97 protein-coding genes and 2 pseudogenes (1 of these 99 running past the window's edge) are annotated in these 115,343 nt (G+C 66.0%); 50 read left to right on the top strand and 49 right to left on the bottom strand.

Going from position 1 to position 115,343, the window contains the following annotated elements:
* The 7 genes from pcaF to B5Y19_RS21855 all read right to left on the bottom strand — a co-directional run.
* Positions 1-198: the 5' portion of a 3-oxoadipyl-CoA thiolase gene (pcaF, locus tag B5Y19_RS21885; protein WP_055728511.1), read on the bottom strand. 1,011 nt of this gene lie to the left of the window's left edge; 198 of the gene's 1,209 nt are visible here — the first part of the coding sequence; the start codon lies at positions 196-198; its stop codon lies beyond the left edge, outside the window.
* An 83-nt stretch (positions 199-281) separates the two neighbouring features.
* Positions 282-1,001 (bottom strand): ribonuclease activity regulator RraA, encoded by a 720-nt coding sequence (locus B5Y19_RS21880; RefSeq protein WP_176168692.1) that lies wholly within the window; start codon positions 999-1,001, stop codon positions 282-284.
* 132 nt (positions 1,002-1,133) lie between these two features.
* The gene (locus tag B5Y19_RS21875) at positions 1,134-2,051 is read right to left on the bottom strand and encodes a dihydrodipicolinate synthase family protein (protein WP_055728512.1); all 918 of its coding nucleotides are present in this window, start codon (positions 2,049-2,051) and stop codon (positions 1,134-1,136) included.
* Positions 2,052-2,105: 54 nt separating this feature from the next.
* Positions 2,106-3,617 carry a tripartite tricarboxylate transporter permease gene (locus tag B5Y19_RS21870; protein ID WP_055728513.1) on the bottom strand — a complete coding sequence of 504 codons (1,512 nt, stop codon included), beginning with the start codon at positions 3,615-3,617 and terminating at the stop codon, positions 2,106-2,108.
* Between the two features lie 18 nt (positions 3,618-3,635).
* Positions 3,636-4,124: a tripartite tricarboxylate transporter TctB family protein gene (locus B5Y19_RS21865; RefSeq protein ID WP_055728514.1), complete on the bottom strand. Its 489-nt coding sequence runs from the start codon at positions 4,122-4,124 to the stop codon at positions 3,636-3,638.
* 128 nt (positions 4,125-4,252) lie between these two features.
* Complete coding sequence (locus tag B5Y19_RS21860) at positions 4,253-5,248, bottom strand: tripartite tricarboxylate transporter substrate binding protein (RefSeq protein ID WP_079592085.1); 996 nt, start codon at positions 5,246-5,248, stop codon at positions 4,253-4,255.
* A 68-nt stretch (positions 5,249-5,316) separates the two neighbouring features.
* Positions 5,317-6,351, bottom strand: a complete 1,035-nt coding sequence (locus B5Y19_RS21855; protein ID WP_055728515.1) for a 4-hydroxythreonine-4-phosphate dehydrogenase PdxA — start codon at positions 6,349-6,351, stop codon at positions 5,317-5,319.
* A 158-nt stretch (positions 6,352-6,509) separates the two neighbouring features.
* On the opposite strand from B5Y19_RS21855, the gene B5Y19_RS21850 reads away from it, so the two are divergent.
* The 14 genes from B5Y19_RS21850 (at position 6,510) to B5Y19_RS21785 (ending at position 26,807) form a co-directional block, all read left to right on the top strand.
* Positions 6,510-7,913 (top strand): hypothetical protein, encoded by a 1,404-nt coding sequence (locus B5Y19_RS21850; protein WP_055728516.1) that lies wholly within the window; start codon positions 6,510-6,512, stop codon positions 7,911-7,913.
* Between the two features lie 52 nt (positions 7,914-7,965).
* Positions 7,966-8,631, top strand: a complete 666-nt coding sequence (locus tag B5Y19_RS21845; protein ID WP_055728517.1) for a GntR family transcriptional regulator — start codon at positions 7,966-7,968, stop codon at positions 8,629-8,631.
* 246 nt (positions 8,632-8,877) lie between these two features.
* Positions 8,878-10,470, top strand: coding sequence for an ABC transporter substrate-binding protein (locus tag B5Y19_RS21840; RefSeq protein ID WP_055728518.1), 1,593 nt, complete (start codon positions 8,878-8,880; stop codon positions 10,468-10,470).
* A gap of 149 nt (positions 10,471-10,619) precedes the next feature.
* The gene (locus tag B5Y19_RS21835; RefSeq protein ID WP_055728519.1) at positions 10,620-12,236 is read left to right on the top strand and encodes an ABC transporter substrate-binding protein; all 1,617 of its coding nucleotides are present in this window, start codon (positions 10,620-10,622) and stop codon (positions 12,234-12,236) included.
* A 285-nt stretch (positions 12,237-12,521) separates the two neighbouring features.
* A complete protein-coding gene (locus B5Y19_RS21830) occupies positions 12,522-13,532 on the top strand; it encodes an ABC transporter permease subunit (RefSeq protein ID WP_055728520.1) in 1,011 nt (336 codons plus the stop codon).
* A gap of 40 nt (positions 13,533-13,572) precedes the next feature.
* On the top strand, positions 13,573-14,484 hold the full coding sequence (locus B5Y19_RS21825) for an ABC transporter permease subunit (RefSeq protein WP_055728521.1): 912 nt from the start codon (positions 13,573-13,575) through the stop codon (positions 14,482-14,484).
* A 4-nt stretch (positions 14,485-14,488) separates the two neighbouring features.
* Positions 14,489-15,511, top strand: a complete 1,023-nt coding sequence (locus B5Y19_RS21820; protein WP_055728522.1) for an ABC transporter ATP-binding protein — start codon at positions 14,489-14,491, stop codon at positions 15,509-15,511.
* Positions 15,508-16,488 (top strand): peptide ABC transporter ATP-binding protein, encoded by a 981-nt coding sequence (locus B5Y19_RS21815; RefSeq protein WP_055728523.1) that lies wholly within the window; start codon positions 15,508-15,510, stop codon positions 16,486-16,488. The genes B5Y19_RS21820 and B5Y19_RS21815 overlap by 4 nt, the downstream gene beginning before the upstream one ends.
* Positions 16,489-16,641: 153 nt before the next feature.
* On the top strand, positions 16,642-18,984 hold the full coding sequence (locus B5Y19_RS21810; RefSeq protein ID WP_055728524.1) for a molybdopterin guanine dinucleotide-containing S/N-oxide reductase: 2,343 nt from the start codon (positions 16,642-16,644) through the stop codon (positions 18,982-18,984).
* 77 nt (positions 18,985-19,061) lie between these two features.
* Entirely contained in the window at positions 19,062-20,348 is a 1,287-nt protein-coding gene (locus tag B5Y19_RS21805) for an NAD(P)/FAD-dependent oxidoreductase (protein ID WP_055728525.1), read from the top strand.
* 142 nt (positions 20,349-20,490) lie between these two features.
* Entirely contained in the window at positions 20,491-21,675 is a 1,185-nt protein-coding gene (locus B5Y19_RS21800; protein ID WP_055728526.1) for a MalY/PatB family protein, read from the top strand.
* Positions 21,676-21,966: 291 nt separating this feature from the next.
* Positions 21,967-23,916: a PrkA family serine protein kinase gene (locus B5Y19_RS21795; protein ID WP_055728594.1), complete on the top strand. Its 1,950-nt coding sequence runs from the start codon at positions 21,967-21,969 to the stop codon at positions 23,914-23,916.
* Positions 23,917-23,937: 21 nt separating this feature from the next.
* Complete coding sequence (locus tag B5Y19_RS21790) at positions 23,938-25,245, top strand: YeaH/YhbH family protein (RefSeq protein WP_055728527.1); 1,308 nt, start codon at positions 23,938-23,940, stop codon at positions 25,243-25,245.
* A gap of 11 nt (positions 25,246-25,256) precedes the next feature.
* Entirely contained in the window at positions 25,257-26,807 is a 1,551-nt protein-coding gene (locus B5Y19_RS21785) for a SpoVR family protein (RefSeq protein WP_055728528.1), read from the top strand.
* Positions 26,808-26,855: 48 nt separating this feature from the next.
* Here B5Y19_RS21785 and B5Y19_RS21780 read toward each other — a convergent pair whose 3' ends face one another.
* Positions 26,856-28,133 (bottom strand): helix-turn-helix transcriptional regulator, encoded by a 1,278-nt coding sequence (locus tag B5Y19_RS21780; RefSeq protein ID WP_176168691.1) that lies wholly within the window; start codon positions 28,131-28,133, stop codon positions 26,856-26,858.
* 69 nt (positions 28,134-28,202) lie between these two features.
* Between B5Y19_RS21780 and B5Y19_RS21775 the strand changes: the two genes are divergently transcribed.
* Positions 28,203-28,931, top strand: a complete 729-nt coding sequence (locus tag B5Y19_RS21775; protein WP_176168690.1) for a class I SAM-dependent methyltransferase — start codon at positions 28,203-28,205, stop codon at positions 28,929-28,931.
* Here the strand turns inward: B5Y19_RS21775 and B5Y19_RS21770 are convergent.
* Positions 28,820-29,080, bottom strand: a pseudogene (locus B5Y19_RS21770) (helix-turn-helix domain-containing protein); the annotation flags it as partial. The gene B5Y19_RS21775 and the pseudogene B5Y19_RS21770 overlap by 112 nt on opposite strands.
* A 200-nt stretch (positions 29,081-29,280) precedes the next feature.
* Between B5Y19_RS21770 and B5Y19_RS21765 the strand changes: the two are divergent.
* Entirely contained in the window at positions 29,281-30,480 is a 1,200-nt protein-coding gene (locus tag B5Y19_RS21765; RefSeq protein WP_055728531.1) for an MFS transporter, read from the top strand.
* Positions 30,481-30,607: 127 nt separating this feature from the next.
* Here the strand turns inward: B5Y19_RS21765 and B5Y19_RS26645 are convergent, their stop codons facing one another.
* A complete protein-coding gene (locus B5Y19_RS26645; RefSeq protein ID WP_055728532.1) occupies positions 30,608-31,909 on the bottom strand; it encodes a calcium-binding protein in 1,302 nt (433 codons plus the stop codon).
* A gap of 834 nt (positions 31,910-32,743) precedes the next feature.
* Between B5Y19_RS26645 and B5Y19_RS21755 the strand changes: the two genes are divergently transcribed.
* The 3 genes from B5Y19_RS21755 to B5Y19_RS21745 all read left to right on the top strand — a co-directional run bounded on the left by B5Y19_RS21755 (position 32,744) and on the right by B5Y19_RS21745 (position 37,064).
* Positions 32,744-34,459 carry a type I secretion system permease/ATPase gene (locus B5Y19_RS21755; protein ID WP_079592081.1) on the top strand — a complete coding sequence of 572 codons (1,716 nt, stop codon included), beginning with the start codon at positions 32,744-32,746 and terminating at the stop codon, positions 34,457-34,459.
* Positions 34,459-35,859, top strand: coding sequence for an HlyD family type I secretion periplasmic adaptor subunit (locus tag B5Y19_RS21750; protein ID WP_055728533.1), 1,401 nt, complete (start codon positions 34,459-34,461; stop codon positions 35,857-35,859). Before B5Y19_RS21755 ends, B5Y19_RS21750 begins: the two co-directional genes overlap by 1 nt.
* A gap of 65 nt (positions 35,860-35,924) precedes the next feature.
* Positions 35,925-37,064, top strand: a complete 1,140-nt coding sequence (locus B5Y19_RS21745) for a helix-turn-helix transcriptional regulator (RefSeq protein ID WP_055728534.1) — start codon at positions 35,925-35,927, stop codon at positions 37,062-37,064.
* Between the two features lie 51 nt (positions 37,065-37,115).
* Here B5Y19_RS21745 and B5Y19_RS21740 read toward each other — a convergent pair whose 3' ends face one another.
* From B5Y19_RS21740 to B5Y19_RS21665, 16 genes are all read right to left on the bottom strand, one after another.
* Positions 37,116-37,370 carry a hypothetical protein gene (locus B5Y19_RS21740; protein WP_055728535.1) on the bottom strand — a complete coding sequence of 85 codons (255 nt, stop codon included), beginning with the start codon at positions 37,368-37,370 and terminating at the stop codon, positions 37,116-37,118.
* Between the two features lie 158 nt (positions 37,371-37,528).
* Positions 37,529-38,545, bottom strand: a complete 1,017-nt coding sequence (locus B5Y19_RS21735) for a L,D-transpeptidase family protein (RefSeq protein WP_055728595.1) — start codon at positions 38,543-38,545, stop codon at positions 37,529-37,531.
* Positions 38,546-38,619: 74 nt separating this feature from the next.
* On the bottom strand, positions 38,620-39,036 hold the full coding sequence (locus B5Y19_RS21730) for a DUF1236 domain-containing protein (protein ID WP_055728536.1): 417 nt from the start codon (positions 39,034-39,036) through the stop codon (positions 38,620-38,622).
* A 314-nt stretch (positions 39,037-39,350) separates the two neighbouring features.
* Positions 39,351-40,154: a crotonase/enoyl-CoA hydratase family protein gene (locus B5Y19_RS21725; RefSeq protein ID WP_055728537.1), complete on the bottom strand. Its 804-nt coding sequence runs from the start codon at positions 40,152-40,154 to the stop codon at positions 39,351-39,353.
* Positions 40,155-40,200: 46 nt separating this feature from the next.
* Positions 40,201-41,493 (bottom strand): TRAP transporter large permease, encoded by a 1,293-nt coding sequence (locus B5Y19_RS21720; protein WP_055728538.1) that lies wholly within the window; start codon positions 41,491-41,493, stop codon positions 40,201-40,203.
* Entirely contained in the window at positions 41,490-42,035 is a 546-nt protein-coding gene (locus B5Y19_RS21715) for a TRAP transporter small permease (protein ID WP_055728539.1), read from the bottom strand. Before B5Y19_RS21715 ends, B5Y19_RS21720 begins: the two co-directional genes overlap by 4 nt.
* 62 nt (positions 42,036-42,097) lie before the next feature.
* Positions 42,098-43,126 carry a TRAP transporter substrate-binding protein gene (locus tag B5Y19_RS21710; protein ID WP_055728540.1) on the bottom strand — a complete coding sequence of 343 codons (1,029 nt, stop codon included), beginning with the start codon at positions 43,124-43,126 and terminating at the stop codon, positions 42,098-42,100.
* 46 nt (positions 43,127-43,172) lie between these two features.
* Entirely contained in the window at positions 43,173-44,699 is a 1,527-nt protein-coding gene (locus B5Y19_RS21705; RefSeq protein WP_055728541.1) for an AMP-binding protein, read from the bottom strand.
* Between the two features lie 4 nt (positions 44,700-44,703).
* Positions 44,704-45,414 (bottom strand): ABC transporter ATP-binding protein, encoded by a 711-nt coding sequence (locus B5Y19_RS21700; protein WP_055728542.1) that lies wholly within the window; start codon positions 45,412-45,414, stop codon positions 44,704-44,706.
* Positions 45,411-46,142, bottom strand: a complete 732-nt coding sequence (locus tag B5Y19_RS21695) for an ABC transporter ATP-binding protein (RefSeq protein WP_176168689.1) — start codon at positions 46,140-46,142, stop codon at positions 45,411-45,413. Before B5Y19_RS21695 ends, B5Y19_RS21700 begins: the two co-directional genes overlap by 4 nt.
* Entirely contained in the window at positions 46,139-47,149 is a 1,011-nt protein-coding gene (locus B5Y19_RS21690; RefSeq protein ID WP_055728543.1) for a branched-chain amino acid ABC transporter permease, read from the bottom strand. Before B5Y19_RS21690 ends, B5Y19_RS21695 begins: the two co-directional genes overlap by 4 nt.
* Positions 47,149-48,024, bottom strand: a complete 876-nt coding sequence (locus tag B5Y19_RS21685; protein ID WP_055728544.1) for a branched-chain amino acid ABC transporter permease — start codon at positions 48,022-48,024, stop codon at positions 47,149-47,151. The genes B5Y19_RS21690 and B5Y19_RS21685 overlap by 1 nt, the downstream gene beginning before the upstream one ends.
* Before the next feature lie 66 nt (positions 48,025-48,090).
* The gene (locus B5Y19_RS21680; protein ID WP_055728545.1) at positions 48,091-49,311 is read right to left on the bottom strand and encodes an ABC transporter substrate-binding protein; all 1,221 of its coding nucleotides are present in this window, start codon (positions 49,309-49,311) and stop codon (positions 48,091-48,093) included.
* Between the two features lie 82 nt (positions 49,312-49,393).
* Positions 49,394-50,446 carry an alcohol dehydrogenase gene (locus tag B5Y19_RS21675; RefSeq protein WP_055728546.1) on the bottom strand — a complete coding sequence of 351 codons (1,053 nt, stop codon included), beginning with the start codon at positions 50,444-50,446 and terminating at the stop codon, positions 49,394-49,396.
* 16 nt (positions 50,447-50,462) lie between these two features.
* Entirely contained in the window at positions 50,463-51,233 is a 771-nt protein-coding gene (locus B5Y19_RS21670) for an SDR family NAD(P)-dependent oxidoreductase (protein WP_055728547.1), read from the bottom strand.
* Between the two features lie 19 nt (positions 51,234-51,252).
* A complete protein-coding gene (locus B5Y19_RS21665; RefSeq protein ID WP_244555677.1) occupies positions 51,253-52,776 on the bottom strand; it encodes an aldehyde dehydrogenase in 1,524 nt (507 codons plus the stop codon).
* A 263-nt stretch (positions 52,777-53,039) separates the two neighbouring features.
* Here B5Y19_RS21665 and B5Y19_RS21660 point away from each other — a divergent pair, with 263 nt between their 5' ends.
* Genes B5Y19_RS21660 through B5Y19_RS21630 form a run of 7 tightly spaced genes read left to right on the top strand, consistent with a single transcriptional unit; the run spans position 53,040 to position 59,999 of the window.
* Positions 53,040-54,263, top strand: coding sequence for a CaiB/BaiF CoA transferase family protein (locus B5Y19_RS21660; protein WP_055728548.1), 1,224 nt, complete (start codon positions 53,040-53,042; stop codon positions 54,261-54,263).
* Positions 54,264-54,274: 11 nt separating this feature from the next.
* A complete protein-coding gene (locus B5Y19_RS21655) occupies positions 54,275-55,441 on the top strand; it encodes an acyl-CoA dehydrogenase family protein (protein ID WP_055728549.1) in 1,167 nt (388 codons plus the stop codon).
* Positions 55,442-56,695: an acetyl-CoA hydrolase/transferase family protein gene (locus B5Y19_RS21650; RefSeq protein WP_055728550.1), complete on the top strand. Its 1,254-nt coding sequence runs from the start codon at positions 55,442-55,444 to the stop codon at positions 56,693-56,695. It begins immediately after the preceding gene.
* Positions 56,692-57,894, top strand: coding sequence for a CaiB/BaiF CoA transferase family protein (locus B5Y19_RS21645; RefSeq protein WP_055728551.1), 1,203 nt, complete (start codon positions 56,692-56,694; stop codon positions 57,892-57,894). The genes B5Y19_RS21650 and B5Y19_RS21645 overlap by 4 nt, the downstream gene beginning before the upstream one ends.
* A complete protein-coding gene (locus B5Y19_RS21640; protein WP_055728552.1) occupies positions 57,894-58,352 on the top strand; it encodes a MaoC family dehydratase in 459 nt (152 codons plus the stop codon). Before B5Y19_RS21645 ends, B5Y19_RS21640 begins: the two co-directional genes overlap by 1 nt.
* On the top strand, positions 58,352-59,212 hold the full coding sequence (locus B5Y19_RS21635) for an HpcH/HpaI aldolase/citrate lyase family protein (RefSeq protein WP_055728553.1): 861 nt from the start codon (positions 58,352-58,354) through the stop codon (positions 59,210-59,212). Before B5Y19_RS21640 ends, B5Y19_RS21635 begins: the two co-directional genes overlap by 1 nt.
* Before the next feature lie 28 nt (positions 59,213-59,240).
* Complete coding sequence (locus tag B5Y19_RS21630) at positions 59,241-59,999, top strand: IclR family transcriptional regulator (RefSeq protein WP_055728554.1); 759 nt, start codon at positions 59,241-59,243, stop codon at positions 59,997-59,999.
* A gap of 182 nt (positions 60,000-60,181) precedes the next feature.
* Here B5Y19_RS21630 and B5Y19_RS21625 read toward each other — a convergent pair whose 3' ends face one another.
* From B5Y19_RS21625 to B5Y19_RS21615, 3 genes are read right to left on the bottom strand one after another with little or no spacing between them, the layout of a single operon-like run.
* Positions 60,182-60,859, bottom strand: a complete 678-nt coding sequence (locus B5Y19_RS21625; protein ID WP_055728555.1) for an ABC transporter ATP-binding protein — start codon at positions 60,857-60,859, stop codon at positions 60,182-60,184.
* Positions 60,856-62,103: an ABC transporter permease gene (locus B5Y19_RS21620; RefSeq protein WP_055728556.1), complete on the bottom strand. Its 1,248-nt coding sequence runs from the start codon at positions 62,101-62,103 to the stop codon at positions 60,856-60,858. The genes B5Y19_RS21625 and B5Y19_RS21620 overlap by 4 nt, the downstream gene beginning before the upstream one ends.
* Before the next feature lie 3 nt (positions 62,104-62,106).
* Positions 62,107-63,105: an efflux RND transporter periplasmic adaptor subunit gene (locus tag B5Y19_RS21615; RefSeq protein ID WP_055728557.1), complete on the bottom strand. Its 999-nt coding sequence runs from the start codon at positions 63,103-63,105 to the stop codon at positions 62,107-62,109.
* 157 nt (positions 63,106-63,262) lie between these two features.
* On the opposite strand from B5Y19_RS21615, the gene B5Y19_RS21610 reads away from it, so the two are divergent.
* On the top strand, positions 63,263-63,958 hold the full coding sequence (locus B5Y19_RS21610) for a TetR/AcrR family transcriptional regulator (protein WP_079592079.1): 696 nt from the start codon (positions 63,263-63,265) through the stop codon (positions 63,956-63,958).
* 265 nt (positions 63,959-64,223) lie between these two features.
* Here the strand turns inward: B5Y19_RS21610 and B5Y19_RS21605 are convergent, their stop codons facing one another.
* Positions 64,224-64,916: a GntR family transcriptional regulator gene (locus tag B5Y19_RS21605; RefSeq protein ID WP_055728559.1), complete on the bottom strand. Its 693-nt coding sequence runs from the start codon at positions 64,914-64,916 to the stop codon at positions 64,224-64,226.
* Positions 64,917-65,032: 116 nt separating this feature from the next.
* Between B5Y19_RS21605 and B5Y19_RS21600 the strand changes: the two genes are divergently transcribed.
* From B5Y19_RS21600 to B5Y19_RS21590, 3 genes are read left to right on the top strand one after another with little or no spacing between them, the layout of a single operon-like run.
* Positions 65,033-66,706, top strand: a complete 1,674-nt coding sequence (locus B5Y19_RS21600; protein ID WP_244555676.1) for an IlvD/Edd family dehydratase — start codon at positions 65,033-65,035, stop codon at positions 66,704-66,706.
* Positions 66,601-67,755, top strand: coding sequence for a Bug family tripartite tricarboxylate transporter substrate binding protein (locus B5Y19_RS21595; RefSeq protein ID WP_244555675.1), 1,155 nt, complete (start codon positions 66,601-66,603; stop codon positions 67,753-67,755). The genes B5Y19_RS21600 and B5Y19_RS21595 overlap by 106 nt, the downstream gene beginning before the upstream one ends.
* 19 nt (positions 67,756-67,774) lie before the next feature.
* Positions 67,775-68,692 (top strand): 3-hydroxyacyl-CoA dehydrogenase NAD-binding domain-containing protein, encoded by a 918-nt coding sequence (locus tag B5Y19_RS21590; RefSeq protein ID WP_055728562.1) that lies wholly within the window; start codon positions 67,775-67,777, stop codon positions 68,690-68,692.
* A 59-nt stretch (positions 68,693-68,751) separates the two neighbouring features.
* On the opposite strand, the gene B5Y19_RS21585 is transcribed toward B5Y19_RS21590, so the two are convergent.
* Positions 68,752-70,425 (bottom strand): ABC transporter permease, encoded by a 1,674-nt coding sequence (locus B5Y19_RS21585; RefSeq protein ID WP_055728563.1) that lies wholly within the window; start codon positions 70,423-70,425, stop codon positions 68,752-68,754.
* Positions 70,422-71,465: an ABC transporter ATP-binding protein gene (locus tag B5Y19_RS21580; protein ID WP_055728564.1), complete on the bottom strand. Its 1,044-nt coding sequence runs from the start codon at positions 71,463-71,465 to the stop codon at positions 70,422-70,424. Before B5Y19_RS21580 ends, B5Y19_RS21585 begins: the two co-directional genes overlap by 4 nt.
* A 112-nt stretch (positions 71,466-71,577) precedes the next feature.
* Here B5Y19_RS21580 and B5Y19_RS21575 point away from each other — a divergent pair, with 112 nt between their 5' ends.
* Entirely contained in the window at positions 71,578-72,564 is a 987-nt protein-coding gene (locus tag B5Y19_RS21575; RefSeq protein ID WP_055728565.1) for an extracellular solute-binding protein, read from the top strand.
* A gap of 44 nt (positions 72,565-72,608) precedes the next feature.
* On the top strand, positions 72,609-73,619 hold the full coding sequence (locus tag B5Y19_RS21570; protein WP_055728566.1) for a hypothetical protein: 1,011 nt from the start codon (positions 72,609-72,611) through the stop codon (positions 73,617-73,619).
* A 128-nt stretch (positions 73,620-73,747) separates the two neighbouring features.
* Here the strand turns inward: B5Y19_RS21570 and B5Y19_RS21565 are convergent, their stop codons facing one another.
* Positions 73,748-74,503: an IclR family transcriptional regulator gene (locus B5Y19_RS21565; RefSeq protein WP_055728567.1), complete on the bottom strand. Its 756-nt coding sequence runs from the start codon at positions 74,501-74,503 to the stop codon at positions 73,748-73,750.
* Positions 74,504-74,607: 104 nt separating this feature from the next.
* Between B5Y19_RS21565 and B5Y19_RS21560 the strand changes: the two genes are divergently transcribed.
* The 15 genes from B5Y19_RS21560 to B5Y19_RS21490 all read left to right on the top strand — a co-directional run bounded on the left by B5Y19_RS21560 (position 74,608) and on the right by B5Y19_RS21490 (position 92,666).
* Positions 74,608-76,308: a thiamine pyrophosphate-binding protein gene (locus tag B5Y19_RS21560; protein WP_055728568.1), complete on the top strand. Its 1,701-nt coding sequence runs from the start codon at positions 74,608-74,610 to the stop codon at positions 76,306-76,308.
* Positions 76,309-76,373: 65 nt separating this feature from the next.
* Positions 76,374-77,186 carry a transporter substrate-binding domain-containing protein gene (locus B5Y19_RS21555; RefSeq protein ID WP_055728569.1) on the top strand — a complete coding sequence of 271 codons (813 nt, stop codon included), beginning with the start codon at positions 76,374-76,376 and terminating at the stop codon, positions 77,184-77,186.
* Between the two features lie 74 nt (positions 77,187-77,260).
* The gene (locus tag B5Y19_RS21550; protein WP_055728570.1) at positions 77,261-77,929 is read left to right on the top strand and encodes an amino acid ABC transporter permease; all 669 of its coding nucleotides are present in this window, start codon (positions 77,261-77,263) and stop codon (positions 77,927-77,929) included.
* Positions 77,914-78,696, top strand: coding sequence for an amino acid ABC transporter ATP-binding protein (locus B5Y19_RS21545; protein ID WP_079592075.1), 783 nt, complete (start codon positions 77,914-77,916; stop codon positions 78,694-78,696). Before B5Y19_RS21550 ends, B5Y19_RS21545 begins: the two co-directional genes overlap by 16 nt.
* Positions 78,697-78,980: 284 nt before the next feature.
* On the top strand, positions 78,981-79,901 hold the full coding sequence (locus B5Y19_RS21540; RefSeq protein WP_079592074.1) for a GntR family transcriptional regulator: 921 nt from the start codon (positions 78,981-78,983) through the stop codon (positions 79,899-79,901).
* A 69-nt stretch (positions 79,902-79,970) separates the two neighbouring features.
* Positions 79,971-81,341 carry an omega-aminotransferase AptA gene (gene aptA / locus B5Y19_RS21535; RefSeq protein WP_176168688.1) on the top strand — a complete coding sequence of 457 codons (1,371 nt, stop codon included), beginning with the start codon at positions 79,971-79,973 and terminating at the stop codon, positions 81,339-81,341.
* 166 nt (positions 81,342-81,507) lie between these two features.
* On the top strand, positions 81,508-82,350 hold the full coding sequence (locus B5Y19_RS21530; protein WP_055728572.1) for an alpha/beta hydrolase family protein: 843 nt from the start codon (positions 81,508-81,510) through the stop codon (positions 82,348-82,350).
* Between the two features lie 72 nt (positions 82,351-82,422).
* Positions 82,423-83,976 carry an ABC transporter substrate-binding protein gene (locus B5Y19_RS21525; RefSeq protein WP_055728573.1) on the top strand — a complete coding sequence of 518 codons (1,554 nt, stop codon included), beginning with the start codon at positions 82,423-82,425 and terminating at the stop codon, positions 83,974-83,976.
* Positions 83,977-84,217: 241 nt separating this feature from the next.
* On the top strand, positions 84,218-85,117 hold the full coding sequence (locus tag B5Y19_RS21520) for a LysR substrate-binding domain-containing protein (protein WP_055728574.1): 900 nt from the start codon (positions 84,218-84,220) through the stop codon (positions 85,115-85,117).
* Between the two features lie 107 nt (positions 85,118-85,224).
* On the top strand, positions 85,225-86,196 hold the full coding sequence (locus tag B5Y19_RS21515; protein ID WP_055728575.1) for an ABC transporter permease: 972 nt from the start codon (positions 85,225-85,227) through the stop codon (positions 86,194-86,196).
* Positions 86,196-87,116, top strand: a complete 921-nt coding sequence (locus B5Y19_RS21510; RefSeq protein WP_055728576.1) for an ABC transporter permease — start codon at positions 86,196-86,198, stop codon at positions 87,114-87,116. The genes B5Y19_RS21515 and B5Y19_RS21510 overlap by 1 nt, the downstream gene beginning before the upstream one ends.
* A 3-nt stretch (positions 87,117-87,119) precedes the next feature.
* Complete coding sequence (locus tag B5Y19_RS21505) at positions 87,120-88,091, top strand: ABC transporter ATP-binding protein (protein WP_055728577.1); 972 nt, start codon at positions 87,120-87,122, stop codon at positions 88,089-88,091.
* Positions 88,088-89,116 carry an ABC transporter ATP-binding protein gene (locus B5Y19_RS21500; protein WP_079592073.1) on the top strand — a complete coding sequence of 343 codons (1,029 nt, stop codon included), beginning with the start codon at positions 88,088-88,090 and terminating at the stop codon, positions 89,114-89,116. The genes B5Y19_RS21505 and B5Y19_RS21500 overlap by 4 nt, the downstream gene beginning before the upstream one ends.
* A 14-nt stretch (positions 89,117-89,130) precedes the next feature.
* On the top strand, positions 89,131-90,738 hold the full coding sequence (locus B5Y19_RS21495; RefSeq protein ID WP_055728579.1) for an ABC transporter substrate-binding protein: 1,608 nt from the start codon (positions 89,131-89,133) through the stop codon (positions 90,736-90,738).
* Between the two features lie 11 nt (positions 90,739-90,749).
* Positions 90,750-92,666 carry a CocE/NonD family hydrolase gene (locus tag B5Y19_RS21490; RefSeq protein WP_055728600.1) on the top strand — a complete coding sequence of 639 codons (1,917 nt, stop codon included), beginning with the start codon at positions 90,750-90,752 and terminating at the stop codon, positions 92,664-92,666.
* A 372-nt stretch (positions 92,667-93,038) separates the two neighbouring features.
* Here the strand turns inward: B5Y19_RS21490 and B5Y19_RS21485 are convergent, their stop codons facing one another.
* The 8 genes from B5Y19_RS21485 to B5Y19_RS21450 form a co-directional block, all read right to left on the bottom strand.
* Positions 93,039-94,637, bottom strand: a complete 1,599-nt coding sequence (locus tag B5Y19_RS21485) for an ABC transporter substrate-binding protein (protein ID WP_079592072.1) — start codon at positions 94,635-94,637, stop codon at positions 93,039-93,041.
* Between the two features lie 210 nt (positions 94,638-94,847).
* Positions 94,848-95,567, bottom strand: coding sequence for a FadR/GntR family transcriptional regulator (locus B5Y19_RS21480; protein WP_055728581.1), 720 nt, complete (start codon positions 95,565-95,567; stop codon positions 94,848-94,850).
* Positions 95,568-95,678: 111 nt separating this feature from the next.
* Complete coding sequence (locus B5Y19_RS21475; RefSeq protein WP_055728582.1) at positions 95,679-96,542, bottom strand: ABC transporter permease; 864 nt, start codon at positions 96,540-96,542, stop codon at positions 95,679-95,681.
* Positions 96,539-97,552, bottom strand: coding sequence for an ABC transporter permease (locus tag B5Y19_RS21470; protein ID WP_055728583.1), 1,014 nt, complete (start codon positions 97,550-97,552; stop codon positions 96,539-96,541). The genes B5Y19_RS21475 and B5Y19_RS21470 overlap by 4 nt, the downstream gene beginning before the upstream one ends.
* Positions 97,553-97,607: 55 nt before the next feature.
* A complete protein-coding gene (locus B5Y19_RS21465; RefSeq protein ID WP_055728584.1) occupies positions 97,608-98,783 on the bottom strand; it encodes an amidohydrolase in 1,176 nt (391 codons plus the stop codon).
* An 85-nt stretch (positions 98,784-98,868) separates the two neighbouring features.
* Complete coding sequence (kdgD, locus tag B5Y19_RS21460) at positions 98,869-99,801, bottom strand: 5-dehydro-4-deoxyglucarate dehydratase (RefSeq protein ID WP_055728585.1); 933 nt, start codon at positions 99,799-99,801, stop codon at positions 98,869-98,871.
* Positions 99,802-99,878: 77 nt separating this feature from the next.
* Entirely contained in the window at positions 99,879-100,781 is a 903-nt protein-coding gene (locus tag B5Y19_RS21455) for an amidohydrolase family protein (protein WP_055728586.1), read from the bottom strand.
* The gene (locus B5Y19_RS21450) at positions 100,778-101,773 is read right to left on the bottom strand and encodes a Gfo/Idh/MocA family protein (RefSeq protein WP_280174391.1); all 996 of its coding nucleotides are present in this window, start codon (positions 101,771-101,773) and stop codon (positions 100,778-100,780) included. The genes B5Y19_RS21455 and B5Y19_RS21450 overlap by 4 nt, the downstream gene beginning before the upstream one ends.
* 352 nt (positions 101,774-102,125) lie before the next feature.
* Here B5Y19_RS21450 and B5Y19_RS21445 point away from each other — a divergent pair, with 352 nt between their 5' ends.
* Complete coding sequence (locus tag B5Y19_RS21445; protein WP_055728588.1) at positions 102,126-103,133, top strand: threonine ammonia-lyase; 1,008 nt, start codon at positions 102,126-102,128, stop codon at positions 103,131-103,133.
* 255 nt (positions 103,134-103,388) lie between these two features.
* Here the strand turns inward: B5Y19_RS21445 and B5Y19_RS21440 are convergent, their stop codons facing one another.
* From B5Y19_RS21440 to B5Y19_RS21410, 7 genes are all read right to left on the bottom strand, one after another.
* Positions 103,389-104,243, bottom strand: coding sequence for an ABC transporter permease (locus tag B5Y19_RS21440; protein WP_244555679.1), 855 nt, complete (start codon positions 104,241-104,243; stop codon positions 103,389-103,391).
* Positions 104,244-104,269: 26 nt separating this feature from the next.
* Positions 104,270-105,211, bottom strand: a complete 942-nt coding sequence (locus B5Y19_RS21435; RefSeq protein WP_079592070.1) for an ABC transporter permease — start codon at positions 105,209-105,211, stop codon at positions 104,270-104,272.
* Positions 105,212-105,318: 107 nt separating this feature from the next.
* Complete coding sequence (locus tag B5Y19_RS21430) at positions 105,319-107,040, bottom strand: GMC family oxidoreductase (protein WP_055727670.1); 1,722 nt, start codon at positions 107,038-107,040, stop codon at positions 105,319-105,321.
* Positions 107,041-107,153: 113 nt separating this feature from the next.
* The gene (locus B5Y19_RS21425) at positions 107,154-108,746 is read right to left on the bottom strand and encodes an ABC transporter substrate-binding protein (protein ID WP_176168687.1); all 1,593 of its coding nucleotides are present in this window, start codon (positions 108,744-108,746) and stop codon (positions 107,154-107,156) included.
* Between the two features lie 74 nt (positions 108,747-108,820).
* Positions 108,821-109,990, bottom strand: coding sequence for an amidohydrolase (locus tag B5Y19_RS21420; RefSeq protein WP_079592088.1), 1,170 nt, complete (start codon positions 109,988-109,990; stop codon positions 108,821-108,823).
* Positions 109,987-111,531 carry an aldehyde dehydrogenase family protein gene (locus tag B5Y19_RS21415; protein WP_055727672.1) on the bottom strand — a complete coding sequence of 515 codons (1,545 nt, stop codon included), beginning with the start codon at positions 111,529-111,531 and terminating at the stop codon, positions 109,987-109,989. Before B5Y19_RS21415 ends, B5Y19_RS21420 begins: the two co-directional genes overlap by 4 nt.
* 117 nt (positions 111,532-111,648) lie before the next feature.
* Positions 111,649-112,554: a LysR family transcriptional regulator gene (locus tag B5Y19_RS21410; protein ID WP_055727673.1), complete on the bottom strand. Its 906-nt coding sequence runs from the start codon at positions 112,552-112,554 to the stop codon at positions 111,649-111,651.
* An 81-nt stretch (positions 112,555-112,635) separates the two neighbouring features.
* Here B5Y19_RS21410 and B5Y19_RS21405 point away from each other — a divergent pair, with 81 nt between their 5' ends.
* Entirely contained in the window at positions 112,636-113,898 is a 1,263-nt protein-coding gene (locus B5Y19_RS21405; RefSeq protein WP_079592067.1) for an amidohydrolase, read from the top strand.
* A gap of 9 nt (positions 113,899-113,907) precedes the next feature.
* Positions 113,908-114,972 carry a threonine aldolase family protein gene (locus B5Y19_RS21400; RefSeq protein WP_079592066.1) on the top strand — a complete coding sequence of 355 codons (1,065 nt, stop codon included), beginning with the start codon at positions 113,908-113,910 and terminating at the stop codon, positions 114,970-114,972.
* Between the two features lie 248 nt (positions 114,973-115,220).
* On the opposite strand, the pseudogene B5Y19_RS25875 reads toward B5Y19_RS21400, so the two are convergent.
* Positions 115,221-115,343 (bottom strand): annotated as a pseudogene (locus B5Y19_RS25875) (ABC transporter permease); the annotation flags it as partial.

The following is a 115,343-nucleotide window of genomic DNA, read 5'->3' as shown; positions in this document are numbered from 1 at the left end:
GTTGCGGTTGTCCTCGCCCGCCTGGTTGGCGCAGCCGAAAATCACGTCGTCGACGGCGCCGAAATCGACGCCCGGATGCCGCTCGACCAAGGCCTTCAGCGGCACGGCGCCGAGGTCATCGGCCCGCACCGCGGACAGCGAGCCGCCAAAGCGGCCGATCGGCGTGCGCAGATAGGCGCAGATGAAGGCTTCGCTCATGGTCGGTTCCCCTCTCCTCGTAGCCGCCAGACGGCGGGCCCGTATTGAAGCGGCCCCCCACGCTACGCAAGCCCCGCCTGCGACTAGCGGCCGTTCGCCTTCCGCCAGGCCGCGAAATCGACCTTGGTCTGCTCTTCGGTCGCCGGATAGAGGCCGAGGATCGAGCGGCCCTTCAGCACCTCCTCGGTGACGAAATCCTCGAAGGCGGTCATCTCGACGGCTTCGGCCGCGACCTCGTCGGCAAGATGGGCGGGGATGACGATGACGCCCTCGGCATCACCGACCACGACATCGCCCGGGAAGACCGCGACATCGCCGCAGCCGATCGGCCCGTTGATGTCGATCGCCTGATGCAGGGTCAGGTTGGTCGGGGACGAGGGACGGTTGTGATAGGCTGGGAAGGGCAGTTGCGCGATCTCGGGCGAGTCGCGAAAACCGCCATCGGTGACGACGCCGGCCACGCCGCGCTTCATCAGCCGGGAGACGAGGATGCCGCCGGCCGAGGCCGCGCGCGGGTCCTTGCGGCTGTCGATCACCATCACCGCGTCGGGCGGGCATTCCTCCACCGCCTTGCGCTGCGGATGCGCCCGGTCCTGGAAGACCGAGAGCGGATTCAGATCCTCGCGCGCCGGAATATAGCGCAGCGTGAAGGCTTCCCCGACCATGGTGCCGGCACCGGGATTGAGGGGGCGGACATCCTGGATGAACTGGTTGCGCAGGCCGCGCTTGAAGAGGGCCGTGCAGAGCGTGGCAACGGAAACCGTGCGCAGCTTCTCGCGGGTTTCCGGCTTCAGACTGGGCATGCGTTCACCTTCTTCCGTCCTGGCTCCCGCCGGGCGGCAGGCAGCCGAGACGATCCCGCGTTCCGACCCGCTTTGTAAAGGCGGAGCGATCAGCGAAAAACGCAACCCCGCCCCGGCCTTCCGCGAGGCCGCCTATTTCCCCCAGCGCAGCGCCAGCGGATCGAGCTCGCGCGCCAGTTCGATCAGGCCCTCGCGGGTCTTCGGATGCAGCGGCGTCAGGGGATGGCGGACGGCCTCGGACTTGATGACGCCGCCTTCCTTCATCACCGCCTTGGCCGAGCGCAGGCCGCATTGGCGATTCTCGTAGTTGATGATCGGCAGGACACGGGCATAGAGCGCTGCCGCCTGCTTGCGATCGCCTGCCGCGTGGGCGGCGAGGATCGGCTTGATCAGGTCCGGGATCATGGCGCTGGTCATCGTGCCGGTGGCGCCGGCATCGAGATCGGCCATGAGGGTGATCGCCTCCTCGCCATCGAAGGGGCCGACCACGGCATCGCCGCCGGCCTCGATCAGCGCGCGCAGCTTGTTGGCCGTGCCGGGCACCTCGATCTTGAAGTAGCGGACGAGCGGCACCTCCTTCGCCAGCCTGACCATGAAGGGCACGGTCATGGTCACGCCCGAGAGCGGCGCGTCCTGCAGGATGATCGGGATGCCGCAGGCATCGGTTACCTGCTTGAAGTGCTCGATCATGCCCTGCTCGTCGGCCTTGAGCAGCGCGCCGTGATAGGGCGGCATCATCATCAGCATCTTGGCGCCGGCATCAGCCGCGGCCTTGGCGCGCTGGGCCGCGATGCGCGTCGAGAAATGCGAGGTGGTGACGATCACCGGAACGCGGCCCGCGACCTGCTCGATCGAGAGCCGCATCACCTGGTCGCGCTCCTCATCGGTGAGCAGGAACTGCTCCGAGAAATTGGCGAGGATGCAGATGCCGTCGACGCCCTGGTCGACCATCAGGTCCATGACGCGCTTGTTGCCCTCGACATCGAGGTCGCCGCTGTCGTGGAAGATGGTCGGCGCGATCGGCAGGATGCCCTTGTAGGGTTCGGTCATGGCGTCATCTCGTCGGTGGCGGACAGGGCGGGAATCGAACTGGCGATATGGATGTCAGACAGTGCTGGCGGCCTTGGTGCCGCGCAAGCGGCGCGCGAAGGAGCCGAGGACCGGCATGACCAGCAGCGCCAGGCCGATCGTCATCAGCGTCGAGACCAGCGGGTTCGACCAGAAGATCGAGAGCGAGCCCTGGCTGAAGATCATCGACTGGCGGAAGGCGTCCTCGGCCTTGTCGCCGATGACCATGGCGAGCACGAGCGGCGCGATCGGGTAGTCGAGCTTCTTGAAGACATAGCCGACGAGGCCGAAGACCAGCGCGAGCCAGATGTCGAATTCCTTGCTCGCGGCGGTGAAGGCACCGATGAAGCAGATCACGACGATGATCGGCCCGATGATCGAGAAGGGGATGCGCAGGATCGAGGCGAAGAGCGGCACCGTCGCCAGCACGATCACCACTGCCACGACATTGCCGAGATACATCGAGGCGATCAGGCCCCAGACGAAATCCGGCCGGTCCGTGAACAGCGTCGGGCCGGGATTGAGGCCCCAGATCATCAGGCCGCCCATCATCACCGCCGCCGTCGCCGAGCCGGGAATGCCGAGCGCCAGCATCGGCAGCATGGCGGCGGAGCCGGCGGCATGGTCGGCCGTCTCAGGCGCGATCACGCCCTCGGGCTCGCCCTTGCCGAACTTGGCAGGGTTGCGCGAGGAGCGCTTGGCCATGGCGTAGCTCATGAAGGAGGCGGCCGTCGGCCCGCCCGGCGTGATGCCCATCCAGATGCCGATCAGCGAGGAGCGCAGCAGCGCGAGCCAGTAGCGCGGCAGCTTCGCCGCCGTGCGCAGGACGTCGCCGACACGGACCTTGGCGGCGACGCCCTCGAATTTCAGCCCCTCCTCCATGGTCAGCAGCAATTCGCCGATGCCGAACAGGCCGATCACCGCGATCAGGAAGCTGACGCCGGCGAGCAGCACGTCGAACTCGAAAGTGAGCCGCACATTGCCGGAGACCGAGTCCATGCCGATCGTCGCCAGCGCGAAGCCGATCGCCATCGAGACGACGGTCTTGAAGGGCGAGGAGCCGCCGAGCCCGATGAAGCTCGCGAAGGTCATGAAATAGACAGCGAAATATTCGGGCGAGGAAAAGCGTAGCGCGAATTTCGCGACCCAGCCCGAGAGCAGCGTGATCAGGATGACGCCGGCCATGGCGCCGAAGCCGGCCGAGAGGAAGGCGAAGGACAGCGCCTCGGTCGCCTTGCCCTGCTTGGCCATCGGGTGGCCGTCGAAGGTCGTTGCGACCGATGAGGGTTCGCCGGGAATGTTGAACAGGATCGAGGTGGTCGAGCCGCCGAAGAGCGCGCCCCAATAGAGCGAGGTCAGCAGGATGATCGCCGAGACCGGGTCCATGCTGAAGGTCAGCGGCAGCAGCAGCGAGACGCCGTTCGGCGCGCCCAGACCCGGCAGCACGCCGACGAGCACACCGAGGAGAACGCCCGCCATCATCAGCAGGAGATGATGCGTGGTGAGCGCGACCGAGAAGCCGTGCATCAGGTTGGCGACGTTATCCATGCTGATATCCTCGCCGTCTCAGAGGCCGATGAGCGGCTCGATCGGGCCTTTGAGCAGGCCGATCTGGAAGAATTTCTCGAGCGCGAAATAGAAGAAGGCCGCCGTCACGAAGGCGGTGACGAGGCTCTGCAGCCAGCCATAGCCGCCCTGGAAGCGCATCGCGAAGACGAGATAGAGGATCGTCGCGACATACATGCCGAGCGTGGCGCTGAGCACGACGAAGGCGATCAGCGGCAGCAGGAAGGACAGCACCCGCTTGCCGCGCTCGGCATCGAGGAAGGCCTCGGCGAGCACGGACTTTCCGGTAACGCGCTGTCCGAGAGTGACCGCTATGGTGCCGAGGCTCGCCAACGCGATCAGCGCCCCCGCATAGAAAGGAAAGGCGCCGGGCTGCGGACCGGAACTGTCCCAGCCGATGCCGAACTCCAGCGAGCCCTTCACGATGACGAGCCCGAAGACGAGCGTCAGGACGGCCGTCCCGATCTCTGCCCAGAAGCGGGTGATCATGTGGTGGGTTCTCCCTTCCAGGGCTTACGCGTCATGGCCGGGCACGACCCGGCCATCTCGGAAACCAGCCTTCTCGTCTGAGATTCCCGGGTCGGCGCATCGCACCGCCCGGGAATGACGATCCCACCTTACTTCGCGATCCAGCCTTCGTTCTCGAAGACCTTCTTGTTGGCCGCCTCGTCCTTGGCGACGAAATCGGCTAGTTCCTTGCCCTTCATGAACTTGCCGGTCTGGGCGGTGCGCGTCACGAATTCCTGCCATTCGGGGGTCTTCGAGACCTTCTCCAGCAAGTCGGCATAGTAGGTCACGGCATCGGCCGGGACGTCGGCCGGCAGCCAGACGGTGCGCGGCATCTGGAAGGTCTCCAGCGGCAGGCCGGCTTCCTTGCAGGTCGGGATGTCGCCCCAGCCCTTGCCCTCGAAGACCGGCTCGCCCTTGGCGAGACGCACCGGCGAGAACACGCAGAGCGGCTTCACCTGCCCGGCCTTCCACTGGCCGATATTCTCGTTGGGATTGTTGGTGTTGGAGTCGATATGGCCGCCGGCGAGCTGCACGGCCGCGGCGCTGCCGCCCTGGAACGGCACGTAGATCCACTTCACGCCGGTGGCGTCCTGGATCATCGAGGTCAGCGTCTGGTCGGTGTCCTTCGACTGGCTGCCCCCCATCTTGAAGCCCATGGGCTTGGCCTTGACCGCGTCGATATAGGCCTTGGCGTCGGCATAGGGGGCATCGCCCTTGACCCAGAGCAGGAACTCGTCGAGCGCCAGCGCCGCGACCGGCGTCAGATCCGAGAACTTGTAGCCGAGCTTGGCGACGTAAGGCAGCAGATAGGCGTTGTTGGTGCCGAAGATGACGCGGTTCGGATCACCCTTGGCGCCCTTGCCGTAGACATAGCCCTCGGCGCCGGAGCCGCCGCCCTTGTTCACCACCACGATCGGCTGCTCGGTGAACTTGTGCTTGGTGATGATCGACTGGATGATGCGGGCGAAATTGTCGGTGCCGCCGCCGGCGCCGGAGGTCACCACGAACTCGATCGGCTTGGTCGGTTCCCAGGCCTGCGCCGAACCGGCACCGCCGAGCGCGAGCGCGCCGGCGAACGCGGCAGTGATGGCAATATTCTTCATGAAGCTTCTCCCTGGCGTTGAATTATATGGGCCGCTCTTGTCGGCGGCTTCGTCGAAAACAAGCTGAATCAGGCGGCCGCGCGCGCCTTTGCCTTGTCGTCCTGCGCCATCCTGATGGCGAGGGCGAGCGCAGCGCGGGTCGCGCCGAGATTGGCGATGCCCTTGCCCGCGATCTCATAGGCCGTGCCGTGGGCCGGCGTGCAGATCGGGAAGGGGAAACCGCCGATCAGGGTGACGCCGCGATCGAAGCCGATCAGCTTCATCGCGATCTGCCCCTGGTCGTGATACATCGTCAGCACGGCGTCGAAATCGCCGTTCCTGGCACGCAGGAACACGGTGTCGGAGGGAAAAGGCCCTTCCACCGTGAAGCCCTTGGCCTTGGCCGCCTTCACCGCCGGCTCGATCGTCTCGATCTCGTCGCGGCCGAAATTGCCGCCATCGCCGGCATGCGGATTGATGCCCGCGACCGCGATGCGCGGCGGGTTGAAGCCGGCCGCGCGCAGATTGGCGTCCGCCAGCGTCAGCGCCCTGAGGATGCGCTCCTGCGTGATGTTCTGCGCCACTTCCGAAAGCGGGATGTGCGAGGTGACCCGAGCGTTCCAGAGCTTGTCGAGGATATTGAACTCGCTCGCCGCTCCCTCGAAGCCGATGGCATCGCGCACGAAACGAATCTCGTCGTCATAACCCGGATAGGCGAAGCGCATCGCCGCCTTGTTGAAGGGCGTGAAGAAGACCGCGCCAGCCTTGCCGGCGGCAGCGAACTGCAGCGCCCGGCGGAAGTTCTCGGTGGCCGCCTTGCCGCCGGCGAGCGTCGCCTTGGCGCGCTGGAGATCGGCCGGGTCGTGATTGGCGAGATCGACGAAGACGGGCCTGTCGCCGAGCGGCAGCGCGTCGCCATCCTTCACGACCTGCACCTGGGGGTCGACGCCGCCATCGGCGATGCCGAGATCGAGCAGCCGCTTGTCGCCGAACACGACGTAACGCGCCGCAGCCCGGAGATCCGGTTCCGACAGGATCCGCGCGGTCAGTTCCGGACTGATGCCCGAGGGGTCGCCCATCGCCACGGCGATCACCGGCAGGGCGTCATTGGTCCGTTCATCCATGGCCGCGCTCCGCTGCCTCGCATTCGTTTTCTGCCTTTCTCGCTAACACAGGCATCAGGCAGCCTCAAGTATGCTGTATGCAGCATAACGCGTTTGCTGTAGTCATCGCCGGGAAGCGCGGAAACGCCCATCGCCGGACCGCGCCGGGAGGAGAGACGATGAATTTTCATGCCCACTACGCCGGGATCGCCGAACCGATCGAAACCTGTCTCGTCGGCAGCGGCAGCTTCGGCCGCAGCTATCTCGCGCAATCGCGGCGCACGCGGCTGGTCAATGCCCGGATCGCGGTGGACATGACGGCGGAAGCTGCCAGCCGCGCCTTCGCCGCCGCCGGCTTCACGCCTTCCGAGATCGCCCTTTGCGAGACGGCGGCTGCGGCGCGTGCGGCCTGGGACAGCGGCAAATGCGTCGCCGCGGCCAGCCTCGGCATCGTCCTGGACCTGCCTTTCCGGCTGCTGGTCGAGGCGACCGGCAGCCCCGAGGCGGCGACGCGGCACAGCCTCGCCGCGATCGATGCCAGGCGCCATGTCGCGCTGGTCTCGAAGGAGGCCGACAGCGTCGTCGGTCCGGGTCTGGCGCGCCTCGCCCGCGACAAGGGCGTCACGGTGACCCCGGTCGATGGCGATCAGCCGAGCCTGCTGATCGCGCTGGCGAGTTGGGCGGAAGTCCTCGGGCTCGAGATCATCGCCGCCGGCAAGTCCAGCGAGTATGACTTCGTGCTCGACGCCGCGACCGGCAACGTCACCTGCAACGGCGTGACACATGCCCTGCCCGCCCTGCGCGAGCACTGGCTGCCCGGTACCCGCTCCGTCGTCGCCACCGCGGCGGAACGCGCGCGCATCCTCGGCGAGGCCTTCCCCTTACGCGCCGTGCCCGATCTCTGCGAGATGACGCTGGTCGCCAATGCGCTCGACTTCTCCGCCGATGCGACGGGCTTCCATGCGCCGCCCGCCCGCGTCCCCGAACTTGCCGATCTCTTTGCCGAACGTGGCGAGGGCGGGCTGCTCGCCGGCACGCGCCGCATCGACGTCTTCCACCATCTGCGGCTGGCGGAAGAGGCGAGCTTCGCCGGCGGCGTCTTCATCATCGTGCGCTGCGACAATGCCGAGAGCTGGGAGATGCTGGCCGGCAAGGGCCATGTCGTCAGCCGCAGCGGCCGCACGGCGGCGCTCTACCTGCCGCGCCATCTGCTCGGGGTGGAGGTCGCGACCTCGATCCTCGACGCCGCCGGCCTCGGCCGTTCGGGCTATGGCGACGACTACCGGCCGCGGCAGGACCTCGTCGCGGTGGCCCGGCGCGACCTCGGCGCCGGCACCCTGCTCACGATGGGCGGGCATCATCACAGCATCGACGGCGTCGGCGCCGAGGTGAGGCCGGCCGCAGCGCTCGCCGACGACCGCCCCGCCCCGTTCTATCTCGTCGCCGACAGGCCGCTCGTCCGCGACGTCAGGGCCGGAGAGGCGATCCGCTTGGGCGACGTCGCGATCGACCCCGATTCCGGGCTATTGGCGATGCGCCGGCGCCAGGACGCGCTGTTCGCCATGGAGCGCGCGCCGGTTTGACAGCAAGCGGGCCGCGTGCCGTAACGGTGTGGCCGGAAACACGGGAGCAACGATGAGCGAAACGGCGGCCGAGTATCCCCGGATCATGCGGCGAACCCTCCATGACGAGGTGCTGGAACGCGTCCGCGACATGATCATCGAAGGGCAGCTCGCCCCCGGCCAGCGCATCAATGAAGGGCTGGTCGGCGCGCAGCTCGGCGTCTCGCGGACGCCGCTGCGCGAGGCGATCAAGACGCTAGCCAGCGAAGGGCTCGTCGAGATCCTGCCGGCAAAGGGCGCGGTCGTCCGCAAGTTCTCGGCGCGCGACCTCGCCGACATCCTCGAGGTGATCAAGAGCCTGGAACAGCTCGGGGGGCGGATCGCCTGCGCACAGGCCAGCGACGCGACGATCGCCGCGATCGACAAGATGCACCGGGAGATGCTGGCGCTCTACAAGACGCGCGACCGGCTCGACTACTTCAAGCTGAACCAGGCGATCCACAGCGCCATCGTGGGGGCCTCGGGCAACGCCGTGCTGCTCGAGATGCACACCACGCTGCAGTCGCGCATCAAGCGGCTGCGCTTCGTCGGCAATGAAGGGCCCGAGAAATGGGCGGGCGCCGTGGCCGAGCACGAGGACATGATGGCTGCCCTGCTCAGGCGCGATGCCGATGCGCTCTGCGAGGCGATCGGCCGCCACATGGACACGACGCTGCTGCGCGTGCGCGAGGCGCTGTGACGGCAGCGGCCGGACGGCGCACGCCCTGCCCTCCGGCGACCTTCCCCGCCGACGCGCGCAGCCCGGCGGACCGGCCGGCAACCCCGCCGAAAGACTCCTGAAACGCCTGCGGAAACGACTATTCGCGCCCCGCGACTTTCAATAAGCTGTTGACAAGGCGGCTCTGGGAATTCCGCCCACGAAGCTTCCGATGCAACGGGGCCATCCTCCGTCCCGTGGGGCGGAGAGGCGTTCAAGGAGACACCCATGAAGAAACTGCTTTTGGCGACGCTGTCGGCCTCGGCGCTGATGGCGGCGCAGCCGCTGGCGGCGAAGACGCTGGTCTATTGCTCGGAGGGCAGCCCCGAGAACTTCGCGCCCAGCGTCAACACGACCGGCACGTCGTTCGATGCGAACACGCAGATCTACGACACCATCGTCCAGTTCGAGCGCGGCGGCACCAAGGTCCAGCCCGCGCTCGCCGAGAAGTGGGACATCTCTCCGGACGGCCTGACCTACACCTTCCACCTGCGCAAGGGCGTGAAGTGGCACTCCAACAAGAACTTCAAGCCGACGCGCGACTTCAACGCCGATGACGTGATGTTCATGATCGAGCGGCAGTGGAAGGAAGACCATCCGTTCTTCAAAGTGACGAGCTCGAACCACTCCTACTTCAACGACATGGGCATGCCCAAGCTGCTGAAGTCGGTCGAGAAGGTCGATGACTACACCGTCAAGTTCACCCTGAACCAGCCGGAGGCGCCGTTCCTCTCCGACCTCGCCATGCAGTATGCCAGCGTGCAGTCGAAGGAATATGCCGACGCGATGCTGAAGGCGGGCACGCCCGAGAAGATCGACCAGGAGCCGATCGGCACCGGTGCGTTCTACCTGGTGCAGTACCAGAAGGACGCGATCATCCGCTACAAGGCCAATCCGGATTACTGGGCCGGCAAGGCCAAGATCGACGATCTCGTCTTCGCGATCACGCCGGACGCATCGGTCCGCTGGGCCAAGCTCCAGAAGGGCGAATGCCATGTCATGCCCTATCCGAACCCGGCCGATCTCGACGCGATCAGGAAGGACGCCAATGTCGAGATCCTGGAGCAGCCGGGCCTGAACATCGGCTACCTCGCCTACAACACCAGCAAGAAGCCGTTCGACGACGTCAAGGTGCGCCGCGCCGTCAACAAGGCGATCAACAAGAAGGCGATCATCGACGCCGTCTATCTGTCCAGCGGCGTCGCGGCGATCAACCCGATCCCGCCGACCATGTGGTCCTATAACGAGACCATCAAGGACGATCCCTATGATCCGGAGGCGGCCAAGAAGGAGCTGGCCGAGGCCGGCTATCCGAACGGGCTCGAGATCGACCTCTGGGCGATGCCGGTGCAGCGGCCCTACAACCCCAACGCCAAGCGCATCGCCGAGCTGATGCAGGCCGACCTCGCCAAGGTCGGCATCAAAGCCGAGATCAAGACCTTCGAATGGGGCGAGTACCGCAAGCGCCTGCAGGCGGGCGAGCACCAGACCGGCATGTTCGGCTGGACCGGCGACAATGGCGACCCGGACAACTTCCTGCACACGTTGCTCGGCTGCGATGCGGCCAAGAACAATGGCGGCAACGTCGCCAAGTTCTGCTACAAGCCCTTCGACGACCTCGTGGTGAAGGCGAAGACCGTCACCGACCAGGCGGAGCGCGAGAAGCTCTACCGGGAGGCGCAGGTGATCTTCAAGGAGCAGGCCCCCTGGTTCACCATCGCCCATGCGGTCCAGCTCAAGCCGGTCCGCAAGGAAGTGAAGGACTTCAAGCTCTCGCCGTTCAGCCGCCACGTCTTCTACGGCGTCGATATCGGCAAGTGATCCGAAGCGCCAGCCGCTCACGATGCTGGCGCGGCTGATGCATGCCAAACGACGCGGCCCCGGCGGGGCCGCGTTTCGGGAGGCGGAGACGATGGGGCACGACGCCCCGCGCCCGATCCGTCTTCCCGCCTGTCCCGAGAGAAACGCCCATGTCCGTTCGTGCCCGCTCCTTAGCCCTGACGCTGGGGCTGAGCGCCCTGTTGCTTCCCGCCGTCGCCGGCGCCCAAGCCCTTGTCGTCTGCTCCGAAGCCAGTCCCGATTTCCTGAACCCGCAATTCAGCAGCCAGAACACCGCCTATGACGTGGCGGCCCAGATCTACGAGCGGCTGACCGCGACGGAGCGCGGCGGTTCGCAGATCATCCCGAGCCTGGCCGAATCCTGGACGATCTCGGACGACGGGCTGAGCTATACGTTCAAGCTGCGCAAGGGTGTGAAATGGCACGCCAACAAGGGCTTCACGCCGACGCGCGAGTTCAACGCCGACGACGTCATCTTCTCGTTCCAGCGCATGTTCGACCCGAACCACCCCTACAACAAGGTCGGCAGCGGCAATTACCAGTTCTTCAGCGAGATCGTGCGGCCGAGCCTGAAGTCGATCGAGAAGGTCGACGACCTCACGGTGAAGCTGACGCTGACCAAGCCGAACGCGCCGCTGCTCAGCGCACTTTCGGTCGAGCCGATGTCGATCCTCTCCGCCGAATACGGGGCGGCGATGCTCAAGGCGGGTACGCCCGAGCAGGTCGATTTCGCGCCGATCGGCACCGGCCCGTTCTCGCTTCTCAGCTACCAGAAGGACGCCGTGATCCGCTTCAAGGCGGTGCCGGACCATTGGACCAAGGCCGTCGGCAATCGCGACCGCATGGCGCTGGTCAACGACCTGATCTTCGTGATCACGACCGACGCCGCCGTGCGCTTCGCCAAGGTCCGCTCCGGCGAATGCCAGATCGCGCGCTATCCCAACCCCGGCGACCTACCCGCGATGAGGACCGAGCCGACCATCAACCTGCTCCAGGGCAGCATCGCCGATCAGAGCTTCCTCGCCTTCAACCAGGAGAAGAAGCCCTTCGGCGACCAGCGGGTGCGCGAGGCCCTGGCCTATGCCACCAACATCCCCGCGATCATCGACGCCGTCTATCAGGGCACCGGCAAGCCGACGGCGGCGGCGGTTCCGCCCTCGCTCTGGTCGCACAACGCCGACCTCAAGCCCCGGCCCTACGATCCGGAGAAGGCCAAAGCCCTGCTCAAGGAGGCCGGCTATCCCGACGGCTTCGAAACGACGCTCTGGGCGATCCCGGTCGTGCGCGCCTATATGCCGAACGGCCGGCGCGCGGCCGAGCTGATCCAGGCCGACTGGGCGAAGATCGGCGTCAAGGCGACGATCCAGACCTTCGAATGGGGCGAGTATCTCAAGCGCGGCCGCGCCGGCGAGCACGAAGTCGGCATGTTCGGCTACACCTGGGATTATCCCGATCCGAGCCAGATCCTGCTCTCCGGCTGGACCTGCGAAGGGGTGAAGACCGGGGCCAACCGGGCGCGCTGGTGCAACCAGGAAGCCTCCGACGCGCTGGCCAAGGCCAACACGATCACGGACCAGGCCGAGCGCACCAAGCTCTACAAGCGCTTCCAGGAGCTCTTCCACGCCGATGTGGCCGGCCTGCTCTTCGCCAATGCGCAGGCTTTCACGCCGGTGCGCAAGGAAGTGAAGGACTACAAGATCCACTTCTTCGGCGGGCAGCCCTTCTACGGTGTATCGGTCGCCAAGTGATCGCGAGCGATCAATAATCAACGGCGCCGGCGGAGCATTCATTGCTTGGCCGGCGCCACTATCTTCGCATTTGTTGCGCCGAATACCCCTGGGATTTCCGAGTCTTTCGCCCGACGATCGCTCGAGCGCCGGCGCCACCATCGCGATCCACGGTTTTTGTCACCGCGTTCTTGATCTTTCGCGGATTCTGGTGTTTCCGCTGCGCCGGAATTCGAACTCGACTAAAATGACAAGACAGGCCGCCGCGCAGGACGACATGCCTCGGCCGATAAGAATGGCAGAACCATGCTGCGCTTCATCTTCACACGGCTGAGTCTGGTCATCCCGACCTTCATCGGCATCACGCTGCTGGCCTTTTTCCTCGTCCGCCTGGTCCCCGGCGATCCGATCGAGACCATGGCCGGCGAGCGCGGCATCGATGCCGCCCGCCATGCCCAGTTGCTCACGGAATATGGCCTCGACCGGCCGCTGCTCGTCCAGTACGGCAAATATATCGAGCGCGTCGTCCAGGGCGATCTCGGCAAGTCGATCGTGACGCGCGAGAGCGTGCTCACCGAATTCGGCCAGCTCTTCCCAGCCACGATCGAGCTCGCGCTCTGCGCCATCCTGATCGCGCTGATCGTCGGGCTGCCGGCCGGCATCATCGCCGCGGTGAAGCGAAACTCGATCTTCGACCATGGCGTGATGGGCATCTCGCTCACCGGCTATTCGATGCCGATCTTCTGGTGGGGCTTGCTGCTGATCCTGCTGTTCTCGGTGCAGCTCGGCATCACGCCGGTCTCGGGCCGGATCTCGGTGCAGTACTTCATCGAGCCGGTCACCGGCTTCCTGACCATCGATAGCCTGCTCGCCGGCGATATCGACGCCTTCTGGTCGGCGCTGTCGCATCTCGTCCTGCCCGCGATCGTGCTCGGCACCGTGCCACTCGCGGTCATCGCGCGCATGACGCGTTCGGCGATGCTGGAGGTTCTGGGCGAGGATTACATCCGCACGGCGCGGGCCAAGGGCATGGCGCCGATCCGCGTGGTCGCGCTGCATGCCCTGCGCAATGCGCTGATCCCGGTCGTAACCGTCATCGGCCTGCAGGTCGGCACGCTCTTCACCGGCGCGATCCTGACCGAGACGATCTTCTCCTGGCCCGGCGTCGGCAAATGGCTGATCGAGGCGATCAGCCGGCGCGACTATCCGGTCCTGCAGGGCGGCACGCTGCTGCTCGGCATGGTCGTGATGAGCGTCAACCTCTTCGTCGACCTGCTCTACGGCCTGATCAACCCCCGCATCAGGCACGCCAAATGATCCGCCCTTCGCATTCCAGCTCCCATCGGAGCCTTCGCCCATGAGCGCCGAAACCCTCGAAGCCCCCGCCGCCGCCGCGCCGAGCGGAACCCCGCCGCACCCGCTGCGCGAGTTCTGGACCTATTTCAGCGCCAACCGCGGCGCCGTCGCCGGCCTCATCGTCATCGTGCTGGTGCTGCTCTGCGCGCTGTTCGCGCCGTGGATCGCGCCGCATGATCCGAACCTGACCAACAACGCGGTCTTCCTGAAACCGCCGTTCTGGCAGGAGGGCGGCTCGCTTTCCTATCCGCTCGGCACCGACGCGATCGGCCGCGACATCCTCTCGCGCCTGCTCTACGGCGCGCGGCTCTCGCTGGTGATCGGCATCGCCGTCGTCGCGCTCGCCATCGTCGTCGGCATCGTGCTCGGCCTGATCGCGGGCTACTTCAAGGGCATCGCCGACATCGCGATCATGCGGCTGATGGATATCCTGATGACGATGCCGAGCCTGCTGCTCGCCATCGTCATCGTCGCGATCCTCGGCCCCGGCCTGATGAATGCGATGCTCGCCGTCGCCATCGTCGTGCTGCCGCATTATGTCCGCATCACCCGCGCCGCCGTGATCGCCGAGGCGAGCAAGGACTATGTCATCGCCGCCCAGGTCAGCGGCGCGCAGACGGTCCGCCTGATGTTCTCGGAGATCCTGCCGAACTGCGCCGCGCCGCTGATCGTGCAGGCGACGCTCGGCGTCTCCACCGCGATCCTCGACGCCGCCGCGCTCGGCTTCCTCGGCCTCGGCGCCCAGCCACCGACCCCGGAATGGGGCACCATGCTCGCCGATGCGCGCGAGTTCGTGCTGCGCGCCTGGTGGGTCGTTACCTTCCCAGGCCTCGCCATCCTCATCACCGTGCTTGCCTTCAACCTGCTCGGTGACGGCCTGCGCGATGCGCTCGACCCCAAGCTGAAGCGCTGATCCCATGCCCCTTCTCGAAATCGAAAATCTCAGCGTCGAATTCCCGACCTCCCAGGGAACGCTACGCGCCGTCGACCGCATCGACCTCACCCTCGACGAGGGCGAGGTGCTCGGCGTGGTCGGTGAATCCGGCTCCGGCAAGAGCGTCACCATGCTCGCGCTGATGGGCCTCGTCGGCTATCCCGGCCGCGTCCGCGCCGACAAGCTGCGCTTCGACGGCCGCGACCTCCTGACCATGTCCGACCGCGAGCGCCGCCAGCTCACCGGCAAGGACATCGCGATGATCTTCCAGGAGCCGAGCACCAGCCTGAACCCCTGCTTCACCATCGGCTTCCAGCTCGCCGAGACGCTGAGGAAGCACGAAGGCATGAGCGGCAGGGCGGCGAAGCACCGGGCGATCGAACTGCTCGAACAGGTCGGCATCCCGGCCCCGGAAAGTCGCCTCAAGGCTTATCCCCACCAGCTCTCCGGCGGCATGAACCAGCGCGTGATGATCGCGATGGCGATCGCCTGCAATCCGCGCCTGCTGATCGCCGACGAGCCGACGACCGCGCTCGACGTCACCATCCAGGCGCAGATCCTCGAATTGCTGATGTCGCTGCAGCGCGAGCGGAACATGGCCCTCGTGCTGATCACCCACAATATGGGCGTCGTCGCCGAGACCGCACAGCGCATCATGGTGATGTATGCCGGGCAGATCATGGAGGAGCGCAAGGTCGACGCGCTCTTCGCCGACCCGCAGCATCCCTATTCCGCCGCTCTGCTCGCCGCCTTGCCGGAGCGCAGCGAGAATGCGACGCGGCTCGCCACCATCCCCGGCATGGTGCCGGGCCTGAACGACCGGCCGAAGGGCTGCCTGTTCAGCCCGCGCTGTGCCTATGCGACCGAGCACTCGCGCAACGTCCAGCCCGAGCTGCGCCCCTGGCGCGACGGCCATGTGCGTTGCCACTACCCGCTCGGCGACCCGAACCGGGATGCAGAGCGCGCCCGCGACGAGGCCGGCCCGACAAAGGAGGCCGTGCGATGAGCAACCCGGTCATCGAAGCGCGCGAGCTGACGCAGGTCTATCCGGTCAAGCAGGGGCTGTTCCGCCCGCCGGCACAGCTGCAGGCGGTGAACAAGGTCTCCTTCTCCGTCGAAGCTGGCCGCACGCTCGCCGTCGTCGGCGAGTCCGGTTGCGGAAAATCGACGCTGGCGCGGATGGCGACGCTGATCGAGACGCCGACTTCGGGCGCGCTGACGCTCGACGGCCTCGACGCCGTCAATCCGCCGGCAAGCGAGCGCAAGCGCCTGCGCCGCACGGTGCAGTTCGTGTTCCAGAATCCCTATGGCTCGCTCAACCCGCGCAAGAAGATCGGGACGATCCTGGAGGAGCCGCTCAAGATCAACACCGACCTCTCCGCGGCCGACCGCACCGAGAAAGCGCGCGCGATGATGGCCAAGGTCGGCCTGCGCCCCGAGCACTATGCCCGCTACCCGCACATGTTCTCGGGCGGCCAGCGCCAGCGCATCGCGATCGCCCGCGCGCTGATCCTCTCGCCCAAGCTCGTGGTGGCGGACGAGCCGGTCTCGGCGCTCGACATCTCGATCCAGGCGCAGGTGCTCAACCTGCTGGCCGATCTGCAGGACGAGCTGAAGCTCGCCTATCTCTTCATCTCGCACGATCTCAGCGTCGTCCGTCACATCGCCCATGACGTGATGGTGATGTATCTCGGCAATGCGATCGAGCACGGGCCGAAGGAACGTATCTACGCAAGGCCGCTGCATCCCTATACGCAGGCGTTGCTCGCCTCGACGCCGCGCGTCGACGCCGGCAAGCGCGAGCGTATCGTGCTGCGCGGCGAGCTGCCCTCCCCGCTCAACCCGCCCAAGGGCTGCGTCTTCTCGACCCGCTGCCCCTATGTCACCGAGCGCTGCCGGGCGGAGCGCCCGGAGAAGCGCGAGGTCGACGGCCGCCAGGTCGCCTGCCACTACGCCGAGGACTTCCTGGCCAAGGCGGCCTGACGGCCGGTCCTGCCACGACGGAAGTCCCCGCGACGCCGTTCCAGCGTCGGGGCGGACATGCCGGCCCGGCGCAAAATCCCCTTGCGGTTTCCGACCGGGGAGAGGCATGACGGAACCTCGTCATGCCAGCTTCGTCGCGACGGGATCGCTCCAATGGCCGCATCGGATAACGCAGCGCAGCAGCCTTCCGAGGACGGGTTTCGCCCGCATACCTCGCATTGGGGCGTGTTCTCCGCCCGAATGAAGGAGGGGCAGCTCGAAGTCCGTCCGCATGAGGGCGACCCCGACCCCAACGAGATCATCCAGAACTTCCCGGCGGCGCTGCGTCACCGCGCCCGCATCGCACAGCCGATGGTGCGCCGCGGCTGGCTGGAGAACGGGCCGGGCCCTGACGACCGGCGCGGGCGGGACGAATATGTGCCGATGTCGTGGTCGGCGGTGCTCGACAGGCTCGCCGCGGAACTGCGCCGCGTCCGCGACGACCATGGCCCCGGCGCCATCTTCGGCGGCTCCTATGGCTGGGCCAGCGCCGGGCGCTTCCACCACGCCCAGAGCCAGATCCACCGCTTCCTCAACACTTCGACCGGCGGCTATGTGAAGTCGGTCAACAGCTACTCCTCCGGCGCCTCCTCCGTCCTCGTGCCGCATATCATCGGCGACTACGAGGACCTGGTGAAGCGCAACGTCTCCTGGGAGCAGATGGCCGAGCACAGCGAGGTCGTGCTCGCCTTCGGCGGCATGGCGCTGAAGAACAGCATGGTCGCCGGCGGCGGAACCAGCCGGCATGTCGAGCGCGGCGCCATGGAGCGCGCCAAGGCGCGCGGCTGCGAATTCCTGCTGGTCAGCCCGCTGCGCGCCGACCTGCCCGCGGGCGCGGGCGCCGAATGGGTGGCGAACATCCCCGGCAGCGACACCGCGCTGATGCTCGCCCTCGTCCACACGCTCGTCGTCAACGGGCTGCATGACCGCGCCTTCCTCGACCGCTACACTGCCGGCTGGCCGGTCTTCGAGCGCTATCTGCTGGGCGAGAGCGACGGACAGCCCAAGGACGCGGCCTGGGCCTCGCCTCTCACCGGCCTGGCGGCCGAGCAGATCGTGGCGCTGGCGAAGCGCCTGCACGGCAAGCGCGCCCTGATCGTCGTGGCCCATGCCCTGCAGCGCGCCGAACATGGGGAGCAGCCGGTCTGGATGGGCATGGTGCTCGCGGCCGCTCTCGGCCAGATCGGCCTGCCCGGCGGCGGCTATGGCTACGGCCTCGGCGCCATCGCCTATTACGGCCGACGCTACAATGCGGTGCCGATGCCGACCTTCTCGCAGGGCAAGAATCCCGTGAGCGACTTCATCCCGGTGGCGCGCATTTCCGACATGCTGCTCAATCCGGGCGCGAGCTATCGCTACAACGGCCAGACGCGGACCTATCCCGAGATCAAGCTGGTCTACTGGGCCGGCGGCAACCCCTTCCACCACCATCAGGACCTCAACCGGCTGCGGCAGGCCTTCGCCCGCCTCGACACGCTGGTCGTCCACGAGCTCGCCTGGACCGCGACGGCCCGGCATGCCGACGTCGTGCTGCCCTGCACGATGACGCTGGAGCGCGAGGATATCGGCGGCAACCCCAACGACCCGCTGCTGGTGCCGATGCAGCCGGTGGTCGCCCCCTATGGCGAGGCACGCGACGATTACGTGATCTTCGCCGGTCTGGCGGAGCGCCTGGGCACGGCGGAGGCCTTCACCGAAGGCCGCAGCGTCCGGCAATGGCTCGAGCATCTCTATGAGCCCACCCGCGCCGGGCTGGCGGAGAAGGGACTGCCGGCGCCGAGCTTCGCCGAGTTCTGGGCGAGCGAAGGTTTCGATCTGCCGCAACAGCCCGACGATGGCGGCAAGCTGCGCGCCTTCCGCAACGACCCCGAAGGGGCGCCTCTGCCGACGCCAAGCGGCAAGCTGGAGATCTTCTCCGAGACCATCGCGAGCTTCGGGGAAGCCGACTGCCCCGGCCACCCGGCCTGGCTCGGTCAGCGCTATGTGCCCGATGCGGCCACCCCTTACGTGCTCGTGGCCAACCAGCCGCGGACCCGACTGCACAGCCAGTTCGACTTCGGCGGCCACAGCAGCGACGCCAAGCATCGCGGCCGCGAGGTCGCCCATATGCATCCCGACGACGCCGCGGCACGCGGCATCGCCGATGGCGACATCATCCGCCTCTCCAACCAGCGCGGCGCCTGCCTCGCGGCCGTGCGCCTCACCGACGGGATCCGCCGGGGCGTGGTCCAGCTGCCGACCGGCGCCTGGTACGACCCCGCCGACCCGCAGGACGACAAGCCTCTCTGCGTCCACGGCAACCCGAACGTGTTGACCCGGGACGTCGGCACCTCGGCGCTGGCGCAGGGCTGCACCGGCCAGCTGACCACGGTGCAGGTCGAGCGCTTCGACGGCAACCTGCCGCCGATCCAGGCCTTCGAACCGCCCGGCGCGCCGGGGGCCCAGGCCGCCGAATAGCGCTGCGGTGGCGCTGGAGCGCCGCCGCATCCCCCCGCGAGAACAGACGTCCTTCCGCCTGCCTGCCGCGAGATCGCATGCCTTCCTCCTATATCGACACCTATTACCGCCGCACCCTCGCCTCCGCCGAGAACTATCCCGTCGCCGAAGGGCGCCTGACCGCCGAGATCTGCATCGTCGGTGGCGGGCTCGCAGGGCTGACCGCGGCGCTGGAGCTGGCGCGCGCCGGGCGTTCCGTGCTGCTGCTGGAGGCCGAGCGGGTCGCCTGGGGGGCCTCAGGGCGCAATGGCGGCTTCGTCAGTCCGGGCTATGCGACCTCGCTCTCCGCCATCGAACGCCGCGCCGGCCGCGAGCAGGCGGAGGAACTCTACCGCCTGACGATGGAAGGCGTCGGCATCGTCCGGCGCAACATCGAGAGCCTCGGCATCGCCGATGCGGCGCCTTCGCCCGGCATCATGCGAGTCCTGCGCTATGATGGTGGCGTAGCGCTGCAGGAAGAGCGCGACGCGCAGGAGAAGCGCTTCGGGCGCAAGCTGCGCTATCTCGGGCATGACGAGACACAAGCGCTGCTGCGCTCGCCGAAATACCACGCCGCGCTCGCCGACGACGACGCCTTCCACTTCCACCCGCTCAACTATGCGCGCGGCCTCGCCCGCGAGATCCAGCGGCTCGGCGGCACGATCCATGAAGGTTCGCCGGTTCTGTCCTGCGAGCTGGAAGGCCCGGTGAAGCGCCTGCGCACGGCGCAAGCCAGCATCGAGGCCGAACAGGTGCTGTTCACGACGGGCGGTTATACCGGCGGGCTGTTCGCGCCGCTGAAGCGCTCCTTCCTGCCGATCGCGACCTATGTGCTGCTGACGGAAGCTGCGCCGGAGCTGATCGGCCAGGCGATCCGCACCAGCGCCGGCATCGGCGACGACCGGCGCGCCGGCGACTACTACCGGCTGGTCGAGGGCGGCTCGCGCATCCTGTGGGGCGGCCGGATCACGACGCGCACGAGCGAGCCGCGCGACGTCGCGGCCCTGCTGCGCCGCGAGATGGTGACGACCTACCCCCAGCTCGCGCCGCTCAAGGTCGAGCTCGCCTGGTCGGGGCTGATGTCCTATGCGCGCCATCTGATGCCGCAGATCGGGCAGTACCGGCCGGGCGTCTGGTACTGCACCGCCTTCGGCGGCCACGGCATGAACACGACCGCGATCGGCGGCACGGTGATCGCCGAGGCGATCAGGGGCGACAGCGACCGCTTCAAGCTGTTCGCGCCCTTCGGCCTGAGCTGGAACGGCGGCCCCTTCGGCACGGCCGCGGTGCAGCTGACCTATTGGAGCTATCAGGCGGCAGACGCGCTGCGCGAGCGCCGGCAATAGTTGACGCGCCGAGGCCGCCGGCCCCGGCCAGACAGCCAGGCCCGCAGGCGGCATGACGGGGCAGACCGGAATGGGGCTGCCGGCCCAGGGCGGAGCCTGCTAGAAGATTTCTTCTCCGAAACAGCAGATCGGTAGAATTTTTATGTACGCGCCTCCGAATTTCGACGAGCTGATCGAACGCCGCGGGACCCATTCGGCCAAATGGGACATGATGGAGCCGATCTATGGCGTGCCGGCCGATGGCGGCATCGCCATGTGGGTGGCCGACATGGATTTCCGTCCGCCGGCCTGCATCCAGGCGGCGCTGGAGGGCATGACCGCCCATGGCATCTACGGTTATTTCGGGGACGACCGCGCCTATGTCGAGGCGATCCGCTGGTGGATGCTGAACCGGCATGGCTGGGAGGTCGCGCCGGCCTCGATCTTCACGACCCATGGCCTCGTCAACGGCACCGCGCTCTGCGTCGACGCCTTCACTGCGCCGGGCGACGGCGTCGTCCTGATGACGCCGGTCTACCACGCCTTCGCGCGGGTCGTCCGCTCCGCCGGCCGTCGGGTGGTTGAATGCCCGCTGGCGCGCGAGGACGGCCGCTACGTGCTCGACATCGCCGGATGGGACGCGCTGATGACCGGCCGGGAGCGGATGCTGATCCTGTGCTCGCCGCATAATCCGGGCGGGCGTGTCTGGACGCCGGCCGAGCTGCGCGAGATCGCCGCCTTCTGCCAGCGCCACGACCTCATCCTGGTCTCCGACGAGATCCATCACGACCTCGTCATGCCCGGCCAGAAGCACAGCGTCATGCCGATCGCCGCGCCGGAGATCGCGGATCGCCTGGTGATGATGACCGCGGCGACCAAGACCTTCAACATCGCCGGCGCCCATATCGGAAACGTGATCATCGCCGATGAAGGGCTGCGCCTGCGCTTCCGCAAGCGCATGGACGCGCTCGGCATCTCGCCCAATTCCTTCGGCATGGCGATGGTCACCGCCACCTACAGCCCCGACGGCGCAGCCTGGGTCGATGCGCTTGCGACCTATCTCGACGGCAACCGCAAGCTCTTCGACGCCAGCCTCAACGCGATCCCCGGGGTGCGCTCGATGCCGCTCGAATCGACCTATCTCGCCTGGGTGGACTTCTCCGGAACGGGGATGGAGCCCGGCGAATTCACCGCGCGCGTGGAGAAGGAGGCCCGCATCGCGGTCAATCATGGCCCGAGCTTCGGCGCGGGCGGCGAGAGCTTCCTGCGGTTCAACCTCGCCACCCAGCGCAGCGTCGTGGCCGAGGCCGTCCAGCGCCTGGAGCGGGCTTTCGCCGATCTCCAATAAGTGACCCTGCCGCTGCCGGGCCGATCCGGCGGCGGTTTTCGGGGCGAAACGACGATCGCGACCTGCCGGGCGACCCGATGCCCCGGTTACAAAACATACCATATCTGGCAGAATCATTCCTGCGGGCGGTTGCGCCGAATCAAGGGTCTCCTGAAGTGCCCTTTGCTCATGGGCAGATCCAGGACCCTGACAGGTGGCAAATCCCCCGCCGAACTAGGAACTTGAGGAACCGTCATCGGTTGAATGCTTGGTGCTGTCGTCGGGAAGACCGACTAAAGCGGGATGGCTGCCATGATGGAGAAAGACAGCGAAATCTTTCGCTTGTTCTCTGAGGACTACCGGAGTTACTCGCAGGAGGAGATGAGCCTGCAGGAATATCTGCTGGCTTGCCGTGAAGACAAGTCGATGTACGCATCGGCGGCCGAACGGATGGTCGATGCGATCGGCAAGCCGAAATTACTCGACACCAGCCAGGACGAACGCCTCGGCAGGATCTTCGCGAACAGAACGGTCAAGATCTATCCGTCCTTCGCCGATTTCTTCGGCATGGAGGACACGATCGAGAGAATTGCCGGTTATTTTCGCTATGCGTCGCAAGGGTTGGAAGAACGCAAGCAGATTCTCTACTTGCTCGGCCCGGTCGGCGGCGGCAAGTCTTCCCTGGCGGAACGGCTCAAGAAGCTCATGGAGGAGCGCCCGTTCTACACGCTCAAGATCGGCGACAGGATCAGCCCGGTTTTCGAATCGCCATTGGGCCTGTTCCATCCGGACCGCATGGGCGACCTCTTCGAGGAGAAGTACGGCATCGCGCGACGGCGGCTCACCGGCCAGATCTCGCCCTGGGCGGCGAAGCGGCTCGACGAGGTCTCCGGAGACATCTCGAAGTTCAGCGTCGTCAAGCTGAACCCGTCGCGGCAGCGCCAGATCGGCATCGCCAAGACCGAGCCCGGCGACGAGAACAACCAGGACGTGTCGACGCTCGTCGGCAAGGTGGATATCCGCCAGCTCGAGCATTTCAGCCAGTCGGATCCGGACGCCTACTCCTACAGCGGCGGGCTGAACCGGACGACGCAGGGCCTGCTCGAATTCGTCGAGATGTTCAAGGCACCGATCAAGGTGCTGCATCCGCTGCTGACCGCGACCCAGGAAGGCAGCTACAACGGCACCGAGAACTTCGGAGGTTTCCCCTACCAGGGCATCGTGCTCGCACATTCCAACGAGTCCGAGTGGCTGCAGTTCAAGGGCAACAAGAACAACGAGGCGTTCCTCGACCGTATCCTGGTGGTCAAGGTGCCCTATTGCCTGCGCATCACCGAAGAGCGGCAGATCTACGAGAAGCTGCTGCGCGAGAGCGAGCTGGCCGACAGCCCCTGCGCGCCGGAGGTTCTCGACATCCTCAGCCGCTTCTCGGTCTCGACCCGGCTGGCCGAGTTCGAGAATTCGCCGCTCTACACCAAGATGCGGGTCTATGACGGCGAGAACCTCAAGGAGCTGGAACCCAAGGCGAAGGCCCTTCAGGAATACCGCGACGCCGCCGGGGTCGACGAGGGCATGACGGGGGTCAGCACGCGCTTCGCCTTCAAGATCCTCTCGCAGACGTTCAACTACGACACCGAGGAGCTCGCCGCCGACCCGGTGCACCTGATGTACATCCTCGAAGGTGCGATCAAGCGCGAGCAGTTCCCGAAGGAAACCGAAGCGGCCTATCTCGACTTCATCAAGTCGGAGATCGCGACGCGTTACGCCGAGTTCATCGGCCACGAGATCCAGAAAGCCTATCTGGAATCCTATGGCGAATACGGCCAGAACCTGTTCGACCGCTACATCGCCTATGCCGACGCCTGGGTCGAGGACCAGGACTACAAGGATCCCGACACCGGCCAGATCCTCAACCGGCAGGTCCTGGACAATGAGCTGTCGCAGATCGAGAAGCCGGCGGGCATCGCCAACCCCAAGGACTTCCGCAACGAGGTCGTGAAGTTCACCCTGCGCGCCCGGGCCCGGAACAACGGCCGCAACCCGTCCTGGACCAGCTACGAGAAACTCCGCGAGGTCATCGAGAAGCGGATGTTCGGCCAGGTCGAGGACCTGCTGCCCGTGATCAGCTTCGGCTCGAAGCAGGACAGCGTGACCGAGAAGCGGCACCAGGGCTTCGTGCAGCGCATGGTCGGGCGCGGCTACACCGAGCGCCAGGTCCGGCGCCTGGTGGATTGGTACATGCGCGTGAACAAGGCGGGCTGAAGTCGGCACCGGGGGATCGCCATGCCAATCTTCATCGATCGCCGGTTGAACCCGAAAGACAAGAGCCTGGGCAATCGCCAGCGCTTCCTGCGCCGCGTGCGCACGGAGCTGAAACGGAGCGTCCAGGATCAGATCCGGTCCGGGAAGATCGCCGATGCGGACGGCGAGCATTCCGTCTCGATGCCCATCAAGGGAACGAGCGAGCCGAGCTTCCGGGACGCCAAGGACAGCGGGCACCGACAATATGTCCTGCCCGGGAACAAGCATTTCACTCCAGGCGACAAGCTGGCCAAACCGAACCAGGGCGGCGGATCGGGATCGTCGCCGGGGCTTCAGCCATCGGAGGACGATTTTCGCTTCGTGCTCTCGCGAGAAGAGGTGCTCGACCTGTTCTTCGAGGATCTCGAGCTGCCCGACATGGTCAAGCTCAACCTCAAGGAGATCCTCGCGGTCAAGCCGCGGCGGGCCGGCTTCTCCGTGAGCGGCTCGCCGACCAACATCAACATCGCCCGGACGATGCGGAACAGTCATGGCCGCCGCATCGCCCTCAGGCGTCCCAAACGCGAGGAAGTCGAGGCGATCATTGCGGAACTGGCCGGGCTCAAACCCGACGGGGCCGACGGCGCGGTCCGCCAGCGCATCGCCTGGCTGCGCACCGAGCTGGATCGGCTTGAGCGCCGCCGCAGGGTGATCGCGTTCGTGGACCCGGTCGACATCCGCTTCAACCGCTTCGATCCGCAGCCCCTGCCGAACGCGAACGCCGTGATGTTCTGCCTGATGGACGTCTCCGGCTCGATGGGCGAGCGGGAGAAGGACCTGGCCAAGCGCTTCTTCGTCCTGCTGCACCTGTTCCTGAAGCGGCGCTACAACCGGACGGACATCGTCTTCATTCGCCACACTCACCAGGCGCAGGAGGTGGACGAGGACAGCTTTTTCTACAGCACCCAGAGCGGAGGCACCGTCGTTTCCACCGCGCTGGAGGAGATGCATCGCATCATCAGGGAGCGCTATCCCAGCCGGGAATGGAACATCTACGCCGCACAGGCTTCCGACGGCGACAATCTCGCCACCGATTCGGAACATTGCCTCGCCCTGATGGATAGCGAGATCATGCGCCTGTGCCAGTACTTCGCCTATGTCGAGATCATCGACGAGCGCGAGAGCGAGATCTTCGGCTCCACCGACAACGGCACCTCGCTCTGGCGGGCCTACCGGACCGTCAAGGACAGGTGGCCCAATTTCGACATGAGCCGCATCGCCAAGGCGGCGGACATCTACCCCGTCTTTCGCCAGCTCTTCACCAAGCAGCCAACGGTGCCGCGCGACTGAAAGGAGCGGCGATGCCGAAGCATGCGCCCCGATCCGACTTGCTGTTTTCCGGTTCGGACTGGAACTTCCAGACGCTGTCGCGGACCTGCGACGCCATCGAGACCATCGCGAAGGAGCAGCTGCACCTCGATGTCTATCCGGTGCAGATGGAAATCATCTCGTCGGAGCAGATGCTCGACGCCTATTCGTCCATCGGCATGCCGCTGATGTATCGCCACTGGTCCTTCGGCAAGCATTTCCTCTACCAGCAGCTCCTCTACCGCAAGGCCGGCCGAGGCCTCGCCTATGAGCTCGTGATCAATTCCAACCCCTGCATCGTCTACCTGATGGAGGAGAACACCATGGCCCTGCAGGCCCTGGTCACGGCACATGCAGCGTTCGGCCATAACCACTTCTTCAAAAACAACTACCTCTTCCAGCAATGGACCGATGCCGGCGCGATCCTGGGCTATCTGGACTTCGCCAAGAGCTTCATCGCCCGTTGCGAGGAACGACATGGCGATGCAGCGGTGGAGTCGATCCTCGACGCTGCCCATGCCCTGATGGAGCAAGGCGTGTTCCGCTATCGCCGCCCTCCGAAACTGTCGTCGGAGAAGCAGCGCGAGGGCCTTCGCGAGCGGCTGGAATACGAAGAGCGCAGCTATAACGATCTGTGGCGCACGCTGCCGCGCACGGCGAGCGACGGCAAATCCGACGAGACGCACGACAGTATTGCCATACGAAAGAAGGCGCTCAACCTGCCCGAGGAGAACATCCTCTACTTCCTGGAGAAAAACAGCCTGATCCTTGAGCCGTGGCAGCGCGAAATCCTCAGGATCGTTCGGGTCATCGCCCAATATTTCTACCCGCAACGGCAGACGAAGGTCATGAACGAAGGCTGCGCGACCTTCGTGCACTACACGATCATGCATGCGCTCTTCGACCGGGGCCGGATCAGCGAAGGCACCATGCTCGAGGTCCTGCGCAACCACTCGAATGTCGTCTTCCAGCCGGCGTTCGACGATCCGCGCTTTTCCGGCATCAACCCCTATGCGCTCGGTCTCGACATGATGCAGGACATCCAGCGCATCGCGACCGCGCCCACCGCGGAGGATCGCGACTGGTTTCCGGAATTCGCAGGGACGGGCGACTGGCGCGCGACGCTGCTCGACGCCTGGGCCAATCACCGCGACGAGTCCTTCATCCGCCAGTATCTCAGCCCGGCCCTGATCCGGAAATGGCGGATGTTCCTGCTTTCGGACACCGCCGAAGAATCGTTCTACAACGTCGCATCGATCCACAACGAACGCGGTTACGAGAAGATCCGCGCCGCTCTGGCGCAGAGCTACGACATCGGCACGAATTATTCGGATATCCAGATCGTCGATGTGGACCTGCTCGGCCAGAGGCATCTGCGCCTGCAGCACAAGGTCACCGACGGGGTCGCGCTGGAAAACGACAATTGCGACGCGACACTGCGCCATATCCAGACCCTCTGGGGCTATGAGGTCAGCCTGGAGGGGGTCGACGCGCAGTCGGGAGCCGCGCTCTACGAGCGCTCGACCCGGCAGATGTCGGAATGAGGCCAAGGCGGCGCCGACCCGAGGCGCGAGATGATGCCCGTCGAAGGATCAGCCCCGCCCCGGAAACACGCCGGTCGGAAAATGCGCCAGCGGAGCCAGCCGCCTCAGGAAATCGGCCTTCGACCTGCATCCGGTCTTCGCCAGCACCCTCTTGATCTGGCTGCGGGTGGTTTCGCGGGTGACACCGCGCGACGCCGAGAGCTCGTCGACGGACAGCCCTCCGAGCAACCCGTTCGCGACCGCCGCCTCGGCCCGGGTCAGGTCGTAGAGTTCGCAGAGGAGCGAGGTCTCGATCTGCAGGCTGCGTTCCGAGGTCGTAACGACCAGCATGGCCTGCGCTCGCGAGAAGATGTCCAGCGCCTGCCTGCGGATCGGCAACACATGGATGATGAAGGCGGGGCTGTCGTCCTTGCGCGGCACGGGGATCGAGCAGGTGCCCCCGAGGCGATCGCGCGCAAGGTCCGCCAAGGCCTTCTGCAGCAGCGCGTTCGCCCGCTCGTCGTCGAGAGCGACGCTGCCGCGCGCCCGGATGATCACCTGCCCGAGCAGGGCCTCGAAGCTGGGATTTATCGTCGAAACGGCGCCGCCGCTGCCCACGAGCGCCGCCGGTGACCCGGCCTTCTCGAATGATGCGAGGCTCGCCTGCGCGCGCTGCAACTGGAGTTTGGAAGCGAGCACGGCCGCCCGGGCCAGATGCGGGCGGATCCCGTCGAGAAGCAGGGTCTCGCGACGCGACACCGGCCCCAGCTCGAATTTGCGCTCCAGCGTAAAGACGATGTTGTCGCCGGAGGACGAGCGGACATGCGTCGCCGTTCCCCAACCATAGCCCTCCGGGCGCAGGAAATCGGTGTAGAGAGCGGTCCGCTCCATCTCCTCGTCCGTGAAAAGGTCGTGGTCGGTGACGAAGCCGGTGCCGCCATGCGCCAGCAGACCCGCCATGCGGGCATTCCGGTTCATCCAGCCCTGTTCCATGAAACGCTGGAAGACCGGCGCGAACTCCTTGCTGGCCACCCAGTTGGTGCCCTGGCCGGAATGGGCGAAGAGAAGCCCCCCCGTGCAGCCGGCGATTTCGGCCAGCCGGCCGATCGCCCGAGGCCATATCTCGGGCACGACGGCCGCTTCATAGAGCATGGCCACCGCGTCTCCGAACTCATTCGCATCCAGCATTTGTGAACGCCCCTGCCCCACCGTCATGGGCATGGGATAAGGCCGCGAATTCGTCAATCGCCAGCAGCGAATTCCCCCTACGTCACCCTGATGGGGGATGCGATTGCGCACAGCATCTCCAAGAAGAGACCGGATTACGCCCGATCGATCCTCCCGCAAGAGCCGAGACGATCCGCGCGAAGCCGCGAGCCGCGGCCCCGGGCGGCCGAACCGGCTGGAACGCCCGACATGAACATCAGCGTCTTCGTGCAGGAATATCTGCGCGCCGCCATCCGCAAGCCGCGGCAATTCCTGAAGGCGCGCCTGGCGCGCCTGTGCACGATCTGCGGGTATGAAGGCCGCTTCCTCGATGTCGGCCCCCGCCCGGAAGCGCGCTGCCCGAACTGCTCCTCCAAGGAGCGCGACAGGATCATGGGGCTCTATCTCCGCGGCAACGGCATCGACATGGCCGGGAAGAACCTGCTGCACTTCTCGGCCGAGCGGCCATTCTTCAGGCTCTGGCGGCACAATCCCGGCTATGTCGCCGGCGACATCAAGATCAGCAAGGTCGCCAACGCCGTGGTCGACATCACCGACATCCGGTTCGAGGATGGCCATTTCGACCATCTGATCTGCCATCATGTCCTGGAGCACGTCCCCGACGACACCCAGGGAATGCGCGAGTGCTTTCGCGTCCTGAAGCCCGGCGGCACCGCCTTCTTCTCGGTGCCGCTCGATCATTCCAGGCCCGAAACCTGGGAGCCGCCGGCAGGCATGCCCGCGGCGGAGGTCGAGCGGATCTGCGGCTGGGACCATGTCCGGCTCTACGGCCGCGACTTCCCCGACAAGCTCGCCGCCGTTGGCTTTCAGGTCAGCGAGATCAGGTTTTCGCCGGAAGACGGCGAACGCCATCGTCTCACGGAGGAGCACGCGCTCGATCGACAGGGGCTCGACCGCATCTTCGTCTGCACGCGCTGAGGCACCTCGCCCGGCGCGCGACCGCCTCGGCCGCGGAATTGCGTCGGCAGCGCCCCGAACCGCCGGCGGAACGCCGGATTGAGGTACGAGACATCGTCGAAGCCGCAGGCGAGCGCGATCTCGCCGACCCGGAGACGCGCCCGCAGCGGAAGCCAACAGGCGGCGCGTCATCTGCAGGCGCATGCACCTGACGCAGGCCCGTCTGGCCAATGACAGGCCTCGACCGCCCTGCCGCATTGCCGGAAGACCGGTCAAACGTGATGACCTCTGCCCGCGCCCGCTCGGGCGGCAGGGGAAGCGATCTCGCGTCGACGAGGCCGGGGGACCTGGTTTGAAGCTGCCACTATGGGTGAGCGCCCTGAGCGCGACTCTGCTCGTGCAAGTCGTCAGCTCGTTCGCCGCCGCGGCGATCCCGCTGCTGGGCCCGATCCTGATGCTGCGATGGGGGCTGGCGCCCGAGAACATCGGCTATGTCTCGGCCGTCATCTCGGCCGGGATCTGCTGGTTCCTGGCTTGTGGCGGCCCGATGCTCGACCACCACGGCCCCATCCGCACGCTGCAGTTCGGCCTGATCTGCGTTGCCGCCGGCCTGGCGCTGCTGTCGCAGCCGCTCGTTTCGCTCGGCCTCGCCGGCGCGCTCCTCGTCGGCCTCGGCCTGGCGCCCAATACGCCTGCCGGCAGCCAGGTCCTGATGCGCACGGCACCCACCGGGCATCGCACCCTGGTCTTCTCCATCAAGCAGGCGGGCGTGCCTCTCGGCGGGGCCATCGCCGGCGTTGCCGTCGCCCCGCTCGTCCTGGCATTCGGCTTCGTCGGCGCCGTTTCGATCGTCGTCGCCATCGTGCTGCTCTGCACCTTGCTGGCCCAGGCCTTCCAGCCGCGGCTCGATGCGGAGAAAGGGCCGCCGAACAGGGGCTGGCCTCGCCTGTTCCTGTCGCCTTCCTCGCTGACGCGATCGGCCCGGGTTCTCAACGCCCACCCGGCCCTGCCGATGCTCACCGCGATGGGCGTATCGTTCTCGATCACGCAAGCCTGCATCACGGCCTTCACTGCGACCTACATGGTCACCCAGCTCGGCGAGAGCCTGACCCAGGCCGGGCTCTACATGTCGGTGCTGCTCGCGGCGAGCACGGCCGCGCGCATCTTCTTCGGCTGGGTGGCGGACCGGCTGGGCTCGGGCCTCGTGCTCCTGTCCGTCCTGGCGCTGGGTGCGGGCGCCGCCATCCTGCTGTTCGTATGGTCGGCGACGGCGAGCCCCTGGACGATCTATGGCTGCATGGCGCTGGTCGGGGCGACGTCGATGGGGTGGAACGGCGTTCACATGGCCGAACTCGCCAGGGCTTCACCGACAGCGCTGATCGGCGACGTCACCTCCGGTGCCAGCCTGTTCGGCTTCGTCGGCTCGATCTGCGGACCGTTGGCATTCGCCATGATCGCGAGCAGGACCGGCAGCCTGACATGGCCCTTCGTCCTCGTCGCCGGCCAGCTGATCGTCTTCGGAACCTTCGCCCTCGTCATCGGGCAGGTGACGCGCAGATCGCCGAAATAATGCGGGACGCGCCCGGACAGGCGGGCGCTCGCCCGGGACGCGAGTCAGGCCCTGCCGGACTGCCCGCGCTTCGGCCAGCGGTTGGCGGGGATTTCCCCGCCAACCCATCGCGATGTCGCGCCTGGTCTCACACGAGGGTGATCGCCTCGTATCCCAGCGCATCGTTGATGTCTTCGATCGAATCGAAGGTGCCACCGCCGCTCACGCCGTCGATCTGAACCGTGCCGAAGCCGAAATCGAGAACGACGCTGCCGCCGCTGTCGTCCACGGTCACGGTAACCGTCGCCGGATCGACAACGTCGACGACGATGACGTCCTCCTCGCCGGTATCGAGATCGGTGACCTCGTCGTCGCCGAAGGGGTTGTCGGCGCCGTCGCCGAAGTGGAACGTATCGGTGCCGTCGCCACCGGTCAGCACATCGTCGCCGGCCTCGCCGTAAAGATTGTCGGCGCCATTGCCGCCATCGACCTCGTCGGCCCCGTCACCGCCATGGATCTCGTCGGCGCCGGCATCACCGTGGATCTCGTCGTCACCGGCGCCGCCATTCAGCAGATCACCCGCTGCACCGCCGGCGATCGTATCGGCACCGTCACCGCCATTGACCGTGTCGGCGCCGTTGCCACCCTCGAGGGTGTCGTCGCCGGCATCGCCATTCACCGTGTCGGCTCCGTCGCCGCCGGTCATCGTATCGGCGCCGTCGCCGCCGTTCATCGTGTCGGCGCCCGCGCCGCCATCGAGCGTATCATCGCCGTTATCGCCGTTCAGCGTGTCGGCGCCATCGCCGCCATTCACCGTGTCGTTGCCGTTGCCGCCGCTGAGCGTATCGACGCCCGCGCCGCCATCGAGCGTGTCGTCACCGCCGCCGCCGCTCAGGGTATCGTCACCGGCGTCGCCGTTCATGGTGTCCGCGCCGAGCCCGCCCGTCATCGTGTCGTTGCCGTCGCCGCCATTGAGCGCGTCATTCCCGACGCCGCCATTCAGCGTGTCGTCGCCGGCGCCACCGTTCAGCGTATCGTCGCCGGCCCCACCGTTCAGGACATCGATGCCGTTCCCGCCGTTCAGCGTGTCGGTACCGGCGCCGCCGTTCAGCGTGTCGTCGCCATCGCCGCCGTTGAGCAGGTCGTCCCCGGCGCCGCCGCTGATCGTGTCGTTGCCGGCATCACCGGACAATATGTCGTTGCCGGCATTGCCGTTGATGACGTCGTTATCATCTCCGCCATTGATCGTGTCGTCGCCCGCATTGCCGTTCAGCGTGTCGATCCCGGCGCCCCCGAGGATGACGTCGTTGCCCGCCCCGCCATGGACCGTATCGGCACCGGCGCCCGCGTCGATGGTGTCGTTACCCGCCAGGCCGCTGATGGTGTCGTCGCCACTGGTATCGGGAGGAGGAATAATATCGTTGCCGGCAGTACCATTGATGATAGCCATAGCGATTACTCCTTAGCTGTGGCCTTCGCGCAGACACGCCACGGCCTCCGCGCCGGGTCGCGCGGAACGGCAGCGATCGTCACGGATCGGACTGTCTGCGAAGGTGCCGGACGCTAGAGAGAGGCGGCAGGCCCGCGCAATCCCCAATTGGAGACAAAACCGCCATCGTCGGGCAGAACTATTTTAGGCCAGCGCTAAAATACCCGGTCTTTTTCTATCAAATTCAGGCATTTGTCCCTGGTCATCGAAAGTCAATACATCAGATCCGTCATATGTCTCTGAGGCATGATAGGGTTCACCGGAACGAAAGCGGCATTTCTGTCACCAAATGGGGATTATGAAGCAAGGTGACCTTCCGTAGCTTTGGAGGGCTGTACTGGTCTTTCCGGGCGGGCGGAGAACCACACACGGTGCATTCGGCTACTGCAGCAGTCGACGATGAGCGGAGCCGCAGGAAAGGGGCGAGCAGGAAGTCGGAGGAGGCGACATCATGGACATATTTCAAGGCATGAATGCTGCTGGTGTGGCCGCCCCGGCCTCGGCTGCCGGCAGTTCCTGGAGAGCGGATGGCGGAAGCCGCCTGCTGCGACCGCGTCGATGCGTGCCACCGCGGCCCCTCCGCGTTCTATGCCCTTTGGGGATGTGAACCAGCCAACCGGTCCGAAGCTGGCCGCCGGGCAATAGCTTGAGCGCGCCGTTCGGCTATCGGTGGCATCGAAACAATCATGCATCCCCAGAGGGCCCATGGCCTACGCGTCCGCGAGCCGTACGACTTCCGAGTTCGGTCGGAGAAGCGCTGCCGGGATCGGCAGGCCGGGCGGCCGGGCTCTCTTCATGGCGATCCCCGGTGGCCGCGCCTTCGCCTGGGTCGTCGTCTTCAGCATCGCCGTCAACCTGCTGCTGCTGGTCCTGCCGTTCTACTCGATCCAGGTCTTCGACCGGGTGATCACCAGCGGCAGCGTCGAGACGCTCATCGGCCTGACCGTCCTCGCCGTGGCCGCGATCGGCTTCAGCGCCTGCTTCGAAGTGCTGCGCAACCGCCTGCTCGGCTGCTTCGCCGTCGGCCTGGAGCAGTTCCTGGCCCCTCTGGTGCTCAAGGCCTCGATCATCGACCCTACACGGCGGGGCGAGGGCAGCACCCACGACATGGTCCGTGTGCGCGAGCTCAGGAACACCCTGGCGAGCTCCACCGCCTGCACCCTCCTCGACGCGCCCTTCCTGCCGCTCTTCATCATCGTGCTCTACCTCATCCACCCCTGGTACGGGACGATCGCGCTCGTCGGAGCCCTGCTGCTGCTGCTGCTGGCCATCGCCAGCGGGCGCGTCGCCCGTGCCGAACGGGCGCAAGCCTCCGGCGCAGCGATCCGGGCCCAGCGCACACTGGACGGCATCGTCAGGCACGGCAATCTCGTCCGCGCCATGGGCTGGACCCATGGGGCGATCCGCGAATTCGTGCAGCTCAACAACCGGGCGCTGGCTCCCGTCGTCCGGGCGAACGACCGGATCGGGCTGATCGCCTCCATCGCGCGCATGATCCGGATCGTGCTCCAGATCGCGGCCGTGGGCGCCGGCGCCTGGCTCGTCCTGAACGACGAGGTCCTGGTCGGCAGCATGATGGCGAGCTCGATCATCATCAGCCGCACCCTCGCTCCGGTCGAGCATCTCGTGGCGAGCCTGCGCGTGCTGAGCTCGGCCCGGGAGGCCTGGGCCCAGGTCGGCGACGCGGCCGCCGCAGCCGCCCTCGACCAGCGCCGGACGCTGCTGCCGCCGCCGCTCGGCGCGCTCGAGGTGAGCGCCGTCACCTATCGCAACCCGAACGCCAAGCGCCCCGCCCTCTCCGGCGTTTCCTTCCGCTGCCCGCCGGCGAGCGTCGTCGTGGTCATCGGGCCGACCGGGGCGGGCAAATCAACGCTGCTGCGGCTGCTCTCGGCGCTCGACAAGCCGGCCGGAGGCGCGATCCGCCTCGACGGCGCCTCGCTCGACAACTGGGACCCGGACCAGCTCGGCCGCCATGTCGGCTACCTGCCCCAGGATGTCGAGCTGCTCGGCGGAACCGTCGCCGAAGCGATCGCGGGTTTCGACGAGGGCGCCACCGACGAGGACGTGGTCGCGGCCGCCCAGCAGGCGAACGCCCATGAGATGATCCTCGCATTGCCGGGCGGCTACGAGACCGAGATCGGCCGGGACGGCAACCGGCTTTCCGGCGGGCAGAAACAGCGGATAGGCCTGGCGCGCGCGCTCTTCGGCAAGCGCAAGCTGATCCTGCTCGACGAGCCCAACTCCAATCTCGACCCGGATGGCGAGGAAGCGCTCTGCGCCGCGATCCGGCAGGCCAAGGCACGCGGGACGACGCTGGTCATCGTCACGCACCGGCCGCGTCTCTTCACCGTCGCTGACCTGATCCTGTTCCTGCGGGACGGCGTCGCGGTCGCCTTCGGCCCGCCGGGAGAGGTGCTGCCGCAGACCATGGCCGGCGCCACGCCGATGCGGACACGGCCTCCTGCCGGCCCCGACACGGCCAGGCCCGCCACCATCGACGGGAGGGCGTGATGCCAGGCGTCGAGCTGAGACCTCGGGCGCAGGTGCCGACGGAAGTCGCGGCCAATGCGCTCACCCAGCCGCTCCGCACGGCGATCGCGCGCTGGGAGGCGGCCTCCGAGGAGCAGCGGATCGATCCGCGCCCCCTCGTCATGTGGGGATGCGTCTGCATGGTCCTGCTGTTCGGCGTCTTCGGCGTCTGGGCCGGGACCGTGCCGCTTTCCGGCGCGGTGATCGCCTCGGGCGTCGTGAAGGTCCTCTCCCAGCGGCGCGCCGTGCAGCATCTCGAAGGCGGGATCGTGAAGACGATACTCGTTCACGAGGGGGACCGGGTCGAACGCGGCCAGATTCTCGCGCGGCTGGACACCACGCAAAGCGAAGCCGCCCTTGGCGTCCTCGAAACCAGCCTCTTCGCCAATCTCGCCCTCGAAGCCCGCCTCCAGGCGGAGCAGGCCGGAGCCGCTGCGGTCCAGTTCCCCGCCGAGTTGGAGACGAACAAGGATCGCCCCGAGGCGCAGGCGCCGATGGCCAGCCAGCTCGCCGAGTTCGCGGCCCGGGCCGCCTCGCTGCAAGGGCAGCACAACCTCATCGACCAGCAGACCCTGCAGCTCGGAGACTCGATCCGCGGGCTCGAAAGCGGCAATAGCGGGCTGACGCGGCAGCTCAATTATCTTGAGGAGGAGATCCAGGATTCCGACTTCCTCCTGAAGAAGGGACTTGCCCGCAAGCCCAGGGTTCTCGCGCTCAGGCGCGCCCAGGCCGACGCCGAGGCGCAGCGCGCGACCAACACCGCATCCATCGCCCAGATGCGCGGCAAGCTCGCCGAACTGGAGGATCAGCGCCGCCAGCTCCTCTTCAACCGGCTCGAGGAGATCGCCAAGCAGAGGCATGGCAATCGCGAACAGATCGCGGACCTCAGGCACCGCATCGCGGCGGCGCGCGACATGGTACGGCGCAGCGAGATCAGAGCGCCCGAGAGCGGGGTCGTGGTCGGCCTCAACACCCGCAGCGTGAATGCGGTGCTGCCGCCGCGCGAGACCCTGCTCGACATCGTCCCGACACAGGACAAGCTGGTCGTCGAAGGCGAGGTCAGGCCGATCGACCGCAATGATGTAAGGATCGGGCAGCCTGCCCGGGTGCGCATCCTCGCCTTCAATTCCAGGCGTTCGCCGATGCTCACCGGCTCGGTCAGCATGGTCACGGCCGATGCGCTGACCGAGCCGAAGACCGGCCGGACCTACTACAAGGCCGAGGTCGACCTCCATGCGTCGCCGGAACTCAGCCACTATTTCGTCTCGCTTCAGCCGGGAATGCCGGTCGAGATCTTCATCGAGACCGGCGAGCGAACCTTCGCGGAATATCTGCTGCAACCGCTCACGGTTCGCATCCAGCGTGCCTTCAGGGAGAGTTGAACAAGCCTGCTGGGAGAACTGAACCCAGCCTGCTGGCGCTCAATGCCAGATCGGAGGGATCGACGATGCGGGACGATGCCATCATACCGGTGCAGCCGAAAGCGCCGGCGACTGCCACGCTGCACCGGCTCGAAATGTTCGGCAGGGCGATCCTGGGCTTGCTCGAATGCAGGCGATGCTTCGTCTTCACGCTGTCGCGGGAAACCGGTTTCGCCCTCCAGGCCGTGCGGATCGGCCTCGACCGCAGCACGCAGCCTTCCGCGGACGTGATCACGCGGCTGGCGCAGCGTGAGGAATGGCAGACCGCCGATCTGTTCGCCGTCGACCCCGCCGACGCACCTGCCGCCGAGCTGCTCGGCCGAAAGCAGGAAGAGCCCGAGCATGCGCTGGCAGGACGCTTGCCGGCCGGCGACAGGGAAGACCTGGTTTTCCTGGCAGGCTGGCGGGTGAAACCGTTCTCCGCCACGGAAATCGCCTGCTTCTCGCGCGCCGCGAACATCATCTGGACGACGATGCAGAGCTTCATGCATCGGCGATCCGACGATCTGAGCCCGGACAGGCTCGTGGAAGAACTCGCCTTCCCGGCCTTCTCGATCGACCACAAATGGCGCGTCATCGAAATGAACGAGGCCGGGCGCCAATTGCTGCAGGCCAAGACGCCGCTTCGCCTCGACAACGGCGTTCTCGTCGGCCCGAACGCCTTCGTCAACAACCTGATGCAGCAGGCGCTGCGCGACACGATCGCGTCCCGCTCCGAGCGGGCCTGGGCAAACAGGCTCGTCCCGCTTTCGACCGACCATCGCGCCTTCGCCTTCGCCCGGATCGGCGCGGCGCCGGCCGAACGGCAGCATATGGACCGGTTGCTCGTCATCATCCCCCAGCTCGACCCGGTGGCCGGGGCCAAGCGGATCGCGGCCGCCTTCGGCCTGCCCTGGGCCGAGGAGAGGATCGTGCAGCTCCTGCTGCGCGGCGAGCCGCCGGCAGGCATCGGGCGGCATCTCGACCTGACCGAGGCGACGGTGCGGACCTATATCAAGCGCATCATGCTCAAGCTGGGCATCAATCGCCAGATCGAGTTCTTCCTGCTCTACATCCTGACCCTGTCGCCCTTCGTCGACGGCTGCCGCGACCCGGCCTTCCCCAACGAGCTCGAAAGCCGTGCGTCCTTGATCGCCGTGGACCGGCTGCGCCATGCGAGGGCCTGAGGCGGGACAAGCCGGGGCGGGGCTGGCCGGGGAGCCCCGCCGCACGCGGCGCTATGCCGCCGCCTTCGGCGCCACTCGCCCGGTGATGGCAAGATAGCGATCGCTCGAATGCGTCACGGCCACGACGACCTCGGTGCCGTCGTCGCACAGGACATGCATGCGCTCGCAGAGGATCGCGGGATCGACGTCGGAGGTATCGCAGAACAGGTAGCCTGCGCGGGTGTCGCCATGGTCGCTGCCGAATTTATAGACAAGCGGAAGCCTGCGCCCGTTGCGCAGGATAAGCGTGCCTGTCCCGCTATGCATGGCTTGTCTCCGCCCAGGCGACGTCCCTATGCGCCGCAGCGGTCATTTCCAAACATCGGCATGGAGACAACTACGTCCATAGCAGGCGCCGGTTTCGCGCCGAATGCAAATCACGTTTGGCCGCCCGCCGCGCTCTCGCAGCCAGTGCCTGGCTGGCGCTAGTCGACGAAACGGACGACGGTGCCGGGCTTTGCCATCCCGGCGAGATCCTCCGCATCCCAATTCGTCAGCCGCACGCAGCCATGGGAGGAGGCTTTCCCGATCCGCGAGGGCTCGGGCGTCCCATGTATGCCGAATGTCGGCTTCGACAGCCCGATCCAGATCGTGCCGACCGGATTGTTCGGGCCGCGCGGAAGCACGAGCCTGCGCGTGTTGCGGCCTTGCTGGAAGTTCTTGACCGGGTCGTAGTGGTAGGTGGGCTGCCTGACGACGCGCGCGACCTGATATTCGCCCTCCGGCGACGGGGTTTCATCGCTGCCGATCGTCGCCGGATAGCTGGCGATCATCTCGCCCTGCGCGCCATAGGCGGTCACCATGCCGGCCCGCTTGTCGGCCTCGATCAATCGGATCTCGGCGCGCGGCCGGGCGCGACCGGCAGCGACGACCTGGAGCGTTGCGCCGGCCGACCGAAAATGCCCCCGCGGATTGAGGGCGCGGAACAAGCCAGTTCCCATCCTGAAGCGTTCGGCGAACATTTCCGGAGCGCTGCCATAGCCAAGCCGCCGCATCCGGGCCTGCCGGGCGTAGTCACGCGGAATCCGCGTCGAAAAGACATAGCGCGCATCGGCCTTCGTCACCGTGTAGGAGACGACGATGTCCTGGCTTGCGTCGCCACCGAGCGCGCGCCAGGTCGCGGCATCGACGGCATCGCCCGGGCCGAGATTTTCCCGCCGCCTGAACTGGGCGACGGCCTTGCGATAGTTCTCGCCGTCCATGCCATCGATCTCGCCGGGGGAAACGCCCTGGCGCGCCAGCAAGGTCTGCGATTTGACGATGGCGGCGCTGGGCTTGGCTCTCGCGCCAAGCCTGGCTTTCTGCAGGGGCGACGAGATCGGCATGCCTGCGCGGTTGATCTCCTCGGTCGTCAGGGCCCACGCACCGCCGGGGCCCATGAGGAGAAGCCCGATCACGGCGATCGCCCGCACGGCACGATGTTTCGAAACGGGCTTGGGCATCTGCGTGCTCGCCGCTCCGCCGAGAGAGAATGCGAAGCCCGCCACCTGGATGGCGAGCTTCGCGTTTACGTTCGCTACTCGATGACCTGGATCACCCGCCGCGTGCGCGGCTCGACCAGGACAGGCCGGTCGTTCACGACGGTGTAGCGATATTCCTTCCTGACGCCGAACTCCGCCGGTACGCGGTGATAGACCACACCGCGCTGGGGCAGCACCGTCCCGACACGCAGCTCCTCTTCATAGGAATAGGAGGGGACGCGCTGTTCGACGACATATTCCCGGAAGCGCGGCGTGTTGTCGCCGACGATGCCACCGGCAACCGCGCCACCGACGCCGCCGACCACCGCCCCGACCGGGCCCCCGACGATAGCGCCACCCACGGCCCCTGCCGCAGCACCACCCGCCGCTCCGCCCTGGGCACCCTGCGGATTTTGAGCGAAGACGAGGGCTGGAATAACCGTCAGCATCGCGGCCAAAGCTAATTTCTTCATGGCTTTCGTCCTCTGGAATAACCCAGACCCACCCGGCAAACCCCGCCGCGGGAGCGCGGTTCCGGAACGAGCGGCAAACGCCCCATAATCGACGCAAATATGCCGGATTCGACCCAAAAACCTCGCAAAAGCCCAGATCTCGCCAGCATTCCCCGGCGGAAACGATGCAGCCGAACCGGGCGCCGGGACCTGTTGCGCTCAGGCCCAAGGCAAAAAGCCCGCCTCCTTGGAGACGGGCTTTCTTTAGGTTGCTCAGGTTACCAGCTAAGCCGGCTCGGGGAAGCCTCGCAGCGATCAAGGCTCCTGAGAGGCGTTCATTCGCCTACGAATTTCGGCCTCCGTTTCTCGAGCAAAGCCGCAACGGCCTCGTGATGATCCGCGGTATGGTGCGCCAGCGCCTGCATGCTAGCCGCCATCTCGAGCACTGGCCCGAGCTTCGACGCCCAAGCTTCGCGCAGGAGCCGCTTGGTCATTCGCACCGCATAGGGCGGGTTCACGGCGATGCGCAGGGCGAGCCGATGCGCGGCCTCCAGCAATTCGCCATGCGGCACGACATCCGAGACCAGCCCGATGGCCCTGGCCTCCGAAGCAGCGACCGCCTCGCCCGTCAGGGCCATCTCGGAGGCCTTGGAGAAGCCGACGACCCGCGGCAGGAGCCATGTCCCGCCATCTCCGGGGATGAGGCCGATCTTGACGAAATTCTCGGCGAAGCTCGCTTTCTCCGAGGCGATCCGGAGGTCGCACATCAACGTCAGATCGCAGCCCGCGCCGATGGCCGGCCCGTTGACGGCCGCGATGACCGGGATCTCGAGCGCCTCGAAGGCCAGGGGCAGCTTCTGGATTCCGTTGCGATAGTTGAGCCGCGTCCGGACCGGCTGCGGGTCGTTGAGCCCGCCGCCGCTGCCCATCTTCTTCAGATTGCCGCCGGAGGAGAAGGCGCTGCCCGCGCCCGTCAGGATCGCGACCCGGGCGCTGCGGTCGTTCTGGAGCCGGTCGAGCGCGGCGAGCAGCGCCAGGACCATGTCTTCGTCCGAAATCGCGTTGCGAAGCTCCGGCCGGTTCAGCGTCAGGGTGACGATGCCCTGATCGCCGGCGTGATAGAGGACGGCTTCCGTCATCTCGATCTGCTTTCCAACTTCGAGGAATGAGGCAGGGACCGGACCATCAGCCACCGAGCATCTTGCGCGGCAGCCAGAGGATGATCTCGGGCCAGGCGACGAGCACTGCGATGATGATGATATGGGCGATGAAATGCGGCAGCGAGCCGCGGAAGATCTCCTGCACCGGACGCCCCGAATATCGGGCCACGACGAAGCAGTTGAGCCCGATCGGGGGCGTGATCATCCCGACCTCGGCCGTGACGATCTTGATGATGCCGAACCAGAGCGGGTCGAAGCCCAGCACCTTGATCAGCGGCAGCACGATCGGCACCGTCAGCACCAGGATCGCGATCTGGTCCATGAACATGCCGAGGACGATGTAGCCGCAGAGGATGAGGGCGATGATCAGCCAGCGCGAGACCTCGAGCGCACCGACCCAGGCGACGAGCGTCTGCGTGACCTGGGTGAGCGTGAAGAAATAGCCGAAGATCTGCGCGCCGAGCAGGATCATCACGATCATGCAGGTGCCGTTGGCGGAGCGGCGCAGGACCCGCACCAGCGCCGGCACCGTCACCTTGCCGTACCAGGCCGCGATGGCGAGCGCGCCGGCCGCGCCGAGAGCCGAAGCCTCGGTCGGCGTGGCAATGCCCGTGTAGATCACGCCCGTCACCGCGCCGAAGAGCACGACCATCGGACCGACGACCTTGAGCCAGGCGATCTTTTCGCGCCACGGCACCGGCTTGGCCGGCGGCGCCCGGGAAGGATCGAGCAGCACCAGGACGTAGACCGTCGCCATGATGGTGAGCATGACGAGGAGGCCGGGAATGATTCCACCGATCAGAAGCGCGCCGATATTGACCTCGGCCAGGAGGCCGAAGATCACGAGCGCAACGCTGGGCGGGATCAGCATGGCGAGCGTGCCGGAAATCGCGACGACGCCGCCGGCCATCGCCGGCTCGTAGCCCTGCCTGAGCATCGCCGGCAGGCTTGTCGCCGAGAGCGTCGCCGCCGAGGCGGTGCTCGTGCCGCAGATCGCGCCGAAGCCGGCACCGGCCAGGGCCGTCGCCATGGCGAGCCCGCCGCGCACCCGGCCCATCCAGGCCGCCGTCGCCCGGAACAGGTCGTCGGCGACGCCGCTGAGCAGCACGAGTTCGGCCATCAGCAGGAACATCGGGATGGTGATGAGCTCGTAGGCTCCGACGGTGGAGAGCGGCGCCGTCTCCAGGATGCCGGAGAGCATCGGCATGCCGCCGACGAGCCAGAGGCCGATGACGCCCGAGGCGATCATGGCGAAACCGACGGGCGTTCCGATGGCGAGCAGGAAAAACAGCACGCCCAGTCCGATGGCGACGATCATTCGAAATGTTCTCCCTCGCCGTGACCGATCCTGACCGGGACGAGGTCGCGCCCGGTGGCGAGACTGAGCAGTTGCGCGACGAGCTGGACCAGCAACCGCAGCGTCATCAGCCCGCACCCGAGCGGCACCAGCGCAAGCGACGGCCATGTCGGCCAGGGAATGGCACCCGACAGCACGTCGCTGGAGGCATAGGCGTCGAGGGTCCTCAACGCGCCGAAATAGGTGATCAGCGCAAAGACGGCTGCGCCGATCGCCGTCGTGACGACCTCGCTCAGCCGGATCGCCCGCGGCGGGAAGGTCTGCTGCAGGATGTCGACATTGACATGCGCGCCCTCGGTATAGGCGGCCGACAACGAGAGGAAGAAGACGGCGGCGACGAGATAAAGCGAGATCAGGTCGTAGGCCCAGGACAACGGGCTGTGGAAGAAATAGCGCAGCACCACGTCACAGACGACGATGAGCATGATGGCGAACATCGCAGCCGCCGACAGCCAGCCAAGGGCGTCCTCGATCGCGGACAGCGCGCGCAGGATCGATTTCATCGGAATTCCTTTTGGGAAGGCAGCCGGCGCGGCGCCATCCGGCCCGCGCCGCCCGCCATGCATCAACCATCCGTCTTCGTCAGAAGCGCCCGGAACTCCTTCAGGACGTCGGTGCCCTTCTTGCCGCGCCCGTCCAGCCCCTTGGCCCATTCATTGCCGACCTCGCTGAGCTTACCCGCGACGCTGGCATGCATCGCGGCCGGCAGCGGGGCGAAGACGACGCCGGACGTCTTCAGCTTCTGGCGGGTCTCGTCGTCCTGCCGGTCGACTGCCGCGCAGGCGGTCTTGTTGACCTCGTCCGCAGCCTCGGTCATGGCCTTGCGCGTCTCGGGCGTGAGCTTGTTCCAGGTGGCGTCGCTGATCGAATAGGCGACGATGAAGCTGCCGAAGTTCTCGCCCTCGGTCGAATGCTTCACCAGCTTGTCGATGTTGTAGGAGATCACGCTGTCGAGCGGGAACAGCACGCCGTCCAGCGTCCCCCGCGAGAGCGATTCGTAGGTGTCGGGCGCGGCCATGCGGACGGGCGTCGCCCCGATGCTGCGCAAGGTGAGGTCCTGCGCGCCGCCGGTGGTCCTGAGCTTCAGCCCCTTCAGATCCTGATCGGACGCCACCGGCGCCTTCGCGGTCAGGATCTGATAGGGCGGCAGCGCGACCGCGACGAGCAGCTTGATCTTGTTGGGCGCATAATCCTCTGCCGCGACGAGCCCGTTGCGCGCGGTTTCGAGATAGGCCTTCGTGCCCTGGCAAGCCGTGGTGAAGCCGCCCGGCAGCATCGCGACCTCGGAAGCCACCATCTTGTCGGAGACGTAGGCCGGCGCGACATAGCCGATATCGACCACGCCGGATTGAGTCAGCTTCAGCATGTCGGCGGCCTTGCCGATCTGCTGGCTCGGGAAATAGTCGAAGGTGATGCCGCCATTGGTGCGCTTCGTCACCTCCGCCATCCAGGGCTGGATGATCAGCTTCACCAGGTAGTGGCCGGCGGGAAAGGAATCCGCCACGCGCAGCTTGCGGGTCTCCGCCAGGGAAGGCGCGCTCAGCGCGCCGAGCGCCGTCGCGGCGAGACAGGCCGCCGTCAAAGTCCTGTTCATGCGTTGTCCTCCGGGTTTTGTGGTCGCGCTCTTCGGGATGGGAATGTCAGCCGGCCTGCCGGCGCAGCTCCGTCTTCAGGATCTTGCCGTAGGAATTCTTCGGCAGGGCATCGAGGAACAGGTACTGCTTGGGTTTCTTGAAGCGCGCGATATGGGCTTCGCAGAGGGTATCCAGCTCGCGAGGCGTGGCCGTTGCGCCGGCATGCAGGCTGACCGCCGCGACGACTTCCTCGCCCCAGTCCGGATGCCTGCGCCCGAAGACGGCGACCTCCGACACGGCCGGGTGCTGCAGCAGCACCTCTTCGACCTCGCGCGGATAGATGTTCACGCCGCCGGAGATGATCACGTCCTTGGAGCGGTCCTTCAGGGTGAGCAGACCATGCTCGTCGAGCGAGCCGAGATCCCCGGTATGGAGCCAGCCACCCCGCAGCGCCGCCGCCGTGGCCTCGGGATTGTTCCAGTATCCGCTCATCACGCTGTCGCCGCGGACCTGGACCTCGCCGATCTGCCCGGCCGGCAAGCGCTCGTCATCGGCGCCGGCGATGCGCAGGGCGACGATGGCCTGCGGATACCCGACGGATCCGAGCCGATGGTCGAGCAGGCCGTCCCCGGTCTCGGCGTGGAGGCCGCGCGGCAGCACGGTGATCGTCATCGGACTCTCGCCCTGACCATAGATCTGGACGAGGCGCTGGCCGAAGACGTCGAGCGCGCGACGGCTGTCCTCGACATACATCGGCCCGCCGCCATAGATGATCGTCTTGAGCCCGGCGCGCGCGGCGTCGTCGACGACGCCGGCATTCATCAGGCGGGTCACGATGGTGGGCGCGGCGAAGAAGGCGCAGCCCGTGTGGCTGCGCAGGAGCGACGCGAGCTCGACGGGGTCGAAGCGGCCGCTTTCCGGCACCACCTGGGCGGCCATGCCGGCGACATGCGGCAGGGCATAGAGGCCGGATCCGTGAGACAATGGCGCCGGGTGCAGGATGCAGTCTCGCGGTGAGACCGTGTCGACCTCCGCCAGATAGCCCAATGTCATCGCGCGCAGGTTGCGATGGGACAGCACCGCTCCCTTGGACCGGCCGGTCGTGCCGCTGGTGTAGAACAGCCAGGCCGGGTCGCCCGCCGCGACATCGCTCTCCGCCGCCTCATCCGACTGCATCAGCGCGCGGTGATCCTTGCCGCCGACCGCGATGACCGGCGGCTGCCGCCCCTGCATGAAACCCAGCGCCTCGGAGACCGTGCCTGCGAGATCGGCCGTGACGAAGACGAGCGCCGCGCCGGAATCGTCGAGGATATGCGCCACCTCCCGGGCATGGAGCTTCGCGTTCACCGGCACGCAGATCAGCCCCGCCCGCCAGCAGGCGAAGAGCAGGGCCAGATAGTCGGGACAGTTGCGCATGACCAGCGCGACGCGGTCACCGGCTCGCAGGCCATGCCTGCCGCAGAGGCCCGCGGCGAGCCGCGCGGCGAGCGAGGCCCATTCGCCATAGCTCCAGACCGGTGTCGTTCCCTCGAACACCGCGGTCCTGCCGGGGGTCACCGTCGCGGCACGCGAGAGGAGGGACGCAATATTCATGGGATCATTGTCCAAGATAGGCGGTGCGGACCTGTGGATGGTCGAGAAGCTCGGCGGCCGCGCCCTGCAGGACGACCTGCCCCTGGCGAAGGACATAGGCTTCATCGACGAAACGCAGGCTGAGCTGGACGTTCTGCTCGACCAGCAGCAGGCTGAGGCCCTCCCGGGTGAGCCTGCTCAGCACCTCGAAGATCTCTGCGACGACCTTCGGCGCGAGACCGATCGAGGGCTCGTCGAGCACGAGCAGGCGCGGACGGGTCATCAGCGCCCGGCCGATCGCGACCATCTGCTGCTCACCTCCCGAGAGCGTGCCTGCGCGCTGGCCGGCGCGTTCGCGCAAGCGCGGGAACAGCCCGTAGACCCGCTCGAGCCCCTGCTCGCGGTGCTCCTTCGCGGCGCCGAAAGTGCTGGCGGCGACGAGGTTCTCCCTCACCGTGCATTCCGGGAAGAGCATCCGCCCTTCCGGCACGGTGCCGATGCCCGCGCGTGTGCGGTCGGAGGCCTTCATGGCGCCGAGCGTGGTCCCGTCCCAGTCGATCGTGCCGGCCCGCGTCGGCAGCAGGCCGTTGATCGCCTTGACGATCGTGCTTTTCCCCGCGCCGTTGGAGCCGATCAGCGCGACGCGCCGGCCGCTCTCGATGGTCAGGTCGATGCCGCGGATGACGTTAGCCTTGCCGTATCCGGTGGCGACGCCTTGCAGGACGAGGCGGCTCACGACGCGGCACTCCCCAGATAGGCTTCCTGCACCTGGGCATCGTCCAGCACCGCGCGGGTTGCGCCGCTTGCCAGCATCTCGCCGAAATTGAGGACGATGGCGTTTCCGCAGAGTTCGCTGATGATCGGCACGGAATGCTCGACCATCATGATGGTGACGCCCTCCGCGTTGATCCGCCGGATCTGTTCGCAGAGCGCGGCCGCCTCCGTCGCGGTCAGGCCGGCCAGCATCTCGTCGAGCAGCAGCAGGCGCGGCTCCGTCGCGATGGCGCGCGCGATCTCGAGGCGGCGCATCTCCGCGACGCTGAGCCGCTCGGCGTCGAGATCGGCGAGATGCGCCATGCCGACCCGCCCCAAGGCCAGCCGGGCATGCTGCTCGGCGGCGGCGGACGCCGGGTGGCGGGCGAAGGCCGCGACCTTGACGTTCTCCAGCACGCTCATGCCGTGGAAGGGACGCACGATCTGGAACGTCCGGGCGAGGCCGAGCCGACAGATCTCGTGCGGGCGCAGGCCGTCGATGCGGCGCCCGTCGAGATGCACCGTGCCGGCCGACAGCGGAAGCAGCCCCGAGAGGCAGTTGAACAGGGTCGTCTTGCCGGCGCCGTTCGGCCCGATGATGCCGAAGATCTCACCGGGCATCACCGTGAAGCTGACATCGGAGACCGCCTTCAGCCCGCCGAACGACTTGCCGAGCCCCGCGACGGCGAGCAATGGCTGCGGCGCACTCATGACGCAGCCTCCACGGCAGGAGCCTGGTCGGCCGTGGCCCGCTTCTCCGCCGAGGGCCGCGCGAGGCGCGCGCCCAGCACGCCGCCCAGTCCCTGCGGCAGCAGCAGCGCCAGCACGATCATCAGCAGCGCGTAAGCGACGATGTTGATGCCGTGGAAACCGGAGCCGAGATAGGTTCGCAGCAGCTCGCCGGCCGGGATCAGCAGGGCTGCGCCGAGCAGCGGCCCCCAGAGCAAGCCGAGGCCGCCGATGATCCCGAAGACCAGCAGCTGGATCGAGAGCTCGACGCCCAGCGTCGAACGTGGGTCGACGAAGGCGAAGGTGTTGGCGAAGATCGCACCGCCGAGCGCTGTCAGCACGGCGCTGAGCGCGAAGACCAGCAGCTTGTAGCGCATCGCCGGGACGCCGAGGGCTTCGGCCGCCCCTTCGTTGTCGCGCAGCGCCCGCCAGTAATAGCCCGGCCGCGCCGTCAGGAACGCCTGGGAGAGGAAGAGCGTCAGCGCGAGGAAGGCGACGATGATCAGGCCATAGGGCCATTTGTGGTCGAACTGCAGATAGCGCAGCGCGTCGGGCGAGGAAGGCAACATCATGCCATCGGACCGGCCGAGCCAAAGCGTCGCCGAGACGAGCAGGAACGCCACTTCGCTGAAGGCGAGCGTGGCGATCGAGAAGAAATAGCCGCGCAGCCCGTAGCGGAAGCAGAGCAGGCCGATGCAAAGAGCGCTCGCGGCCGCCATAAGCATCGCGATCGGCCAGGTCGCGAGCGGGCCCAGCCCGAAACCGACCTGGCCATAGGCGACGGTGTAGGCGCCGATGCCGAAGAACAGCGAATGGCCCAGCGAGACCAGGCCGGTGAAGCCCGCCATCAGGTTCCAGGCGACGGCGACGGTGCCGATCAGCCCGACCATGATGAAGATCTCCATGAAATACGGATCGGCGAGCCCGACGCCGAATCCGGCGATCGCCAGCATCGTCGGCACCAGCGCGGGAAGGAAACGACGGAGCATCAGCGCGATCCCCCGGCCGGGACGAGGCCTTCCGGCCGCAGCAGCATGACCAGAATCAGCAGCGCGAAGGGCACAGCGGCGGCAACCGAGGCGGTCAGCCAGGAGGCGGCGATGCTCTCCGCGATGCCGACCAGCAGCGCGCCGATCAGCACGCCGCCGAAGGAGCCCATGCCGCCGACGATGACGATGACGAAGGCCTTCAGCGTGAAGAGCTGCCCGACATGCGGGTTGACGTAGAGCGCCGACACCATCAGCGGCCCGGCAATGCCGAGCGTGCCCAGGCCGATCGCCATCGCCCAGCGATAGGTGCCGCTGATGTCGATGCCCGAGAGGGCCGCCCCGTCGCGCGACTGCGAGACGACGCGCATGATCAGTCCGAGATCGGTCTTGCGCAGGACCAGATAGAACAGCCCGAGCAGGATGATCGAGGCCAGGGCGGCGATCGCCTGCGGCATCTGGATCAGCACCGGGCCGAGCCAGATGCTCGCCGTGGAACGCTCCTGCGTCACCAGCAGATTGTCGGCCTTGAAGGCAACGAGCGCGAGATATTGCAGCAACAGCGACAGGCCGAGCGTGACCGCCATCTGGTTGATCTCCGGCACCTTCAGCGCCGGGCGGATCAACCCGTCGAAGAGCAGGTAGCCCATCAGCATCAGCACGGGCGCGACCAGGAAGACCGCGAGGATCGGGTCGAGGCCCAGGAAGGTGAAGGCGAGATAGCCGCCATACATGGCGAGCATCAGAAACTCGCCATGGGCGAAATTGACGATGCGCATGACGCCGAAGACGAGCGTCAGCCCCACCGCGACGAGCGCGTAGATCGCCCCGTTGGTGAGCCCGCTGAGCAGGGCCTGGAGAAAGATGGTCGTCGACATGCGGCTCCTCGCGCGCCGCGCCTCTGCCTTGCGGCCAGGCGCGGCGGATCGTGACGGATCGGCCGGTCAGCCCTGGACGGGTGCCGGCGGGCGGGCGGCGACGGCTTCCGGCCAGACAGTGACGAACTTGCCTTCGATCGCCTGGACGATGACGCAGGTCGCCGGCGACTGCCCCTGCTCGTCGAAGGAGAGCACGGGGGCCGGCAGCACCGCGGCGGGGCCGTCCGTGATCTTCAGCGTGGTCAGCGCCTCGCGGATCGCGTTGCGATCGGTCGACTTGGCCGCGTCGGCAGCCAGCGCCAGCGCATAGGTCGCGACGAAGGCCTGGGCCTGGTTGCTGAGCGGCGTCTCGCCCGGATGCGCTTCCGCGAAGGCCTTCACGAAGGCCTGGCTCGCCGGCTTGTTCAGGTCGGGAGACCATTCGACGACGCCGAAGGTCCGGTCGCTGGGCTTGCCGGCGGCGAGGACCGTCTGGTTCACATGCGCGCCGCCGAAGCCGACATAGAGGGGGCGGAAACCCTGCGCGGCCAGCGCCCGCAGCAGCACGGTCGAGTCCTCGGCATAGGCACAGGTCAGCAGCCCGTCGGCACCGCTGGTGCGCAGCTTGGTGGCGATGGTGCTGAAGTCGGGCGTGCCGGTGCGGAAGGTCTCGTCCGTCAGGATCGGGTAGCCGCGCCCGGGCATGACCGAGGTGTAGTTGCTGCGGACGGCCTGGCCGGCCGGCCCGTCCTCGGTGGCGAGGGCGATCTTGCCGACCGAGATGCCCTTCGATTTCTGATAATCGAGGAAATCGGCGATGTAGCCGCCGAACCATTTTGCCTTCACCGCGGTCCGGAAGACATATTTCATGCCCTGCTCGGTCAGCGCGTCGTTGACGGCGCTGGTGATCATGAAGGGTGTGCGGTTGCGGTCGGCGATCTGCGCCGCGGGAATGGTCGTCGCCGACGCCCAGGCGCCCGTGAGCGCGCTCACCCGCTCGCGGCTGATCAGCCTCTCCGCTTCGGCGCGGGAGACCTCCGGCTTCGACTGGATGTCGGTGACCAGCAATTCGACCTTGGCGCCGCCGAGCGATTTGAGACCGCCCGATTCATTGATCATCTTGGCGGCCAGCTGATGCGCCTTGAGCATCCGGATGCCGTCGGAGGCGTGAACGCCGGTCGTCGGCACCAGCACGCCGATCTTCAAGGCTTCCGTCGCGGCGCGCCCGCGAGAGGGAACGATGGCGGGCATGGCGATCGCAGCCCCCATCAGAAGCGTCTGCCTGCGGTCGATCCTGAACTTCGTCATGGTCGTCTTCCCTCCCCTGGTGAATGCGGCGCGGGTTCTTCTGCCCGTGCCTGCTCCTGGTCGTCAGTTCATGGTCGCGGGCTCATGGACACAGCACCGCGCGGCCGACGAAGCGGCCCTCGCGCAGACCGACCAGGGCATCGTTGGCGCTGTCGAGCGGCAGCCGCGTTACCGGGATCGGCGCGATCTTGCCGGCACGAGCGAGCGCGACGAGCTCGCGCAGCTCGGCGAGGTTGCCGACGAGGCTGCCCTGGATGCGGGCGGCCTTCATCGGGATGAGCGGCAGCGACCACGGCGCCGTGCCCCCGAACAGCCCGACGATCACCAGCGTCCCGCCCTTGGCGAGCGCGTCGAAGCCGAGAGCCGCCGATTTTTCGTTGCCCACGAGATCGACCACCGATTGGGCGGGGCCGCCGAGTGCCTCGGCGATCTGCGCCAGCGCATCGGGCGCGGCCCCGTCGACCGCAGCGATCGCTCCCGCTTCCAGGGCGGATCGGCGCTTGGCCGGATCGAGATCGACCAGCACGGCGCCGACGCCGCCGAGCGCGCGCAGGATCTGAATGCACATCAGCCCGAGCCCGCCGGCGCCGATGACCAGAACGGGCTGGCGCTCGATCTGGTCGCCGAGCTTCTTCAGGGCGCTGTAGGTGGTGACGCCGGAGCAGGCGAGAGGGGCAACCTGCGCCGGATCCAGGTCGCCGATCGGCAGGAGGTAGCGCGCATCCGGCACGCGCAGATATTCGGCATAGCCGCCATCGCGATGCACACCGAGATAGCCAGCCTTGGCGCAGTAGTTCTCGAAACCGTCCCGGCAGGTCTGGCACTGGCCGCAGCCGATCCAGGGATAGGCGAGGCAGCGTTCGCCGAGAGCGACGCCTTCGGCCTCCGGCCCGAGCGCGACGACCTCGCCGACCGTTTCGTGCCCCATGGTGATCGGCAGCGCGACGCCGCGATCCCGCAGCGAGAGCTTGCGCCCGGCGCCGAGATCATAGCCGCCCTCCCAGAGATGGATGTCGCTGTGGCAGACTCCGGCCGCCTTGACCCTGATCACGACCTCGCGGCCGGCCGGCACCGGCTGCGGCTTCTCGGCCGCCGCCAGCGGTGCGCCGAACTCCTCGATGCAGAAGAACCGCATATCCCCTCCCTGGCGCCTAGCGGGCCGTGAATCCGCCATCGACCGGCAAGGCGACGCCGGTCACGAAGGACGCGTCGTCGGACGCCAGCCAGAGCGCGGCATGGGCGATTTCATCCGGGCGGCAGAGTCGTCCGAGCGGCACGGCCGCAAGCAGCTTCCTCTCGTTCGCCGCCGCCTCGGCCGGGTCGCCGGATCGGCTGGTGAAGTTGAAGGCCATCGGCGTGTCGGTGAGGCCCGGGCAGATCACGTTCACCCGGACCCTGTCGGGCGCGAATGTCTGCGCCAGCGACTTGGTCAACCCGACGACGGCGAACTTGGCGGCCGAGTAGACCGGGCTGAACATCGAGCCGACGAGCCCGGAGACCGAGGCGGTGAAGATCAGCGAGCCGCTGCCGCGCTTGCGCATGTGCTTGATGACCTCGCCCGCCGCCAGCGCCGCCGAGTCGACATTCAGCGCCATCGCCCGGTCATAGGCAGGCAGGTCGAGGTCCTCGATGCCGGCGGGGCCGGGAATGCCGGCATGGGCCCACATGACATCGATGCCGCCCAGGCGCGCCGCCGCCTCGTGAACGGAGGAGCGCATCACCTCCTGGCGGGAGAGATCGGCCTGCAAGGTCTCGACGCTCTGCCCCCTCGCCTTCGCTTCCGCCGCGAGTTGCGCCAGAGCCTCGGCATTGACGTCGATGGCGACGACCTTTGCTCCCTCGCGCAGGAACAGCTCGACGCCGGCCTTTCCCATCCCCGATGCCGCGGCGGTGATGACGGCAAGCTTGCCTGCGAGACGCATGGTCGTTCCCTCCGATGGATTACTGGGCATAAGCGTCGGGAAACTGCCCGGTCGTGCTGACGACCGTGGTCCGCGTTTCCAGGAAGTTGTCGAGCGCCTCGAGCCCGTTCTCCCGTCCCCAGCCGCTGGCCTTGAACCCGCCATAGGGCGTCGACCAGCGGATGTAGCGATAGGTGTTGACCCAGACGATGCCGGCCTGGATGCGCGCCGAGACGCGGTGCGCCCGCCCGACATCGCGGGTCCAGAGGCCAGCTGTCAGCCCATAGGTCGTGTCGTTGGCGATCGCGACCGCCTCCTCCTCGCCCGAGAAGGGGATCAGCGCGGCAACCGGACCGAAGATCTCCTCCCGGGCGATCCGCATCTCGTTGGCGACATTGGCGAAGACGGTCGGGGCGACGAAGTAGCCGTTCGCAAGCGGCCCGTCCGTCAGCCGCCCGCCGCCGGCGATCAGCTCGGCCCCCTCGGACCGGCCGATCTTGATGTAGGAGAGCGTCTTGTCGAGCTGCTCGGCATGCGCCTGCGGCCCCATATGCGTCGTCTCGTCGAGCGGCATGCCGACGCGGACCTTCCGCGCGCGCTCGGCGAAGGCGGCCACCACGCGGTCGTAGATCGGCCGCTCGACCAGGACCCGCGAGCCGAGCGCGCAGCTCTGGCCGCAGACGGCCCAGGCCGAGGACGTCGCGGCGTTGACGGCCTGATCGACGTCGGCGTCCGCGAAGATGATGTGCGGCGCTTTGCCGCCGAGCTCGAACGAGAAGCGCTTCAGATTGTCCGCGCCGTTGCGCAGGATCGTCTTGGCCGTACGCCCCTCGCCGGTAAAGGCGATCTTGTCGACGCCCGGATGGGCGACGAGGCGGGCGCCGGCGTCGCGCCCGTAGCCCGGCACGACATTGAAGACGCCGGGCGGAAAGCCGGCCTTCTCGATCAGCCGGGCCAATTCCAGCGCAGTGACCGGTGTCTGCTCGGCCGGCTTCAGCACGACGGTGCAGCCTGCCGCGAGCGCCGGCGCAACCTTCCAGGTCGTCGTCAGCATCGGCGCGTTCCACGGCGTGATCGCCCCGACGACGCCGACCGGAACGCGCGTGGTGAAGCAATGCACCGTATCGTCCATCGGGATGGTGCGGCCGGAAATCTTGTCGGCAAGCGACGCGAACCACTGGTACCAATGATGGTGCGCGCCGAGATCGGCGCGTGCCTCGCGGATCGCACGGCCCGAATCCCGCGACTCCAGCACGGCCATCTCGCCCGCATGCTCGCGATAGAGATCGGCGAGGCGACGGAGCAAGGCCGCCCTCTCCCAACCAGGCATACGGCGCCACGGCCCTTCGAAGGCCTCGCGCGCCGCCGCGACGGCGCGGTCGATGTCGCGCGGGCCGCCGAAGCCGACCTCCGCCCAGGGCAGGCCGGTGGCGGGATCGATGCTTTCAACGAGACCGCCATCGAGCGGAGCAACCCATTCGCCCCCGACGAAGAGACGATCGTAGCGGACCAGCGATCCTGCCGGCGCCCGCAGCTCCGATTGAGGGTCCAACGCGATGGCCACGAGCACCTCCGGTTCATGGGTCGGATAAATCTGTACACAGTGATGAATTTGAGTGTCAACCGCACACATGCATCGCCGAAAAAATTCAAAACCCCGCTATTTCATTGAAAAATATTGTGAAATTGGCCTCGCACCACCTGCACTTAAATCTCGCATCGCACCAAATCGATGCGGCAACGCAGCATTAATCGCATCTTCTCTGGACAAATAATCCCTGTATATGAATATCTGCATCGGCCAGTCACGGCCTGAAAGGAAGAGGCATGGGTCCGCTCGAAGGCACCAAGATCATCGACATGACGTCGGTCCTGATGGGGCCCTATGCGACGCAGATGCTGGGCGACATGGGCGCCGACGTGATCAAGGTCGAGGCGCCGGACGGCGACGTCACCCGCCAGATCGCACCGTCTCGAAATCCAGGCATGGGCGCGATCTACCTCAACGCCAACCGCAACAAGCGCAGCATCTGCCTCGACCTGAAGCAGGATGCCGGCCGGCAGGCCCTGCTGAAGCTGGCGGCCGATGCGGACGTGCTGGTCTACAACATCCGCCCGCAGGCGATGCGCCGGCTGGGCCTCGGCTACGAAACGCTGGCCGCGATCAATCCGCGCCTCGTCTATGCCGGGCTCTTCGGCTTCGGGCAGGATGGCCCCTATGCCGCCAGGCCGGCCTATGACGACCTGATCCAGGGCGCCTCGGTGATGTCCGCCCTGATCGCCAAAGCCGGCGACGGCACGCCGCGCTACGTTCCTTCCGCAGTCGCCGATCGGGTGGTGGGCCTGGCCGCGGTCGGCGCGATCTGCGCCACGCTGGTGAATCGGGACCGCACCGGCCTCGGCCAGCAGGTCGACATTCCGATGTTCGAGACCATGGTCGGCTTCGTGCTGGGCGACCATCTCGGCGGCCTTACCTTCGAGCCGCCGATCGGCGGCGGAGGCTATCCCCGCCAGCTCTCGCCGGATCGCCGGCCCTACCGCACCAGCGACGGCTATGTCTGCGCCCTGATCTACACCGACAAGCAGTGGACGAGCTTCCTGACGGCGATCGGCCAGGCGGACCTGCCGCAGCGCGACCCGCGTTTTGCGAGTTTCGCCAATCGGATCGCCGCCATCGACCATGTCTATGGCGAGCTCGGACGCATCTTCACGCAGCGCAGCACGGCGGAGTGGCTGGACCTGCTGGAGCGCGCCGACATCCCGTCGATGCCCATGCACGATTTCGACAGCGTGCTCAGCGACCCGCATCTGGAGAAGACCGGCTTCTTCCAGCCCGTCGACCACCCCACCGAGGGGCGTCTGCGGATGATGCGGCTCGCCGCCTCCTGGTCCCGCACGCCCAGCGAGATCCGGCGCCTGCCGCCGCGCAAGGGGCAGGACGGCGTCGCGATCCTGCGCGAGGCTGGCTTCTCGGAGCGAGAGATCGAGGACCTGGCGGCGCGGCGCGCGCTGCTGGCGCCGGAACGCACCCCGGACATGGCGGAAAGCTGAGGAACGAGCAGATGGATTTCAGGCTGAGTGACGACCAGGAAGCGATCCGCGAGGCGATCACCGCGATCTGCAAGCGCTTCGGCGACGACTACTGGCTGAAGCGCGACCGCGAGGGCGGCTTCCCGGAGGATTTCTACGCAGCCTTCGCTGAGGCCGGCTGGCTCGGCATCTGCATACCCGAGGAATATGGCGGTTCCGGGCTCGGCATCACCGAGGCCGCGATCATGATGCGCGCGATCGCGGAATCAGGCGCCGGCATGTCGGGCGCATCCTGCCTGCACATCAATATCTTCGGCCTGAACCCCGTGCTCGTCCACGGCACCGCGGAGCAGAAGCGGCGGATGCTGCCGCCCATGGTCCAGGGCAAGGAGAAGGCCTGCTTCGCCGTCACCGAGCCGAACACCGGCCTCAACACGACGCAGCTCAAGACCCGCGCGGTCCGCAAGGGCGACCGCTATGTCGTCGACGGGCAGAAGGTCTGGATCTCGACCGCCCAGGTCGCCGACAAGATCCTGCTGCTCGCGCGCACCACGCCGCTGGAGGAGGTGAAGAAGCCGACCCACGGCCTGAGCCTGTTCTACACCGATTTCGACCGCAGCCGGATCAAGGTGCACGAGATCGAGAAGATGGGCCGCAAGGTCGTCGACTCGAACGAGCTCTTCATCGAGGGTTTCGAGATCCCGGTCGAAGACCGCATCGGCGAGGAAGGGCGCGGCTTCGAATACATCCTGCACGGGATGAACCCGGAGCGCGTGCTGATCGCCTCGGAGGCGATCGGCCTCGGCCAGCTCGCTCTCGCCCGCGCGACGGCCTATGCCAAGGAACGCGTCGTCTTCAACCGCCCGATCGGCCAGAACCAGGCGATCCAGCATCCGCTCGCCCGCAACTGGATGCAGCTCGAGGCCGCCTGGCTGATGGTGATGCGCGCGGCCTGGGAGTATGATTCCGGCCTGCCCTGCGGCGCCAGCGCCAATGCCGCCAAATATCTCGCCGGCGAAGCGGGCTTCGATGCCTGCCAGCAGGCGGTGATGACCCATGGCGGCTTCGGCTATGCCAAGGAATTCCATGTCGAGCGCTATCTGCGCGAAGTGATGATCCCGCGCATCGCGCCGATCAGCCCGCAGCTCGTGCTCTGCTTCATCGCCGAGAAGGTGCTCGGCCTGCCGAAGTCCTACTGAATGCGCCGGATCGAGGCAGGGGCGCTGGATCTGGCCGCGTTCATCAGGCCCGGTGATCGGGTTCTGTGCGGCCAGGTTTCCGCGGAGCCGCAGACGCTCGCCGCCGCGTTGCCCGCGGCGCTCGGCGCGGCCGGGCCGTTCGAGACCTTCCTCGGCACCGTGACCTCGACCAGCTTCGATGCGGCACCGGCGGAAATGCGGTTCGCCGGCTATGGCGCAATGGGCCGGGCGAGCCGGCTCGCCCGGCGCAGGCAGCTCGACGTCTGGCCGCTTCACTACGGCGCGCTCGAGGCCGGCTTCGCGTCGGGACGCATCCGGGCCGACGTCGTGCTCCTCCAGCTTGCGGCAGGGCCGGGCGGCCTGTGCGCGACGCTCGCCAACGACTACGTCCTCGCCGCGGCCCGCCAAGCACGCTGCGTCATCGCCGAGGTGAGCAGCCGCGCGCCCTGGTGCGTCGGGGCGGAAATCGCCCCCGGCCTGCGCGTCGATGCGCTCGTCGAGACGGAACGCGAGCCGGTCTCCTCTCCCGCGACCGCCGCAGGAGAGGTCGAGCGCGCGATCGCAGGCCATGTCGCGGCGCTGGTGCCCGACGGCGCGACCATCCAGATCGGCATCGGCGCCATCCCAGATGCGATCCTCGACGGCTTCGCGGATCATCGCGAGCTCGGCATCCATTCCGGCGTCTTCGGCGACCGGATGGCGGAGCTGATCGCGGGCGGCGTCTTCACCGATGCCCGCAAAACCGTCGATCGCGGGCAGGCCGTCGCCAATGTCGTCGTCGGATCGCGGCGTGCCTTCGACATGCTCGACCGCAACGACGCCATCCGGCTGCGCCCCGCCGCCCATACCCACGCCCATTCCGTTCTCGCGCGACAGGAGCGGATGACCGCCATCAACGCTGCGATCGAGGTCGACCTGTCCGGCCAGATCAATGCCGAAACCGCCGATGGGGCCCCTGTCGGCGGCGCTGGCGGGATGTGCGACTTCATCCGCGGAGCAAGGGCATCGCAGGGCGGCCGCGCCATCGTCGCCCTGCGTGCCACCGATCGGACCGGGAAGGTCTCGCGGATCGTGCCCCGGGTTGCGACGGTCACGGTCGCCCGCACCGACGCCGACACGATCGTGACCGAGTACGGCATCGCCGAGCTCGCCCATCGCAGCGACGCCGAACGGGCTCGTGCCCTGATCGCGATCGCGGCACCGCAGCATCGCGAGATGCTGGAGCGCAGCCTGTGCGAAGGAGATACCCGATGACTGTGGCTCGCGGCGGCCCGCTCGCAGGCGTCAAGGTGGTCGAGATCGCCGGCATCGGCCCGGCCCCGATGGCGGCCATGCTGCTCTCCGATCTCGGCGCCGACGTCATCATCATCGACAGGCTGGAGCCGAGCGGACTCGGCATCGAGAAGCCGACCCGGTTCGACGTCACCCGTCGCGGGCGCCGTTCGGTCGCTCTCGACCTGAAGCGGCCGGAAGCGATCGCCTGCGCGCTTGAACTCATCGATCAGGCCGACGCGCTGATCGAAGGTTTCCGGCCCGGAACCATGGAGCGCCTCGGGCTGGGGCCGGAGATCTGCCTGGTGCGCAATCCGCGGCTGGTCTACGGACGCGTCACCGGCTGGGGGCAGGACGGCCCGCTCGCCAAGGCCGCCGGCCACGACCTCAACTACATCGCGCTGTCCGGTGCGCTCTCCGCGATCGGCCGCGCCGGCCAGGCTCCGAGCGTGCCGCTCAACCTGATCGGCGATTATGGCGGCGGTGCCATGCTGCTCGCCTTCGGCATCGTCTGCGCCCTGCTCGAAGCCGGCCGCTCCGGCAAGGGCCAGGTCGTCGACGCCGCCATGGTCGAGGGCAGCGCGACGCTGATGGCAAGCCTCTTCGGCCTTGCGGCCGCCGGCATCCACAGGCCCGAGCGGGGCACGAACCTGCTCGATTCAGGCGCGCCGCATTACGAGACCTACGCTTGCGCCGATGGCGGATGGATCGCCATCGCCCCGATCGAGAAGAAGTTTCGGGACGACTTGCTGCGCCGGATCGGCTTCGACCCGGCCGGCTTCCCCGATGTCGACGACCGCGCGTCCTGGCCGCATGCCCGCGAGCTGCTGCGCCGGCGCTTCGCCGAGCGCAGCCGCGCGGCATGGTGCGAGGTGCTCGAAGGCACGGATGCCTGCTTCGCACCCGTGCTCAGCCTCGCCGAGGCACCGGAGCACGACCAGGCGAAGGCGCGGGCGAGCTTCGTCGTCATCGACGGCGTCGTGCAGCCCGCGCCGCAGCCGCGTTTCAGCCGAACGCCTCCCGCCGCTCCGACGGCGGCGCGGGCACCCGGCATGGGCGGGCGGGCCGCTCTGGCGGAGTGGGGCCTGCCCACCGCCCTGATCGATCGATTGCAGGCCGCCGGCGCCCTCCGCGCCGCGGCCGATATCCCCGAAGCGAATGGAACCGCAGGAGCACGATGATGGCCGGACGTTACTTCGAGGAGTTCGAGGTCGGGCAGACCTTCGAACATGCCTATACCCGAACGGTCACCGAGCAGGACAACATCAGCTTCAGCCTGATGACGCTGAACCCGCAACCGCTCCATATCGACGCCGATTTCGCGAGCCGGACCGAATGGGGCCAGCCACTGTTCAACAGCCTCTACACGCTCGGCATCATGATCGGGATGAGCGTTTCGGACACGACGCTCGGCACCACGATCGGCAATCTCGGCATGAGCGACGTGCGCTTCCCGAAGCCGGTCTTCCACGGCGACACCCTGCGCTCCCGGACGAAGGTCCTCGCCAAACGCGAGAGCAAGTCGCGCCCGGCGGCCGGGCTCGTCGAATTCGAGCATGAATGCCTGAACCAGCGCGGCGAGGTCGTGGCAATGTGCCGGCGCATGGCCATGATGCACCGGCGCAAGGCGGCTGCCTGATGCGCAGCCTCCTCTTCGTTCCCGGCGACAGCGCCAGGAAATTCGCCCGCGCCAGCGAATGCGGCGCCGACGCGCTGATCCTCGACCTCGAAGATTCCGTCGCGCGCGACGCCAAGGAGACCGCGCGCCGCGAGACGGCGACGATGCTGCAGGCTCCGCGGGGGCCCCAGAAGCTGCTCGTCCGCATCAACGCCTTCGATACGGGCCTCAGCGCCGTCGACCTCGCAGCCGTGATGCCGCACCGGCCGGACGGCATCGTCCTGCCGAAATGCGACGGCCCGGCGCAGGTCCAGCGCCTGGCGCACATGCTCGACGCGCTCGAAGCCGCCTGCGGGATCGAAGCCGGCCGCACGCTCATCCTCGCCATCGTCACCGAGACGACCGCATCGCTCTTCACCCTCGGCGGCTATCGCGGCTGCTCCGAGCGGCTCTGGGGGATGATGTGGGGCGCGGAAGATCTGGCCGCCTCCTTCGGCGCCACCTCCAACCGCGACGCGCACGGCGTACTGCCGCCCTATCAGCTTGCGCGGAACCTCTGCCTCGCCGGCGCGGCGGCGGCCGGCGTCGTCGCCGTGGACACGGTCGCCACCGCGATCGACGATCTCGCCGCCGTGGAGCAGGAGGCGCGGGATGCGCGGCGCGACGGCTTCATGGCCAAGGGCGTGATCCATCCGAAACATGTCGGACCGGTCAATCTGGCGTTCAGGCCGAGCGAACAGGAGATCGCCTGGGCGCGCCGCATCACCGAGGCATTTGGCAATCAGGCCGATCTCGGCGTAGTGAAAATCGACGGTCAGATGATCGACAAGCCGCATCTGCGGGCTGCCGAGCGCATTCTGGCGTCGCTCTCCCCGTCCTAGTCGCGATCGAGGCGCAGCAGGAAGAAGCATGCAGGTCAAGCAGGCGGCCAACGTTCTGGAGCTTCTCGAGTTCTTCGCCCGCCGGCAGCGCCCGGCGACTCTCGCCGAGCTCTCGGACGAGCTCGGCTGGCCGCGCTCCAGCACCTTCAACCTGATCGGTACCCTCGCGGAGAAGGGCTATCTCTACGAGCCGAGGGCGCGGGGCGGCTATTATCCCAGCCCGCGCTGGCTTGCCATGGCGCAGGCGGTATCGAAGGCGGAGCCGCTGCCGGAAGCCGCCCTCCAGCTCGTTGCGGAGATCGCCGAGGAGACGGGCGAAACCACGGCGATCGGCGCGCCCGCGAGCACGCATGCGATCTTCATCCATGTCGTCGAATCGAAGGCGCCGATCCGGTATTTCGCGCGCGTGGGCCATCGCCTGCCGATCCACGCCAGTTCGACGGGCCGCGCCATCCTCGCCCAATATGCCCCGGCGGAGCGCCAGGCGCTGTATCGCAAGCTCAGCTTCGAGCGCTATTCGGCAACGACGCCGATGAGCATCGAAGCGGTCGAGGCAGAGATCAGGCGCTCCGCCGCCCGCGGCTATCATTTCAGCAATGGCGACTTCAGCCCCGATCTCGTCGGCGTCGCATTCCCCCTCCCCGTCCATCACCGGCGGCTCTCGATCGTCGTCGCCGGCCCGCAATTCCGCTGTCTCGACAAGACCGCCGTGATCGCGGAGACGATAAGGCTCGCCATCGCGCGCTTTGCCGGAGACCTGTCGGCCGATCACGAGCCGATCGCCTGAGTGGCGGCCGGTTCGTCCCCTTCTGCATGATGACATGCGGAAGATCCGTCGATGTCGCGGCTGAAGGCGCGATCACCGCGCCATGATCGACGTCCGCAGCATCGAGACCTTCTTCTCGGCGGCCGCGCTCGCCTGCGCCATGGCGGCTCAGGCCCGCCGTGCGGCGTTCCTGCGATAGGTTCTCAGCTCCGGGCCAGCCGACCGTCGACCAGATGGATGCGCCGGCTCGCCTTCGCCGCCATGTCGGTGTCGTGCGTCACGGCGACGACCGTCTTGCCGCGCTCGCGCACCAGCGCGTCGAGGATGGTGAAGACCTGCTCGGAATTCCGGCTGTCGAGGCTGCCGGTCGGCTCATCGGCGAGGATCAGCGGCGGGTCGTTGGCGAGTGCACGGGCGACAGCGACGCGCTGGCGCTGGCCGCCGGAGAGCTGGTCGGGCCGCTTGTCGAGATGGTCAGCCAGGCCGAGCGCCGTCAGCAGCTCCGTCGAGCGCTCGCGCATCGCGACAGTTCCGAGACGGCCGAGGCGGCGCATCGGAATCTCGACATTCTCCCGCACCGTGAATTCGGGCAGCAGGAAGTGGAACTGGAAGACGAAGCCGAGCGTCGCCAGCCGGATGCCGGCGCGCTCGCGCTCGGTCAGCCCGGCCATGTCCCGGCCCTCGATGGCGAGCGTGCCGCCGGTCGGCTTGTCGAGCAGCCCGAGCAGATAGAGCAGCGAGGACTTGCCGGAGCCGGAAGGGCCGGTGATCGCGACGAACTCGCCCGCGCCGATCGCCAGCGAGATGTCCTGGACCAGCGTCACCGGCACGGCGGCGGGCAATATGCGGGTGAGCTCCGTGGTCTCGATCAGCGCGCTCATGTCGCGCCTCGGATGATGTCGACCGGGTTGAGCCGCGCCGCCTGCCGCGCCGGCAGGTAGCCGGCGACGCCGGCCGAGACCAGCGCGAAGCCGGCGGCGATCAGGTAGTGCCAGAAGCTCCAGGCCAGAGGCAGGCGGGTAATCTCCTGCGCCACCGCGGCGCCCGACAATTCAAAGCGGACAAGGGAGAGCGCGAAGCACAGGCCGAGCCCGACCGCCCAGCCGACCAGCGAGCCGCCGGCGCCCAGCGCCAGGCCCTCGAGCAGGAACAGGCGGCGCATATCGGTCTCGGTGAAGCCGAGCGACTTCAGGATGGCGATGTCGCGCGCCTTCTCATGGGTGATGGTAGAGATGATGTTGAAGATGCCGAAGCCGGCGACGAGCAGGATCGCGCCGACGACGGTGTACATGATGACGTTGCGGATCACGAAGGCCTGGAGCAGCGATTCGTTCGCCTCCTGCCAGGCCACCGCCTTGTAGCCGAGCTGGGCCTCGGCTCGGCGCGCCACCTGTGGCGCGGCGTTGGGATCGTCGAGCCTCAGCCTGATCTCGTTGATCGCGTTCGGGCGCTCGCTCAGGATCTGGGCATTCTTGAGCAGGACATAGCCCTCGCCCTCGTCGCGGGCGGTGGTGCCGGTGTGGAACAGCCCGACGATCTTGAAGGCCCGGCTCTGGCCGGTCGAGGAGATCACCGTCACCGTGGTGCCGAGTTCGGCGCCGAGGCGCTGGGCCAGCCGGTCGCCGACGACGATGTTGTTGCCGCCGGCGATCAACGAAGTGAAGCTGCCCTGGCGAAAATCCTTGACCAGCGAGGAGACGCGCATCTCGGCCTGCGGCTCAATGCCGATGATGGCGATGCCGACATCGCGCCCGGAATAGCGCACCACGCCCTGCGTCTTCAGGCTGAGCGCGAGCCGCCCCGGCACCCAGGCGCGCAACATCGCCGTCGCCTCGGTCGGGTTGAGGATGCCGCGCCGGTCGTCCTTCGGCCGCAGGCCGGCAATCTCGACGGCCGAGAAAGCATCCTGCGCCGGCTGGCGGCGGGCGCTGCGATATTCGTCGGTTATGTCGACATGCGGCATGGTGTCGACGAGGCGCGCGACGAAATCATCCTCGCCGCCCTGCATCAGCGAGGCCATCGCGATCGAGAAGCCGACGCCAAGGGCGACGCCGATGATCGCGACCAGGGTCTGCCGGCCGCGTCCGCGGATATGGGTCAAGGCGAGGGCGAGGATCAGCCGCACGGCTCAGCCGCCTTGCGGTACGACGCGTGCGCCATCCGCGAGCTTGTCGGGAAAGGGCGTGAGCACGCGCACCTGATCGGGCAGACCCGAGAGCACCTCGACATCGTCCGTGCCGCGAATGCCGATGGCCAGCTCGCGGCGGCGGGCGCGATCGCCTTCGAGGATGAAGACAGCGTTGCCCTGCACGGCTGCGACCGGCAGCAGCAGCGCCTCGCGCGCCACCCGCGCGACGATGTTGAGCTCGGCGGTCATGCCGATCAGCAGCGGCGTGTCGTCCGGCAGGGCGAGATAGACGCGATAGGTCTTGGCGACGGGATCCCCCTTTGGCGTGACGCTGTCGACGGTCGCCTCCAGCGTCCGGCCCGGAAAGGCATCGGCCCGGACCAGGACGCGCTGCCCGGGCTTGACCTGCGGGATATCCTCCTCGTTGACCTCGGCGACGACGCGCAACGGCCTGGCCTCGCCGATCCAGAACAGCACAGTGCCGGGCTCGGCGATCTCGCCGACCTCGCCATCGCGGCGCAGCACGGTGCCGCGCATCGGGGCGCGCAGCACGTAGTTCTCCAGGCGCGCGGTCTGGCCGGCGATCAGCGCGGATGACTGCCCCATCTCGCTGCGCGCCCGGTCGAGCGCCTGCTGGCTCATCACATTGCGCTCGACCAGGACCGCAAGCCGGTCATGCTCGGCGGTGGCGAGCTTCTGACGCGCCTTGAGCTCGGCCAAGGTCGCCTCGGCCTGGGCGCTGTCGAGCCGTGCGAGGATCTGCCCCTGCTCCACGCGTTGCCCTTCGCAGTCGCAGCGCTCGACGATGCGCTCGCGCACCAGGGCCGTGACCTTGGCCCAGATCCGCGGTTCGACCGTGCCGGTGGCGTAGACGATCTCCGCCGCATCACCGCGCTTCGGCACGACGGTCGCGACCGCGGGCGGCCTGGCCAGGAACCAGTAGGCCCCGCCGGCGAGGACAAGGACAGGAACAAGAAGAGCAAGGCGAGCGAACTTCACGGCATCCCCCGAAGGAGGCGGCGCGGCGGCATCCCGACTCGCGATAATGGCATATCGAGAGCGTTGCGCCGGCGGCGGCAGTCGCGCACAATTCCGAAAGACCGACCGTCGGTCACTTTACAGACCGACGGTCGGTCGTCAAGCGAAAGCGTGCTGCATGCCCCGTATCGTGAAATCGGCCGATGATCGCAGGAACGAGATCCTCGATGGCGCACAGGCGCTGTTCTTCGAGCGCGGCTACGAGCGCACGACCGTCAACGACGTGATCGCCAAGGTCGGCATCTCGAAGGGCGGCTTCTATCACCACTTCAAGGCCAAGGAAGATCTGCTGGAAGGGATCACCGCCCGGCTGGCGCGGGATGCCGTCGCGCGCGTCCGCGATATCCTGGACGACCCTGCGCTCAGCGCCCTGGAACGGCTGAACGGCTTCATGGCGCGCTCCCGCAGCATGAAGCTGGCGGATGCGCCAAAGTTCCGAGCCGCCTTCGACGTGGTCTTCCGGCCTGAGAATCTGCTGCTCTACCACCGGATCAATGCCGCCTCGATCGCGGTCATGCGGCCGGTGCTGACCGGGATCATCGCGCAGGGCAAGGCCGAAGGTGCCTTCACCGTAGCCGATCCCGAGGTCGCCGCCGAGATCATCCTCCATCTCAACGCCAGCAGCCACGACGCGGTCGCGCGCACCATCGACGCCATGGGAACGGCGGAGGAAGACGCCGCCATCGAGGCTCTGGATCAGCGCTTCCAGTTCCAGGGCATCGCGATCGACCGCATCCTCGGCCTGCCGGACGGCAGCCTGACCATCGTCGAACCCGGTTTCACCCGCGCGGTGATGACGGCGCGCCAGGCATAGAGCGCCTTCCTCCCGGGACTGAGCTGTCTATCGAGCGCGGAATCGGTGAGGTTCGCCAAGTCCGAAAGCCGAGCACCATCCTTGCGGGCGCCGCGAAGGCAAGCCTCCGGCTGAAAAGCTCAGTATGCAAGCGATCGCACCAAGGGCGGGGGCTCGCCGCCGGCCCGAGCAATGCCGGCGCCCGGCGGCAGCATTTATCCCGAGCAGTCGAAGCACGGTGTTCCGACCAGCTCGCGGCGGCAGATCCTGATCATTCCGGAAGACATTAACGTGCGATGGTCTTCGAGCGCGCGAAACGCGCCTCTGCCGCTGCGATGTAAGCATCTCGCGACGGTCCGAGGTGCTTGCGGCAAAGTGCGACCAGCCGGGCCCGATCTCCGGCCCTGATCGCTTCGATCATGCCGAGATGCTCGTCGCGCGCGAGCGCCAGGTGCTCCGCGCTCGCAGCCGTGATCGAACGCGCGCCATGAACCTTCTGAGCCATGGCCTGGATCAGTTCGACGAGATGAGGATTGCCGCAAGCGGCGAACAAGGCCTCGTGGAAGATCATGTTGGCGCGGAAAGCAGCGCGGGCGTCGCCGGAGGCGACGGCCGCACTGTGGGCGTCCTGTATCTCCTTCAATCGCGACAGCAGCCGATCCGGCGCCGGCATGGGAATCTGCTCGGCGGCGAGCGTCTCCAACGCCTCCCGCACCGAGTAGATTTGCCGGACCTCGGTCGGATCCAGCAGCCTCACGAAGGCGCCCCGATTGGGCACGCGCTCGACCAGCCCGACCCGTTCAAGTTCGGCCAAAGCCTCACGCACGACATGGCGCTTCACGCCCAGGCGCTCGGCCAGTTCCTCCTCGACCAGCCGCTCGCGCGGCATTAGCCAGCCCAGCACGATCTCCTCTTCCAAGGTGGCGGCGATGCCACGGGCGCGGTCGGTCGTCTGAAGCTTCAACACAGTCGTCTGCATCCCAGATTATTACTCTTCAACAGAATTGTTGACAATCATGGCGACGATCTGTTTCCCATGGAGCCATGACAAAGCGCGACGATGATATCTCATCCTCCGAAACGACGGCACGCGGCATGCGCCGCAATCTTGCGACCTATGGCGACCCCGGCTTCTCCCTGTTCCTGCGCAAGGCCTTCATCAAGGCCGCGGGCTTCTCGGACGATGCGCTCGACCGGCCGATCATCGGCATCACCAACACCTTCAGCGACTTCAATCCCTGCCATGGCAACGTGCCGCGGCTGATCGAGGCCGTGAAGCGCGGCGTGATGCTGGCGGGCGGCCTGCCGATGGAGTTCCCGACGATCTCCATCCACGAATCCTTCGCCAACCCGACCTCGATGTTCCTGCGCAATCTCATGGCCATCGACACCGAGGAGATGATCCGGGCACAACCCTGCGACTCCGTGGTGCTGATCGGCGGCTGCGACAAAACGGTGCCGGCCCAGCTCATGGGCGCCGTCAGCGCCGACGTCCCGGCGATCCAGCTGATCACCGGCCCGATGCTCGTCGGCCATCACAAGGGCGAGGTGCTCGGCGCCTGCACCGATTGCCGTCGCCTCTGGGGACAGCACCGTGCCGGCCAGATCGACGAGGCCGAGATCGAAGTGCTGAGCGGACGTCTTGCGCCGACGCAGGGCACTTGCATGGTGATGGGCACGGCCAGCACCATGGGTTGCCTCGCCGAGGCGCTCGGCATCGCGCTGCCGGGCTCCGGCACCATCCCAGCCACCCATGCCGACCGCATCCGTGCCGCCGAAGCCAGCGGGCGTGAGGCGGTCAGGCTCGCCAGGGGCGGGCCGAAGCCGAGCGAGATCCTGACCGAAACCGCCTTCAGAAATGCGCTGACCGTGCTTCAGGCGATCGGAGGCTCGACCAACGGCCTCGTGCATCTGGCCGCGATCGCGCGTCGCGCGGGACTCTCGATCGACCTCGCGGAGTTCGACGCGATCGGCCGCAAGGTTCCGGTACTGATCGACCTCAAACCCTCCGGCGACCACTACATGGAGCACTTCCATTGGGCTGGCGGCGTGCCGAAACTGATGAAGGAGCTCGGCGACCATCTCGATCGCTCGGCCCCGACGATCGACGGACGCACAATCGGCGAGATTGCCGACGCAGCCGAGGACGTCCCCAATCAGAGCATCATCCGTACCGCCGCGAGCCCGGTGAAGCCGACCGGCGGCATGGCCGTGCTGCGCGGCAACCTTGCGCCCGGCGGCGCAGTGATCAAGCATTCGGCCGCCTCTCCAGCCCTGCTGAAACATACCGGGCGCGCGGTCGTCTTCGCCTCGGTCGAGGACATGGTCCGACGCATGGACGATCCTGACCTCGACGTTAAGGCGGACGACGTGCTTGTGCTGACCAATGCTGGCCCGAAGGGGGCGCCCGGCATGCCCGAGGCCGGCTATATCCCGATCCCGAAGAAGCTGGCGCAGGCTGGCATCAAGGACATGGTCCGGATATCCGACGCCCGGATGAGCGGCACGGCCTTCGGCACGATCGTGCTGCACATCACGCCGGAGTCTGCGGTGGGCGGCCCGCTCGGGCTCGTCCGTAATGGCGACATGATCAGGCTCGATGTCGCTTCCCGCGAGATCGCGCTGCTCGTCGACGATGCCGAACTCCAGCGGCGCAAGGCCGAATGGCAACCGCCCGCGCATCTCACCGAGGACACGCGCGGCTATCGCCACCTCTATCTGACCACGGTCCTGCAGGCCGACGAGGGCTGCGATTTCGCGTTCTGCTGATCAGCCACGCCCAGCCCAAATTTTCCCGACGAGGCTGGAGCCAACCGGTCCGCGACCACTCCCGGAGGAAATCCATGTTCAATCGTCGTCACCTGGTCGGCGCGATCGCCAGCCTTTCGCTGGCTCTTCCCGCTGCGGCCTTTGCGCAGCCCTATCCGCAGAAGCCGATCACGCTGATCGTGCCCTATGCTCCTGGCGGCGCCACCGACATCATCGGCCGCGTCGTTGCCGAGGAGATGTCGAACCGGCTCGGCCAGCGCATGATCGTGGAAAACCGCGCCGGAGCGGGCGGCAATGTCGGCGCTCAGGCCGTGGCGCGAGCGACGCCGGACGGCTACACGCTGATGCTCGGCGCGCTGACCAGCCACTCGATCAATATGAGCTTCGTGGCAAAGCCGGGCTTCGACCTGAAAAAGGACTTCGCTCCGGTGGGATTGGCGGGGAATGTCGGACTCGCCCTCGTCGTTCACCCATCAGTGCAGGCGAAGACGATCCCCGAGCTGATCGCACTGATCAAGGCCAGCCCCACGGACTATTCCTATGCCTCCTCGGGACAAGGCTCTCCGCAGCACCTCTCCGGCGAGCTGTTCAACCTGAAGTCCGGCACGAAGATGCCGGTCGTGCCCTATCGCGGCTCGGGGCCAGCCATGACCGACATGGTCGGCGGGCAGGTCAAGATCATGTTCGATACCATCCCTGCGGTCCTCCAGCATGTGAAAGCGGGCTCCCTGCGTGCCATCGCGACCACCGGCCGGGAAGCCTCGCCCTTCATGCCGGAGATTCCGACGGCGATCTCACAAGGGCTCGCAGGTTTCGAGGTGTCGTCCTGGTTCGGATTGCTCGCGCCGGCAGGCACGCCGCAGCCAATTCTGGACAAGTTGAACGCGGAGTTGAACGAGGCGCTGCAGAGCCCGAAGGTAAAGGAGGCCCTCGCATTGCAGGGCGTCGACCCGAAGCCGAGCACGCCCGCCGAGGCGGCCAAGCTGATTGAGAGCGAGATCGGCAAATGGGACGAGTTGATCAAGGCGAGCGGCATCAAACCCGAGTGACGAAAGCGGGTCGCAATTCATGAGCGATACAGTCAAGAGCCTCGCCGTCGTCGGCGCCGGCATGATCGGGGCCAGTTGGGCGGCCCTCGCCAGCGCCCATGGGATCGGCGTCTCCGCCTACGATCCAAATCCCGAGGCCGAGGTGGGCTTCCGACGCTATATCGAGCGGGCGCGGGCGCAATTGGCAGAACTCGGATTGACCGGCGCCGGGACTGTCAGCTTCTCCGCCGATCTTGCGACGCCGCTGGAAGGCGCTGACTTCGTCCAGGAGAACGGACCGGAGAACGAAGCCGTAAAGCGCAAGCTTCTCGCTGAGATCGACGAGTTGCTCCCGCCCGGGGCGATCATCGCCAGCTCGACCTCAGCGCTGGTCCGCAGCGCCATCGTCGCTGATTGTGCCCGGCCGGAGCGCGTTGTCGTGGCGCATCCGTTCAACCCGCCACATCTCGTGCCCCTGGTCGAGATCGTCGGGGCCGATCCTGAGGTGGTCACGCGTGCGGCGGCGTTCTATCGCACGCTCGGGCGGCGCCCGGTCGTGCTCAATCGGGAGATGCCCGGCCATATCGCCAACCGGCTGGCTTCGGCGCTATATCGCGAGGCCGTGCATCTGGTCGAGCAGGGCGTTGCCAGCGTCGCCGACATCGATGCCGCGCTGTGCAACGGGCCGGGCCTGCGCTGGGCTTTGATGGGACCGCACATGACCTATCACCTCGGCGGCGGCGAAGGCGGCATCGCCGGCTATCTTGCCCATCTCGGACCGAGCCAGGTGCGGCGCTGGCAGTCGCTCGGCAGTCCGTCGCTCGACATGGATGTCCAGACGAAGATCGTTGCGGGCGTAGCCGAAGAAGCGGGCGGCCGCTCGATCGCCGAGCTCGAGGCGCGCCGCGACGAGGGCCTGCTCGCCCTGTTGAAGGCGCGCACGCTGGTCAGCGAGTAACGGACCCCGATACGACCGAGGCGACGTCACGCACCGCACGCCGGTACCATGCGTTGCGCCTACAGCAAGGCGCGTTCGTCGCGCCCCAAGAGGCGGAAGGCCAGGTATATGGCACTGCCGCTGAGCACGAGCAGGATCGTCGATAGCGACGCCGCCGTGCCGTAGTCGCCGTCATTGATCGCAATGTAGATCTTGACCGGCATGGTGATGGTACCGCCGACATAGAGCACAAGTGACGAGGAGAGCTCGTTGACCGCCGTCACGAAGGACAGCATCGCGCCGGCGACGATGCCTGGCAAAATCAATGGAATGGTGACACGCAGGAAGGCCTGGGCCGGGCTGTATCCGAGCGAGATCGCCGCTTCCTCCATGCTGGGTCCAACCTGCCTCAGCGCCGCCGCCGAGGAACGTACCGCATAGGGCAAGCGGCGGATGAAGATGGAGAGGATGATGATCGCCGCCGTGCCGGTCATCACCAGCGGCGGCGTGTTGAAGGCCGCGATGAAGGCGACGCCGACAACGATTCCCGGCATGACATAGGGCACCATCAGGGTCGCATCGAGCAGCGAACTCTGGGTTGTGTTGCGCCGAGCGACCAGGCAGCCGATCAAGGTGCCGACGACCACGATCAGCAGGACGGACGCGCCCGAGAACAGGAGCGAGTTGCGCACGACATCGCCGAGCGTGGCGATGATGCGGCTGTAGCTTTGGAGACCGAAGCCGGGCTGGAACACCGGCCCGTTCGTCTTCCTGATCGAGTAGATCGCCGCGATGATCGCCGGCATCGCACCGCCGAACGCGATGAAGTAGACCGCGGCATGGGCCGCGACATTGGCGAAACCCCGCAGCCGGATCTTCTCGGGCCGGTTGATCAGGTTGCTGTGGTAGACGTTGCGCCGCGACATGTAGCGCTGGATGAAGACGAAAACCATCGACATCAGGATCAGCACCAGGCTGAGCGTGGTCGCCATGCCGAGATTGGAGCCGATCTCGGCGGAATAGGACGTATAGGCTTCGGTCGCCAGCACGTTGAAGCCGCGCCCGAGCAGGCGCGGCGTGCCGAAATCGGCGATGGCATGGATCAGCGCCAGCAGCCCGCCGGCCGAAAGCGCCGGCAGGACCAGCGGAAACGAGACCTTCACCACCCGCTGAAACGGCGTCAGCCCGAGATTCTCCGCCGCCTCCTCCAGCGAGCGGTTGATGTTGGCGAGCGCGCCCGACGTCAGCAGGTAGACGTAGGGATAGAACTTGAAGGCGAAGACGATGAGGATGCCCCAGACGCCGTAGATCGGCGGCATGAAGATGCCCCAGCCCATCAGGGTCTGCCTGACGATGCCGCCCGAGCCGAACAGCACGATCCAGGAATACGCGCCGATGAAGGGTGGCGAGACCAGCGCCAGGATCGCCATCATCGAGACGAAGCGGCCGCCCGCGATCTGGATGCGGGCCATGCAGAAGGCCATGATCGAGCCGAGCAGGAGCGCGCCCGCCAGGCCGCCGAAGCCGACGATCAGCGTGTTGACGAGGGCGTTGAAGTAGCGCGCGCTGGTGAACAGCCTCTGCCAGTTGGCGAGGGTAAGCTGGCCGCTCTCGTCGCGAAAGCTGGAGACCAGGACGAGGCCGAGCGGGATCAGCAGCAGCACGATCAGGATCGCCCAGGCCGCCATTGCGACGAGCGTCCAGAAGTCCGGGCGCCAGCCGCTGTAACGGGCCGGAGAGGCGACCGCGCTCATGCCGCGAGCCCTGTCCGGACACGGCGCCCTGCAGCATCGAAGGCGTGCAGATCGGCCCGGTCGAAGCTGAGCCGGATCTCCCGGCCCGCCTCGATGGCGAGGTCAGGCGGGGGCGCAGCGATCTGCGCGACGAGCCGATGCCCCTGCGCCTTGACCGTGAGATGGGCCTCGCGGCCGAGATAGGTGAAATGCTCGACCAGGCCGGAAAAGCCGGAGGCCCCGTGCTCTGTCGCTCCCGCCTCGGCAAGGCGTAGGCGTTCCGGCCGCAGGGCCCATTGTGCCACGCCCGGCACAGCCGGCAGGCCGAAAGCCTCCGGCGACAGCAGGTTCATCGTCCCGACGAAGGAAGCGACGAAACGCGTCGCCGGCTGGCCGTAGATCTGCTGCGGCGTGCCGATCTGCTCGATCGAGCCGCCGTCCATCACGCAGATCCGGTCGGAAATGGCGAGCGCCTCCTCCTGATCATGGGTGACGTAGATCGCGGCGATGCCGATCGTCCGCTGGATGTCGCGGATCTCGTCGCGCAGGTCGAGCCTGAGCTTGGCGTCGAGATTGGAGAGCGGCTCGTCCATGAGAAGCAGGCGCGGCTTCACCACCATCGCCCTGGCGATGCCGATGCGCTGCTGCTGGCCGCCCGAGAGAGCCGCCGGCAACCGCTCGGAGAGCGCCGACAGCCGAACGGTCGCCAGCGCCTCCGCGACGCGGTCGCGGATAACAGAGGTGGCGACCTTGCGCGCCTTGAGGCCGAAGGCGACATTCTCGGCGACCGTCAGATGCGGGAAGATCGCATAGTCCTGGAAGACCATGCCGATGTCGCGCTTGTGCGGCGGCACCGCGAGCAGGTCGGCGCCATCGAGCGCTACCCTGCCCTCCGACAGTTGCGAGAAGCCTGCGATCGATCGCAGCAGGGTCGTCTTCCCGCAGCCGGATGGGCCGAGCAGCGTGAAGAACTCGCCCTTCGCGACGCTGAAGGACACGCCGTTCAGTGCCGTCGTAGCCCCGTAGCGCTTGATTGCGCCTTCCACATTCAGATACGCCATGCCGGCAAAGAATCCCCGCCCCTCCCTAGTTGCGCATGGCCGCGATTGGACGGCAAGATGGCTGTTCATCGTCGGCGTAGATCGACGCCTTGGGGGAGGATCGGGAAGCATCATGACGTCGGGCAAAAACTGGGTGGGGCGTCTCCTGCTGACGGCGGGGCTGCTGGGCGCCGCGGGCGCGGCCGTTGCGGCCGACAACAAGGTCGTCCTCTACACCGCCCACAAATCCTCGATCGTCCAGAAGATGATCCCGCTTTTCGAGGCGGAGACCGGGATCAAGGCGGAAGTGGTCCAGCTCGGCTCCAACGACGTCGTCCGCCGGGCTCGTGCCGAGGCCGCCGCGCCGAAGGCCGATGTGATCTGGAGCGCGACCGGCTCGGTGCTCGGCGAGAACGCCGACCTGCTGGTGCCCTATGCCCCCAAGGACCAGGGCGCCATCGACGAGCGTTTCGTCAGCAACTCTGCCTGGACGCCCTACACGACCGTCATCTACGTGCTGATGGTCAATAGCCGCATGGTCAAGGACGCCGACATCCCGAAGACCTGGGCTGCGCTCTCCGACCCGAAATGGAAGGGCAAGGTCGCCTCGGCCCGCGTCGACAATTCCGGCTCAGCCTTCCAGCAGATGACGACGGTGCTGACCGCCGGCGGCGACAAGGGCTGGGAGAATTACGGCAAGCTCGCCAAGAACTTCGTATTCTCGGACAGCTCCGGCGCGGTCCCGCGCTTCGTCGCCGATGGCGAGGCGCCGCTCGGCCTGACGCTCGAGGACAACGCGCTCGAATATGTCGCCGGCGGCGCGCCCGTGAAGATCGCCTATATCGAGGATGGAACCACGACCTCGCCCGATGGCGTGGCGTTGCTGAAAGGCGCACCGAACCCGGAAACGGGCAAGCGCTTCATCGACTGGGCGCTCTCGAAGAAGACGCAGGAGGCTCTGGTCAAGGAGGCCGGCCGCCGCTCGGTGCGCAAGGATGTCGCCGCTCCCGGCGATGTGAAGCCACTGTCCGAGTTGACCCTGGTCAAGCTCAAATCCGTCGAGGAGCTCGGCGGCGCCAAGGCGATGATCGAGAGGTGGCGGCAGGTGACCGGCCAGTGAAGGAGCTGCAGGACAAACGCCGACCGCTCGATTAGACGACCACGATGCAGATCGAATGCTTCAGCCTTGGCAAGCGCTTCGCCCATCCCGAGGAGAACGAGGACTGCGTCGTCATTCTGCCGGGCCGCGGCTATGCCGTGATCGATGGCGTGACCGATCGCAGCGGACGCCGCTTCGGCCCCATGCGGGCCGGGCGCTACGCCGCTGGTCTGGTGGCGACGGAAGTCACCCGTTTTCTCCTGACAGAGGATCTGAGCGCCTGCGGCGGGCAGGATCGCGTGCGCAGGCTCCTCCAGGTTCTGGGGGACGCTTTGCGTGCGGGCTATGTCGCTCATGGCCTGCAGGAACGGGCGTCAACCGATGCCACCGCCCGGATCGGCTGCACGCTGGCGCTCGGCTATCATGACGGCCCGGTGATTCAATTGGTGTCGATCGGCGATTCCGGCATCCGATTGCGCGGGAAAACCCTGGGCACCATTCACCATGTCGAGGCAAAGCCGCTCGACCGCGTGACCGCGTTGATCCGGCGCGAGTGTTGGGCTCATCTCGGCAAGATGCGCGCCGATCCGCTGTCCCAGCGCAGGATCTCGGACAATGCCGTCTGGAACGGATTGCGCGAGCCGCCCGCCGGGCTGGGTGCGGAGGCTTGCGCCACGGTGAGAGCCCATGTGCTGAATCTCTGCGACGAGGAAATGCCGACGATCTCGCGGGCCGAGATCGAGCGCCTGGTCGACAGCGGCATCAGCGGCCAGCGCGCCTTCGCCAATCATCCCAGCAGCGATCTGGGCTATGGCGTGCTCGACGGGTTCCCTCTCGCCGAGCGGCATGTGTTCACGGCGGATTATCCTGCGAACGGGATTTCGAGGCTCGAGCTTTTCAGCGACGGCTATTTCGCCGAACCGGAGGCTTTCGGCGTGGCGGCGTGGGAGGCCAGTTTCGCGGAGGTCGAGCGGATCGACCCCGACAAGATCGGCCCCTATGCCAGCGTGAAGGGCTCGACACACGACAGTTGGACCGACGACCGCACCTATCTCGGAATCGCGTTCGATCACTAAGCCGGCGACCAATCAGGTGCAGGCTTGTTGCCCAGGTTGAATTCGCGCCAGACCGCTTTCTGGCTCAGAGACTTCTGACCTGAGGCACGGCGAGAAACCGCCGTCGGAGGTCCGTCACCGCGAGCCGATCAGCGTGTCCATCTGGCGTCTCCAATGCGGGCGCCGAAATGGCGGCCAAAGGCGAGCAGCGCATCGATGATCGGCTGATCATTGCCGTCCGCCAGGGCAAACAGCGGATAGGACACGCTGACCGCGATCGAAGTACCCTTGTGCCGCTCGGTGAGGGCGATCGAGATCGCCTTGACGCCGTCGAAGAGCTCCTGATCGGAAATGGCGTAGCCGCGCAGGCGCGTCAGCGACAGCTCCTGCAGCAACGCGTCGATCGAGTGCAGCGTTTGCTTCGTCGTGGCCTGCAGCGGGCCTTCGAACAGGCTGCGAATCTCCGGATCCGGCTTGAGTGAAAGCAGCGCCTTGCCCATCGCCGCGGCATGCGCCGGCAGCCTGTGCCCCGGCTCGACGGCAAACTGGATCGGCTGCGAACCGCGCACGGTCTTGAGCACCACGACCTCGGCGCCGGAGAGCACCCCCAACCAGACCGTGTGCTGTGTCTCCCGCGCCAGGGCCTCCATTTCCCGTTGCGCCTGCTCGACGATGTCGAACTTGCGGTGGAAACCGGCGGCGAGCTGTACGGCGAGAATTCCTGCGCCGTAGCGCTGGGTTAGCGGGTCCTGCTCGATCAATCCTCCGCCCGCCAGAGAGGCCAGCAGGCGCGACGCCGTGCTGCGGTTCACCTTGAGGTGACGGCTGACGTCGCCGACCCGCAGCTCGCCGCCGGTTTCAACCATGAGCTGCAATGCGCTGACGGCCTTCTCGATCGATTTCATCCCGCCTCGCATTGCGGCTTGACGCGGCGCGCAAGCAGCGCCACGATGAATAAACAACATGTTGCACAATACGCAACACACTCAAGACGTCAAGGGAGAAGACGATGCGAGGGACGGGCGGCGCGCTGCTCTATGCGACCCTGAAGAGCTATGAGGTGAGGTGCCTGTTCGGCATGGAGGACCCGATCCACGTCTTCCACGCGGTCGACCGGTCCTATACCCGCATCGTCACCGTCCGCGACGAGAAGCATGCGGCGATCATGGCGCATGGCTACGCTCAGGTGACCGGCCGCCCCGGCGTCTGCGCCGCAACCTTCGGGCCCGGCGCGACCAATCTGATCACCGGCCTGCTGGAGGCGCAGCGTTCTTCCGTCCCGGTGATCGCGCTGGTGCAGGACCATGCGCTGCGGCTGAAGAACAAGCATGCCAGCAGCGCGCTCGATCACGCGGCGGCGCTTGGCCCCTACGTCAAGGAAGTCATCCGCATCGACATGCCCGAGCAGGCTGGCGATGCGGTGCGCAAGGCGTTCCGGATCGCGACGACAGGGCGTCCCGGGCCGGTCGTTCTGCTCTGCCCGGGCGATGTGATGGCGGCGGAAGCCGAGGCCGAAACCTGGGCGGATCCGGCCTATGCCCGATTTCCCGCCAATCGCGTCCGGGCGAGCCGGGAGGCGATCGCCGGCGCCGCACAGCTGCTGGCAGCGGCGCAGCGGCCGCTGCTGATCGCCGGCGGCGGCTCGATCATCTCGGGCGCCGAAGAGGAAATCCGCATCCTGGCGGAGCTGTTCGACATGCCGGTCGCGACGACGATGACCGGACGCGGCGCCATCCCAGATTCTCATCCGCTCGCGGCGGGGCCCCTCGGCTCGACCACGGGCGGGCGCTATGGCCGCGGCCGCATCTCGAACACGCTGTTCGCCGAGGCGGATGTGGTCTTCGTTCTCGGCTCACGCACCGGGCAGATCTGCTACAGCGACTGGTCGCTGCCGAAGCCGGGCAGCAAGCTGATCCATCTCGACATCGATCCGGCCGAGATCGGCCGCAATTTCGCGACCGATGTCGCCATGGTCGGCGACGTCCGCGACACGCTGCGCGACCTGCTGGCCCATTGCGCCGATCACGGGCTCGCGCGCACCGATGCGGCGAGCCGCGAGCGCCTCTACGCCCTGACCTGCGACTGGCGTGAAGAATTCTCGCCCGTCGCCGAATCCGACCAGACCCCGATCCGGCCGGAACGGCTGCTCGCCGAGATCTCGGCGCGGACGGACGAGAAGACCCTGATCGTCACGGATGCGAGCTACGTCACCGGCTGGGCGATGAGCCATATCGACGTACCGAAGGCCGGCCGCTTCATCCTTTCGCCGCGCGGCACCGGCGGCATCGGCTGGAGCCTGCCGGCGGCGATCGGCGCCAAGATGGCCGATCCCTCGCTCAAGATCGTCTGCGTCACCGGCGACGGCGCCTTCGGCTACGTCTTCAACGAACTGGAGACTGCTGCCCGCTACGGCATCGAGGTCCTGGTCGTCGTCTTCAACAACGGCACGCTCGGCTTCCAGCGCCACTGGGAACAGAAGGTGATGGGCCGCTATCTCGAATGCGACTTCCTCGACATCGACTTCGCCGATCTTGGCCGCGCGCTGAAATGCGAAGGCGAGCGCATCGCCGACCCAGCCGGCATCGCCGCCGGCCTTGCACGCGGCCAGGCGGCGAAGGGGCCTTACGTGCTCGATGTCCTGATCGACCCCGACGCAACGGCGCCGATCGTCGGCTTCGAGAGCATCCTCGCCGCCGACGCCGTTCACTGAAGCCGCGTGCGCAAGGAATCGAAGGGCTGCCGGAGAGACAGCCCCGAACAAGGAGGGGAAACAGCATGTTGAAACGGATCGCAGCCATGACCATGGCGGCCGCTCTCGCGGCAGCCGCAGCGCTCTCGGCGACGGCCGCCAAGGCCGGACCGACGCTGGATCGGATCATCAAGGAGAAGAAGATGGTCGTGGGCGTCGCGCCCTGGAACCGCTTCGTCCTGCTCAATCCGAAGACCGGGGAGTACGAGGGCTTCATCGCCGACGACATCCGCAATTTCGAGCAGATGACCGGGATCAAGGTCCAGTTCGTCAACACGACCTGGAGCGGGCTGGTCGCCGGACTCCAGGCCGGGCAATGGGACGTGGTTATGAGCGGTCTCGGCGCCACGCCCGAGCGCGCCACCGCCGTCGCCTTCACCGACCCGATCGGCTACCTGTCCTCGACCGCGATGGTGCGCGCCGACAGCCCGGTGCAGAATTTCGAGGATCTCGACAAAGCCGGCAATGTCGTCTCGGTCGTCACCGGCACCGCCGCCCAGCAATTCGCCCAGCGCAGCTTCAAGAACGCCAAGGTGACGCCGCTCTCCGACACCGCCGCGGCAGTGCTGGAGGTGATGCAGGGGCGCTCGACCGCCTATATCGGCGATTCCGTCTCGAACGCACTGCGCGCCGAGGAACGGCCGACCGAGCTGCGCAATGTCCGGTTCGCCCCCGACAAGACCGAGTGGACGAGCATGAACCACGCTGTGCGCTACGGCGATCTCGATCTGGTCGTGTTCCTCAACACCTATGTCCGGGCGATGCAGCTGCGCGGCTGGTACCGCAGCCTCGCCGACAAGTGGAAGCTGCCGCCCGAGCTCGCCACCGGGCCGCGCTGACCGCCCGCCAATCCGGGCCGTGTCGCGCTCGCCGGCACGGCCCCATCCGCCAGCATTTCCGGCCGGGTCAGGACATGAACTACACCTTTCAATTCGGCGTTCTCACAGATTACGGGCCATACCTCGCCTGGGGGCTGTGGCATGCGTGGTGGACGAGCTTTCCAGCCATCCTGTTTTCGACGCTCATCGGCGTCGCCCTGGCCGCGATGAGCATGTCGCGCCGCAGGCTGGTGCGCGGCGTCTCCATCGTCTTCGTCGACCTGTTCCGCACGCTGCCCGTGGTGGTGCTGCTGATCTGGATCCACTACGTGCTGCCGATCCTGACCGGCGCCTCGTTCTCGCCGACGGCGAGTTCGATCATCGCGCTTTCGCTCAACGGCGCGGCCCTCGCCTGCGAGGCCTTCAGGGGCGGGCTCGAGGCGATCCCCCAGACGCAGGCACAGGCGGCACAGTCGCTCGGCTTCTCGCGCTGGAAGGTGATGCGCTACATCACCCTGCCGCAGGCCTTCTTCGCCACCCTGCCCTCGCTGACCAATGTCCACATCACCGTGATCAAGAACGTGACGGTGACGGTCCTGATCGCGGTGCCCGAGGTGATGTTCCGTGCGCAGGAGTTGACGGTCCAGTTCTTCCGCCCGCTCGAATTCTATACCGGCGCGGCACTGCTCTATGTGGCGCTGATCTGGGGCTACACCGTCCTCATGCGGATGATCGAAAGGCTGCAGAAATGGCAACCGATCTGAAAGTGGTCCCCGCCATGCCGGCGGCGCCGGATTTCATCCGCATCCAGGATGTTCACAAATCCTATGGTGCGGTGAAGGTTCTGAACGGAATTTCGCTCGATGTTGCGGAGGGCGAGGTGCTGGTGCTGTGCGGGCCGAGCGGCTGCGGCAAGAGCACGCTGCTGCGCTGCATCAACGGTCTGGAGACGATCAATTCTGGCGCCATCACGGTCGGCGGTCGCAATGTCGGGACCGCCACACCGGGGGAATTGCAGTCGATCCGGCTCTCGACCGGTTTTGTCTTCCAGAACTTCAACCTGTTCCCGCATATGACGGCGCTACAGAACATCGCGATCGCACCGATGAAGATCCTCGGCCATTCGACGCGCGAGGCCAGGGATGAGGGGCGCAGGTTGCTCGCGCGCGTGGGGATGGCCGACAAGGCCGATTCCTATCCATTCCAACTCTCGGGTGGCCAGCGCCAGCGTGTCGCGATTGCGCGCGCCCTGGCGATGAAGCCGACAGTGATGCTGTTCGACGAGCCAACTTCGGCGCTTGATCCCGAGATGCGCGAGGAAGTGCTGCAGGTGATCCGCCAGGTCCATCACGACCACGGCATGACCATGGTCGTGGTCACGCATGAGATCGGCTTCGCCAAGAGCGTCGCCAGCCGAGCGATGCTGCTCGATGCCGGCGAAATCGTCGAAGAGGCGCCGGCCCGTGCCTTCTTCGCCAATCCGACCCAGGAGCGCACCCGGCGCTTCCTACGGGCGATCGTCAACGACTAGCCGTTCTCACCCGGCGCCAGGGACAGCCCGCTTCCGGAAGGTCCGCCTCTCCGCCAGCAGCCAATTCCTGTCTCTTGCAACGCCCGCTTCTTGGCTAACGGATGGATGGCGGCGTGTGCCTCGGCAGCCGCCGAGCCTTGTTTCGAATTAGCGGACTTCCTGCCGAACACCTCGATCAGCAATCTGGACACTGGCGATTCCGCGATGATTGCGGGATGATAGATGCAATGTTTTTTTGATGACATTAGAACGCGCCTCGTGTTCGACAGAGGTGAGACGGCGTTATGACGGAAGCGACCCATTCGGGAGAGGCGGGAGGCCGACCCAGCCGTCTTCATCTCTCGTTGGCAAGGCGCATCGCCGCGTTGGCCGCAGAGCAGCGGTGGCCCGCGGGCTTTCACCTGCGCGAAATGGAAATTGCGCGCCTGTTCGATGTGTCGCGAACACCCGTCCGTGCCGCGCTACGCGTTCTGGTCGATCAGGGAATGGCCGAGAACCGCACAAACCAAGGCTTCTTTCTGTTGCGTGACGGCGTCGACCTGGAGGCGGCAGGGCGTTCGCTGCCCGCAGCCCGGGAGGACGACGTTATCCGGGCGATCCTGCGCGATCGGGAGGCCGGCCGATTGCCCGAGCAGCTGATCGAGACGGATCTGCAGGAAATTTACGGGATCGGCCGGAGCAGCCTCCGGAAAGTACTGCTGCAACTCGCCGAAGACGGGCTGATCAAGCGCCGGAGAGGCCATGGCTGGAGCTTCGTGCCGTCGCTCGCATCGGCGCAGGCCCGCGAGGAGAGCTATCGCTTCCGCATGATCATCGAGTGCATGGGACTTCAGGAACCCGGGTTCCGCATCGACAAGCACCAGTTCCAGCGCAGCCGGGCGGCGCACGAGGCGTTCATCGCAGATCTTCATAGATCGCCTTCCGTCGAACGCTTCTTCGAGATCAACGCCGGCTTCCATGCCATGCTCGCGGCCTGTTCCGGGAACCGCTTCCTACTCCAGGCCATGGAGGCCCAGAATGCTCTGAGACGCCTGACAGAGTACGCAGATTACGGCGATTTGAGCCCTGACGCGCTGCTCAGATCCTGCCGCGAGCATCTGGCCATCCTCGACGCCCTCGAGCAGGGCGACGTCAATTGGGCCGTGGTCCTCATGCGCCAGCACCTGACCAGGCCGTCGCACGCAGAGCCGAACTCCGCCAACTGAGATCGCTGCACCGCTACCTGGGCAGCTTTTGCTCAGGTCTTACTGCGCTCGCTTGACATTGTACTTTTTATGCAAATAAATCATTTCGCCACTTCCCGAGCAGCGAGACCAACCGTGCCCGTCACTGCCGCCCGCCCCAACGACCTCGACGCCCACTGGATGCCCTTCACGGCAAACCGCCGCTTCAAGAGCACGCCACGGCTCTTTGTCGGAGCGGAAGGCAACTACTACCTGTCCTCGGACGGGCGCCGGATTCTCGACGGGATGGCCGGGCTGTGGTGCGTCAATGCCGGGCACGGCCATCCGCGCATCCGCGAGGCGATCAAGGCGCAGGTCGATGGCCTCGACTATGTTTCCTGCTTCCAGATGGCGCATCCGGACGCCTTCACCCTGGCGAGCCGCATGGTCGGCATGCTGCCGGCCGGGCTCGACCACGTCTTCTTCTCGAACTCCGGCTCGGAAGCCGTCGATACCGCCCTGAAGATTGCGCTGGCCTATCATCGTCAGCGCGGCGAAGGCGGCCGTTATCGCCTGATCGGACGCGCCCGCGGCTATCACGGCATGGGCTTCGGCGGGCTTTCGGTCGCGGGCATCAGCCGCCACCGTCGCGACTTCGGCCCGCTCCTGCCGGGCACCGCCCATCTGCCGCACACGCTGGACCTCGCGCGCAACGCCTTCTCCCGCGGCGAGCCGGATCACGGCATCGAACTGGCGGACGATCTGGAGCGCCTGGTCCAGATCCACGACGCCTCGACCATCGCAGCCGTGATCGTGGAGCCGGTCGCCGGCTCCACCGGCGTGCTGCCACCGCCCAAGGGCTATCTGAAGCGCCTGCGCGAGATCTGCGACAAGCACGGCATCCTGCTCATCTTCGACGAGGTGATCTCCGGCTTCGGACGCCTCGGCGCCTCCTGCGCCGCCGAGGCCTTCGGCGTGATTCCGGACATGATCACCTGCGCGAAGGGGTTGACCAATGGCGCGGTGCCAATGGGGGCCACGGTCGTCGGCAAGCACATCTACGATGCTTTCATGACCGGCCCGGAGTCGGCGATCGAGCTGTTCCACGGCTACACCTATTCGGGCCATCCGCTGGCTTGCGCCGCGGGTTTGGCGACGCTGCAGGTCTACGAGGAAGAAGGCCTCTTCGAGCGCGCCCGGACCATCGCAAGCCATTGGGAACAGGCGGCGCACGCGCTGAAGGGCGCGCCACACGTGATCGACGTCCGCAATATCGGCCTGGTCGCCGCGATCGAGTTCGCGCCACGCCCGGGCGGGGCCGGACAGCGCAGCGCCGAATGCGCAGAGGCCAGCTACCAGGACGGCGTCCTCGTCCGGGCCGGCGCCGATCTCATCGTGCTGTCGCCGCCGCTGACCATCGAGCCGGACGAGATCGACCGGCTGTTCGGCAGCATTCGCAAATCCCTCAACGCAATCGCCTGACACGCGGGAAACCTCGCGGGAGGTCGGGATACTGTGCCCCCCTATCCGGACGTCGCGCTGCATGCGGCGCCGTCGAGAGCAGCCGAGAGGGCGGCGCCGGGGGGCGGGAAGCCCATCACACCAAGACCGTCAGCCAGGCCTGACGGGACCTGAACGAGGATCGCCAATGCGCAAGGGGCACGGCAAGACCATCTCCTACTACCTGCTGGGCCGCACGGCGCTTGCCGCCTGCCAGGCCGATCAGCGCTTCTCCTATTGCTGCTACCTGCCCGAGAGCTATGAGGAGACCGGCACCAGGCGCTACCCGCTCGCGGTCCTCGTCCATGGCAGCCTGCGCGATGCGACCGGCCTGCGCGATCAGTTCGTCGACTTCGCGGAGGCCAACCAGTGCGCGCTGCTGGCACCGCTCTTCCCCTGCGGCATCGAGGAGCCGGGCGACACGCACAACTACAAGCGCATTCTCTATCGCGGCATCCGCTACGACCGGATCCTGCTATCGATGATCGAGGAAGTCGCCGGCATCTACCGGCTCGATACCGACAAGCTGCTGATGCATGGCTTCTCCGGCGGCGGGCAGTTCGTGCACCGCTTCTTCTACCTCTATCCGGAGCGGCTCGCCGGCGTGTCGATCGGCGCGCCCGGCGTGGTGACATTGCCGACGCCGGACAAGCCCTGGTGGACCGGCACCGGCGACATGAAGGCGATCTTCGGGCGCGAGCCCGACTTCGCCGCGATGCGCAAGGTCGCCATGCAGATGGTGGTCGGCGGGGACGACATCGAGACCTGGGACGTGACCGTGGCGCCGACATCCTCCAACTGGATGGAGGGGATCAACGAAACGGGCGTCACCCGCGTCGATCGCCTGCGCTCGCTCGAGGCGGCGTTCCAAGCGCTCGACATCCCCGTGCGCTTCGATGTCGTGCCCGGCGTCGAGCATGTCGGACATCTCGTTCATCCGCCGGTGAAAGCGTTCTTCACCGACGTGCTGCGCAGCCGCAAGCGGGAATAGCCGCGGCCGCGATCGACGATTTCCGCGGTGACACCGGAAAACCGGGCCCGCTTCGTTGGGAGGAGCAGTACCATGAAGCTTGGATGGCTCGCGGCCGTCGCCGCATTCGCTTGCCTTGCGCCAGCCGCTGCGCAGGAACCGAAAGCCGGGGGCGAACTGCGGATCGCCATATCGGGCGACATCACCAGCAGCGAACCCGGCGTGCGCCGCAGCGGCGATGCCGACACGATCCTGCATCACGTCGTCGAGGCGCTCGTCGCCTATCGCGAGGACCTCAGCATCGCGCCGATGCTGGCGGAATCCTACAGCACCTCACCGGACGGGCGCAGCTACATCTTCAAGCTGCGGGACGGCATCACCTTCCACAATGGCGCCCCGATGACCTCGGCCGACGTCAAATGGAGCTGGGACCGCATGCTCGACCCGGCGACGCGCTGGCAATGCCGCGGCTGGTACGACGGCACGCAGGACATGAAGATCGAGGCGATCGAGACGCCCGATCCGAAGACCGTGGTCTTCCGTCTCGCGGCGCCCTCGGCTCTGTTCCTGCATTACGTCGCCAACATCCAGTGCATGACTGGGGTCTTGCATCGGGATTCCGTCAATGCCAGCGGCGAATGGATAAAGCCGATCGGGACGGGCCCGTTCGCCTTCACCGAATGGCGCAAGAACAGCTTCATCCTGCTCGGCAAGTTCTCCGGATACAAGCCGCGCAGCGAGCCGATGAGCGGCTATGCGGGCGCCCGGAACGCCTATGTCGATCAGGTCCGCTGGATGGTGGTGCCGGACGATGCGACGCGGCGCACTGGCCTGCGCGCCGGGCAGATCGACTGGATCGTCACGGATGTCGGCGACATCGTCGAGTTGCGCGGGGCGAAAGGCGTCAAGGTCGCGACGACGCAGGGGCTCAGCTGGAACGTCCTGCTGATCCAGACCCGCGATCCGCTTCTCTCCGATCCACGGATCCGCAAGGCCATCGCCCATGCGATCGACCTCAAGACCCTGGTCGCGAACCGGACGGACGGCCTCGGCCAGCCCAACCCCTCGGCCATCCCGAGCACCAGCGGATCCCATACGCCGGCCCATGATCAGGGTTACGCCTATGATCCGGCGCTCGCCCGCAAGCTGCTGAAGGAGGCCGGCTATGACGGGCGCCCGGTCAAGCTGCAGACCTCGCAGAAGCTCGTCCATCTCTACGACAGCGCCATCATCCTGCAGGCAATGCTCAAGCAGGTCGGCTTCAACGCCGAGCTCGAGATGCTGGAATGGGCGACCCAGCTCGACCGCTACAGCAAGGGCAACTTCCAGCTCCAGTCCTTCCGGTTCACCGCCCGGTTCGAGCCCTCGCTGAACTACAAGACCTTCGTCGGCTCCAAGGATGTCGATGCCGACAGCCAGTGGGAGGACAAGCGGGCGATCGAGCTGCTGCTGGCCTCGGCCACCGAGCTCGATCCCGCCCGGCGCCAGGCGATCTTCGACGAAATGCACCAGCGCATGATCGAGCAGGTGCCGATCATCAGCCTCTACAACACCCCGCTCGTGGAAGCCTCGACCGACCGCATTGCCGGCACGGAGATCACCAGCTTCGGCAAGACGCGCGCCTGGGGCGTGTGGATCAACCGCTAGCGAGGCTGGAACCGATCAAGTCGGCGAAGGCATAGATGTCGGGCTTCTTGCTCGGCCAGCCTCAAGATTTTTGGCCCTGCACCAATTCAGGGGGCAGGATCAACCGATCGAGCGGATCGCATCGGCGCTGCCTTTGACACGGTCCATGGTTGTCTGGTTTCTGAGGGCCCCGACACAGCGCTCCGATGACGACGATCTTGCATGACCTCATGCTGCAACCTCACCGCGTGAATCTCGGCCGATGAAGATCCGGCAGATCGAGATCTTCCGTTCCGTGATGGCGGGCGGATCGACCATCGCCGCCGCCAACGCGCTCGGTCTCTCGCAATCGGCGGTCAGCCGTCAGCTCACACAGCTCGAGGAGGAGCTCGGCTTCGAGCTCTTCGAACGCAGCAAAGGGCGCCTGCTGCCGCGGCCGGAGGCTTTCGCCCTGATGGACGAGGTCGGCGAGCTGACCTCACTCGTCGCCCGGCTGAAGCGCTACACCGAGGATCTACGCGCGGGAACCATCGGCCAGCGCTTCCTCAAGGTGGCGGTGCCGCATTCCTTCATCGCGACGCTGATGCCGGAGGTGATCGAGACCTATCTGGCGCAGCGCCATGACGCCTCCGTCGAGCTGATCGGGGGGCATTACGATGCGATCGAGCAGATGGTCCTGGCGCGGGTCGCCGATATCGGCTTCGTCAGCCTGCCGCCGCGCAACAAGGGTTTCGATGCCCGCGAGATCGTGCACTCCGAGTCGGTCTGCATCATGCCGGCCGGCCATCCGCTGGCGGAGAGGCCGAACCTCACCCCCCGCGACCTGTCGGGACATCATCTGATCATGCTGGGCCGCCAGCGGCCGGCGCGCCTCGCCTTCGAGCGGCAATTGCGGCGGGCGGGCGTGTTCCCGATCGTGCGCATCGAGGTTCATTCTGTCGAGGCCACCTGCGGACTCGTCGCCCGCGGGCTCGGCGTCGCCGTGGTGCCCGAGCTGATCGCCGGCCTCTACCGGCACCTGCCAATCGCGCAGCGCCCGTTCAGCCCCTGTATCCATGGCGCCTATGGCATCGTGACGCTGAAGGGCGCGCCGATGTCGCGCTCGGCGGAAGCCTTCATCGACATCCTGAAGGCGCGGCTCGAGGCGCAGGCCAGCACATAGCCCGATGCGCTTTGCGCATAAGGTTGCGGAGGCTTGCGCCGCCGCCCATGGTCGGCGCGACAGGTGAACGGCGATCACGCCGCCCTGCCGTGCGCCGGGAGCCTTCGATGACCGTCTTCGTCATTCGACGATTGATGCAGAGCCTGCTGGTGCTGGCGGCGACCGCCGTCATCGTCTTCGTCGGGGTCTATGCCATCGGCGATCCCGCGGAGATGCTGATCGCGCCCGACGCCACCCCGGCCGAACGGGCTCAGGTCGAAGCCTCGCTCGGCCTCGACAAACCGCTGCCGGTCCAGTTCCTCGCCTTCCTCGGCAATGCGCTGCACGGCGATCTCGGCCGCTCCTTCGTCTTCAACCAGCCCTCGATCTCGCTGATCTTCGAGCGCCTGCCGGCGACGCTGGAGCTTGCACTGGTCGCGATCCTGATTTCGCTGGTCATCGGCATCCCGCTCGGGCTGATCGCCGGCCTGAAACCGCGCTCCGTCACCGACGAGACGATCATGACCGGCTCCATCCTCGGCTTCAGCCTGCCGAATTTCTGGCAGGGCATGATGCTGGTGATGATCTTCTCGGTCTGGCTGGGCTGGCTGCCCTCCAGCGGGCGCGGGCCGACCGGGCAGATCTTCGGCATCGAGACCAGCTTCGCCTCCTGGGAGGGCATCCGCCACCTGATCCTGCCGGCGACCAACCTCGCCTTGTTCAAGCTCTCGCTGGTGATCCGGCTGACGCGGACCGGCGTGCGCGAGACCATGCCGCTCGATTTCGTCAAGTTCGCCCGCGCCAAGGGGCTGACCGAGCGCCGGGTCGTACTCGTGCATGTGCTGAAGACGATCATGATCCCGTTGGTCACCGTGATCGGCATGGAGATCGGTTCGCTGATCGCCTTCGGCGTCGTCACCGAGACGATCTTCGCCTGGCCCGGCATAGGCAAGCTGCTGATCGACTCGATCATGCGGCTCGACCGGCCGGTGGTGGTCGCCTACCTCCTCGTCGTCGTCAGCCTGTTCATCGTGCTGAACTTCGCGGTCGACGTGCTCTACTCGATCCTCGATCCGCGCATCCGGCTGGGGCGCAACTGATGGCTCTCGCGAAACCCGCCCTGTTCGCCGCGCTCCGCTCCGATTCCGACAGCCTGCTGGCGCGTTCGCTTGCCGGCGTCCTGAAGAGCCCGAAGGCGACGATCGCCGCCTTCGTCTGCATCCTGCTGATCCTGACCGCATTGTTCGGCCCGGCGCTGGCGCCGCAGGACCCTTACGACCTCTCGACGCTCGACATCATGGACTCGAAGCTGCCGCCGGGCTCAGAGAGCATGAGCGGCACGGTCTACTGGTTCGGCACCGACGTGCAGGGCCGCGACATGCTCTCTGCCATGATCTACGGCCTCAGGACCTCGCTCTTCGTCGGCGTCCTCGCCGGTCTCGTCGCGCTCGTCGTCGGTACGGTGCTAGGCCTTTCGGCTGCCTATTTCGGCGGCCGCGTCGACAGCGTGATCATGCGGCTGGTCGACCTGATGCTGGGCTTCCCGACCCTGCTCGTCGCGCTGATGCTGCTCGCCATCCTCGGACAGGGCGTCGGCAAGGTGATCTTCGCGCTGGTGCTGGTGCAATGGGCGATGTTCGCTCGTGCCGTTCGTGCCGCGGCCCTGGTCGAAAAGGGCAAGGACTATATCGAAGCGGCCAGGATGCTCGGCCTGTCGCGGCCGCGCATGCTCTTCGGCCATCTTCTGCCGAACTGCCTCTCGCCGCTCATCGTCATCGGCACGCTCCAGGTCGCGAACGCGATCTCGGCCGAGGCGACGCTCTCCTTCCTCGGCATCGGCCTGCCGATCACCCAGCCGTCGCTCGGCCTGCTGATCGCCAACGGCTATCAGGTCCTGCTCTCCGGCCAGTACTGGATCAGCGTCTATCCCGGCCTGCTGCTGCTCACCCTCGTCTTCAGCATCAACATCGTCGGCGATCGGTTGCGCGAGGTGCTGAATCCCCGTCTTGCGGAGCGCTGAGCCATGGCCCCGGTGCTCGTCGTCGAGAATCTCGAAACCCAGTTCGCCAGTTCGGCCGGCCTGGTCCGCGCCGTGGACGGCGTCTCCTTCACCGTCGACCGTGGCGAAATCCTCGGCCTCGTCGGCGAATCCGGCTCGGGCAAGTCGATCACCGGCTTCTCGATCCTGGGGCTGATCGAGCCGCCCGGACGGGTCGCGGGCGGGCGCATCCTGTTCCAGGGCGAGGACCTCGTCGGGCTCCCGACCGAGCGGCTCAGGCGCCTGCGCGGCAAGAAGATCGCGATGATCTTCCAGGACCCGATGATGACGCTCAACCCGGTGCTCTCGATCGAGACGCAGATGGTCGAGGCCGTGCTCGCCCATGACGCGGTCTCGCGGGAGGAGGCGCGGGTGCGCTCGCGCGATGCGCTCGGCCTCGTCGGCATTCCCTCGCCGGAGGAGCGTCTCAAGGCCTATCCGCACCAGTTCTCCGGTGGCATGCGCCAGCGCGTCGCCATCGCGATCGCGCTGCTGCACAAGCCCGACCTGATCATCGCCGACGAGCCGACGACCGCGCTCGACGTCACTATCCAGGGCCAGATCCTGTTCGAGGTGCGCCGGCTGGCGAGCGAGTTCGGCATGGCGCTGATCTGGATCAGCCATGATCTCGGCGTCGTCGCCAGCCTCGCCGACCGGATCGCGGTGATGTATGCCGGCCGCATTGTCGAGACCGGCGACACCGACGCGGTGCTCGACCGGCCGGCTCATCCCTATACGCGCGGCCTGATGGAGGCGCTGCCGGCCAATGCGGCGCGCGGCGAGCGGCTGCATCCGATTCCCGGCCTCTCGCCTTCGCCACTGGCACGCCCCGCCGGATGCGCCTTCCGGACGCGCTGCTTCGCCGCGAGCGAAATCTGCCAGCAGGAACCTGTCCTCCAGGGCGATAGTCACAGCTTCCGCTGCCACCACCCGCTCTTGCCCGGAGTCGCCGCATGACCGTAGCGCTCATCGAAGGACGGGGCCTCGTCCGGCGCTTTTCGCGCGGTCTCGACGCGGCGGAGAAACTCGCCCGTGTCCTCGGCGCTAACATTTCCGAAGAAACCGTCCATGCTGTCGAGGGCGTCGACATCGCCATCCGGCAAGGCGAGGTGCTCGGCCTCGTCGGCGAATCCGGTTGCGGCAAATCCACGCTCGGCCGCCTGCTGGCCGGGCTGCTGCCACTGACCGAGGGCACCCTGCTCTGGCAGGGCAAGGACGTCGCGTCGCTCTCGCGCAGCGAGGCGCTGGAGATGCGCCTTGCCGTGCAGGTGATTTTCCAGGACCCGATGTCCTCGCTCAATCCGCGCAAGCGCGTCGTCGATCTCGTCGGCGAGGCGCCGCGGGTGCATGGCCTCGTCCGGGCCGGTGAGGTCGACGACTATGTGGCGGAATTGCTCGAGAAGGTCGGGCTCGACCCGTCCTATCGCAAGCGCTACCCGCACCAGTTCTCCGGCGGCCAGCGCCAGCGCATCGGCATCGCCCGGGCGCTCGCGGTCAAGCCACGGATGATCGTCTGCGACGAGTCGGTCTCGGCTCTCGACGTCTCGATCCAGGCCCAGGTCATCAACCTGTTCATGGATCTGCGCGAGGAACTCGGCCTGACCTATCTCTTCATCAGCCACGATCTCAGCGTGGTGAAGCATATCAGCGACCGGGTCGCGATCATGTATCTCGGCCGCGTGGTCGAGACCGCGCCGGCCGATGCGTTCTTCGCCGCGCCGAACCACCCCTATACAGCGGCGCTGCTGCGAGAATTGCCCTCGGTGAAGGAGCGCCGGCGCGCCTTCACCCCGATCCGCGGCGAAATTCCCTCGCCGCTCAATCCGCCCTCCGGCTGCGCCTTCCATCCGCGCTGCCCGCGCATCTTCACGCCCTGCGCCCAGGCGCGGCCCGCTCTCGAACCGATCGCCGACGGGCATCTCAGTGCCTGCCATCTCAATGCCGCCGCTTCCGCGCCAGTCTCGGCCGGCGGCAGCGCCTGAAGAGGAGACATCGCATGACCTCCAAGCTTCGCACGACCGCCAAGCCCCGCCTCACCGCGCTCCTGCCCTTGCTCGCCAGCGTCGTATGGCTCGGCGGCGCGGGGCTCGCCAACGCCGCCGACCTCGTCATCGGCACAGCGAGCGAGCCCTCGGCGATGGACCCGCTGTTCTCCCGCACCGGGCCGAACCAGAACATCGCCATGCAGATCTTCGACCGGCTGGTCGAGACCGATGCGCATTTGCGCATGCAGCCGAGCCTGGCCGAGAGCTGGAGCGCTGTCGACCCGACGACATGGCGGATCAACCTGCGCAAGGATGCCCGCTTCCAGAGCGGCAAGCCGGTCACCGCCGACGATGTCGCCTTCTCGCTGGAGCGCGCCCGCAACGTGCCCAACAGCCCGGCGCCGTTCTCCAACAACGTATCGGGCATGGTCTCGGCCAAGGCGATCGACGCGACGACGCTGGAGGTGAAGACCGAGGTGCCGACACCGGACCTGATGGAGCGGGTCGGCTTCGTTTACATCCTCGAGCGCGCCTCCGCCGAGGGCAAGAGCCTGCAGGACTACAACAAGGGCGACGGGCTCGTCGGCTCCGGCCCCTACAAGTTCAAGGAATGGGTGCCGGGCGACCGCGTCATCCTGACCCGCAACGAGAGCTATTGGGGACCGAAGCCCGCTTTCGAGACCGTGACGATCCGTTTCATCGCCAATGATGCGGCCCGCGTCGCGGCGCTGCGCTCGGGCGCGGTCGACCTGATCGACGGCGTGCCGCCGGCCGACCTGCCGGTGCTGGAGAAGACGGCGGGGCTCAAGGTGCATGCGATCCCCTCGGCCCGCCTGATCTATCTCGCCCTCGACACCGCGCGTGAGGAGAGCCCCTTCGTCACCGACAAGGATGGCAAGCCGCTGAAGCCCAATCCGCTGCGGGACCTGCGCGTGCGTCAGGCGCTGGCCAAGCTGATCAACGTGCCGGCGATCGTCGAGCGGCTGCTCAACGGGGCGGGCGTGCCGGCCGGCCAGCTCGTGCCCGATGGCGTCGCGGGCTTCGACCCGGCGCTCAAGCCGGTCGCCAATGACCTCGCGGGCGCCAGGGCCCTGCTGCAGCAGGCCGGGCTCAAGGACGGCTTCGGCATCACCATCCATTCCTCGAACGACCGCTTCGCCGGCGACAAGGACATCGCGCAGGCGATCGGCCAGATGTTCTCGCGCGGCGGCATCAAGGTGAACGGCGTGATGACGCAGCCCTATAACGTCTATGCCAGCGCCACGAGCCGGCAAAGCTTCTCCGCCTTCATCTTCTCGCTGGGGACGACGACGCCGACCGCGGGGCCGGGCATGCGCAACCTGTTCATGACCGCGGATTCGAAGGCCGGTACCGGCGGCTTCAACCGGGCGCGCTATTCCAATCCCGCCTTCGACAAGGCGCTGGCCGAGGCGCTGATGCAGTTCGACGACAGCAAGCGGATCGCCGGCATCCAGGCCGCGTCGAAAATGGTCTTCGCCGACCTGCCAGTGATCCCGCTCTACTGGCAGAAGATCGCCTGGGCCTCGAAGGCCAACATCACCTACGAGGCCAACATGGCCGAGGACACCACTGCGGCGCGGGCGGGGCTGGCCAAGTGAACGCGCAATCGATGAAGGCCGCCGGTCCGGCCATCGCTCCCGAGAGCGGCGATGACGTCGTCACGCTGAAAGACGTCATGGTGACGATGCGGGACGGCGTCCGGCTCGCCACCGATATCTATCTGCCGGCGCAGAATGGGCAGGCGCTTCCCGGCCCCTTCCCCGTCGTGATGGAGCGCACGCCTTACGGCAAGGCCGAGCGCTCACGTTCCGAGATCGGCCGCGGCGAGGCCAAGCCGATGGCCCGCGCCGATGTCGCGGCGCATTTCGTCCGGGCCGGCTATGCGGTGGTCTACCAGGATTGCCGCGGCCGCTACGGCTCGGAGGGCGAGTTCGTCAAATACGTTTCCGACGCCGAGGACGGCTACGACACCTGCGCCTGGATTGTCGCGCAGCCCTGGTGCAATGGCCGGATCGGCACGATGGGCCTGTCCTATGCCGCCCATACCCAGGCGGCGCTGGCCTCGCTGTCGCCCCCCGGCCTCGCCTGCATGATCCTCGATTCCGGCGGCTTCTCGAACGCCTTCCAGTGCGGCATCCGCCAGGGCGGCGCCTTCGAGCTCAAGCAGGCGACCTGGGCCTATAACCGGGCGCAGGAAAGCCCGGACGCGCTCGCCGACCCGGTGGTGGCCGCCGGCCTCGCGGCGGAGGACCTGCATGCCTGGTTCCGCGTGATGCCGTGGAGCGAGGGGCGCTCGCCGGTGCGCTGGGTGCCGGAATACGAGACCTATCTGCTCGATCAGTGGCGCGCCGGCACCTTCGGCCCGGAATGGAAAAGGCCGGGGCTGTGGCTGGAGGGTTTCTACGACGCCGTGCCCGACATCCCGATCCTGCTGATGTCGAGCTGGTACGACGTCTATGTGAAGACGACCTTCGACAATTTCGCGGGCCTCGGTGCCTCGGGCCGCCGGCATCTCAACCTCATCATGGGGGCCGGCCTGCACGGCAACCGCCAGTCGACCTTCGCCGGCGACGTCTCCTTCGGCGAGGCCGCGCCCTTCGACGGCAATGTCGGCAGGAACTGGCTCGACTTCCGCAAGCGCTGGTTCGATCGCTGGCTTCGGGACGAGCCCAACGGGCTGGAGGCCGACCCGAAACTGCGCCTGTTCCTGATGGGCGGCGGTTCCGGCGAGAAGGATGCCGATGGGCGCCTCGTCCAGGGCGGGCGCTGGATCGAGACCTCGCACTGGCCGCTGCCGGATACCGACCAGCAGGCCTGGTATATTCATGGCAACGGCCGGCTCTCGCGCGATGCGCCGGCTCCCGGCGCTGCGCCGCTGACCTACGATTTCGACCCGGCCGATCCCGTGCCGACCATCGGCGGCGCGCTGACCAGCGGCCAGCCGATCTTCGAGGGCGGCGGCTTCGACCAGCGCGAGGGGCCTCGCTTCTTCGGTTCGCGCGATGCCGGCATGCCCCTGATCGCGCGGCGCGACGTGCTCGCCTTCGAAAGCCAGCCGCTGGAAGAGGACATGGCGGTGATCGGGCCGATCACGGTCGAGCTCTGGGTCGCCTCGGATGCGCCCGACACGGATTTCACCGCCAAGCTGGTCGACATGCATCCGCCCTCAGCGGATTATCCGACCGGCTTCGCGCTCAACCTGACGGACGGCATCTTCCGCTGCCGCTATCGCCATTCCTGGGAAAGACCGGAGCCGATCGAACCTGGGGCTCCCTTCCGGATCACCATCGAGCCTTTCGCCACGGCCTCTCTCTTCAAGGCCGGGCATCGGATCAGGCTCGACATCTCTTCCTCGAATTTCCCGAAATTCGACGTCAATCCCAATACTTTCGACCCGGAAGGACGCGGACGCAGGCGGCAAATTGCCCGCAACACGGTCTTTTGCGACGGGGAGCGCCCGTCCCGCATCATTATTCCCTTTGTACCTTTGTCCTCGCTGTCGGATCTGTCGCGCTTCACGCATTGACCCGCTTCACTCCGCCAGGGAAGGACAGTGCATTCCGGTGGGGCTTCGCGATCCTTACGACGCGGCGCGATCTCCTCCAGCTTGACGACCTGAACAGGCCGGAGCGCTGCGGTGAGCGCCCCGGCCGCTTGTTCACCGCCCCCGGCCGCACTCCGGAGTTGCGCTTCGATCTTCGACAGGTCGAACGACCCCGGGCTCTGGCTCGGCGTGAAGTCGCTCCCGGGTAGAGCAGTTTGCCGCTGCCCGCACAATCCAGATGTCACCGATCTTATCATCATGCCCTACACGATGAATTGGCTGAACATCCACTGCGCCCCGAATTATAGAATGACAACCAAGTGAACACCGAACCTAAAACAGCCTTAACAATGACTAAGAAGGCCGAATTTTCTTCATTTCGACATACCACCCCGCTCCAGTTGCATTAAAATCCTTTATTTTATTACTAACCGCAATGCGATAAATCGGCTGCATCAGGGTAATATAATTGGCATTTTCGATCAGGTTCTTTTGATACTCGATATAGAGCTTGGTTTGCTCGGAGGAGCTCCTTGCCGTGCTGGCACGCGCGACAAGATCGTGCATGGCTTGAGGCACGTCCCAATGCACCCGCTTTGCGACCCGTTGCACGCTTGCCGTGCTCCACAAGGACGGCTCGGGCGACGGCGTATTCCAGAAGGTAATGACCGATTGCGTCTTGCCGCCATTATAGAGCGTGCGCAGGTTCACCGGATCAAGCGGCTTGAGGGACATCTTGATCCCGACGCGCGCCAGGTCAGACTGAATCTTCTGCGCGATGATCTGGTAATTCGTTCCCAGAATGGCCGCATTGGCGATCGACATTTCAAACTCGAAGCCGCCCGGCAGGCCGGCAGCCGCCAGAAGCGCCTTCGCCTTGTCGAGGTCTTGCCGATAGCCATCCTGCTGGGTCAGCTCGGCAGTCGAACCTCCGACACCGATCGGCAGGAACGAGGCCGGGCGAACCGCAGAGCCGCCGATGAGACCATTGATGATCCCGTCATAGTCGATCGCATAGGCAACGGCCCGGCGGGCCTCAGGCGACGCAAGAGCCTTGTTAAGCTCCGCGCTGCTCGTCAACGTCATGTAGATGTGGTCCAGGCTGGCAGTTTCCTCCACCCGCAAGTCGGACGATCCCGTCAAGGATGCGCGCTGCTCCGCGTTCAAATTGAAGGCTGCATCGATATCGCCTCGACGCAGAGCCAGAAGCTGGGCCGCGCCATCGGCGATGTGGCGGATGACGACCCGCTCGAAGGGAGCCTTGCCGCCCCACCAATGCGGGTTACGGGCAAGCGTCACCGCCGAATTTCGCTCCCACGAAACCATGCGATAGGCAGCCGTGCCCGCCGAATTCTGATTGAGCCACGCCGTGGCCTTGTCGGACTTGTCCGCGCCCGGCCCGGACACAGCTCCCTGAGCGGTCGAGAGTTTCTTGGAATAGATGGCGAAGGCGGGCGCGACGAGGTTCATGAGCAGCGGCACGTCCGGATCGTTCATGACGATATCGACCGTGTGGCTATCCACGATATCGACCGATTTGACGTTCGATGCGTAGGCGCTCGGCTGGTCCTTGAGATTGACCATCCGGTCGAGCGAGAATTTGACATCCTCGGCGGTGAAATCCCCGCCATCCCAGAATTTCACGCCTTTGCGCAGATGGAAACGCCAGGCCTTTCCGTCCTGGGTCAATCCCCACTCGGTGGCCAGCATCGGTTGGATGGTCGCGTAGTCACCCGGATGCAGGGTGACGAGGGTATCGTAGACGTTGCCGTTGGTCAGCGGGGGCGTCAGATCGGACATCCGCGCGGGGTCGTAGTTGCGCCCGTCGCTGATATCCATGCCGAGCACGAGAACACTGGCCCGGCCTTGCGCACGGGCTCGCAGCGGAGCCGCCGCGACCGCGCTCGCGAAACCTGCCAGCAGCAATCGCCGCGAAATCAGAATCTCTTGCATATCCACGTTCACCTCCCAGAAAACGAGCAGACCAGCCAGATGTCGTAGAACATTTCATATTGATCATATATTTTGTCAACTAGAAGTTACGTAACGCGAGTATTCATACGACTACTTCCTGATAAACACCCCCGACTGCCGCGAACTCTCGTTCGCGGCTTGAAACCGGGCTCGATGCCCCCTGATCGGCTCTCAGGGGCGCCGAATAGGCTATCGGCGCCGAATGATCTCGCGATAGCGCTGCATGCTTCCGTTCAGATGCGCGCTCATCGCCGAGCGCGCGCCCTCGACATTGCCTTCGCAGATCGCCGTGATGATGTTCGAGTGCTCGCGGTTGATTTGCTCGAGATAGACCTTGTCGGATTTCTCGCCGGATGACGTCGACAGAGATCCCCGCGGAATGAGCTCGCGTCCCATTGCCTTGAGTATTTCGACGAACCTCGAATTGTTCGTCGCCTCGGCAATTGCGACATGAAGCGCGAAATCGGCTTCGACGGCCGCCTCTCCGCGCTCGATGCACTTCTCGAGAGCCGCGAGCGCCGTCAGCATCGCTTCTTCCTGGGCAGGCGAGCGCCGTTGGGCAGCCAGGCCCGCGGCCTCGATCTCCACGGGAGCGCGAAGCTCCATCAGCTCGAGAACGGAGGGAATGCGTTCATAGTCGATATTCGCGAACGGACGATGATGCTCGGGTGGCGGATCGAGCACGAAGACGCCAGATCCGCGCCGGGGATCGACCAGACCAGCCGCCTTGAGCATCACGATCGCCTCGCGGATGACCGTGCGGCTCACTCCATGCTGGATCGTCATCTGCGCCTCGGTCGGCAGGCGGTCGCCGGGCTTGAACGAACCGTCCTGGATGCTGGCCCGAATCGCATCGCGCACCTGTACGACAAGAGTTTGGGCGGTCTTGCCCGGCGTTGTTGTTGTCATTGCTTCGTACCACTTCGCACAACGTGATCTCTTGAGCCGCCGCGCCAGCCGGGAGGGCGAGGCGCTCCTCGCCCCGGCAAGCCCCTCGAAGCCGGCCGGCAGGCCGGTATCTCACTGGCGTGCCGACGTCGAATCCAGCCAGTCGCGCACCCCGTCGCCGAGAAAGTTGAAGCCCACGACGACGCTGAAGATCGCGAGCCCCGGGAAGGCCGCAACCCACCACTGCTCGATCAGCTCTCTCCCCTCGGAGACCATCTGCCCCCATTCCGGAGTTGGCGGAACGACACCGAGCCCAAGGAAGTTGAGGCCGGCAAAGGTCAGGATCGCGGCACCGACGTCCAGCGTCAGAAGAACCACCAAGGGGCCGAGCGTGTTTGGCGCGATATGCCGGAACAGGATGCGGGCGGGTCCGCAGCCCATCGCGCGCGCAGCTTGCACATAGTCCTGGCTTCGTTGCGTGAGCACGAGGCTGCGAGCCAGGCGCGCGAATTTCGGCCACCACACGACCAGCATCGCCAGGATCGTGTTGAACACCCCGACCCCCAAGGCCGCGGCGATCGCCATGGCCAGGATGATGGGCGGAAAGCACATCACCAGGTCGGTGGCGCGCATGATCCAGGCTTCGATCCGGCCGCCAGCATATGCAGCAACCGCTCCCATGAGCGCACCAAAAGTGCCGCCGATCAGGACGACCGAAAGGCCCGCGAGCAACGAGACCCTGGAACCGATCAGCAGGCGGGAAAACACATCCCGCCCAAGGATATCGGTCCCGAGCCAGTGTTCGCCGGATGGGGCCAGCAGGCGCTTCGTGACGTCGACATGATCGAATGGGTAGGGCGTCAGGTAATCTCCGAAGGTCGCAACCAGAACCCACGAAGCGACGATGGCCGCGCCGATCACGGCAAGCCCGTATCTCTTCAGCCAACCACGCGGAAGGAAGCTGCGCGCCCGGCCCTGTTCTGCAATGGCGCTCATTCGGTCACCACGCGCGGATCGATGACGGTGTAGGACAGGTCGACGACCAGATTGATGAAGAGGTAGATGACCGCCACGATCAGGGTGATCCCCATCAGCGCCGGAAAATCGAGCGCAACGGCGCTACGGAACGTGTACAGACCAAGCCCCGGCCAGCTGAACACGGTCTCGGTCATGACCGCGCCGGTCAGCAGGATCGCATAGGCAATGCCGGCCAAGGTGACGATCGGGATCAAGGCATTCGGAAGGGCATGCCGAAGAACGATCGTTGCCTTGCTCAGGCCCTTTGCACGCGCGGACCGGATATAGTCCTGCGTGAGCGTTTCCAGCATCGCGGCACGGACGGTTCGCATCAGCATGCCCACGACCGAGGCTGCCAGGACGATGCTCGGCAAGACGAGGTGGGCCGCCGCATTCGTGAAGGTTTCCCACTGGCCGGAGAGCAAGCTGTCGACGAGGTAGAGGCCCGTCACGCGTTGCGGCGGAAACACGGCGATATCGAGCCGGCCCGGCCCCGGCGCGATCTGCAGCCCCCCGTAGAAGAGCGCGAGGACGATGAAGGCGAGCCAGAATGTCGGGGCGGACACGCCGAGCATGGCGATGACGCGCGCGACATGATCGATCCAGCTGTCTCTCTTCACGGCGGCGGCAATGCCCAGCGGAATAGCGACGGCCAGGGCCAGTGCGAACGAAACGGTGGCAAGCTCGAAAGTCGCGGGAGCGTACTGGACGATATCCTCGACCACCGGCCTGTGGGTGGCCAGGGAGATGCCGAGGTCGCCCTGCACAAGCCCCTGAAGGAACACGAAGTACTGATACCAGATCGGCTGATCGAGGCCCCATTTCTCCCGATAGGCAGCGACCATGTTGGGGTCCGACGCCTGAAGGTCCCCCAGTTGCGCGAGAACCGGATCGGCCGGGACCTGCGTGGCGATGAGGAACACGACGAGCGTCGCAAGCAGCGCCATGATCAAGGCCGACAGGATGCGCATGACGATGTATCGGGTCATCGCGCCATTCCGTTATCTGGCCATTCCTGGCGGTGCGGGCCGGTGGAAGCGCTTCTCATCGCTCGCTCCCCTTCACCGGCGCCTGATCACGCAGCGATGCTTTAGCCACCGAGGCCAGCCAGGTGCAGCTCGCCGGCAGGATCTCGTCGTTGAAATCATAGGATGACGAATGCAGCTCCCGGCCGGGGGACACCGGCCCGTTACCGATCCAGACCAGAGCGCCGGGCTTGTTCTTGAGAAACCAGCTGAAGTCTTCGCCGGCCATGCTCGGATCGAGATCGTCGCGAACCGGAATGCCCGCCATATGGCAGGCATCGACGGCGATGCGCGTGCCGTCGGCGGAATTGACGGTGACGGTCGAACCACGCGTCAGCCGGCATTCGGCCTCGACGCCATATGTCTGCGCGACGCCTTCGACGATGCGACGCACCCCTTCTTCAAGCTGGTCGCGAACATGTTCGTCGTGAGCCCGCAAGGTTCCGCCCAAAGTGGCGCTTTGCGCGATCTGGTTGATCACGTGCCCGGCCTGCATCATGCCGATGGACACGACCGCGGATTTGAACGGATCCATGTTCCGAGAGACCACCGTCTGAAGGGCAATCAGCAGATGGCCCGCGGCCACGATCGGATCCCGCGAGAGATGCGGCATCGCCGCATGCGCGGCGTGACCATGCAAGGTGATGTCGATACGCGTCGCCGAAGCCATGACCGGGCCGGAGTGAACCATGACCGTTCCCGCTTCCAAACCCGGCCAGTTGTGAAATGCGAAGACACGATCCATCGGGAAGCGGGAGAACAGCCCGTCATTGATCATGGACAGGGATCCGCCGATCTTCTCTTCCGCCGGCTGGAAGACGAGGTGGATCGTTCCCGCCCAGCTCGGGTCGGCCTTGAGCAGAAGCGCGGCCCCCAGGAGGGAGGTGGTGTGGCCATCATGTCCGCAGGCGTGCATCACCCCCTCGCGCCGGGAGGCGTAAGGCAGGTTCGTGGTCTCGTGGATCGGCAACGCATCCATGTCGGCCCGGAGACCAACCGAGGGGCCGGACCCGCGACTCAAGGTGGCGACGACGCCGGTCTTGCCGACGCCGGCGACGAACGACACTCCCATCTCCGCCAGCTTCTCGCAAACGAAGGCAGAGGTCTCATGCTCCTCGAACGACAGTTCGGGGTTCTGATGCAGGTGGCGCCTCCAGCGGGTCAGGTTGCGCTGCAAATCGTCGTCGATACGCATCGAAAGTCACCCTGCGAATGCTTCTGGAGGATGCATCGGATCCCGCGCACGGCATCGAGACCCGGCGCTCCCGTCGGAAAAGGTTTCAGGCAGCCGCCTGCGCGATGGAGAGGGTTCTCATGGCCTGCTCCGTCAGCGTCCGCAGCAGCTCCATCTCCGTCGCGTCGAGATCGACCAGTGGCGACCTCACGGGCCCGGGCTCGAATCCGCGCAGGCGAACGCCGGCCTTGATCGCGGATATGGCGTAGCCGGCTTTGCGGTCCCGCAGCTTCATGAACGGATAGTAGAAGCCCTCCAGCAGCCTTGTGCATGCCGCGCGGTCGTTACTGGCGAGCGCCTGCCAGAAGCTCAGCGCGATCTCGGGCACGAAATTGAAGACAGCCGAGGAGTAGCTGTGGAACCCCGCCCCCTTATAGGCTTCGGCGAAAAGCTCGGCGGTCGGCATGCCGCCGATGCAGGCAAGGCGCTCTCCGATCGCTGCCGTAATGCGCCGGGCGAGCGCGATATCGCCTGTCCCATCCTTGTAACCGATCAGATTGGGGCAAGCATCGCACAGCCGCGAAAGCGTGTCGGCCTGCAGAACGGAGTTGTCCCGGTTGTAGACGATCACGCCGAGACCCACCGCATCGCAGACCTTGCGGACATGCGCGAAGAGCCCCTCCTGGGGGGCACCGACGAGATAATGCGGCAGCAGCAGGAGCGCATCCGCGCCTGCATCCTCCAGGTTCCTGGCGAGGCGCACCGCGGTTTCGGTCCCATATCCGCATCCTGCCACGATCGGAACGTTGCCGGCGGCCTCCTTCGCGACCCGAACGATGCCGGGGACTTCCTCGGGCGAGAGCGCGGTGAATTCCCCGGTACCGCCGGCTGCGAAAAGCGCCGAGGCGCCGAAGCTCGAGAGCCATGCGACATGCTTGGCATAGGGCTCGGGCGCGAAGGCGCCATCCTGACCGAAGGACGTGACCGGGAAGGACAGAAGCCCCTCGCGCAAGGCCTTGCTCATGACGCTCATGTCCATGCGAATTCCTTCCAATCGTCCATTCTGATCGGCCACCGGGATTTCAAACGGGCCCCGGGACCCAATGTCTGCCGTCGCTAGGCGGGCCGGAATCCGTAAAGCGACTGGGCGTTCGTCGACATGACCTGCGCCCAGACGGCGTCGCTGCCGACCCAGCTCCGCAGGCGGGCGAGATCCGCGGCGAGATCTGTCTCGAACAGACCGCATGCACCGTCGGGTCTGACGTCGAGATGAGGCCAGTCGGATCCCCAGATCAGGCGCAGCGGGTTGGCTTCCAGCAATCGCTCGACCATGGGCCGGAGATCGCGCTGATCCCCGGGGTGCGAGGACAAGGCGTAGCCGGCCGAGGCTTTCACATAGGCCTTACCATGCCGAACGAGGTCCAACATCCCGTCAAAGACCGCGCCGCGCGACTCCTCCGGCCTCACATGGCCAAAATGGTCGAACACCACAGGCACCGGGGCCTCCTCGAGGATGTCGAGGACTGCGCTTGTCTGCGCCGGGCGCGTGAGCAGTTGGAGATGCCAGTCGACGCTGGCAGCCTGCTCGATCGAGCGCTTCAGCATGTCCCGAGCAAGGCCGGTATTCTCGCCGAAGCCGGCGAGGTTGAGCCTCACCCCCCGTGCACCGCGCTGGGCAAGTGCGTTGAGTTGGCTGACCGTAGCAGAAGGATCGACCAGTACCACGGCGCAGCTTCGGTCTTCACCGAGCTTCGCGACCGCATCCAGGGTGCAGCGATTATCCGTGCCATAGATGCTGGGCTGGACCACCACGACGCGGGAAAGGCCTGGCCCCGCATGGGACTGGAGCAGCGGTTCGACCCTAGCCTCGCAGGGCGGCGTATAGCTGCGCGAGGCCTGCATCGGATATCGGTCGAACGGCCCGAAGATGTGGATATGGGCATCCGTCATGCCCTCGATTCGAGCCGGCCTGGCGTCATCTTCCCTGCCCGCGTCGGCGAAACCTTGAACGCCCGTCATCGGCTCGCTCCGGCCGCTTCGCAGATGTCGGGATTGCGCGCGTCCCAGCCATCCTGGACCCGCTGGAGGAGCTGCATGGTCGGGAGAACCGAACGGCCGGTCACGCCCGGCGCCTCGCCGGAATTCAGGGCGTCGATGAAGTTCCAGACGAGACTGGCATTGTCATGCTCTTCATCGTCGATATCGATCCGTCCCGCCGATGTCGTGACGACATTCGCCCGGCCGTCGACCGCATAGGCCTCCCGATCCGTGGCGATCGTCATGTCGGTGACCGCGAGCTTGTTCTGGTAGGAGCCGGCGCAACTGAAAAGCGTATGCTCCCCCAGGCGCCCCTGGATCAGGACATCCATCGGCAGATCGCGCAGCGGCCGGCGCGCAGCCTCCACACTCTGGAAATCCGCCAGCTGCGACAAGGCCAGGGCGGTATCGCCGCCCCCGCCCAGCCAGAGCGCGAGGTCCAGGATATGGGCCATATGGTGCCATAGGAGATTGTCGGTCCAGCTTCTCCGGTAGCCCGTGCTTCCGATATTCACCAGGCGATGCATCATCATCCTGGTCTGGACCTGGCATAGATGCTCTTCCGATGCCGCGATCCGCTGCGCGAGATCGCGGAAGACGGATTTGAAGCGCATCGGGTGAACAACCCCTACGGCGACGCCGGCAGCCTCCCCCGCCTGGACGACGCGCTCTGCATCCGCGAGCGACATGGCTATGGGGATTTCGATCAGGACATGCTTCTTTGCCGCTATCGCCGCCAGCGCCATTTCGGCATGCGTGGCGCTCGGCCCCGCGATGATGACGACATCGACCAGCGGGCTCGTCACCGCCTCAAGCGCATCCAAAGCCCAATTCGCGTAGCCGTGGCGCCTGGCAAACGCCTCCGTTGGCTCAGCCCTGCGGCCGACAAGCGTCTGAAGGTGGCAACCCTTACGTCGAAGGCTGACGCTATGGCGCTCGCCCATCATCCCGTGGCCGACGACACATACTCTCACGGGCCGCTCCCATCAGATACTATCTCATTCTCGAGTTATCATATTATTTTTCAACCCGCAAGAAGGAACCCCGGAAAATCAAGCGAATGCGCATGCCAGACGAGCCGCGCACAGCAGCATCTGCTGTATGAAACGACGTTGACCGCATCGCAATAGCGGCTCATCCGCTCCAGAAAGCACCATGCCAAAATTAGTATTATATGTTTGACGGAAAAGCCCGCCCCTGCTACTCGGGCCTTGGCGGTCCGAGAGCTTTCTCGGGCTTTGTCGGTTGGCCCGACCGACCGGGAAACGCGAAAAACGGGCTTTCGATAGCCCGCCCTGCCCTTCGCAATCGAAATGAGGCTGCAGAGTGAAACCGGCAACGCAAGATCAACGGCAACGCAGCGTCACCTTTACGGATATCGAGCAGGCCGCCGCGCGGATCGCCCCCTATATCGGCCCGACTCCGCTGCTGGAGAATCCCGCCTTGAACGAGCGCCTCGGGCTGAGGCTCCTGGTCAAGGCGGAGCCGCTTCAGCAGACAGGATCCTTCAAACTGCGCGGCGCGACCAACTTCATCGCCAGACTGACAACAGAAGCACGCGGGCGCGGCGTACTCGCCTATTCTTCGGGGAACCACGCCCAGGGCGTAGCTCTCGCAGCGAAGCGCTCAGGCATTCTCGCAAGGATCGTCATGCCGACGAGCGCCCCCGCGATCAAGGTCGAGCGGACGCGGGCGCTCGGAGCCCATGTAGACCTCTATGAGCACTATTATTCGAACCGGGATTCCTACATCGAGCAGGTCTCTCGCGAGACCGGGATGCTCATCGTTCATCCCTTCGACCATCCGGACATCGTCGCCGGTCAAGGTACCGTCGGGCTTGAGATCGCGGCTGCCTCTGGCGCTCTCGGCCTACGGATCGATTCCGTCTTCGTTCCCACAAGCGGAGGCGGTCTTCTCACCGGGGTAAGCACGGCCATCCGAGAGCGCGCGCCAGATGCGGCGATTTTCGGCATCGAGCCGGAGGGACACGACGATTTTGCCAGATCCATCAAACTCGGGCGTGTCGTGGAAGGTTCCGATCCCGGGCGACCAACCTTCTGCGACGCCTTGAAATCTCCCAGGCCTGGAAATTTGCCGCTATCGATAGCTCTCAGCCAGGGTTTGGGCTTCGGGACCGCCAGCGACGCTGACATCGAGCCTGCCATGCGCGTTCTCGCGGAGGATTTTCGCGTGATCGCCGAGCCCGGCGGGGCGATCGGCATGGCAGCTGCCCTGAAACGCGCGAAGCATCTGCAAGATCAAGTGGTCGTCGTCGTGGTTTCAGGCGGAAATGTCGACCACGATGTTTTCTGCAAGGCCGTGCGGCAACATTAGCACGACGTCCCGCGAGCCCCCTCAGGAACGGTCGCGGGTCAGCCCTCCAGTGGAGCGAAATGCAACGCCGGGCGCCCCACTGGAGCGCCGGCCCGGCCGGGAACGCCACCCCGGCTGCGTGCGTAGCCAAGCCCCCCAAGGCGGCCGGGGGGCTCCAGATTTTTCATCGGCCCGAAGACTCCCCTCAAGCGGAGGTGCATCCTGGCCATACTTCGCGACGCATGGGGATGCCGGGGCAGCTCAAAACGGCCTTCATCAGAGTCGCTTGGCAATCCGCGGGTCCAACGAATCCCGAAGCCCATCCCCCAGCAAGTTCACTGCCAGTACGGTGATCGAAAGCAATACGGCAGGAAACAAGATGATGTGGGGCTTCACCTGCCAGAGAGCCCTGCCCTCGGCCATGATATTCCCCCAGGATGGCGTCGAGGGTGGAACACCGGCACCGATGAACGAAAGAATGGCCTCGATCAACATAGCCGATGCGCAAATGTAGGTTGCCTGCACTGTCATCGGCGCGATCGTATTGGGCAGGATATGCTTCATGACAATTCGAGGCGCCCGTGCACCATTCGAAATCGCGGCCTCGACATAGGGCTGCTCGCGCAACGATAGGACAACGCCCCTGACGAGGCGCGCGACCCTTGGGATTTCCGCGATGGTCACCGCAATGATCACATTCCCGATCGAGCCTCTCGTCAGGGCCATGAGCGCAATAGCGAGGAGAATTGGCGGGATCGACATCATCCCATCGATGACGCGCATGATCACACCGTCGGCCCATCGCAAAAAGCCGGCGCAAAGCCCCACGGCTAGTCCCATGACGGAAGCCAGGATTGCGACCGAAAACCCAACCGTCACCGAGACGCGGGCCCCGTAAACCACTCTCGAATAGACGTCTCGCCCCAGGAGGTCAGTGCCAAACCAATTCGCTTCAGACGGCAGGCGCGTGCGCCTGGTCGGCGAAATCGCGGTCGGATCGACCGTGCCCCACAGCGGCGCCAAGGCGCCGAGCAGGACGATGGCGATCAGGAGGCCCCCACCGACAGCGACCGATGGGTGACGTCTCAGATACCGCAGGAAACGGGCGCCATGCGAAGGACGAGCTTCCAGAGGGAGCTCGGAGGAGAGATGCAAAGTCAATAACGTATCCTCGGATCGACGATGGTATAGCTCAAGTCGATCAGAAGATTGACGAGCACATACACCAGACTGCAGACTAGGACGACGCCTTGGATCACTGGATAGTCGCGCTGAAGGATGGCGTCGACGGTAAGCCGGCCCAGGCCAGGGATAGCGAACACGCTCTCTGTCACCACGGCTCCGCCGATCAAGAGGGCCACACCAATTCCGACGATGGTTATTACGGGAACCGCAGCGTTCTTGAGCGAGTGCAGAAACAGCACCTCGCGCTGAGACACCCCTTTGGCTCTCGCCGTGCGCACGTAATCCTGATCAAGGATCTCCAACATCGTGGCCCGCGTGATCCGGGCGATGAGGGCGATGTAGACGAGCGCCAACGTGATGGAAGGAAGGATAAGGTTCTTCAGCCACGGCACAAAGCCTTGTGCCAGCGGCGTGTAGCCTTGGACAGGCAGCCAATCGAGCTTCAGAGCAAAAACCCACGCAAGCAGATAGCCGACGACAAACACCGGGATGGAAAACCCAAATACGGCGAAAGCCATTACCGCTCGGTCGACCCAGCTGGATACTTTCCACGCAGCCACGACGCCCATCGGGATTGCGATCACGACGGAGAGCACCAGAGTGAGCAGCATCAGCGAGAGCGTGGGTTCCAGACGCTGGCCGATCAGCTCGGTCACTGGCTTGGACGTAAAGATCGAGGTTCCCAGATCGCCTTGAGCGACCTTGAATGACCATTCCGCGAAGCGCACCACATATGGCCTGTCCAGCCCCAGGCTTGCGCGGATGCGCTCGATGTCCGCAGGCGAAGCCTGATCGCCCGCGATGATGGCCGCCGGGTCACCTGGCGCGATGTAGAGCAGCGAGAAAACGAACAGTGCGACGAAGCAAATGACCGGCACCGTCGCAAGCAAACGGCGTATGATGAAAGCGAGCAATTACTTCTCCATTTTGCCGGGCGGCCTCCGAATTGAGCGGCGGCCGGTGGAGCGCTCGGCCGCGCATCAGGAGACGGAGACGAGCAGAGCCACCTCCGTTTTGGGCGCTAGCCGGCCAATTTCTGCTTGAGAACGTCGCTGATCTTCTCAGCCATCATGATGACCGGGAAATTCAGATTGGCGCAGGGTATCGTAGGCATCAGCGAGGCATCGCAGACGTACAAGCCCTCGAGGCCGATCACCTTGCCGTCCGTATCGGTGACCGCAAGCGGGTCCGTTGCGGCACCCATGCGGCACGTGCCACATGGATGCCAAACACCGCCAACGTGCTTCGTCAGGTGCCGGTTCAGCAGTTCCTCGTCGTTCATGAGCGCCGCCAGCGGTGATGTTCCATCCTGGGCCATCGCCAAGACCCCGGTCCTGACGAGCGCGCTACGATCCATGATCGGGGCGATCAGCGACGTCAGGACCTGGTTCCGCAGGTTGAGCTGCAGCAGCTTCTTGACGCGCTCCGAATAGGTCGACGGAAAAACCTCCAGGACCGTCTGCGCCATTCCGGGTGCCGTCAAAGCCGCCCCGCAAAGCCGAAAGGCATCGGCAAGGCGTTCCAGGTCGCGCTTGTCGGAGAGCAGCCTGAAGTCCACGCTCGGCGGCACATTCGGGTCGCTGGAGGCAATTGCGACCTCCCCACGCGAATACGACTTATTGACCCACGAAAACAGCGTTCCAATGCGTCCGCCGACCGCGTGCCAGCCGGATCGCGCACTGATAGCGGTATGCATGTCGCCGGCAGGCGTGTTTGATAAGCCGGAAGACCAACGCAAAACGCCCTGGAGATGGTAAGTTCCGCCATCGCCGAGCCTAGCGTGCGGCGCGAGGAACGCAGAGACGCCGATCGACGGGTGCTCCAGCAGGTTTCGACCAACACCGCGCCGATCGACCCGTACAGTCACTCCGAGGGATTGTAGCAGTTCGCCAGGGCCGATCCCGCTTCGCTGCAACAACGCCGGCGTGTGAAGCGCTCCCGCCGACACGACCACGGTGTTGGCAACGATGCGCTCGACCCGCCCGTGGGCGACGATCTCGAACCCCTCGACAGTGCCGTTGGCGACGAACAGCTTGTTGACGCGCGTGTCGGTGCGGATCTCCAGATTGCTGCGCGCGCGCACTGCTGCGCTAAGATAGGTGGTGGCTGTCGAGGCCCGCTTTCCGTCGCGATCGAGATTGACGGCAGTCCCGAACAGTCCCGTTTCCCACTTGCCGTTCTGATCGTCACGTTCCTCATAGCCGAGACGCCGGAACTCGGACGCGGCATCGCGGATGAATCCGGCGAACTCGCTGCGGCGGACTCGTTGAACCGGGATCGGCCCGCTATCTCCGTGGAGCTCCCGGTCTGAGCCAAAGTCCAGGTCAGTCTCGAGCTTCTTGAAATAGGGCAGCACAGACTCCCAGGACCAGCTGGAAGCGCCTGTGGAAACCCATTCGGCATAATCATCGGGCGAGCCACGGTTGCCGCCGATCCCGTTGATCGCAGAACCGCCGCCAAGGATGCGCGCCTGTTCATACGGGCGAACCGTTGCCGCGGCGCGATTGTTGCCGTCGCGCCCCATGGAAACACGCAGGCCAGGCCAGACATTGTTCGGGTTGAACTGCGCGCGCGCGGGGTAGCGGGCTGCGATATCCTCTGGCACCTCACCGGGCTTCAGATTTCGGCCGGCCTCAACAAGCAAGACTCGAAGACCGGCCTTCTCGCTGAGCCGCGATGCTAGCACGCACCCGGCGGAACCGCCGCCGAGGATGGCAACGTCATAAAAGGATGGAGCCGACATAGATCCAACTTTCAGCGAGGAGCAGACGCTCGCACCGTCAATGGGCCACATCGTTTTTGGCCCGAGGGAATTGCGCCGCCGCAGATGCGCGGCGGCGACAGGTCGGAGGCGAACTACTTCTTCTCCAGGTTCCAGAACACCGGCAACGGCGTCTTCAGCACGTCCGTGACGTTCCGGCGAAAAGCCATGGGAGAGTAGAAGCGGCCAAGCGGCACGAAGGGCAGGAGCTCGGCAGAAGCCAGTTGGATCTTGTGAATGATCTCCTTGCGCTTCACGGGGTCGGTCTCAAGCGCCCAAGCGGATTTCAGCTGCTCGATTTCCGGGGAGCACGCCCACCCCGCATACGCCGCGTTGGAGCAGACCAGGTTCAGCTGGGGATGCGAGATCGGGTTGTCCGTTTCGAAGCCGAACGACCACATCGGGAAGAGATTCCATCCCCCCTTGTCGGTCGGCCCCTGATTGCCGCGACGTGCAATCATCGACGCGAAGTCGGAGAGCTGCAGGTCGACGTTCAGGCCCGCTTCCTTGAGCCGCTCCGCCGCAATCATTCCGAAGTTCTTGATGACCTCGTTATCGCCGGGGGCGATGACCACGATGGACTTGCCGTCGTAGCCGGCTTGCTTGAAGAGCTTCTTTGCTTCGGCGATGTCGGGCTTCTGCATCCAATCCATTCCGGACTGGTCCTCGCTCACCCCGCCGCAGCCGAGGAAGCTGTAGCATTTCGACCAGAATTTCGGTTCGGCCCCGGCAACAACTGACATGGCGTCAGCCTGATCCATCAGAAGCGCAAGACCGCGACGGGCCTCGACTTTGTCGAAAGGGGGTTGCTTGAAGTTGGGCCGCAACAGCCCCACCTGGCCCTGGCCGCCGGGCAGACGGATTTCCACGCTCTTGTTCGTTTCAAGGACCGGAACGAGGTCGAGCGGCGGCGACTCGTAGATGTCGATCTCGCCGGTCTGGAGCGCCGAGACGGCGGTCGCAGCGTCGGGCATGATGACCCACTCGACACGATCGACCTTCGCTACCTTGCCGCCGGCAAAATAGCTGGCCGGCTCCTGGCGCGGCACGTAGTCCGGATTCCGCTCATACACGATGCGGGCGCCCGGCTTGTATTCAACCATGCGGAAGGGCCCAGAGCCGACGATCTCGGCAACCGGCTTCGATGAATCGGTCAGGGCCTCCTTTTCGCGCATGATGAACAGTGCGCTCGAGGTCGGCTTCGCGAACCCATCGAGAAGCAGAGGCGTGTCCTGCTTCATCTCGACGCGAAAGGACTGGTCGTCGACCGCCGATACCTTCATGCCGAGCTCGACGAGCTTGCGACCGACCGTGTCCCTGGTGGCCCAGCGATTGATGGAGGCGACGACGTCGGCAGAGCGGACCGGGCTGCCGTCGTGGAACTTCAGGCCCGGCCGAAGTGTCATGACATAGACGCGCCCACCATCCGATTTCTCGACCTTGCCGACCATCTGCGGCTGCGGCTGCAGCTTCTCGTCGAGAGAGAACAGCGTGTCGTAGACGAGATAGGCGTGCTGCTGCGTAATCGCGACGGAACTGAGTACGGGGTCCATCGTCCGAGGCTCGGCCGAGGGCGTGTATTTGATGACGGACTGAGCCTGAGCGAGCGTTGCCGCCCCAGAAAGCAAAGCGAGCGTCAGGCCTACTCCCCAAGACGCCCGTTTCATCATGTTGAGTGCGTTCTTCACAATCAGTCCTCCACTTCCCGTACGGTGATCCCGGTCTGTTGACCTTGGGGCATGAACTCCGGCAGGCGTCATCGTCAGTGAGAGAGCGACAGCCTCGCTACGTTCGCCAGCCATAGGGCTCCCACCGGCAGAATATCGTCGTTGAAGTCGTAGTGAGGGCTGTGCAGCCCGCGCCCACCCGTCGCCGGCCCGTTGCCGATCCAGGCGAGCGCCCCCCCTCGCGCGGAGAGCATGGCGGAGAAGTCTTCCCCGCCCATGCTGGGGGTCGGAGCAGGGTCCATGTCGAACCCCGCCTCGACGGCGGCCTGCTGCGCAATCTCGGCGCCCTCATCCGTATTGATGCAGGCTTGTGATCCTCGCTCGATCTGGCAGTCCACCTCGACCGCAAAAGCCTCGGCAATGCCTTCACAGACACGCCGGAGGCTCGCTTCGATATGCTCGCGCAGCTCGGGTCTATGGAGCCGCATGATCCCGCCTAGCGTCACCTCATCAGGGATCTGGTTGATCGCCGATCCAGCGTTCATGACGCATATCGAGATAACGGCTGAATCCTGAGCGTCGATCTCCCTGGAGACGATCGACTGCGCAGCGATGATCAATTGGGCAGCCGCGTGCAACGGGTCGCGGGCTCGGTGAGGCATGGCAGCGTGAGCGGCCTCCCCCCGCAGGGTGATCCGAATTCTGCCCGTGGTCGCCATCATGATGCCCGGGCGGACCGCCACGGTGCCCGCCTGGACACCCGGCCAGTTGTGGAAGGCGAAGAACCGATCGACGGGAAAGCGATCGAGAAGTCCGTCCGCCAACATCGCGCGCGCTCCGGTCCCTGCCTCCTCCGCAGGCTGGAAGACGAAGCGAACGGTGCCCGCCCAGCTCGCATCTGCTGCAAGGATGGCCGCCGCCCCCAACAGGCAGACCGTGTGGCCGTCGTGCCCACATGCGTGCATCACCCCCGGGGTTCGAGAAGCGTAGGGGAGGTTCGTGGCCTCCAGGATCGGCAAGGCATCCATATCCGCTCGAAGTCCCACGCTTCGGTCTGAGCCTTCCCGGCTCAGCGATGCGACGATGCCGTACCCGCCCACATTCGCGATGAAGGGCACGCCGATTTCCTCGAGCTTTTCGGCAACGAAGCTCGACGTCCCCGCCTCCTCGCCGGAGAGCTCGGGATGGGCATGCAGGTGGCGCCTCCACTCGACGAGTTGCCGGCTAAGTTTCTTGGAATCGAGAGCGAGAGCCTTTGCGTTCACCTGGCGCCCCGGGAAATATCGAAGGGGCTCGCCCACCCGTCTGTCATCACGACCGTGGTCTTGATCTTCATATACTGCTCGGCGATCTCCCGCCCATATTCGCTGCCCAGCCCGCTGGCCTTTTGTCCGGCGACCGGCGCACCAGCCGGGAGAGCATGCACGCAGTTGATCCAAACCACGCCTGACACGATCCGCCTGCGCGCGACCTCGGAACGGCCGAGCGAAGTCGTCCAGACCGAGGATGCAAGCCCGTAATCCGTATCATTGGCGAGCTCATAGGCTTCTTCATCCGTATCGAAGCCACGGATGGCCATGACGGGCCCGAAGATTTCCTCTTTGGCGAAGGCGCTCTCTGGATCGAAAGCATCCACGATCATCGGCTTGAAGTAGTATCCTCCCTCTTGGGGCCGATAGTCCGCCAACTCCACGGATCGTGGGTGAACTCCCTGCGTCAATCGCTGGATTCGTTGAAGTTGCTCCGCCGATACGATGACGCCGATCTGAGTCTGCTTGTCGAAAGGATCTCCCACCCGAAGCCTGGACAGCTTCTCCTCGCAAAGGCGCGTGAATTGGTCCTTGAGCGAGTTCGCAACGAGAATCCTGTTGCAGGAGGTGCAGGTCTGGCCCTGGTTCATGAAGGTGGAGAACACGGCTGCAGATGAGGCCTTGTCGAGGTCAGCGTCGTCGAAGACGACCATGGGCGACTTGCCGCCAAGCTCGAGCACCACGCCCTTAAGCAGCTTCCCAGCTTCCGACGCGATCAGCCGCCCGGTCGCTGTCGAACCGGTGAAGCTGATCTTGGCGACGAGGGGGTGCCGGACAAGTTCAGCCCCCGTCTCCCCCGCTCCCGTGATGATGTTGACGACCCCATCGGGGACGCCGGCCTTCTGCATGAGTTGAGCGAACAGAAGGGTAACGAGCGGTGTCTGCTCCGCCGGCTTGAGAACGACCGTGTTGCCGCATGCCAGAATTGGAGCCAGTTTCGTGACGGCGTTCGTCAGTGGGTAATTCCACGGAGCGATCGCGGCCATCACACCGAATGGTTCGCGCTCGGTCAGAGTTGTCCGGCCCGGCGTGCCTGGCGCGATATGCCCGTGAAGCTTGTCCGTGATGCCGCCATAGTACTCGAACATCGAGGCCGCCCGAGCCACGCCATTGGTGGTGTCCGTGATGGTGCGACCAGAATCCAGCGTCTCCAGGTAAGAGAGCTGGTCGACATGGGCGCGCAGTTGATCAGCAACGCGCTTCAGGATCGCGCCCCGCTCCGTCTCCTCGATGGCGGCCCATGCCGGTGCAACCGCATGCGCCGAGCGGACGGCACGATCGACGTCGCCAGGCCCGGCCTTCGAGATCAGTGCCAGGCTCTCGCCATCGCTCGGGCAAATCGAGACGAAGGAGCTTCCATCCGCGGCATTGGACCAAGCACCACCGATCCAGAGAGTGCGCCCCTCCAGGCTGGCCGAGGGCAGATACCTGATTGCCCGGGGAGAAGGACGGAACGATCCTGCATCGTGCGCGATGCCGTTCTCGATGCAGCCCATGCTTCCTCCGCGAATTGTATCCGACCCCGATCGGGCCGGATTGAACCCATCGATGGAGGGAACCGCGGAAGCAGGGTTTCAACCAATACGGATGTTTGCGATCGGTATAAGATCTTTCTATGGGGCCGCAGCTGCCGCGGCAGCGAGCACCTTTCGTGATTGCTCGATAAACGAATGCAGCATCGACCATTCCGACCGGCCCTCGGCCACGAGGAATTGGAGCGGCACCGTCTCCGAGCAATCCAAAGGCACGGCGCAGGCGCCGGGGAAGAATTTTTCCATGGCCGAGAAGGGCTCGACGATGCACACGCCGATCCCTGACTGGACAAGCGACCATGCCTGCAGGACCTGCTCGACCTCGCAAACCGGCCGATAAGGGACCCCGGCCTCCTTGAATATCCGCTTCAAGAGAATTGTCGTTGAGAGGTTGGGATCGTAACCGACGAGTGGATAGGCGGCGATTTCAGCGATCGTGACCGACGCTCGGCCTTGCAGGTCGTGGCCGACGGGTACGACACATTGAAGTGGTCGCCGGGCGATCTCGATCGTGGCTACCCCGGGGTATCGTTCAGCAAGGAAGGTAATGCCGATTTCCAGCTGCTCGGCGCAAAGGTCCTTCGCAATTTCGGGGCGTTTCATGACACTGAGGCGAACGTTCGCGCGCGGTTCCGCCCGCTGAAACTCAGCCACAAGGTGCGGACTGAGCGACATCGACAGGGCGCTGATGCTGCCAATCCGCAGCGACACACGATGCGCCTCGTTCAGATCGGCAGCCGTGCGATTGACGCGAGCAACCTCTTCAAACACCCGCTCGACGCCTGAGAAGAGTCGATGTGCAGCGTCAGTCGGCCGAAGGCGGCCAGACGATCGATCGAAAAGATGGAAGCCGAGCCTCTGTTCCGCATAGCGAAGAATGGCGCTTATGGAAGGCTGCGAAACGTTCAGGAGTTTGGCCGCGCCGGTAACGCTGCCCTCCTTCATCACGGCCCTGAAAACCTCCATCTGCCTGAGGTTCATGCTCATCGGAGCGCCGTCATACGCATAAGACGATCCTATGTTGGAAGTCCCAAATCCGATTTGTGCGGCAGCCCCCCGATCGGTTCAATGGCAAACTTCCTCGGAGGGGCTATCGTGTCTGCCGCATATCGACCGCGACCATCCAACCATCTGGCCATCGGCGATGAGTTGAGGCGGGATTTGCTGGCTTGGCGACATCACCTGCATGCGCATCCGGAACTGGCGAAGCACGAAATTGAGACCTCGGCGTTCGTTCGCGCTCGTCTGGGTGCGCTAGGCGTTCCGCGAGAAGCCGGAATCGGCGGACATGGAGTGGTTGCCACGCTAAAGCGCGGCAACTCGGAACGTAGCGTCGGCCTTCGCGCGGATATGGACGCCTTGGCGATCGTCGAGGACACAGGCCTGCCGTTTGCCTCGAAGCATCACGGGATCATGCATGCATGCGGCCACGACGGCCACACGGCCTCATTGCTGGGGGCAGCCGCTCTGCTCGTACAAGATGCGGATTGGGAAGGAACCGTGAGGTTCATTTTCCAACCAGCCGAGGAAGGCGGAACTGGCGCTTTGGCCATGCTGGGCGACGGGCTGTTCGAAAGGTTCGATTGTGAGCGCGTATTCGCATTCCACAATTGGCCTGGCCTGCCGGCCGGAACTCTGGCCGTCCGGCCCGGCCCGATGATGGCCTGCTCCTCTCGGCTGAGAATCAAGTTGATCGGAAAGGCGGCGCATGCGGCCATGGCTCACCAAGGCGTCGACCCGGTCGTAGCCGCCAGTCACGTCATCATGGGTCTTCAGGGCGTAGTCTCGCGCAGGGTCGATCCGCTTAGCAGTGCCGTGGTGTCGATCACCACGATGGAAACAGGCATCGCATACAATCAGATTGGTGAAAGCGTGATCCTTCAAGGCACCATGCGCTTTCTCGATCCGGACCTTCGGGAAGCCGTAGAGAACGAGGTGAGGAGAATCGTCGCCGGAATTGCAAAGGCGCACAGCGTTCGAGCCGAAGTCGAGGTCAGGCGCGGCGCAGATCCGACCGTGAATGCGCCAGAGGAGGCGGGCATGGCCATGCGAGCAGGTGAGGCCGCAGGCCTTCCGGTGATGACGGATTTCGCGCCAAGCATGGGCGGAGAAGACTTCTGCTGGTTCCTCCAGCAACGACCTGGCGCGCTCGTCTGGATTGGCAATGGCCCTGCGGAGGACGGCGTACAACTTCACAGCCCTGAGTACAGATTCAATGACGAGATCCTGCCAGCTGCCGCCAGCTGGTTGGCAAACGTCGCGAAAGAGGCCCTCCGGGCAGGCCCGCCGAAATGGCAAGGCAAGTGCCACGCTGGCCATGCTGCGGGTTAGGAAAAGCCTATGATCCCGGACCTCGATCGCAACTTCCGTAGCGACAACAACGCTGGCATCGCTCCGGAAATCGTCGACGCGCTGCTGGCGGAGAATGCACGAAAGGACGATGGCTACGGCCGGGATGCGCTCACGGCAAAGCTCGATGCAGTATGGTCGGAGGTATTCGAGACCGCAGTGCACGTCGTGCCGGTGGTAAGCGGAACGGCAGCCAACGCGATCGCTCTCGCAATGATCGCGCCCTCCCATGGGGTGATCTTCGCCCACAAGCACAGCCATATTCTGGCAGACGAGGTCAACGCTCCCGGTTTCCTCAACCCAGGCATAACGATAGCGCCAATCGACGGCACGCATGGATTCGTGACGCCCGACAATCTTGCCGCTGCTGTTTCGCCCAGGCGCGCGCTGTCGGTGAATCGCCCGCGCCCGGCCGCTCTCTCGATTACTCAATGCACCGAAGTTGGAACCGCATACGACGTTTCCCAACTCGCTCAACTTCAAGCGGTAGCCGACGAGAATGGTCTCGCAATCCATATGGACGGGGCACGCTTCGCGAACGCGGTCGCGTATTTCGGGTGCTCTCCGGCTGAGCTGACCTGGAAAGTTGGCGTTAAGGTTCTATCCCTTGGTGCAGCAAAAAACGGTTGCTTGAATACCGAAGCGATCGTCCTCTTCGACGAGGAAGACAAACAACGTTGGTGGTATCGCGTGAAACAAAGCGGTGGGCTCGTGTCAAAACTGCGTTTCAACTCAGCTCAGCTACTTGCTTACGCGAAGTCCGATCTATGGTTGCATAACGCATCCCACGCAAATGCGAGGGCACGACAGCTTGTCGAACTTTTAGCTGCTTCCGAGATCAAGCCATTGCACCCCGTGCAGGGTAACGAAGTCTTCCTGAAGCTGTCAGGCGCGACCGTCGAGCGATTGCGCCGGGACGGGTACGCCTTCCACTGGGATGAAGCGTCCGGCAGCGCGCGGTTCGTAACAGCTTTCGACACGTCGGAGGAGGCTGTGGACGCGCTCGTGGACAATCTCACGAAGCACACCCGGGCTCTGGCCGGCGTGTCCGATTGAGTGGCTCTCTCCTAAAGTAGGCCTTTGACCTTTGGGGGACGCCCTGACCTGGGCGTCATTTCTCATGGGGCCTGAAGCGCGTGCTGTTGAAATGCCGTGTGTTCTCACAGCCGATCATGCGCACGGAGCTCCGAGCTGAAGCTCTCGCAGTAGCCATTCTCCCATGGCGAGCCCGGCCGATTACTCGATCGGATTGCGACCGCAAGGGGCCTGTAAGCGTCGGGTTATGAAGATTCAAATCCTCCCGTTCATCGTTTGGCGCGAGCGACGATCTGGGTGGGGTTGACGAAGCGCAGGGCGATGACGAGCCAGATCAGGGTGGTGACCATGTAGATCACGGCCATGGCGTCGATCGACTGCACCGCGCGCAC

This window comes from Allobosea thiooxidans (genome assembly GCF_900168195.1).
Classification (GTDB): domain Bacteria; phylum Pseudomonadota; class Alphaproteobacteria; order Rhizobiales; family Beijerinckiaceae; genus Allobosea; species Allobosea thiooxidans.
This window is presented reverse-complemented; position numbering and strand designations above follow the sequence as displayed.

Bases quoted from the DNA above. Each gene is read 5' to 3' on its own strand.
- B5Y19_RS21880 (WP_176168692.1), bottom strand. From the start codon at position 1,001: ATGCCCAGTCTGAAGCCGGAAACCCGCGAGAAGCTGCGCACGGTTTCC.
- B5Y19_RS21875 (WP_055728512.1), bottom strand. From the start codon at position 2,051: ATGACCGAACCCTACAAGGGCATCCTGCCGATCGCGCCGACCATCTTC.
- B5Y19_RS21870 (WP_055728513.1), bottom strand. From the start codon at position 3,617: ATGGATAACGTCGCCAACCTGATGCACGGCTTCTCGGTCGCGCTCACC.
- B5Y19_RS21865 (WP_055728514.1), bottom strand. From the start codon at position 4,124: ATGATCACCCGCTTCTGGGCAGAGATCGGGACGGCCGTCCTGACGCTC.
- B5Y19_RS21860 (WP_079592085.1), bottom strand. From the start codon at position 5,248: ATGAAGAATATTGCCATCACTGCCGCGTTCGCCGGCGCGCTCGCGCTC.
- B5Y19_RS21855 (WP_055728515.1), bottom strand. From the start codon at position 6,351: ATGGATGAACGGACCAATGACGCCCTGCCGGTGATCGCCGTGGCGATG.
- B5Y19_RS21850 (WP_055728516.1), top strand. From the start codon at position 6,510: ATGAATTTTCATGCCCACTACGCCGGGATCGCCGAACCGATCGAAACC.
- B5Y19_RS21845 (WP_055728517.1), top strand. From the start codon at position 7,966: ATGAGCGAAACGGCGGCCGAGTATCCCCGGATCATGCGGCGAACCCTC.
- B5Y19_RS21840 (WP_055728518.1), top strand. From the start codon at position 8,878: ATGAAGAAACTGCTTTTGGCGACGCTGTCGGCCTCGGCGCTGATGGCG.
- B5Y19_RS21835 (WP_055728519.1), top strand. From the start codon at position 10,620: ATGTCCGTTCGTGCCCGCTCCTTAGCCCTGACGCTGGGGCTGAGCGCC.
- B5Y19_RS21830 (WP_055728520.1), top strand. From the start codon at position 12,522: ATGCTGCGCTTCATCTTCACACGGCTGAGTCTGGTCATCCCGACCTTC.
- B5Y19_RS21825 (WP_055728521.1), top strand. From the start codon at position 13,573: ATGAGCGCCGAAACCCTCGAAGCCCCCGCCGCCGCCGCGCCGAGCGGA.
- B5Y19_RS21820 (WP_055728522.1), top strand. From the start codon at position 14,489: ATGCCCCTTCTCGAAATCGAAAATCTCAGCGTCGAATTCCCGACCTCC.
- B5Y19_RS21815 (WP_055728523.1), top strand. From the start codon at position 15,508: ATGAGCAACCCGGTCATCGAAGCGCGCGAGCTGACGCAGGTCTATCCG.
- B5Y19_RS21810 (WP_055728524.1), top strand. From the start codon at position 16,642: ATGGCCGCATCGGATAACGCAGCGCAGCAGCCTTCCGAGGACGGGTTT.
- B5Y19_RS21805 (WP_055728525.1), top strand. From the start codon at position 19,062: ATGCCTTCCTCCTATATCGACACCTATTACCGCCGCACCCTCGCCTCC.
- B5Y19_RS21800 (WP_055728526.1), top strand. From the start codon at position 20,491: ATGTACGCGCCTCCGAATTTCGACGAGCTGATCGAACGCCGCGGGACC.
- B5Y19_RS21795 (WP_055728594.1), top strand. From the start codon at position 21,967: ATGATGGAGAAAGACAGCGAAATCTTTCGCTTGTTCTCTGAGGACTAC.
- B5Y19_RS21790 (WP_055728527.1), top strand. From the start codon at position 23,938: ATGCCAATCTTCATCGATCGCCGGTTGAACCCGAAAGACAAGAGCCTG.
- B5Y19_RS21785 (WP_055728528.1), top strand. From the start codon at position 25,257: ATGCCGAAGCATGCGCCCCGATCCGACTTGCTGTTTTCCGGTTCGGAC.
- B5Y19_RS21775 (WP_176168690.1), top strand. From the start codon at position 28,203: ATGAACATCAGCGTCTTCGTGCAGGAATATCTGCGCGCCGCCATCCGC.
- B5Y19_RS26645 (WP_055728532.1), bottom strand. From the start codon at position 31,909: ATGGCTATCATCAATGGTACTGCCGGCAACGATATTATTCCTCCTCCC.
- B5Y19_RS21755 (WP_079592081.1), top strand. From the start codon at position 32,744: ATGGCGATCCCCGGTGGCCGCGCCTTCGCCTGGGTCGTCGTCTTCAGC.
- B5Y19_RS21750 (WP_055728533.1), top strand. From the start codon at position 34,459: ATGCCAGGCGTCGAGCTGAGACCTCGGGCGCAGGTGCCGACGGAAGTC.
- B5Y19_RS21745 (WP_055728534.1), top strand. From the start codon at position 35,925: ATGCGGGACGATGCCATCATACCGGTGCAGCCGAAAGCGCCGGCGACT.
- B5Y19_RS21740 (WP_055728535.1), bottom strand. From the start codon at position 37,370: ATGCATAGCGGGACAGGCACGCTTATCCTGCGCAACGGGCGCAGGCTT.
- B5Y19_RS21735 (WP_055728595.1), bottom strand. From the start codon at position 38,545: ATGCCCAAGCCCGTTTCGAAACATCGTGCCGTGCGGGCGATCGCCGTG.
- B5Y19_RS21730 (WP_055728536.1), bottom strand. From the start codon at position 39,036: ATGAAGAAATTAGCTTTGGCCGCGATGCTGACGGTTATTCCAGCCCTC.
- B5Y19_RS21725 (WP_055728537.1), bottom strand. From the start codon at position 40,154: ATGACGGAAGCCGTCCTCTATCACGCCGGCGATCAGGGCATCGTCACC.
- B5Y19_RS21720 (WP_055728538.1), bottom strand. From the start codon at position 41,493: ATGATCGTCGCCATCGGACTGGGCGTGCTGTTTTTCCTGCTCGCCATC.
- B5Y19_RS21715 (WP_055728539.1), bottom strand. From the start codon at position 42,035: ATGAAATCGATCCTGCGCGCGCTGTCCGCGATCGAGGACGCCCTTGGC.
- B5Y19_RS21710 (WP_055728540.1), bottom strand. From the start codon at position 43,126: ATGAACAGGACTTTGACGGCGGCCTGTCTCGCCGCGACGGCGCTCGGC.
- B5Y19_RS21705 (WP_055728541.1), bottom strand. From the start codon at position 44,699: ATGAATATTGCGTCCCTCCTCTCGCGTGCCGCGACGGTGACCCCCGGC.
- B5Y19_RS21695 (WP_176168689.1), bottom strand. From the start codon at position 46,142: ATGAGTGCGCCGCAGCCATTGCTCGCCGTCGCGGGGCTCGGCAAGTCG.
- B5Y19_RS21690 (WP_055728543.1), bottom strand. From the start codon at position 47,149: ATGCTCCGTCGTTTCCTTCCCGCGCTGGTGCCGACGATGCTGGCGATC.
- B5Y19_RS21685 (WP_055728544.1), bottom strand. From the start codon at position 48,024: ATGTCGACGACCATCTTTCTCCAGGCCCTGCTCAGCGGGCTCACCAAC.
- B5Y19_RS21680 (WP_055728545.1), bottom strand. From the start codon at position 49,311: ATGACGAAGTTCAGGATCGACCGCAGGCAGACGCTTCTGATGGGGGCT.
- B5Y19_RS21675 (WP_055728546.1), bottom strand. From the start codon at position 50,446: ATGCGGTTCTTCTGCATCGAGGAGTTCGGCGCACCGCTGGCGGCGGCC.
- B5Y19_RS21670 (WP_055728547.1), bottom strand. From the start codon at position 51,233: ATGCGTCTCGCAGGCAAGCTTGCCGTCATCACCGCCGCGGCATCGGGG.
- B5Y19_RS21660 (WP_055728548.1), top strand. From the start codon at position 53,040: ATGGGTCCGCTCGAAGGCACCAAGATCATCGACATGACGTCGGTCCTG.
- B5Y19_RS21655 (WP_055728549.1), top strand. From the start codon at position 54,275: ATGGATTTCAGGCTGAGTGACGACCAGGAAGCGATCCGCGAGGCGATC.
- B5Y19_RS21650 (WP_055728550.1), top strand. From the start codon at position 55,442: ATGCGCCGGATCGAGGCAGGGGCGCTGGATCTGGCCGCGTTCATCAGG.
- B5Y19_RS21645 (WP_055728551.1), top strand. From the start codon at position 56,692: ATGACTGTGGCTCGCGGCGGCCCGCTCGCAGGCGTCAAGGTGGTCGAG.
- B5Y19_RS21640 (WP_055728552.1), top strand. From the start codon at position 57,894: ATGGCCGGACGTTACTTCGAGGAGTTCGAGGTCGGGCAGACCTTCGAA.
- B5Y19_RS21635 (WP_055728553.1), top strand. From the start codon at position 58,352: ATGCGCAGCCTCCTCTTCGTTCCCGGCGACAGCGCCAGGAAATTCGCC.
- B5Y19_RS21630 (WP_055728554.1), top strand. From the start codon at position 59,241: ATGCAGGTCAAGCAGGCGGCCAACGTTCTGGAGCTTCTCGAGTTCTTC.
- B5Y19_RS21625 (WP_055728555.1), bottom strand. From the start codon at position 60,859: ATGAGCGCGCTGATCGAGACCACGGAGCTCACCCGCATATTGCCCGCC.
- B5Y19_RS21610 (WP_079592079.1), top strand. From the start codon at position 63,263: ATGCCCCGTATCGTGAAATCGGCCGATGATCGCAGGAACGAGATCCTC.
- B5Y19_RS21605 (WP_055728559.1), bottom strand. From the start codon at position 64,916: ATGCAGACGACTGTGTTGAAGCTTCAGACGACCGACCGCGCCCGTGGC.
- B5Y19_RS21600 (WP_244555676.1), top strand. From the start codon at position 65,033: ATGCGCCGCAATCTTGCGACCTATGGCGACCCCGGCTTCTCCCTGTTC.
- B5Y19_RS21595 (WP_244555675.1), top strand. From the start codon at position 66,601: ATGGCAACCGCCCGCGCATCTCACCGAGGACACGCGCGGCTATCGCCA.
- B5Y19_RS21590 (WP_055728562.1), top strand. From the start codon at position 67,775: ATGAGCGATACAGTCAAGAGCCTCGCCGTCGTCGGCGCCGGCATGATC.
- B5Y19_RS21585 (WP_055728563.1), bottom strand. From the start codon at position 70,425: ATGAGCGCGGTCGCCTCTCCGGCCCGTTACAGCGGCTGGCGCCCGGAC.
- B5Y19_RS21580 (WP_055728564.1), bottom strand. From the start codon at position 71,465: ATGGCGTATCTGAATGTGGAAGGCGCAATCAAGCGCTACGGGGCTACG.
- B5Y19_RS21575 (WP_055728565.1), top strand. From the start codon at position 71,578: ATGACGTCGGGCAAAAACTGGGTGGGGCGTCTCCTGCTGACGGCGGGG.
- B5Y19_RS21570 (WP_055728566.1), top strand. From the start codon at position 72,609: ATGCAGATCGAATGCTTCAGCCTTGGCAAGCGCTTCGCCCATCCCGAG.
- B5Y19_RS21565 (WP_055728567.1), bottom strand. From the start codon at position 74,503: ATGAAATCGATCGAGAAGGCCGTCAGCGCATTGCAGCTCATGGTTGAA.
- B5Y19_RS21560 (WP_055728568.1), top strand. From the start codon at position 74,608: ATGCGAGGGACGGGCGGCGCGCTGCTCTATGCGACCCTGAAGAGCTAT.
- B5Y19_RS21555 (WP_055728569.1), top strand. From the start codon at position 76,374: ATGTTGAAACGGATCGCAGCCATGACCATGGCGGCCGCTCTCGCGGCA.
- B5Y19_RS21550 (WP_055728570.1), top strand. From the start codon at position 77,261: ATGAACTACACCTTTCAATTCGGCGTTCTCACAGATTACGGGCCATAC.
- B5Y19_RS21545 (WP_079592075.1), top strand. From the start codon at position 77,914: ATGGCAACCGATCTGAAAGTGGTCCCCGCCATGCCGGCGGCGCCGGAT.
- B5Y19_RS21540 (WP_079592074.1), top strand. From the start codon at position 78,981: ATGACGGAAGCGACCCATTCGGGAGAGGCGGGAGGCCGACCCAGCCGT.
- aptA (WP_176168688.1), top strand. From the start codon at position 79,971: ATGCAAATAAATCATTTCGCCACTTCCCGAGCAGCGAGACCAACCGTG.
- B5Y19_RS21530 (WP_055728572.1), top strand. From the start codon at position 81,508: ATGCGCAAGGGGCACGGCAAGACCATCTCCTACTACCTGCTGGGCCGC.
- B5Y19_RS21525 (WP_055728573.1), top strand. From the start codon at position 82,423: ATGAAGCTTGGATGGCTCGCGGCCGTCGCCGCATTCGCTTGCCTTGCG.
- B5Y19_RS21520 (WP_055728574.1), top strand. From the start codon at position 84,218: ATGAAGATCCGGCAGATCGAGATCTTCCGTTCCGTGATGGCGGGCGGA.
- B5Y19_RS21515 (WP_055728575.1), top strand. From the start codon at position 85,225: ATGACCGTCTTCGTCATTCGACGATTGATGCAGAGCCTGCTGGTGCTG.
- B5Y19_RS21510 (WP_055728576.1), top strand. From the start codon at position 86,196: ATGGCTCTCGCGAAACCCGCCCTGTTCGCCGCGCTCCGCTCCGATTCC.
- B5Y19_RS21505 (WP_055728577.1), top strand. From the start codon at position 87,120: ATGGCCCCGGTGCTCGTCGTCGAGAATCTCGAAACCCAGTTCGCCAGT.
- B5Y19_RS21500 (WP_079592073.1), top strand. From the start codon at position 88,088: ATGACCGTAGCGCTCATCGAAGGACGGGGCCTCGTCCGGCGCTTTTCG.
- B5Y19_RS21495 (WP_055728579.1), top strand. From the start codon at position 89,131: ATGACCTCCAAGCTTCGCACGACCGCCAAGCCCCGCCTCACCGCGCTC.
- B5Y19_RS21490 (WP_055728600.1), top strand. From the start codon at position 90,750: ATGAAGGCCGCCGGTCCGGCCATCGCTCCCGAGAGCGGCGATGACGTC.
- B5Y19_RS21485 (WP_079592072.1), bottom strand. From the start codon at position 94,637: ATGCAAGAGATTCTGATTTCGCGGCGATTGCTGCTGGCAGGTTTCGCG.
- B5Y19_RS21480 (WP_055728581.1), bottom strand. From the start codon at position 95,567: ATGACAACAACAACGCCGGGCAAGACCGCCCAAACTCTTGTCGTACAG.
- B5Y19_RS21475 (WP_055728582.1), bottom strand. From the start codon at position 96,542: ATGAGCGCCATTGCAGAACAGGGCCGGGCGCGCAGCTTCCTTCCGCGT.
- B5Y19_RS21470 (WP_055728583.1), bottom strand. From the start codon at position 97,552: ATGACCCGATACATCGTCATGCGCATCCTGTCGGCCTTGATCATGGCG.
- B5Y19_RS21465 (WP_055728584.1), bottom strand. From the start codon at position 98,783: ATGCGTATCGACGACGATTTGCAGCGCAACCTGACCCGCTGGAGGCGC.
- kdgD (WP_055728585.1), bottom strand. From the start codon at position 99,801: ATGGACATGAGCGTCATGAGCAAGGCCTTGCGCGAGGGGCTTCTGTCC.
- B5Y19_RS21455 (WP_055728586.1), bottom strand. From the start codon at position 100,781: ATGACGGGCGTTCAAGGTTTCGCCGACGCGGGCAGGGAAGATGACGCC.
- B5Y19_RS21430 (WP_055727670.1), bottom strand. From the start codon at position 107,040: ATGTCGGCTCCATCCTTTTATGACGTTGCCATCCTCGGCGGCGGTTCC.
- B5Y19_RS21415 (WP_055727672.1), bottom strand. From the start codon at position 111,531: ATGGGCTGCATCGAGAACGGCATCGCGCACGATGCAGGATCGTTCCGT.
- B5Y19_RS21410 (WP_055727673.1), bottom strand. From the start codon at position 112,554: ATGAGCATGAACCTCAGGCAGATGGAGGTTTTCAGGGCCGTGATGAAG.
- B5Y19_RS21405 (WP_079592067.1), top strand. From the start codon at position 112,636: ATGGCAAACTTCCTCGGAGGGGCTATCGTGTCTGCCGCATATCGACCG.
- B5Y19_RS21400 (WP_079592066.1), top strand. From the start codon at position 113,908: ATGATCCCGGACCTCGATCGCAACTTCCGTAGCGACAACAACGCTGGC.